The organism is Massilia phyllosphaerae (genome assembly GCF_034659755.1).
In the GTDB taxonomy this organism is placed as follows: domain Bacteria; phylum Pseudomonadota; class Gammaproteobacteria; order Burkholderiales; family Burkholderiaceae_D; genus Telluria; species Telluria phyllosphaerae.
In genome coordinates, this window is record NZ_JAXSQX010000001.1 from 799,541 (window position 1) to 913,068 (window position 113,528).

The 113,528-nt window shown below is 63.3% G+C and carries 101 protein-coding genes and 4 tRNA genes (2 of these 105 running past the window's edge); 56 read left to right on the plus strand and 49 right to left on the minus strand.

Features of this window, described 5'->3' with window-relative positions; translation table 11 throughout:
• Positions 1-260, minus strand: the 5' end (the start) of a protein-coding gene (locus tag U1H99_RS03465) for a TetR/AcrR family transcriptional regulator (RefSeq protein WP_323140369.1). It extends 394 nt beyond the left edge of the window; only the first 260 of its 654 coding nucleotides appear in the window; its start codon is at positions 258-260; its stop codon lies beyond the left edge, outside the window.
• 117 nt (positions 261-377) lie between these two features.
• On the opposite strand from U1H99_RS03465, the gene U1H99_RS03470 reads away from it, so the two are divergent.
• From U1H99_RS03470 to U1H99_RS03515, 10 genes are all read left to right on the plus strand, one after another.
• Positions 378-1,529 carry an HlyD family secretion protein gene (locus tag U1H99_RS03470; protein ID WP_323140370.1) on the plus strand — a complete coding sequence of 384 codons (1,152 nt, stop codon included), beginning with the start codon at positions 378-380 and terminating at the stop codon, positions 1,527-1,529.
• A gap of 11 nt (positions 1,530-1,540) precedes the next feature.
• The gene (locus U1H99_RS03475; RefSeq protein ID WP_375341579.1) at positions 1,541-3,157 is read left to right on the plus strand and encodes a DHA2 family efflux MFS transporter permease subunit; all 1,617 of its coding nucleotides are present in this window, start codon (positions 1,541-1,543) and stop codon (positions 3,155-3,157) included.
• Between the two features lie 141 nt (positions 3,158-3,298).
• Positions 3,299-4,819 (plus strand): efflux transporter outer membrane subunit, encoded by a 1,521-nt coding sequence (locus U1H99_RS03480; protein ID WP_323140371.1) that lies wholly within the window; start codon positions 3,299-3,301, stop codon positions 4,817-4,819.
• Between the two features lie 179 nt (positions 4,820-4,998).
• Positions 4,999-6,048, plus strand: coding sequence for a WD40/YVTN/BNR-like repeat-containing protein (locus U1H99_RS03485; protein WP_323140372.1), 1,050 nt, complete (start codon positions 4,999-5,001; stop codon positions 6,046-6,048).
• A 73-nt stretch (positions 6,049-6,121) separates the two neighbouring features.
• Positions 6,122-7,864, plus strand: coding sequence for a DUF8614 domain-containing protein (locus U1H99_RS03490; protein ID WP_323140373.1), 1,743 nt, complete (start codon positions 6,122-6,124; stop codon positions 7,862-7,864).
• Between the two features lie 152 nt (positions 7,865-8,016).
• Positions 8,017-9,684 carry a methyl-accepting chemotaxis protein gene (locus U1H99_RS03495; RefSeq protein WP_323140374.1) on the plus strand — a complete coding sequence of 556 codons (1,668 nt, stop codon included), beginning with the start codon at positions 8,017-8,019 and terminating at the stop codon, positions 9,682-9,684.
• A gap of 117 nt (positions 9,685-9,801) precedes the next feature.
• Positions 9,802-10,494, plus strand: a complete 693-nt coding sequence (locus U1H99_RS03500; protein WP_323140375.1) for an NUDIX hydrolase — start codon at positions 9,802-9,804, stop codon at positions 10,492-10,494.
• Between the two features lie 111 nt (positions 10,495-10,605).
• Entirely contained in the window at positions 10,606-11,598 is a 993-nt protein-coding gene (locus tag U1H99_RS03505) for a BON domain-containing protein (protein ID WP_323140376.1), read from the plus strand.
• Between the two features lie 127 nt (positions 11,599-11,725).
• Positions 11,726-12,562 (plus strand): HDOD domain-containing protein, encoded by an 837-nt coding sequence (locus U1H99_RS03510; RefSeq protein WP_323140377.1) that lies wholly within the window; start codon positions 11,726-11,728, stop codon positions 12,560-12,562.
• A 115-nt stretch (positions 12,563-12,677) separates the two neighbouring features.
• Entirely contained in the window at positions 12,678-13,724 is a 1,047-nt protein-coding gene (locus tag U1H99_RS03515; RefSeq protein WP_323140378.1) for an SDR family oxidoreductase, read from the plus strand.
• A 3-nt stretch (positions 13,725-13,727) separates the two neighbouring features.
• Here the strand turns inward: U1H99_RS03515 and U1H99_RS03520 are convergent, their stop codons facing one another.
• The 3 genes from U1H99_RS03520 to U1H99_RS03530 all read right to left on the minus strand — a co-directional run bounded on the left by U1H99_RS03520 (position 13,728) and on the right by U1H99_RS03530 (position 15,851).
• The gene (locus U1H99_RS03520; RefSeq protein ID WP_323140379.1) at positions 13,728-14,909 is read right to left on the minus strand and encodes an MFS transporter; all 1,182 of its coding nucleotides are present in this window, start codon (positions 14,907-14,909) and stop codon (positions 13,728-13,730) included.
• 168 nt (positions 14,910-15,077) lie between these two features.
• Positions 15,078-15,686, minus strand: a complete 609-nt coding sequence (locus U1H99_RS03525; RefSeq protein ID WP_323140380.1) for an IMPACT family protein — start codon at positions 15,684-15,686, stop codon at positions 15,078-15,080.
• An 89-nt stretch (positions 15,687-15,775) separates the two neighbouring features.
• Positions 15,776-15,851 (minus strand) — tRNA-Lys (locus U1H99_RS03530).
• 148 nt (positions 15,852-15,999) lie between these two features.
• Here U1H99_RS03530 and U1H99_RS03535 point away from each other — a divergent pair.
• The 5 genes from U1H99_RS03535 to U1H99_RS03555 all read left to right on the plus strand — a co-directional run bounded on the left by U1H99_RS03535 (position 16,000) and on the right by U1H99_RS03555 (position 20,448).
• Positions 16,000-16,962 carry a sensor domain-containing diguanylate cyclase gene (locus U1H99_RS03535; protein WP_323140381.1) on the plus strand — a complete coding sequence of 321 codons (963 nt, stop codon included), beginning with the start codon at positions 16,000-16,002 and terminating at the stop codon, positions 16,960-16,962.
• A 139-nt stretch (positions 16,963-17,101) separates the two neighbouring features.
• Positions 17,102-17,560, plus strand: coding sequence for a hypothetical protein (locus U1H99_RS03540; protein WP_141832330.1), 459 nt, complete (start codon positions 17,102-17,104; stop codon positions 17,558-17,560).
• Positions 17,560-18,459, plus strand: a complete 900-nt coding sequence (locus U1H99_RS03545) for a DUF2145 domain-containing protein (RefSeq protein WP_323140382.1) — start codon at positions 17,560-17,562, stop codon at positions 18,457-18,459. Before U1H99_RS03540 ends, U1H99_RS03545 begins: the two co-directional genes overlap by 1 nt.
• A gap of 255 nt (positions 18,460-18,714) precedes the next feature.
• Positions 18,715-19,143 (plus strand): hypothetical protein, encoded by a 429-nt coding sequence (locus U1H99_RS03550; RefSeq protein ID WP_323140383.1) that lies wholly within the window; start codon positions 18,715-18,717, stop codon positions 19,141-19,143.
• A 207-nt stretch (positions 19,144-19,350) separates the two neighbouring features.
• Positions 19,351-20,448, plus strand: coding sequence for an ABC transporter substrate-binding protein (locus U1H99_RS03555; RefSeq protein ID WP_323140384.1), 1,098 nt, complete (start codon positions 19,351-19,353; stop codon positions 20,446-20,448).
• A gap of 304 nt (positions 20,449-20,752) precedes the next feature.
• On the opposite strand, the gene U1H99_RS03560 is transcribed toward U1H99_RS03555, so the two are convergent.
• The 11 genes from U1H99_RS03560 to U1H99_RS03610 all read right to left on the minus strand — a co-directional run bounded on the left by U1H99_RS03560 (position 20,753) and on the right by U1H99_RS03610 (position 30,684).
• Positions 20,753-21,064 carry a hypothetical protein gene (locus tag U1H99_RS03560; protein ID WP_323140385.1) on the minus strand — a complete coding sequence of 104 codons (312 nt, stop codon included), beginning with the start codon at positions 21,062-21,064 and terminating at the stop codon, positions 20,753-20,755.
• A gap of 451 nt (positions 21,065-21,515) precedes the next feature.
• On the minus strand, positions 21,516-21,770 hold the full coding sequence (locus U1H99_RS03565) for a PAAR domain-containing protein (RefSeq protein WP_323140386.1): 255 nt from the start codon (positions 21,768-21,770) through the stop codon (positions 21,516-21,518).
• A gap of 176 nt (positions 21,771-21,946) precedes the next feature.
• Positions 21,947-22,429, minus strand: coding sequence for a hypothetical protein (locus U1H99_RS03570; protein ID WP_323140387.1), 483 nt, complete (start codon positions 22,427-22,429; stop codon positions 21,947-21,949).
• A complete protein-coding gene (locus tag U1H99_RS03575; RefSeq protein ID WP_323140388.1) occupies positions 22,426-23,349 on the minus strand; it encodes a 3D domain-containing protein in 924 nt (307 codons plus the stop codon). Before U1H99_RS03575 ends, U1H99_RS03570 begins: the two co-directional genes overlap by 4 nt.
• A gap of 20 nt (positions 23,350-23,369) precedes the next feature.
• Positions 23,370-25,985, minus strand: coding sequence for a type VI secretion system Vgr family protein (locus tag U1H99_RS03580; RefSeq protein ID WP_323140389.1), 2,616 nt, complete (start codon positions 25,983-25,985; stop codon positions 23,370-23,372).
• Between the two features lie 302 nt (positions 25,986-26,287).
• Positions 26,288-26,363: transfer RNA gene (locus U1H99_RS03585), tRNA-Lys, on the minus strand.
• 44 nt (positions 26,364-26,407) lie between these two features.
• Positions 26,408-27,049 (minus strand): PEP-CTERM sorting domain-containing protein, encoded by a 642-nt coding sequence (locus U1H99_RS03590; RefSeq protein WP_323140390.1) that lies wholly within the window; start codon positions 27,047-27,049, stop codon positions 26,408-26,410.
• 281 nt (positions 27,050-27,330) lie between these two features.
• Positions 27,331-27,406, minus strand: a tRNA-Lys gene (locus U1H99_RS03595).
• 54 nt (positions 27,407-27,460) lie between these two features.
• Positions 27,461-29,260: a type IV pilus assembly ATPase TfpB gene (gene tfpB, locus U1H99_RS03600; protein ID WP_323140391.1), complete on the minus strand. Its 1,800-nt coding sequence runs from the start codon at positions 29,258-29,260 to the stop codon at positions 27,461-27,463.
• Between the two features lie 23 nt (positions 29,261-29,283).
• On the minus strand, positions 29,284-30,063 hold the full coding sequence (locus U1H99_RS03605) for a fused MFS/spermidine synthase (RefSeq protein ID WP_323140392.1): 780 nt from the start codon (positions 30,061-30,063) through the stop codon (positions 29,284-29,286).
• Positions 30,064-30,159: 96 nt separating this feature from the next.
• Positions 30,160-30,684, minus strand: a complete 525-nt coding sequence (locus U1H99_RS03610) for a glycine zipper 2TM domain-containing protein (protein ID WP_323140393.1) — start codon at positions 30,682-30,684, stop codon at positions 30,160-30,162.
• Between the two features lie 402 nt (positions 30,685-31,086).
• On the opposite strand from U1H99_RS03610, the gene U1H99_RS03615 reads away from it, so the two are divergent.
• The 5 genes from U1H99_RS03615 (at position 31,087) to U1H99_RS03635 (ending at position 36,326) form a co-directional block, all read left to right on the plus strand.
• The gene (locus tag U1H99_RS03615; protein ID WP_323140394.1) at positions 31,087-31,536 is read left to right on the plus strand and encodes a barstar family protein; all 450 of its coding nucleotides are present in this window, start codon (positions 31,087-31,089) and stop codon (positions 31,534-31,536) included.
• Positions 31,537-31,667: 131 nt separating this feature from the next.
• On the plus strand, positions 31,668-32,282 hold the full coding sequence (gene purN / locus U1H99_RS03620) for a phosphoribosylglycinamide formyltransferase (protein WP_323140395.1): 615 nt from the start codon (positions 31,668-31,670) through the stop codon (positions 32,280-32,282).
• A 24-nt stretch (positions 32,283-32,306) separates the two neighbouring features.
• Positions 32,307-33,614: an RsmB/NOP family class I SAM-dependent RNA methyltransferase gene (locus tag U1H99_RS03625; protein ID WP_323140396.1), complete on the plus strand. Its 1,308-nt coding sequence runs from the start codon at positions 32,307-32,309 to the stop codon at positions 33,612-33,614.
• Between the two features lie 12 nt (positions 33,615-33,626).
• Positions 33,627-34,976: a mechanosensitive ion channel family protein gene (locus U1H99_RS03630; protein ID WP_323141205.1), complete on the plus strand. Its 1,350-nt coding sequence runs from the start codon at positions 33,627-33,629 to the stop codon at positions 34,974-34,976.
• 138 nt (positions 34,977-35,114) lie between these two features.
• The gene (locus U1H99_RS03635; protein ID WP_323140397.1) at positions 35,115-36,326 is read left to right on the plus strand and encodes a DesA family fatty acid desaturase; all 1,212 of its coding nucleotides are present in this window, start codon (positions 35,115-35,117) and stop codon (positions 36,324-36,326) included.
• A 152-nt stretch (positions 36,327-36,478) separates the two neighbouring features.
• Here the strand turns inward: U1H99_RS03635 and U1H99_RS03640 are convergent, their stop codons facing one another.
• The 3 genes from U1H99_RS03640 to rpmB form a co-directional block, all read right to left on the minus strand.
• Positions 36,479-37,573, minus strand: a complete 1,095-nt coding sequence (locus U1H99_RS03640) for a hypothetical protein (protein WP_323140398.1) — start codon at positions 37,571-37,573, stop codon at positions 36,479-36,481.
• A 175-nt stretch (positions 37,574-37,748) separates the two neighbouring features.
• On the minus strand, positions 37,749-37,916 hold the full coding sequence (rpmG, locus tag U1H99_RS03645; protein WP_005665735.1) for a 50S ribosomal protein L33: 168 nt from the start codon (positions 37,914-37,916) through the stop codon (positions 37,749-37,751).
• 13 nt (positions 37,917-37,929) lie between these two features.
• A complete protein-coding gene (rpmB, locus tag U1H99_RS03650) occupies positions 37,930-38,166 on the minus strand; it encodes a 50S ribosomal protein L28 (RefSeq protein ID WP_141832358.1) in 237 nt (78 codons plus the stop codon).
• Between the two features lie 259 nt (positions 38,167-38,425).
• Between rpmB and U1H99_RS03655 the strand changes: the two genes are divergently transcribed.
• Positions 38,426-39,940: an ATPase domain-containing protein gene (locus tag U1H99_RS03655; RefSeq protein WP_323140399.1), complete on the plus strand. Its 1,515-nt coding sequence runs from the start codon at positions 38,426-38,428 to the stop codon at positions 39,938-39,940.
• A complete protein-coding gene (locus tag U1H99_RS03660; protein ID WP_323140400.1) occupies positions 39,927-41,639 on the plus strand; it encodes a response regulator in 1,713 nt (570 codons plus the stop codon). Before U1H99_RS03655 ends, U1H99_RS03660 begins: the two co-directional genes overlap by 14 nt.
• Positions 41,640-41,658: 19 nt before the next feature.
• On the opposite strand, the gene radC is transcribed toward U1H99_RS03660, so the two are convergent.
• The gene (gene radC, locus U1H99_RS03665; RefSeq protein ID WP_323140401.1) at positions 41,659-42,333 is read right to left on the minus strand and encodes a RadC family protein; all 675 of its coding nucleotides are present in this window, start codon (positions 42,331-42,333) and stop codon (positions 41,659-41,661) included.
• Between the two features lie 114 nt (positions 42,334-42,447).
• On the opposite strand from radC, the gene U1H99_RS03670 reads away from it, so the two are divergent.
• The 7 genes from U1H99_RS03670 (at position 42,448) to U1H99_RS03700 (ending at position 48,384) form a co-directional block, all read left to right on the plus strand.
• A complete protein-coding gene (locus U1H99_RS03670; RefSeq protein ID WP_141832366.1) occupies positions 42,448-42,903 on the plus strand; it encodes an FKBP-type peptidyl-prolyl cis-trans isomerase in 456 nt (151 codons plus the stop codon).
• A 10-nt stretch (positions 42,904-42,913) separates the two neighbouring features.
• A complete protein-coding gene (gene ispH / locus U1H99_RS03675; protein ID WP_323140402.1) occupies positions 42,914-43,858 on the plus strand; it encodes a 4-hydroxy-3-methylbut-2-enyl diphosphate reductase in 945 nt (314 codons plus the stop codon).
• 58 nt (positions 43,859-43,916) lie between these two features.
• A complete protein-coding gene (locus U1H99_RS03680; RefSeq protein WP_323140403.1) occupies positions 43,917-44,456 on the plus strand; it encodes an adenine phosphoribosyltransferase in 540 nt (179 codons plus the stop codon).
• A 272-nt stretch (positions 44,457-44,728) separates the two neighbouring features.
• A complete protein-coding gene (locus U1H99_RS03685; RefSeq protein ID WP_323140404.1) occupies positions 44,729-45,658 on the plus strand; it encodes a branched-chain amino acid ABC transporter permease in 930 nt (309 codons plus the stop codon).
• 18 nt (positions 45,659-45,676) lie between these two features.
• Positions 45,677-46,891, plus strand: coding sequence for an ABC transporter permease subunit (locus U1H99_RS03690; protein ID WP_323140405.1), 1,215 nt, complete (start codon positions 45,677-45,679; stop codon positions 46,889-46,891).
• Positions 46,891-47,658, plus strand: coding sequence for an ABC transporter ATP-binding protein (locus U1H99_RS03695; protein WP_375341580.1), 768 nt, complete (start codon positions 46,891-46,893; stop codon positions 47,656-47,658). The genes U1H99_RS03690 and U1H99_RS03695 overlap by 1 nt, the downstream gene beginning before the upstream one ends.
• Positions 47,659-47,661: 3 nt before the next feature.
• Positions 47,662-48,384 carry an ABC transporter ATP-binding protein gene (locus tag U1H99_RS03700; protein WP_323140407.1) on the plus strand — a complete coding sequence of 241 codons (723 nt, stop codon included), beginning with the start codon at positions 47,662-47,664 and terminating at the stop codon, positions 48,382-48,384.
• A 96-nt stretch (positions 48,385-48,480) separates the two neighbouring features.
• Here U1H99_RS03700 and phaP read toward each other — a convergent pair whose 3' ends face one another.
• A complete protein-coding gene (gene phaP, locus U1H99_RS03705; RefSeq protein ID WP_323140408.1) occupies positions 48,481-49,035 on the minus strand; it encodes a TIGR01841 family phasin in 555 nt (184 codons plus the stop codon).
• A gap of 315 nt (positions 49,036-49,350) precedes the next feature.
• Between phaP and U1H99_RS03710 the strand changes: the two genes are divergently transcribed.
• From U1H99_RS03710 to pbpG, 3 genes are all read left to right on the plus strand, one after another.
• Positions 49,351-50,265 (plus strand): DMT family transporter, encoded by a 915-nt coding sequence (locus U1H99_RS03710; RefSeq protein WP_375341581.1) that lies wholly within the window; start codon positions 49,351-49,353, stop codon positions 50,263-50,265.
• A 12-nt stretch (positions 50,266-50,277) separates the two neighbouring features.
• A complete protein-coding gene (locus tag U1H99_RS03715) occupies positions 50,278-50,973 on the plus strand; it encodes a nitroreductase (protein WP_323140409.1) in 696 nt (231 codons plus the stop codon).
• 176 nt (positions 50,974-51,149) lie between these two features.
• Positions 51,150-52,253 (plus strand): D-alanyl-D-alanine endopeptidase, encoded by a 1,104-nt coding sequence (gene pbpG, locus U1H99_RS03720; protein WP_323140410.1) that lies wholly within the window; start codon positions 51,150-51,152, stop codon positions 52,251-52,253.
• A gap of 117 nt (positions 52,254-52,370) precedes the next feature.
• On the opposite strand, the gene U1H99_RS03725 is transcribed toward pbpG, so the two are convergent.
• Positions 52,371-53,156 carry an IclR family transcriptional regulator gene (locus U1H99_RS03725; protein ID WP_323140411.1) on the minus strand — a complete coding sequence of 262 codons (786 nt, stop codon included), beginning with the start codon at positions 53,154-53,156 and terminating at the stop codon, positions 52,371-52,373.
• Between the two features lie 139 nt (positions 53,157-53,295).
• On the opposite strand from U1H99_RS03725, the gene U1H99_RS03730 reads away from it, so the two are divergent.
• The 7 genes from U1H99_RS03730 (at position 53,296) to U1H99_RS03760 (ending at position 59,264) form a co-directional block, all read left to right on the plus strand.
• Positions 53,296-53,682, plus strand: a complete 387-nt coding sequence (locus U1H99_RS03730) for a diacylglycerol kinase (RefSeq protein ID WP_323140412.1) — start codon at positions 53,296-53,298, stop codon at positions 53,680-53,682.
• A gap of 24 nt (positions 53,683-53,706) precedes the next feature.
• Positions 53,707-54,345 (plus strand): peroxiredoxin, encoded by a 639-nt coding sequence (locus tag U1H99_RS03735; protein WP_323140413.1) that lies wholly within the window; start codon positions 53,707-53,709, stop codon positions 54,343-54,345.
• 250 nt (positions 54,346-54,595) lie between these two features.
• Entirely contained in the window at positions 54,596-55,369 is a 774-nt protein-coding gene (locus tag U1H99_RS03740) for a sulfite exporter TauE/SafE family protein (protein WP_323140414.1), read from the plus strand.
• A 129-nt stretch (positions 55,370-55,498) separates the two neighbouring features.
• Positions 55,499-56,341, plus strand: coding sequence for a sulfate ABC transporter permease subunit CysT (cysT, locus tag U1H99_RS03745; RefSeq protein ID WP_323140415.1), 843 nt, complete (start codon positions 55,499-55,501; stop codon positions 56,339-56,341).
• Between the two features lies 1 nt (position 56,342).
• Positions 56,343-57,251 carry a sulfate ABC transporter permease subunit CysW gene (cysW, locus tag U1H99_RS03750; protein WP_323140416.1) on the plus strand — a complete coding sequence of 303 codons (909 nt, stop codon included), beginning with the start codon at positions 56,343-56,345 and terminating at the stop codon, positions 57,249-57,251.
• A 1-nt stretch (position 57,252) separates the two neighbouring features.
• Positions 57,253-58,335 carry a sulfate/molybdate ABC transporter ATP-binding protein gene (locus U1H99_RS03755; RefSeq protein ID WP_323140417.1) on the plus strand — a complete coding sequence of 361 codons (1,083 nt, stop codon included), beginning with the start codon at positions 57,253-57,255 and terminating at the stop codon, positions 58,333-58,335.
• Complete coding sequence (locus tag U1H99_RS03760) at positions 58,332-59,264, plus strand: CysB family HTH-type transcriptional regulator (RefSeq protein WP_323140418.1); 933 nt, start codon at positions 58,332-58,334, stop codon at positions 59,262-59,264. Before U1H99_RS03755 ends, U1H99_RS03760 begins: the two co-directional genes overlap by 4 nt.
• A gap of 173 nt (positions 59,265-59,437) precedes the next feature.
• Here the strand turns inward: U1H99_RS03760 and U1H99_RS03765 are convergent, their stop codons facing one another.
• From U1H99_RS03765 to U1H99_RS03785, 5 genes are all read right to left on the minus strand, one after another.
• Positions 59,438-60,484: an aldo/keto reductase gene (locus U1H99_RS03765; protein WP_323140419.1), complete on the minus strand. Its 1,047-nt coding sequence runs from the start codon at positions 60,482-60,484 to the stop codon at positions 59,438-59,440.
• A 166-nt stretch (positions 60,485-60,650) separates the two neighbouring features.
• On the minus strand, positions 60,651-61,691 hold the full coding sequence (locus tag U1H99_RS03770; RefSeq protein WP_323140420.1) for a quinone-dependent dihydroorotate dehydrogenase: 1,041 nt from the start codon (positions 61,689-61,691) through the stop codon (positions 60,651-60,653).
• 120 nt (positions 61,692-61,811) lie between these two features.
• On the minus strand, positions 61,812-62,540 hold the full coding sequence (locus U1H99_RS03775; protein ID WP_141832407.1) for an arginyltransferase: 729 nt from the start codon (positions 62,538-62,540) through the stop codon (positions 61,812-61,814).
• Positions 62,541-62,597: 57 nt separating this feature from the next.
• Positions 62,598-63,344, minus strand: a complete 747-nt coding sequence (aat, locus tag U1H99_RS03780) for a leucyl/phenylalanyl-tRNA--protein transferase (protein ID WP_323140421.1) — start codon at positions 63,342-63,344, stop codon at positions 62,598-62,600.
• Positions 63,345-63,365: 21 nt separating this feature from the next.
• A complete protein-coding gene (locus tag U1H99_RS03785) occupies positions 63,366-63,965 on the minus strand; it encodes an NUDIX hydrolase (protein WP_323140422.1) in 600 nt (199 codons plus the stop codon).
• Between the two features lie 128 nt (positions 63,966-64,093).
• On the opposite strand from U1H99_RS03785, the gene U1H99_RS03790 reads away from it, so the two are divergent.
• The 3 genes from U1H99_RS03790 to U1H99_RS03800 all read left to right on the plus strand — a co-directional run bounded on the left by U1H99_RS03790 (position 64,094) and on the right by U1H99_RS03800 (position 65,968).
• Positions 64,094-64,170, plus strand: a tRNA-Met gene (locus tag U1H99_RS03790).
• Positions 64,171-64,372: 202 nt separating this feature from the next.
• Entirely contained in the window at positions 64,373-65,446 is a 1,074-nt protein-coding gene (locus U1H99_RS03795) for a glycosyltransferase family 2 protein (RefSeq protein ID WP_323140423.1), read from the plus strand.
• Between the two features lie 108 nt (positions 65,447-65,554).
• Positions 65,555-65,968, plus strand: a complete 414-nt coding sequence (locus U1H99_RS03800; RefSeq protein ID WP_323140424.1) for a T6SS immunity protein Tdi1 domain-containing protein — start codon at positions 65,555-65,557, stop codon at positions 65,966-65,968.
• Positions 65,969-65,977: 9 nt separating this feature from the next.
• On the opposite strand, the gene U1H99_RS03805 is transcribed toward U1H99_RS03800, so the two are convergent.
• From U1H99_RS03805 to U1H99_RS03885, 17 genes are all read right to left on the minus strand, one after another.
• A complete protein-coding gene (locus tag U1H99_RS03805) occupies positions 65,978-67,024 on the minus strand; it encodes a hypothetical protein (RefSeq protein ID WP_323140425.1) in 1,047 nt (348 codons plus the stop codon).
• Positions 67,025-67,143: 119 nt separating this feature from the next.
• Complete coding sequence (locus U1H99_RS03810) at positions 67,144-68,028, minus strand: DNA-3-methyladenine glycosylase family protein (protein ID WP_323140426.1); 885 nt, start codon at positions 68,026-68,028, stop codon at positions 67,144-67,146.
• Positions 68,028-68,924, minus strand: coding sequence for a DMT family transporter (locus U1H99_RS03815; protein ID WP_323140427.1), 897 nt, complete (start codon positions 68,922-68,924; stop codon positions 68,028-68,030). Before U1H99_RS03815 ends, U1H99_RS03810 begins: the two co-directional genes overlap by 1 nt.
• Positions 68,925-69,121: 197 nt before the next feature.
• Complete coding sequence (locus U1H99_RS03820; protein WP_323140428.1) at positions 69,122-70,198, minus strand: M48 family metalloprotease; 1,077 nt, start codon at positions 70,196-70,198, stop codon at positions 69,122-69,124.
• Positions 70,199-70,223: 25 nt separating this feature from the next.
• Positions 70,224-70,673 carry a dUTP diphosphatase gene (gene dut, locus U1H99_RS03825; RefSeq protein WP_141832423.1) on the minus strand — a complete coding sequence of 150 codons (450 nt, stop codon included), beginning with the start codon at positions 70,671-70,673 and terminating at the stop codon, positions 70,224-70,226.
• A gap of 45 nt (positions 70,674-70,718) precedes the next feature.
• A complete protein-coding gene (gene coaBC, locus U1H99_RS03830) occupies positions 70,719-71,936 on the minus strand; it encodes a bifunctional phosphopantothenoylcysteine decarboxylase/phosphopantothenate--cysteine ligase CoaBC (RefSeq protein ID WP_323141207.1) in 1,218 nt (405 codons plus the stop codon).
• 23 nt (positions 71,937-71,959) lie between these two features.
• Positions 71,960-72,475 carry a signal peptidase II gene (gene lspA, locus U1H99_RS03835; RefSeq protein WP_323140429.1) on the minus strand — a complete coding sequence of 172 codons (516 nt, stop codon included), beginning with the start codon at positions 72,473-72,475 and terminating at the stop codon, positions 71,960-71,962.
• Between the two features lie 72 nt (positions 72,476-72,547).
• Positions 72,548-75,427, minus strand: a complete 2,880-nt coding sequence (gene ileS, locus U1H99_RS03840) for an isoleucine--tRNA ligase (RefSeq protein ID WP_323140430.1) — start codon at positions 75,425-75,427, stop codon at positions 72,548-72,550.
• Between the two features lie 89 nt (positions 75,428-75,516).
• Positions 75,517-76,488, minus strand: a complete 972-nt coding sequence (locus U1H99_RS03845) for a bifunctional riboflavin kinase/FAD synthetase (RefSeq protein ID WP_141832429.1) — start codon at positions 76,486-76,488, stop codon at positions 75,517-75,519.
• Positions 76,489-76,700: 212 nt separating this feature from the next.
• Positions 76,701-77,930, minus strand: coding sequence for a tetratricopeptide repeat protein (locus U1H99_RS03850; protein ID WP_323140431.1), 1,230 nt, complete (start codon positions 77,928-77,930; stop codon positions 76,701-76,703).
• A 70-nt stretch (positions 77,931-78,000) separates the two neighbouring features.
• Positions 78,001-78,432 (minus strand): ExbD/TolR family protein, encoded by a 432-nt coding sequence (locus tag U1H99_RS03855; protein WP_323140432.1) that lies wholly within the window; start codon positions 78,430-78,432, stop codon positions 78,001-78,003.
• A 116-nt stretch (positions 78,433-78,548) separates the two neighbouring features.
• On the minus strand, positions 78,549-78,974 hold the full coding sequence (locus U1H99_RS03860; RefSeq protein WP_323140433.1) for an ExbD/TolR family protein: 426 nt from the start codon (positions 78,972-78,974) through the stop codon (positions 78,549-78,551).
• 2 nt (positions 78,975-78,976) lie between these two features.
• A complete protein-coding gene (locus U1H99_RS03865) occupies positions 78,977-79,906 on the minus strand; it encodes a MotA/TolQ/ExbB proton channel family protein (protein ID WP_323140434.1) in 930 nt (309 codons plus the stop codon).
• 83 nt (positions 79,907-79,989) lie between these two features.
• A complete protein-coding gene (locus U1H99_RS03870) occupies positions 79,990-80,655 on the minus strand; it encodes an energy transducer TonB (RefSeq protein WP_141832435.1) in 666 nt (221 codons plus the stop codon).
• A 711-nt stretch (positions 80,656-81,366) separates the two neighbouring features.
• Positions 81,367-82,896: a SpoVR family protein gene (locus tag U1H99_RS03875; RefSeq protein WP_323140435.1), complete on the minus strand. Its 1,530-nt coding sequence runs from the start codon at positions 82,894-82,896 to the stop codon at positions 81,367-81,369.
• Positions 82,897-82,932: 36 nt separating this feature from the next.
• Positions 82,933-84,201, minus strand: coding sequence for a YeaH/YhbH family protein (locus U1H99_RS03880; protein ID WP_323140436.1), 1,269 nt, complete (start codon positions 84,199-84,201; stop codon positions 82,933-82,935).
• Positions 84,202-84,417: 216 nt separating this feature from the next.
• The gene (locus U1H99_RS03885) at positions 84,418-86,340 is read right to left on the minus strand and encodes a PrkA family serine protein kinase (protein WP_323140437.1); all 1,923 of its coding nucleotides are present in this window, start codon (positions 86,338-86,340) and stop codon (positions 84,418-84,420) included.
• Positions 86,341-86,969: 629 nt separating this feature from the next.
• On the opposite strand from U1H99_RS03885, the gene U1H99_RS03890 reads away from it, so the two are divergent.
• From U1H99_RS03890 to bla, 5 genes are all read left to right on the plus strand, one after another.
• A complete protein-coding gene (locus U1H99_RS03890; RefSeq protein WP_323140438.1) occupies positions 86,970-87,980 on the plus strand; it encodes an adenosine deaminase in 1,011 nt (336 codons plus the stop codon).
• A 32-nt stretch (positions 87,981-88,012) separates the two neighbouring features.
• Positions 88,013-90,556: an ABC transporter permease gene (locus tag U1H99_RS03895; RefSeq protein ID WP_323140439.1), complete on the plus strand. Its 2,544-nt coding sequence runs from the start codon at positions 88,013-88,015 to the stop codon at positions 90,554-90,556.
• Positions 90,557-90,708: 152 nt separating this feature from the next.
• Positions 90,709-91,113 (plus strand): group II truncated hemoglobin, encoded by a 405-nt coding sequence (locus tag U1H99_RS03900; protein ID WP_323140440.1) that lies wholly within the window; start codon positions 90,709-90,711, stop codon positions 91,111-91,113.
• A 33-nt stretch (positions 91,114-91,146) separates the two neighbouring features.
• Entirely contained in the window at positions 91,147-92,493 is a 1,347-nt protein-coding gene (locus U1H99_RS03905; protein ID WP_323140441.1) for a DNA recombination protein RmuC, read from the plus strand.
• 85 nt (positions 92,494-92,578) lie between these two features.
• Positions 92,579-93,457: a subclass B3 metallo-beta-lactamase gene (gene bla / locus U1H99_RS03910; RefSeq protein WP_323140442.1), complete on the plus strand. Its 879-nt coding sequence runs from the start codon at positions 92,579-92,581 to the stop codon at positions 93,455-93,457.
• A gap of 79 nt (positions 93,458-93,536) precedes the next feature.
• Here the strand turns inward: bla and U1H99_RS03915 are convergent, their stop codons facing one another.
• The 4 genes from U1H99_RS03915 to U1H99_RS03930 all read right to left on the minus strand — a co-directional run bounded on the left by U1H99_RS03915 (position 93,537) and on the right by U1H99_RS03930 (position 100,574).
• Positions 93,537-94,070, minus strand: a complete 534-nt coding sequence (locus U1H99_RS03915; protein WP_323140443.1) for an REP-associated tyrosine transposase — start codon at positions 94,068-94,070, stop codon at positions 93,537-93,539.
• A gap of 89 nt (positions 94,071-94,159) precedes the next feature.
• A complete protein-coding gene (moeA, locus tag U1H99_RS03920) occupies positions 94,160-96,040 on the minus strand; it encodes a molybdopterin molybdotransferase MoeA (protein WP_323140444.1) in 1,881 nt (626 codons plus the stop codon).
• Positions 96,041-96,063: 23 nt separating this feature from the next.
• Complete coding sequence (gene moaA, locus U1H99_RS03925; RefSeq protein WP_323140445.1) at positions 96,064-97,185, minus strand: GTP 3',8-cyclase MoaA; 1,122 nt, start codon at positions 97,183-97,185, stop codon at positions 96,064-96,066.
• 155 nt (positions 97,186-97,340) lie between these two features.
• On the minus strand, positions 97,341-100,574 hold the full coding sequence (locus tag U1H99_RS03930; protein WP_323140446.1) for an Rne/Rng family ribonuclease: 3,234 nt from the start codon (positions 100,572-100,574) through the stop codon (positions 97,341-97,343).
• Positions 100,575-101,181: 607 nt separating this feature from the next.
• Between U1H99_RS03930 and U1H99_RS03935 the strand changes: the two genes are divergently transcribed.
• Genes U1H99_RS03935 through U1H99_RS03950 form a run of 4 tightly spaced genes read left to right on the plus strand, consistent with a single transcriptional unit; the run spans position 101,182 to position 104,343 of the window.
• A complete protein-coding gene (locus U1H99_RS03935) occupies positions 101,182-102,234 on the plus strand; it encodes an RluA family pseudouridine synthase (RefSeq protein WP_323140447.1) in 1,053 nt (350 codons plus the stop codon).
• A 43-nt stretch (positions 102,235-102,277) separates the two neighbouring features.
• Complete coding sequence (locus U1H99_RS03940) at positions 102,278-102,937, plus strand: HAD-IA family hydrolase (RefSeq protein WP_323140448.1); 660 nt, start codon at positions 102,278-102,280, stop codon at positions 102,935-102,937.
• Positions 102,934-103,311 carry a Rieske (2Fe-2S) protein gene (locus U1H99_RS03945; RefSeq protein WP_323140449.1) on the plus strand — a complete coding sequence of 126 codons (378 nt, stop codon included), beginning with the start codon at positions 102,934-102,936 and terminating at the stop codon, positions 103,309-103,311. The genes U1H99_RS03940 and U1H99_RS03945 overlap by 4 nt, the downstream gene beginning before the upstream one ends.
• A 30-nt stretch (positions 103,312-103,341) precedes the next feature.
• On the plus strand, positions 103,342-104,343 hold the full coding sequence (locus tag U1H99_RS03950) for a S49 family peptidase (RefSeq protein WP_323140450.1): 1,002 nt from the start codon (positions 103,342-103,344) through the stop codon (positions 104,341-104,343).
• 241 nt (positions 104,344-104,584) lie between these two features.
• Here the strand turns inward: U1H99_RS03950 and U1H99_RS03955 are convergent, their stop codons facing one another.
• On the minus strand, positions 104,585-104,845 hold the full coding sequence (locus U1H99_RS03955; RefSeq protein ID WP_323140451.1) for a hypothetical protein: 261 nt from the start codon (positions 104,843-104,845) through the stop codon (positions 104,585-104,587).
• A 376-nt stretch (positions 104,846-105,221) separates the two neighbouring features.
• On the opposite strand from U1H99_RS03955, the gene U1H99_RS03960 reads away from it, so the two are divergent.
• From U1H99_RS03960 to U1H99_RS03970, 3 genes are all read left to right on the plus strand, one after another.
• Positions 105,222-105,938: a pseudouridine synthase gene (locus U1H99_RS03960; protein ID WP_323140452.1), complete on the plus strand. Its 717-nt coding sequence runs from the start codon at positions 105,222-105,224 to the stop codon at positions 105,936-105,938.
• A 170-nt stretch (positions 105,939-106,108) separates the two neighbouring features.
• Positions 106,109-107,248 (plus strand): phospholipase A, encoded by a 1,140-nt coding sequence (locus tag U1H99_RS03965; protein ID WP_323140453.1) that lies wholly within the window; start codon positions 106,109-106,111, stop codon positions 107,246-107,248.
• Positions 107,249-107,280: 32 nt separating this feature from the next.
• Positions 107,281-108,261, plus strand: coding sequence for a fumarylacetoacetate hydrolase family protein (locus U1H99_RS03970; RefSeq protein ID WP_323140454.1), 981 nt, complete (start codon positions 107,281-107,283; stop codon positions 108,259-108,261).
• A gap of 76 nt (positions 108,262-108,337) precedes the next feature.
• Here U1H99_RS03970 and U1H99_RS03975 read toward each other — a convergent pair whose 3' ends face one another.
• Positions 108,338-109,462: a hypothetical protein gene (locus tag U1H99_RS03975; RefSeq protein WP_323140455.1), complete on the minus strand. Its 1,125-nt coding sequence runs from the start codon at positions 109,460-109,462 to the stop codon at positions 108,338-108,340.
• A gap of 370 nt (positions 109,463-109,832) precedes the next feature.
• Between U1H99_RS03975 and U1H99_RS03980 the strand changes: the two genes are divergently transcribed.
• Entirely contained in the window at positions 109,833-112,409 is a 2,577-nt protein-coding gene (locus U1H99_RS03980) for a polysaccharide biosynthesis/export family protein (protein WP_323140456.1), read from the plus strand.
• Positions 112,410-112,443: 34 nt separating this feature from the next.
• Positions 112,444-113,528, plus strand: partial view of a GumC family protein gene (locus U1H99_RS03985; RefSeq protein ID WP_323140457.1) — the 5' portion only. 124 nt of this gene lie beyond the right edge of the window; 1,085 of the gene's 1,209 nt are visible here — the first part of the coding sequence; the start codon lies at positions 112,444-112,446; its stop codon lies off the right edge, out of view.

Here is a 113,528-nt window from a genome sequence, read left to right on the forward strand (position 1 = left end):
TGGAAGAAACGGTCGCGCTTGGCGGCCAGTACGGCGCGCAGCAAGCCTTCCTTGCCGCCGAATTTGACGTAGATGGTGCGCACCGCAACGTGGGCGGCGCGCGCGATCGATTCCAGGCTGGTCTTGGTATAGCCGTTCTTCAGGAACAGGCTGCCGGCGATCTGCAGCAGCTCCTGCATGCGCGCCTCGACGTCGGCCGCCTTGGGCCGGCCGGCGGCCTTTCCCGGGCAACCGTCGGTGTCTTGCTTGAGTTTGTCCATGGTTCACACTGTAGGTCAAGATCAAATGAAATGCAACCGTTTCATTTCTTGACTTCGCCGGAGCTTTGTCGAATAATGCGATCAACCCATTTCATTTTTTCCTTCGGAGTCACATCCATGTCAGAGCAGGACACCACGGTTCAGCAGAAACCGACAGCCGCCCCCGGCGCAGCACCCGCAGGCGCCCCCGCCAATGCGGGCAAGGGCCCGCCGAAGCGCGTGCTGCTCGTGGTCGGCGTGATCGCCATCGCCGCCCTGGGCGTGGGCGGCCGCATGTGGTACCGCAGCGCCAATTTCGTCGACACCGAAAATGCCTACGTCACCGGTCACGTGCACCCGATGTCCTCGCGCATCCCGGGCGTCGTCACCAAGGTCATGTTCGACGATAACCAGGTGGTCAAGGCCGGCGACGTGCTGGCCGAGCTCGACCCGGCCGACCAGGGCGTGAAGGTCGACCAGATCCAGGCCCAGATCGCCAGCGTGAAGCAGCAGATCATCCAGGCCGACGCCTCGGTCGAGCAGGCCAGGGCCCAGGCTTCGGCCGCCGGCGCCCAGGTGGCGCAGGCCCAGGCCAACCTGGTGCGCGCCAACCAGGATGCGACCCGTTTCCGCCAGCTCTACAACACCCAGATGAAAGCCGTGTCGAAGGCCGAGCTGGACGCCGCCACCGCCGCCCGCGCCGGCGCCAACGCCGACGTCACCGCGCGCCGCGACAACGCCAGCGCCGCCAAGGCCCAGATCGCCGCCGCGGCTTCCGCGCGCGACGTGCTCAAGGCCCAGGTGAAAGTGCTGCAGGCGCAGCTGAAGGACGCCCAGCAGCAGCTCGGCTACAACCAGATCCTGGCCCCGGTCAGCGGCCGCATCGGCAAGAAGAACGTCGAAGTTGGCGCCCGCATCCAGCCGGGCCAGCAGCTGGCCGCCATCGTGCAGGACGACGTCTGGGTCACTGCCAACTTCAAGGAAACCCAGCTGCCGGGCCTGCAGGTCGGCCAGGCCGTCAAGGTCGAAGTCGACGCGCTGCCGGACCACGAGCTGATCGGCCGCGTGGACAGCTTCTCGCCGGCCTCGGGCAACCAGTTCGCGCTGCTGCCGGCCGATAACGCGACCGGCAACTTCACCAAGATCGTCCAGCGCGTGCCGGTGAAAATCACCTTCAAGCCGGAAGACCTCAAGAAGTACGCGGGCCGCTTGGCGCCGGGCATGTCGACGGTGGTCGAGATCGACCTGCGCCAGAAGCCGGCGCAAACGCAAACCGCTACCGCTCAATAACAGGGTAAGCCATGACGAGTTCCACCAAGCCGATGTCGGGGCCGCCGGCAGGCATGCCGGCAATGCCCGCGCCCAACGCGCACGTCGACGCGCGCACCTGGATCGCGGTGGCCGCCGGCCTGCTCGGCGCCTTCATGGCGGTGCTCGACATCCAGATCACCAACTCCTCGCTGCGCGACATTCTCGGTACGCTGTCGGCGACGCAGGAAGAGGGCTCATGGATCTCGACCGCCTACCTGTGCGCCGAGATCGTGGTGATCCCGATGACCGCGCTGTTTACGCGCGCCCTCGGCCAGCGGCGCTACCTGATGGGCACGACGGCCCTGTTCCTGCTGTTCTCGACCCTGTGCGGTTCGGCCTGGAGCCTGCAGAGCATGATCGTGTTCCGCATGCTGCAGGGCTTCAGCGGCGGCGCCCTGATCCCGATGGCGATGACCCTGGTCATGACGCGCCTGCCCGCCTCCAAGCGCGCGGTCGGCATGGCGATGTTCGGCCTGACCGCGACGCTGGCGCCGGCCATGGGCCCGACCCTGGGCGGCTACCTCACCGAGCTGTATGGCTGGCCCTGGATCTTCTACATCAACTGGGTGCCGGGCGTGCTCCTCATCGCCGGCATGTACTGGGGCATCGACCGCGAGCCGCAGAACCTGCAGGTGCTGCTGAAAGCCGACTGGCTGGGCATCGCCTTCATGGCCACCGGCCTGGCGAGCCTGACGATCTTCCTGGAAGAGGGCAACACCAAGGACTGGTTCGATTCCGCTTTCATCATCACCTTCGCCGCGCTGGCGCTGTTCGGCATCCTGGGCTGGGTCGTGATCGGCTTTACGCGGCCGGACCCGTTCGTGAACCTGCGCCTGTACGGCACCCGCAACTTCATGGTCGCGACCATCCTGTCGGCCGTGATCGGTATGGGCCTGTACGGTTCCTCGTACCTGCTGCCACTGTTCCTGGGCCAGATCGCGGGCTATTCGCCGATGCAGATCGGCGAAGTCATCGCCTGGATGGGTTTGCCGCAACTGTTCGTGATGCCCTTCGTGGCGCGCCTGTCGCAGAAGATCGACAACCGCCTTCTGTGCATGTTCGGCCTGGCGATGTTCGGCATCTCCTGCCTGATGAACGCCTACATGGACGCCTCGACCGGCTACGACCAGCTGATGCTGTCGCAGATCATCCGCGCCATCGGCCAGCCTTTCGTGATGCTGACGCTGTCGAACTTCGCGATGAACGGCGTGTCGCCGAAGGACATGCCGTCGGCCTCGAGCCTGTTCAACATGACGCGCAACCTGGGCGGCTCGATCGGCATCGCGATGCTGGCGACCTCGCTGACCATCCGCGAGCATTTCCACTCGGCGCGCCTGGGCGAAGCGGTGTCGCTGGCCTCGAGCGCGACCCAGGCCAGGCTGGATGCGCTGACCCAGGGCTTTATCGCCAATGGCATCGACCCGGCCACCGCGGCCAACCAGGCCCTCGCCGCGATCGACCGCATCGTGCGGCGCGAATCCTACGTGATGGCCTACAACGACGGCTTCTGGATCGTCGGCGTGATCCTGCTGGCGGCCTGCATTCCGCTGTGGTTCGCGGACAAGGTCAAGTCGCCGGGCGGGCCGAGCGCCGGTGGCGGCCACTAAAGAACGGATACGACGCAATACCGACTAATTAAACGTATTGTTTGCCCGTCGTCCCTGCGAAGGCAGGGATCCAAGTTGCTGAATCAGTTGCGAACTTGGGCCCCTGCCTTCGCAGGGGCGACGGCTAAAAGAGATCTTCGAATGAAAAATACTATGTTCAAGCCTGTCATCCACACCGCGCTGGCCGCCGCCATCGCCACGCTGCTGAGCGCCTGCGGTACCGTCGGCCCCAACTTCGTCGCGCCCAAGAGCGTCGACACCACGGCCTACCGCCACGCGGCGGAAGCGGGCGCCGCTGCGTCGAGTGCTGCCCAGACGGGTGCGCAGGCGGCCGCCCAGCCGAACGATACTGCGCGCCTGCCGGCCGAGTGGTGGACCGTCTTCAACGACGCCACCCTCAGCCAGCTGGAGACGCGCGCCCTGCACGACAACCCGAACGTGCGCGCCGCCGCGCAGCGCCTGCTGCAGGCGCAGGCCCAGCTGGGCGTGACGCGTGCCGGCCAGCTGCCGCGCGTGAACGTGTCGGCCGGTATCGCCAACCAGCGTACCTCGGCCGAGACCGCACAGGGCCTGGCGCTCGGCCACCGTTCGATCGAAGGCAACAACTATGCGGTCGGCGCCGACTTCTCGTACGAGCTGGACCTGTGGGGTCGCGTGCGCCGCGTGGTCGAGGCCTCCGATGCCCAGGCGCTGGCGGCCCAGGACGACCGCGACGGCGTGCTGCTGATGCTCTCTAGCCAGGTCGCCACGACCTACTGGCAGCTGCGCGGCCTGGACACCGAGATGGCGATCCTGCGCACCGCGCTGGCCACCCGGCGCGAATCGCAGGAACTGATCGAGGCGCGCTTCAACGCCGGCCTGTCGAATGAACTGGACGTCTCGCGCGCCCGCATCGAGCGCGCCAACGCCGAAGCCGACCTGCACGAAGTCCAGCGCCAGCGCAACACGCTGGAACACGCCCTCGCCGTGCTGGTGGGCGTGTCGCCGAGCCAGCCGATCCTGGCGACGGTCCAGGACAGCGCCTTGCCGCTGCCGCCGAGCATCCCGGTCGGCCTGCCGGCCAGCCTGCTGGGGCAACGCCCCGACCTGGCCTCGAGCGTCGAGACCCTGCGTTCGTTCAATGCCCAGATCGGCGTGGCCCAGGGAGCGTTCTACCCGGCGGTGAGCCTGACCGGCAACTTCGGCTACGCCTCGAAAAGCCTGAGCGACCTGGCCCAGGGCAGCGCGCGCCAGTTCTCGTTCGGTCCGCTGGCACTGTCGCTGCCGGTGTTCGACGCCGGCCGCAACCGCGCCAACCTGAACCTGGCCAAGGCTCGCTACGACGAAGCGGTGGCCAACCACGAAGCGCGCCTGCTGACCGCCCTGCGCGAAGTGGAAGATGCGTTGTCCGACGTGGCCCAGCGCCAGCAGCAGGGCGACGTCCAGCTGCAGGCCCAGGAAGCCGCCGCGCGTGGGCTGCTGGTGGCCCAGGCCAGGTACGACCGCGGCGTCTCGACCTACCTCGACGTCACCGACGCCCAGCGCAGCGCGCTGGCGGCCGACCGCGCCGCGGCGCAGATCCGTACCCAGCGCCTGGTGGCCGCAGTGTCGGTGGCGCGTGCGCTGGGCGGCGGCTGGACGCAGGGGGCGCCGGAGGCGACCATTGCCAAGGCCGGCAATTAAATAGACAAACTTGGCTCCCCGCCTGCGCGGGGATGACGTCCCGCCTGCGCGGGGACGACGTTGTTCAAGCCGCTGCACTTGAAACCGTCGTTCCCGCGAAGGCGGGAACCCAAGTTTTTCGAGTAGTGTTAACAACGGTGTAATATCGGCAACCACCACAACTCCCGCCGATACCGTCCATGTCCCTGCGCCCCCACGCCCTGTTCATCGCAGCACTCCTCGCCGCCAACCCTGCCTCTGCCCAGTCCTGGCAGCCGCAAGCCAGCAACACCAGCGCCGAACTGCGCGGCCTCTCGGTCGTGAGCGGCACGGTCGCCTGGGCCAGCGGCACCAAGGGCACCGTCCTGCGCACGGTCGACGGCAGCCACTGGCAAGCCATGCAGGTGCCGGACGCCGACAAGATCGATTTCCGCGACATCCAGGCCTTCGACGCCGACATCGCCATCGCCATGGGCGCCGGGCCGGGTGCGGCGTCGCGCCTGTTCCGCACCGTCGACGGCGGCGCCCACTGGACGCCGATCGCCACCAACGGCTACGCTGACGGCTTCTGGGACGGCATGGCCTTCTGGGACAAGGACAACGGCATCCTGTTCGGCGACCCGGTCAAGGGGCGCTTCCAGGTCTACGCCACGGGCGATGGCGGCGCAAGCTGGCGCGAAGTGCAAGCCACGGGACTGGATGCGCTGCCCTCGGAAGGCGCATTCGCCGCCAGCGGCACCAGCATCGCCGTGGCCGGCACGGGCGATGCCTGGATCGGCACCGGCGGCGCAAGCAGCGCGCGCGTCTTCCACTCGAACGACCGCGGACGCACCTGGCGCGCGGTGGCGACCCCGATCCCGGCCGGCGCGGCGGCCAAGGGCGTGTTCTCGGTCGGCTTCCCGAATCCGAAGGAAGGCATCGCGGTCGGCGGCGACTACAAGGAAAAACTGCTGGAAGGCGTCAACGGCGCCGTCACCCAGGATGGCGGCGCGACCTGGACGGCGGCGCCGGTGCAGCCGGCCGGCTACATGTCGGTGGTGGTGCCGGTGCCGGGCGCGGCGCGCACCTATGTCGCCGCGGGCCTGGCCGGTTCCGGCATCACGCGCGACGGCGGCAAGAGCTGGACCGTGCTCGACCGCACGCCGGTCAACACGGTCGGCTTTGCCGCCGGCGGCAGCGGCTGGGCCGTCGGGCCAAAGGGATTATTGATGAAATATACCGATACGGCCCCGGACGCCCGTCCGCGTTGACGCCATCGTTGGCGGTCCATGCCTCCCGGAACAGGATTACAATCGCGCGACTGCAACCTGTTCAAGGAAACCTATGAAGAACCTTCTCGCTCCGCTGGCCCTGGTGGCCGCTGCCGGCCTGGCCCACGCCGCCGAACCTGTGGCGCCGGCGTCGGTCGCCGACCTGAACGCGATGGCCAAGCGCTTCGCCCCGGTCGACCTTACTGCCGACACGGGCAAGCTCTCGGCCGGCGACCGCGTCGCCATCGGCAAGCTGATCGACGCCGCCAAGATCGTCGACACCCTGCAGCTGCGCCAGCGCTGGTCCGGCAACGAGACGCTGTGGGCCGCCCTGCAGAAGGACACCACGCCGCTGGGCAAGGCGCGCCGCGATTACTTCTGGCTGAACAAGGGACCATGGTCGATCATCGACGGCAACCGCTCCTTCATGCCGGCCGAGTACGCCGGCATCAAAATCCCGCTGGAAAAGCCGGCGGCCGCCAACTTCTATCCCGAAGGCGCCGGCAAGGCCGCGGTGGAAAGCTGGATGAACGGCCTGCCTGCCGCCGACAAGGAACAGGCGCAGTGGTTCTTCACCACGATCCGCAGTGGCAAGGATGGCAAATTCAAGATCGTGAAATATTCGGACGAATACCGTCCCGAACTCGAAAGATTGTCAAAGCTGCTGAAGGAAGCGGCCAAGGCCACCGACAACGCCTCGCTCAAGAAATTCCTGAACCTGCGCGCGGACGCCTTCCTGTCCAACGATTACCTGGCCTCCGACTTCGCCTGGATGGATCTGGATTCGCCGGTCGACGTCACCATCGGGCCGTACGAAACCTATAACGACGAACTGTTCGGCTACAAGGCCGCCTTCGAAGCCTACGTCAACGTGCGCGATGCGAAGGAAACCGCCAAGCTGAACTTCTTCGGCCAGCACATGCAGGAACTGGAGAACAACCTGCCGCTCGACGCCAGGTACCGCAATCCGAAGGTCGGGGCGATCGCGCCGATGGTGGTGGTGAACCAGGTCTACGGCGCCGGCGACGGCAACATGGGCGTGCAGACGGCCGCCTACAACCTGCCCAACGACGAACGCATCATCCGCCAGCGCGGTTCCAAGCGCGTGATGCTCAAGAACGTGCAGGAGGCCAAGTTCGACGCCACGCTGCTGCCGATCTCGAAGCTGGTGCTGCGCCCGGCCGACCAGAAGGACCTCGATTTCGATTCCTTCTTCACCCACATCCTGGCGCACGAGATCATGCACGGCCTCGGCCCGCATGCCACCACCACGAAGGACGGCAAGCCGTCGACGCCGCGCCAGGACCTGAAGGACGCCTATTCGACCATCGAGGAAGCCAAGGCCGACGTCACCGGCCTGTGGGCACTTGCGTATATGATGGAGAAGGGGCAGCTGAAGAATTCGCTGGGGCAGGGCGCGGCCGCCGAGCGCAAGCTATACAACACCTTCCTGGCCTCGGCCTTCCGCACCCTGCACTTCGGGCTGACCGATTCGCACGCGCGCGGCATGGCGATCCAGGTCAACTACCTGCTCGACAAAGGCGGCTTCGTCTCCCATGGCGACGGCACCTTCTCGGTCGACCTGGCCAAGATCAAGGGCGCCGTGGCCGATCTCGACCGCGAATTCCTGACCATCGAAGCCACCGGCGATTATCCGCGCGCGCAGGCGCTGATGCAGCGCTACGTCGTGATCCGTCCGGACGTGCAGAAGGCGCTGGACAAGATGAAGGCGGTGCCGAACGACATCCGTCCCGCCTTCGTCACCGCCGCCAAGCTGGCGCCCGCCAAGCCGCCGCTGAAGTGGATCGTGCGCTGACGTTGTAAATAGCAGACAGGAAATTATCCATGTAGAAATGTTGCTTACTCTAAGTTAATTTCCGCACGGAACTTTTTCATTGATGTGTGCTACAGTTTTTAAAATTCCAATTGGAAATTTCTAAACTCTTGCGGCCTTTTGGTCAACACATCATGACATCCACCGGCTTTACCATCGGCAAGCGCCTAGCGTTCGGTTTTGGCGGCATCCTGGCCTTGATGGCCCTGCTCGCCGGTCTGGCCATCCATCGGGTTGGCCAGATCGACGCGATCCTTACCCATATCAATGACGTCAACGGCGTCAAGCAGCGGCATGCAATCAATTTCCGCGGCAGCGTGCATGACCGCTCGATCGCGGTACGCGACCTCGTGCTGGCGCCCACGCCGGCCGCGGCCGACGCCGTCATTGCCTCCATCAAGCAACTCGATGCCAACTACCAGAAATCGGCGGGTCCGCTGGATGCCTTGCTCGGTGCCGGCCAGGGCGTCCTGGCGGAAGAAAAGGACGACCTGGTCCGGATCAAGAGTGTCGAGCAGCGCGCCCAGCCGCTGATCGCGCAACTGATCGCGCTGCGCCAGGCCGGGCAGGTTGCCGAGGCCACCATACTGCTGGAAAAGCAGGCCGCACCCGTGTTCGTCGAATGGCTGGCCAGCGTGAACGCGCTGATCGACCTCGAGGAAAAACTGAACAACGGAGCCGCCACCGATGCGCGTCAATTGTCCGGTACTTTCTTTGCGTGGATGCTGGCCCTGCTGGCAGTGGCCGCCGCCGCCGGCGCCGGCGCCGCCTGGATGATCAGCCGCAAGCTGCTTGGTCAGCTCGGCGGCCAGCCCGACGATGCGGTGCGGATCGCCGGCGCCATTGCCGCCGGCGACCTGTCGGTCGCGATCGACACCCGCCCCGGCGACCGTAGCAGCCTGCTGTTCGCGATGGCCAACATGCGCGATAGCCTGGTGGGCATCGTCAGCCAGGTACGCGCCGGCACCCTGACCATCGCCAACGCCTCGGCCGAGATCACGGCCGGCAACCAGGACCTGGCCGAGCGCAGCGAGCGCCAGGCCGGCACGCTGGAAGAAACCACTTCCTCGATGGAAGAGCTGACCGGCACCGTGCGCCAGAACGCCGAGAACGCGCGCCAGGCCAACGAGCTGGCCGAATCGGCTTCCAGCGTGGCCCAGCGCGGCGGCGCGGTGGTGGCGCAGGTGGTGCAGACGATGTCGTCGATCAATACCTCGTCGCGCCAGATCGCCGAGATCATCGGCGTTATCGACGGCATCGCGTTCCAGACCAATATCCTGGCGCTGAATGCCTCGGTCGAGGCGGCACGAGCCGGCGAGCAGGGCAGGGGGTTCGCGGTGGTGGCGGGCGAGGTCAGGAACCTGGCCCAGCGCTCGGCCGCGGCTGCCCGCGAGATCAAGCAATTGATCGGCGATTCGGTGACCAAGGTCGACGCCGGCACCAAGCTGGTCGACCAGGCCGGCGACACCATGCAGGAGATCCTGTCCAGCGTGCAGCAGGTGACCGACATCATGGCCGACATCAGCCGCGCCAGCCGCGAGCAGAGCGCGGGCATCGAGCAGGTCCATGTCGCTATCGCGCAGATGGACGATGCCACCCAGCAGAACGCATCGCTGGTCGAGGAGGCCGGCGCGGCTGCGGTGAGCCTGCACGAGCAAGCCGCGCACCTGGCCGACCTGGTCAGTGTGTTCAAGCTGGAAAACGCCGCACGGCCGGCTGCGGCGGCAGCTGGCACGCAGGCGCGGCGCCTGGCCATCGGTGCACCGTCGTCGTACGGCAACACCGCGTTTGACGCCGCTTAAATGGCGCTATTGTTATCTTTGCTGTTTTAGACAGGCAGCAAATTATTCCTGCACAGGGGGCTTTTCCTGGAGATAGAATTGCCGATAGGCATTTCATCTATCCCCGGATAAGCCTCCATGTTCAAAGCCTTGTTTGCCGCCACGGCCCTGTGGGCGCTATCCAAGGCGGCCACCGCCGCCGACCTGACTGCGCTGGAAACGCGCTGGCTGGGTGCTGCCTTTCCCGTCCTTCAATATGCCCGCAGCCTGGCGCTGCCGATCGACATCATCGTCCAGCCGCAGGCGCGGCCGAATGACGTGCCGATGGCGATGGGCTTCGCGGGCGGCCGCTGCAAGCTGGTGCTGTCGCTGCGCGGGAATGCCGGCGCCGAAGCCCAGCTGGCCGGCGTGCCGCAGGCGGCCCAGGGCGAACTGATCGAGGCGATGGCCGCGCACGAGCTCGGCCATTGCTGGCGCTACGCGCAGGGCGCCTGGCATGCGCTGCCGGCCGGCTTCGTCGAAGTCGGCGAAGAAAGGGCGCTCGACCCGGCCATGCTGGCGGCCTCGAAAGCAATGCGCGAGACCCGCCGCGAAGAAGCCTATGCCGACCTGGTGGCGCTGGCCTGGACCCGCCACAGCCACCCGCACGATTATGCGCGCGTGCATGCCTGGCTGGCGCGCCTGCGCCACGACCAGCCGGTGGCGCGCAACGGGCACGATACCCGTACCTGGGTGGCGCTGGCGCAGGACGGCAGCCGCTTCGGCGAGGCCGCCCGGCCCTTCGACGATGCCCTGCCGCTCTGGCGCGAAGGCTTGGTCAAGGAAGAATGATGACTAGAAGAAAAGTGGTTTTTTAGACAACCGTACGGTGCCGCACAGAAGCCGGGGCTGGTTGGGCGTCTAATCCCTGTATCACAATAACCGATCCAAGGGATATCGACCATGAAACTCCTGATTGCGACCCTTCTTGCGACGGCCGCGGGCGCCAGCTTCGCCGCGCCGACTTTCGCTTTGAACCACGACCCGGCCACCTACCGCAACGCCACCCAGAAGGCTGCTGCCGACTACCGGGACGCAATCGCCAAATGCGACACCATGAGCGGCAACGGCAAGGACGTCTGCGTCGCCGAAGCCAAGCTGGCGCGTACCCAGACCGAAGCCAAGGCCCTGGCCAAATACAGCAACTCCCCGGCCAGCCGCGAAAAGGCGCGCACCAACCTGGCGGAGGCCGAGTTCACGCTGGCCAAGGCACGCTGCGACGGCAAGAGCGGCGCCGAAAAAGACGATTGCATGAATAACGCCAAGTCGGTGCACACCGCTGCCCTGGCCGACGCCAAGGCCGGCCGCAGCAGCCCGGCCGCCACCGGCGCCCCTATCGCCACTGCCGCCGCCATCGACAAGTGCGCGCAAGCCGCCGGCGACAACAAAACCGCCTGCGTGATCGAGACCAAGCCGTCGGCCGTGCGCGAAGAGGCTGCCGCCGCCGCCAATCGCACCGCGAATGCCGCCGACAACGCCGGCGACAAGGCGCGCGATGCCACCGCGGACGCCGCTGCAAAGACGCGCGAGGCTGCCGCCACCGCGACTGAGAAAACGAAGGCCGTGGCCGCGACAGCTGCTGACAAGACCAAGGAAGTGGCCCAGGCCGCCGCCGACAAGACCAAGGACGCCACCGCCGAGGCGGCCGACAAGACCAAGGATGCGACCGCGAAGACCCGCGTCGCGCTGGCCGACACCGCCATCACCACCAAGGTCAAGGCCGGCCTGGTCAAGGAGCCGGACCTGGAATCGCTGGGCATCCACGTCGAGACCGAGAAGGGCGTGGTCATGCTGAGCGGCTTCGTCAATTCGAAGTCCGAGGCCGACAAGGCGGTCAAGGTAGCCAAGGGTATCGATGGCGTCAGCAACGTGAAGAGCGCGATCCAGGTGAAATAAACGGCAGGCCGGATCGGGTTCGATTGCCCATTGCGGCCGGTTGTCACCGGCCGCTTTTTTTTGCTCCAGGAATTGGCTTGAAGATAGATTAGGCGGGCCTACGCCCTTCTACTTTATAATCGCCGCCGTGAACAAGATCGAAACCTTTGGGATCATCGCCGCCCAGGCTGCGCGCGGCGAGCTGTCCTTTCCCACCAGCGTGAATGCCGTGCTGCGCCTGCAGCAGGCCCTGAACGACCCGGATTGCCACCTCGAGGAGGCGATCCGCCTGGTGCTGGCCGAACCGCAGCTGGCCGCGCGCACCGTGGCGCTGGCCAATACCTCCGCCTTCAATGCCGGCGGCGCCCCCATCACCAACGTCCGCGCGGCCCTCACGCGCGTCGGCTACCGCAACCTGCAGATGCTGGTGGCCAGCCTGGTGGTGCGCCAGTTCGGCAGCCGCATCAAGGATCCCGGCCTGCGCGCCAAATGCACGCAGCTGTGGGAGCATACGGCGCAGGTGGCGGCGCTGGCGCAGGTGTTCGCGCGCCGCGTCACCTTCGTCAACCCGGACACCGCCATGTTCGCCGGCATCGTGCACGAAGTCGGCGGCTTCTACCTGCTGTCGCGCGCCGACGAGTTTCCCGGCCTGCTCGAGCAGGACCCGGAACGCTGGGCCGAGCTGTGCGAAGACGTGCTGACGCGCGAAGTGGCGCGCCGCCTGGCCCTGCCGGAACCCGTAGCCGAGGTCATGTTCCAGCTGCGCGACGCCTGGCTGCACATGCCGCCCGCCTCGCTGCTCGACACCCTGCTGCTGGCCAACCTGTACGCCACGGTCCCATCGCCGCTCGGCCGCCCGCCGGCGCCGCTGCCCGAGCACGGCGACAGCGCGCTCGACTACCTGGTGGACGAGGCCACGCTGCACGCCATCATCGAGGAAGCGGCCGAGATCAGCCGGGCGATGGGGCAGGCGCTGCTGGCGTGAGTTAGCGTAAAACGTCGTCCCTGCCTGCGCGGGGACGACGCTATGCGGGCAGAGACGACGTAGTTTGCGAGCAGGCGGTATCCTTGCGGCTTTCCATCCTTCGCAAGGCATCGAAATGACAACGAAGTACAGTGCCCTGGTCGTGGGCGCCAGCGGCATCATCGGCAACGCCGTAGTCCGCGAACTCAAGGACAATCCCGACTGGCAGGTGCGCGCCCTCCCGCGCACGTTCATCGACGGCGTCGAGACCATCCAGGCCGACCTCACCGATGCTGTCGCCACCGCCAAGGCCCTCGAAGCCGCGCGCGACACCACCCACGTTTTCTACGCGGCCCTGAAGGGCGGCAAGGACCTGGCCGACGAGGAAGCGATCAACGGCGGCATGCTGCGCAACCTGCTGGACGGCCTGAAGGCGGTCGGCGCGCCGCTGCAGCGCGTGGTGCACTACCAGGGCGCCAAGGTGTACGGCGTGCACCTGGGTCCGTCGCTGGCGCCGTTCTACGAGGACGACCCGCGCCACCTGGGTCCGAATTTCTACTATGCCCAGGAAGACCTGCTGCGCGAACGCGCCGCCGCCGGCGAATTCGACTGGAGCATCCTGCGTCCGGACGTGGTGGTCGGCGACATCGTCGGCAACCCGATGAACATCGTGATGGTGATGGGTGTGTTTGCGGCGCTGAGCCGCGAAGCCGGCGTGCCGCTGCGCTTCCCGGGCTCGCACAAGACCTATAACGGGGTACTGGCGCAGATCACCGACGCCGGCTGGATGGCGCGCGCCAGCGTCTGGGCCGCGCTCGATCCGAAGGCGAAGAACGAAGCCTTCAACCTGGTCGGGGAACCATTCCGCTGGGAGCGCATCTGGAAAGCGGTGGCGCAGGACTTCGGCATCGACGTCGCCGCGCCGCAGCCGTTCTCGCTGGCGCGCCAGATGCCGTCCCAGGCCGCCGCCTGGCAACGCCTGGCCGACAAGCGCGGCCTGAAGACGGTGCCCTATGAGAAGCTGGTCGCCTGGCCCTTCGGCGACTTCATTTTCAATACCGAGTTCGACATGATCTCGGACATGGGCAAGATCCGCCGCGCCGGCTTTACGGAAGCGGTGGAGAACGAGGCCGTCATCCTGGCCGCGCTGGACAGCCTGCGCGGCCAGGGTTACCTGCCGTAAGCGTCAGCGGTTCTGGGCCGAGGGCACCAGCGTGGTGCCCTGGCGGCCATGCATCAGCATCCAGGCCGCCAGCGCCACGCCGCACAGCGCCAGGCTGGCCGCCACCCACTGCGGCGACACGAACGAGTAGCCCAGCGTCAGCGGGATACCGCCCAGGAAGGCGCCGGTCGCGTTGCCGATATTGAAGCCCGACTGCCCGAGCGAGGAGCCGAGCATCTCGGCTTCGCGCGAATGCTCGATCAAGAGCATCTGGATCGGCGGCCCCATTGCCAGCGCGTTGGCGCCGACCAAAAAGGCCAGCACCACCATCGCCGGCTGCGACCAGGCCAGCACCGCGTTCAGGCCCAGCAGCGCGGCCATCGAGATCAGCAGGAGCAGGATCGCGCGCAGCGGCGCCACGCGGTCGGCCAGCCGGCCGCCGATATTCACGCCGACCGTCATGCCGACGCCGACCACGGTCATGACCAGCGGGATCGCGTCGGGGTGGAAGTGGGTGACCTCGGTCAGCAGCGGCGCGATGTAGCTGAGCCAGGCGAACAGGCCGCCGGTACCGATCGAGGTGATGCCCAGGGCCAGCCACAGCTTGGGATTGCGGAAGATCTTGAGGTCCTGCACCAGGCCGGCCCCTTTCTTGCCTTCGAAATAGGGCACCAGCTTGTGCAGCATGATCATGGTCGCCAGGCCGATCGCAGCCACGACCAGGAACACGATGCGCCAGCTCATGTTATGGCCGAGCCAGGTGCCGACCGGCACGCCGAACACGTTGGCCAGCGTCAGCCCGGAAAACATGCTGGCCAGCGCCGCCGCTTCCTTGCCCTTGTCCGCCAGGCGCGTCGCCACGACGGCACCGACGCCGAAGAAGGCGCCGTGCGGCAGGCCGGCCAGGAAGCGGAACAGCAGCATGGTATGGAAGTTCGGGGCGCACGCGGACAGGGCGTTGAACACCATGAACATCAGCATGAACCAGATCAGCACGCTGCGCGGTGGACGGTGGCCCAGCATCGTCACCAGCGTCGGCGCACCGACCACGACGCCGACCGCATAGGCCGAAATCAGGTAACCCGCTTGCGGGATCGAAATCTGGAGGCCGGTGGCGATATCGGGCAGGATGCCCATCATGACGAATTCCGTCAGGCCAATGCCGAAACCGCCGAGGGCCAGGGGGGCCAGGCTCTTCTTGATCATGTATTGTTCTTTGAGATAGTTTTGGGCTCGCGTACTGATGAGCGACGCGTGCGCGAGCATGAGACCGGTCACTATAGCGGCTCGTGCGCGGTCAGTCCGCTTTTGAGTCGTGATGTCCGGTATGTGCGTGAATGATAGCGATAACAGGCTGAGTCTGCTGGCGGCGGCTCAATGCTGCGCAGGAAGGTCGGGTTCGCCAAGCCAGACGACGCGGCCGTTGCCGGCTTCGTTCAGGCGCGCAACCAGCGCATCGGCCTTGTCCTGCGGCAGCGAGAAGGTAAAGCCGACCGCATCGAGGTGGCTGACGGCGTCGAGCGTGGCGCCGGCCAGGTCCAGTTCGCGCCTGAGCAGACCCTCGAGCGGGTAGGGCACCTGGCAGCTCAGCTGGCGCAGGCGCACGATGGCAACCTTATGCGCACCCAGCAGCGCCTGGGCGACGCTGTCGGTATATGCCCGCACCAGTCCGCCCGCACCGAGCTTGACGCCGCCGAAGTAGCGCACCACCGTCGCCAGCACGCCTTCCAGGTCCTGGTGGCGCAGCACGTCCAGCATCGGCCGGCCCGCGGTGCCGCTTGGTTCGCCATCGTCGACCGCCGCCGACTGCCCGCCGGCCAGCAACGCCCAGCACACGTGGGCGGCGCCCGGATGCGCGGCACGCAGGCTGGCCACGATCTTTTGCGCGCCGGCCCGGTCCGGCATCGGCTGCACGCAGGCGAGGAAGCGGCTTTTCTTGATGACCAGTTCGTGGTCGACGGGGGCGAGGATGGTTTGCGGCATGGCGCTGCGATCAGGATTTTGGAAAGCAGAAACGAGAACGCCAACCCGAAGGTTGGCGTTCTCGTTCGATACTTTTTACTGCTTGTTCGTGGTAGGCCGTGCGGGATTCGAACCTGCGACCAACGGATTAAAAGTCCGCTGCTCTACCAGCTGAGCTAACGACCCGACAGGCGGCATTATAGCGGGTGCCTCCTGTCCGGCCAAGTACTTTCGTGTAGGCAATCAACAAGTGTTTGCGGTAGTAGGCAAATGTTTGTCGTAGTGAGCCGTTGAGTTCCGGTATGATCGATCGATTGCCAGACAAGAAAGCGCCGTGATCCGTACCACTCCCGACTTCGCCGGCGACCTCGCCGCCCGTACCCTCAATCTCGTCGACAGCGGCTTGATTGTGCTGGATGCCGACCAGCGCATCGCCTTGTGGAACGGCTGGATGACGCCGCGTTGCGGACGTGCGGCGGCGCGGGTGCAGGCGCAGCCGCTGTTCGCGGTATTCCCGGAACTGCGCGGCTCGCGCGTGGAAGCCGCGGTGCTGGCCGCGCTCACCCAGGGCCAGGGCGGCGCCGTTCCCATGGCCGACAACCGCACCCCGTTTCCGCTGCGCGAAGCCGGCAGCTTCGACGGTCCGCGCATCGAGCAGGCGGTGACGGTCACGCCGTTCAGCGAAGACGGCGCGCGCTTCTGCCTGATCGAGATCCGCGACGTCAGCAATACGATGGAGCGCGAAAAACGCCTGCTCGACCATGCCGAATCGCTGCGCGCCCGTTCCTATGTCGACGGCCTGACCGGCATCGCCAACCGCCGCTACTTCGACGTCGCCCTCGAGCGCGAACTGCGGCGTGCCCAGCGCCTCGACGGGCAACTGTCGCTGCTGCTCATCGACATCGATTCCTTCAAGGCCTACAACGACCACTTCGGCCACCAGCAGGGCGACACCTGCCTGGCCACCGTGGCGCAGGCACTCGCCGCCAGGCTCAAGCGCCCGGCCGACGTCGCCGCCCGCTACGGCGGGGAAGAGTTCGCCGCGATCCTGCCCGACACCGGACTCGACCAGGCCGAGTACCACGCGAATGCCATCCGCGACCACGTGATGGCGCTGGCCCTGGCGCATGCCCCGGCGGCACACTGGCCGATGGTCACGCTGAGCATCGGCGTCGCCGCCTGTGACCGCGACAAGTTGAACACGCCGGCGGCCTTGATCGCGGCGGCCGACAAGGCCTTGTACGTGGCCAAGCGGGAAGGGCGCAACCGGGTAGTGGTTCACACCCCGGCTTATTGAACATGACGCATAAACAACACTTGAGCTGAATCCAGAGCGCATATGGGCCGATATAAGCTTGGCTTAAGACGGTCGCCTTTTCAGTCGCCGCCGTCGCTTGTACTATAAGAGTCATTCTGCACGACAACGAAAGACCAGCATGACCATCTCGCTCATCTCACGCACGATGTGCGCCGCCACCCTCGTCGCCGCCTGCGCCGTGCCTGCCCGCGCCGACAGCGTCGCCTCGTCGGCCTCCAGCGCCGGCTCGGCATCGTCGGGCAGCGTGTCCGATTCGATCGGCGGCTCGAGCAACAGCTCGAACAACGACAAGCGTGTGGCTGCCGGCCAGTACCGGGTCATCGACGTCGCCCAGACGCCGGGCAAGGACGGCAGCACCCGCATGACCCTGCAGGCGCTGACCGGCGCCCAGGCGTTCCAGCTGGACGTGCCGGACCGCGCCCTGGCCGAACGCCGCGTCGTCAACGGCGAACTGGTGCAGGTCAACGTGCGCACCTACGGCTACGAATTCGCCCACGCCGACACCCAGCGCCCGTTCTTCCTGGCCCTGCAGGACGACTGGTACCAGGAACTCGGTTCGCGCCAGGTCACGATCTGATGTTCGCGCGGCTGCTACTGGCCGCGCTGGCTCTGTGTGCGAGCGCCGGTGCCTGGGCCGGCATCCCGACATTCTGTGATCGCTCGAACAACATCAACGCCGAGGACCAGGACCGCGTCCTGCAGTTCGCGGCGGTGGCCAAGCAGGCGCTGGAACACTCCGGCGCCCGCGTCGCCCTAATCTCGCGCGCCGGCCTCGACCTCAGCCGCTTCAGCCTGCTGTATTCGCACGCCGGCATCGCCCTCAAGGAAAATGCCAACGGCCCGTGGGCGGTGCGCCAGCTCTACTACGCCTGCGACGAGTCGCGCCCGCGCCTGTTCGACCAGGGCATGGCCGGCTTCGCGCTCGGCGCCGATGCCCCTCAGGGTGGTCATATTTCGCTGTTGTTCCTGCCCGACGAAGACAGCGCGCTGCTGGAACAGGCGGCGCGCGACAAGCGGCTCGCATTGACCCTGCTGGCCGGCCAGTACAGCGCCAACGCCTATGCCTTCAGTACCCGCTACCAGAACTGCAACCAGTGGGTGGCGGAACTGCTCGCCAGCGCCTGGGGCGGCTTCGACACCCATGACAGCACCCGCGAGCATGCCCAGGCCTGGCTACGCGAGCAGGGCTATCGCGCCGGTCCGATCAAGGTGCCGTCGCACTGGATGATGTTTGCCGGCCAGTTCGTGCCGCTGGTGCACGTGGGCGACCATCCGCTCGACGACATCCATGCGCTGTCGCTGCAAGTAAGCGTGCCGGCCTCGATCGAGGATTTCGTGCACAGTCGCGCACCGGGCACGCAGCGGGTAGAACTGTGCCACGACCGGTCGCGCATCGTCGTGCACCGCGGCTGGGAACAGCTGGGTGCAGATTGCACGCCGATGGCGGGCGACGAGGTGATTGCGCTGGCGCCCTGAGGCGGCCACCATCGCGATACGCAAATCCGCATATGTATCGCCCGTTGAGTAACATTTCGCATCGATCTGGATTCCCGCGCACTCAGACCGTTTCGTGATACCCGGATCGAATGCCTTGCGACGCGGGCAGGCCGCCCTAGAATGGGTTCACCGCTCCTGGCATCGGCCAGGATTGCGGCATCCGGAGGGCCGGCAGTGCACAGGCTGCAGCGCATCGCCGGCCGATCGCCCATCTTGTTTCGCGAAGGAGTGATCATGCGTTCAATGTTCCTGATGCTTCCCGCCTCGCTGTTGCTGCTGGCATCGCATGCCGGCGCCCAGACCCAGGCGTACCCAATGACCGACCCCGAGCAGACGTCCCGGGTGCAGGTGACGGCGCCGCCCCAGCCCTTCCAGTTCTGGGACTATGAAGCCGAGTTCATCAGCGGTGCCTATGCGATGTCGAACGGCTGGCACATGAAAGTCGACCCGGCCAGGGACGGCATCGTCGCCCAGATCGACAAGCAGCATCCGATGCGTCTGGTTGCCGTGTCGCAGAACCGGTATGCCACGCGTGACGGCAATGTGTGGATGGAATTCAATCGTGGCCCAGGTGGCGAAGACATGCTGATGAGTTATGTGCCGGATATGCGGAGCGCACAAACCGTCGTGGTGACGGCGACGGCAAGGCTGGCGCAGCGCTGAGCGGCAGGGAGAAGTCGCCAACCAAAACGCCGGGCCATGCCTGGCGTTTGCTTTTTTTATGATTGTGGTGAAAACGCACAAATCCGCCCTGTGATACAAAATATTGCTTTTGGTAAATAGGACTTGGGTAATATAGAAAGCCTTACCCAAGAGGTTTCGACAGTGCTTTCAAAACATTTTACAAAGATGTGTGCTGGTCTCGCTCTTTTGCTCGGGGCTGGCAGCGTCCTCGCCGATAACGGCGTCACCGAGAACCGCATCCTGCTGGGCCAGTCCGCCGCCTTGTCCGGCCCGGCGTCGGCACTCGGCACCGCCATGCGCGACGGTGCGCTCGCGTATTTCGATGCAATCAATGCGGCCGGTGGCGTGGGCGGCCGGCAGATCGTCCTGACGACGCTGGACGACGGCTACGACCCGGCACGCGCCGGCCCGAATACGGCAAGCCTGGTGGACAAGGAACGCGTGTTCGCCCTGTTCGGCTACGTCGGTACGCCGACCTCGAACGCCGCCCAGGCCTGGGTGGAGAAGAGCGGTGTGCCGTTCTTTGCACCGATGACCGGCGCCGAGTCCTTTCGCACGCCATCCAACAAAAACGTCTTCAATATCCGCAACGGCTACATGGAAGAGACGGAAAAGATCGTCGAGCACCTCGAAGCCATGGGCGTCAAGAAAGTCGCCGTGCTGTACCAGAACGATGCCTACGGCAAGTCCGGGCTGGACGGCGTGACGCAGGCACTGAAGAAGCGCAATCTCGAGGTGCTGGCCACCGCCGCCGTTGAGCGCAACAGCGTCGATGTTGCCGCAGCCGTGGCCAAGCTGAAGGCCGCGCAGCCGCGCGCCGTCGTTATGATCTCGGCCTACAAATCGAGCGCCGCCTTCATCCGCGCGATGCGGAAGAATAACGATCATGTGCCGTTTTTCTGGAACGTGTCCTTCGTCGGCAGCCGCGCGCTGGCCGATGAGCTGGGACCGGAAGCGAGCGGCGTCATGATCTCGCAGGTGATGCCCTCGCCCCTGGACGAGACGCTGAGCATCGTGAAGGAATACCGCAAGCTGTACCTGAACAAGCCAGGCCGCGAAGCCGACTATGCCAGCCTGGAAGGCTTCATTGCGGCCAAGGTCTTCGTCGAGGGGTTGCGCCACGTGAAGGGCGAGCCGACGCGCAAGAATTTTATCCATGCGCTGGAGACGATGGGGACGTATAACCTGGGCGGTTATACGGTGAAGTTCGCACCTGGGAATCACAATGGGTCGAATTATGTCGATCTCAGCATCATTACGCGGAGTGGGCGGATCCAATATTAATAGGAAGGTGCAAGTTAAAACAAAAACGCCAACCCGGAGGTTGGCGTTTTTGTTTGTGCACTTACTGTACTGCCGAATTCTTTGGTAGGCCGTGCGGGATTCGAACCTGCAACCAACGGATTAAAAGTCCGCTGGGTCAGGGTAGAAAATCTTTGTTAATCAATGACTTGCAGAGCTTGCCAAGCTCATCGGTCAATCTCACCCAAGGGGAACGGTCGGTAGTTGATGCGTTTCACGTCACAAATACGTCACACTGACTGTGCTCGACTATGTCCTGCTCACCTATCGTGATAACGGCGATCAATTATTTGAAGTAATATTCGCCATGCGGCCGGCATGAAGTTCCGAAGTCGATATGATAATGCTCATCATGCCGGATCCAGGGGACCTTTCTCATGAAGGGCATAGTATGGCGCAACTCTTCGCCGTGCCGACTGTTGCTGAACAACCTGTCCATCAGGCCTCGATCGAAAATGACGCGTTCAATGGTAAGGCCATGCTGATGAGCCGCTATTGAAATTTTGTACAGATGTTCGGCCATCGCATCAAAGTCTATGCGAAAGCCAGGGATGCGGCCCTGCTCGTCAAACTCGAGGCTGTAACCAAACTTGTTCATGGGCGTCGACGGCAACGGTACTGAGCGATTCGCGTCATTCAAGACTGGCACCATAAAGTCGACGGAGAGGCCCGCCTGATGCGTACAGTGGGGCCGTATTGTGCCTCCGCGTGCGAATCCGGTTTCACCGTAAACATATGTCTTATCAGGCATAGTTTTTTTGTAACGTTCGCGTACACGCCCAACACAGCTGCGCGCACGAGGTTGTGCACGTAAGTTCTGCCCAACTCAACGCCTGCCGGGCTGTATGCAACGAAATTGTCGCCTTGCGGCGGCAACTGGACACCGTCGGAAAGCCGTCCGTTGCCGACAGTGCCGAAACATGTACTCGCATTTACCAGACATGGCATGCCTAAGGCGAGAAGGGAAGCCACCAGAGGCGCTCGTTTCCAGATTCGCGTGATGGGGGCGTTTTGCCAAGGATTGCCACTACAGGGTTTGCTTGCAACAGTCAAATTGAAGAGATCAGTTTTGCGCCACAAGCAGTCAGATCACTGTCGTATGCGTAGGGGCGTCCCATATGCTTGGCCCCAGCGCCGTCTGGCTTGATGGGAAAGTTCCCTTTGCACTTTGGACAAAACGTCATATCGTCCTCAAAGGCGGCCTCCATGCCTAGGACAATAGTTCCCGATGAAACAGAAATAACCTGCCCGCCGTGATCGGTCTTATCATTTAATCGAACAACGCCTCGTCCTTCATGCACCATTTTGGTTTCTCTATGCGCAAGTTAGGGTTCTACTCAAAAACCAATAATGGTTGTGAGTGCAGGAAATATTGACTGGAAAAACCCAGTTCATTTTCATATGATTCATAAAAAATATATTTTTTTGAGAATCGGGGGTGCTTGGTCATTTGTTACGAGAAATTCTTTGGGAAAGTGTTTTATTCGTCTCCGCGCGACCACTCAGGGCGGTTCTCCAGTGGTACCTGATCTTGGTCGAAGCTCGTGATTTTCTTTAGTGATTTTGCATCATAAAGAATTTCCCAGCCTGCAAAATGTCTTCCACCACAGTCGATGGCAATTTGGCCTCCATTAAGCCAAAACCAGAAGTCTCGAATGAATAGTGAACACTTTATGGATCTCGTTTGCTTATTTTGATAAATTTTTAATTCTTCTGACTGTGGCTGGTTATCGCCTTCGGCAATCCATTTATTCATCACGAGCCAGGCCACTGTTTCGTTGTTGGGGGCGAGCTTTAAAGATGTTGCATCTTCTGTTTTTGTGATTTGAAGATCGTGCCCCGATGCGTTTACTACATGTACGTTATTTTTTTTGTCGAGGTAAACCCGTCTTAAAATTTCGGCTTCTACGTTAGTAGATGCTATTAATAGAACCAGCGGGAAAATATAGCGAAATATTTTCATTCGTCCACCCCAAGATATTTTATGCGGCGATTTGTTCCATTTACTCCGCCCTTCAGCCAAGCTTTTACTACTGCCTTTCCCGACCCAAGAAAATTGTCTATGTGATAGAGTTTTATTCCTCCGCCAGTGTCGTCCGCTATTCTCAGGCCTACCCCATCTATCTCCACTTTGGCCTTTTTTGGAATTATTCGGACATCTACTGCAATAGAATGATTTTCCGTAATATCCGCAAACTTTCCGTGAAATCCGGTGGCATATGCAAAGATGGCACTCTCCGGCATTTCCAATCGTTCAGGATTCCCCTTGCTGTTCTTTTTCCAGCCTGGCTTATTGACTATTCGAATATATTTGCTGTCCGTGGCTATGCCGGTTCCTTGCATAGCTACCCCAGTTGCGCTATAAAGAAAATCGTCCTTATGTTTTTCGTTAAGGCCATTTCCATCCACTAAGTCGCCAGAGAAGTCATCCTCCTTGCAGATGTTGTAACCTGTAATAAGGAATGGTGATTCATACCATGCTTCACGTAATTTCACAGGGAAACTTGCGATTGTAATTCCTGCTGAATTTGCAATTAATTCAAGCTCGCCGGCTTCACGCGTACTGAGGGTGAATGTGGCTTCTCCATCTTTGTTTGTATTGCCGTTGACTTCTATTTGATCACTAGTCCTACTGGACTGAATTTTCAGCTTATAGTCGGCTACGGGTTTTCCGTCGGTGTGGCGCGTCAGTTTCGCTCTGAGCTTTAGTTGGTAAAGGACTTTATTGCGCTCGGTGCGTGCAGCTGTAGGGATTATTGGCAAGAAATCTCCGAAGCTGTTTTGTTCTATCTTTAGAACGCAAATATATTCATCTATTTTTACGGTAGTGATAGAGTTGGGAACTGGGTTTGTAAGCGCCTGGCCGACAAGTACTTCAGACATGTGTTTCTCCCTTGATAAAATTAGTCTGGAAGAAGCAGAAGTGACAGCTTTACGCTGGATCGTGTAACTACACGTTGCGTCAGGCCGTGGTCGTCGCTTCGTCCTTCCCAAGTCTGTCCATCATCGGCAACAATGCGATATCGGCAATTAATGAGTGGTGTTTTTCCATCAGATCCTGTAATTTGAAATTGTTCGTCAAACACCTGTTCATGTACTAGTAAAGATGAATTTAGTGAGGAAAGCTGGTTCGATGAAAAAGGTTTGGGCGCAGGGGCAAGGGTTTCAGGGTTTCCATGAAACAACGTTGGGGATGCAGTAAAAAACTGAACTTTGTCGCTAATCTCCAGCATAGACCCTGCACCATGTAAGCGGATACCCTTTTTTCCTTTCAGCTCAATCCAGTTGGTTTCACTTAAAAGTGTGAGAACCTTCGCTGCGATAATTTCTATCTCATCTTGTTTGGCCACAATTGAGACCTTACCGGCTGCTGCGAGCAGTTTCATCCCAGCATTTTTGGCGAATAGTCGCAAGGTTTGAGCTACGCTTGCGAAGAGACTTTCTCCAGAGGCAATTGATACGTCCTGTTTGGCTGTTAGAGCTATATGTTCATCACTTGATAAGTGAGTGGACTGATTTGTTGAAGTCGATAGTCCTGCAGCACTCGCAAGAACTAAATGGGGAGCGGACAACTCAGGGAATTTTCCTGACGTACCTGCTACACTCTGATTGAGTCGATGCAGCGTATCGGCCACATAGTCTTGGTGTCCCCATTCTTGGGCTTGTTGATCGATGGCTTCTTTTGCCTGTTTTTGATGTAATTGATGAGCGTCGTCGAATCGCTGAAGCGTTTCCTTCATGTCGGTAATGTGCGACTCGCCGCGATCGCGCCGCTCTGTTGTGACGAGCATACCTTTGGCCGAGCGCAGTACCCCATGCCCGTCGGTTCGCAGTTCCCAGCCTTCTCCTCGCGCATCTGTTCGCCCACGGTTATCTTCGATTCGCGTGATATACCCGAGCGAGAGCTGGCTATGCAGATGATCACTCTTGAGCTGCGCTTGAATCTGTCCGCTCGTGTCGTCGAGGATCACGTGATTGCTCCGCCCAGCGGGGGCATTGCCGCCATTAGGCGTTAATTCCCGGCTTCGAAATCCAGTCAACGCATGTTGTGTTGGCACAGACCATGGCGGCATATTGCGCTCATTGAATACCGCTCCCGTGATAATCGGACGGTCAGGGCATCCACCCAGCCATTGAACAATGACTTCAGTTCCCACTCTTGGAATCGCTGCGGCGCCAAGTTCCGCCCCGGCCCAAGCACTCGATACCCGTATCCAGGTCGAGCTGCGTTCATCGTTGTCGCCTTCCCGGTCCCAATGAAACTGCACCCGCACCCGGCCGTATTCATCGGTATGGATGCTGTCCGGACCAGAAGGGCCGACGACGATGGCAGTTTGAGGCGCAAGGATTTTGGTATCCGTGCTATTGAAGTTGCGACCTGGTCTCCAGGGAACATTCTTGCGGGTGCAGGTCAACCAGTTGCGATAGAGGATTTTCTCATCCTCTTCCTGCAGATAATTGTTGGTGGCAATGTGGCGGACCGACAGGATTACGAAGTGGTCCTTACCAGCATCGCTGCTTCGGCCATAAACACCATGATTGAAGTGGTCGACCAGCTGGAACCAGCGGCCCGGCATCAGGAAACGGTTATTACCTTCCGCCTCGATGTGCTTGGCGATGGCTTCGATTTCTTCCATCCTGATTCGAGACTGAGCATCGCCATCCTGGAAACTTTTGAAACCATAAGCTCCGGTGTATTCGTAGCACTCAGTCTCCGGCACGGTGCCCTGCTGGTTCAAGGTAGGAAGGGTAACACTCGACGGTCTGGGATCCTTGAAGTTGAAACCGTTCAAAGCAACGCTGGCAGGCATGGTCTGTCGTACAGGTGACCAGCGATCAATAGCGTCTTCTTCCAGGGCACCGCCTTCTCCATGAAAACGCACTTCCGCGCCACCGTCCAGCGCCGGAGCTTGTGTGGAATCGCTGCTTACGATGAGTTTGTGTCCAGCAGCATCGTGTTCGTACCAGTAATACCAACCTGCAGACTCCCAACGACGACTCAGGTAGTTAAAGTCTGTTTCGTCAAACTGGCAGGCATCGGTCATGACAGGATCGTTACCCGTCACGTACCAATCCCACTGAGGGTAAATCCCATAGTCCCGGAAAATGATTTCAGTCTGTTCGCGCAGAGTCCTGTTATGGAATAAGTAGTTATCCTTGCGTAGACTGAGAAATTTCAGCCAAGGGCCGAGTTTGGCTTCGTAGAAAGTGATGCCACCATCTGAATGACGGCGGCGGAAGCTGAACACATACCCAGAAAAATAGCGAAGGCTGCCATCCTTGCGCACCAAACCGATATTGAGCAGCTTGCCTTGCATTTCCTTGAGCGCGACGCTGGCTGTGTCGGACAGCAATTCGACGGTGAACTCAAAGTCCTTGGATAAGCTTTCGGTTGCATCGATTTTGTTAACGACGAATTGGGCAGTCGGCGCATCATTGTCAGGGAAAGACAGGCGTAGGATACGGTTGAACTGCCTGCCGTAAACGAAATCGTGAATGGAGCGGCGAGAATCGGTCATGCGCCTTCCTGAATTTGAATACGCTCTGCGTGAAAGATCGATGCGTTTGGCTACGCGCTCGGCTGCCTGCTGAGGTCAGACCTTGTAATTATTCAAGAGCAGATCAGGAAAGCACTTGATTGAACGCAACTTGCCAATGGGAATGCAACGCGCAGAGTCTGAGCAGACGGCAATACAACACAAGCAGACGGCATGCTGCACGCATTAGCCAAGGTAAATAGGGTAAGGGGGAGATGTACTGCAGAAACAAAAAAAGGCGTCACGATCACTCGTAACGCCTTTATTTGATGCTGCAAATTCTTTGGTAGGCCGTGCGGGATTCGAACCTGCGACCAACGGATTAAAAGTCCGCTGCTCTACCAGCTGAGCTAACGACCCGAAGAGGCCGGCATTATAGCTGGCAGCCCCGGGCGGCGCAAGGATTAAGACTGACGACGGCGCAGGAGGCTCATGGCGCCCAGCGCCAGGCCGAAGAGGGCGATCGAGGCCGGTTCCGGCACGGCTGCCGGCGGCGGCACGACCGCGGCGGTCTGGCCGGCGGTGATCGACAGGCCGGTGTTTTCATAGCCGTAGCCAAGCACGGAGGCCGGGAAGCCGTTGCCGGCGGTCGTGCTCATCAGTGCCCAGCCGTAGTTCAGGATGCCGGTCGATTCGTTCAGGAAGCGCAGGCCGACGTATTCCTGGCCGGTGACGTCGAAGTTGTCACCCCGGGTCTGGAACTGGTTGTACTGGCCGGCGGCGGAGATCAGGTCGCCGAACTGTAGCACGCGGGCTTGCGCCGTGGTGCCGGGCGTGCCGGTGGCGAGGATGCCCGAAGGCGAGGCAGCGCCATAGAAGGTGAGGCCGCTATTGTTGTTGTAAGGATTGAAGTCGTAGCCGGCAAATTCCGTGGTGCTGCGTTGGCCGGTGACGAAATTAAAATAGACGCCGTCAATGTTGTTCGGAACTACGACCGGCGAATTGGCAAAGCTGACGGAAACCACCGCAGCCTGGGCTGCGGGGGCAAGAAACAGCAGGGCAGTGGCACCTGCAAGGAAGCTGCGCGCAATCTTGGAGAATTTCATGGTTTTCCCTAGTTTTGGATTATGGTGACTCGCGCAGCCCTGCGGCCAGCGCTTGCTTGATATTTAGCAAGAAACGGACCAGTTTGTAATTCTTAGTTAAATCAAGGCCTTGTATTTACGGAGACGAACTTTGTTTCCTAAATGTAAAAGAATCCGACAGAAAAGTTAGTTCCTGGCAGAAAAAAGCCCACGCACCGGAATGCGTGGGCTTTAATGATCGCCAAACAAAAACGCCAGGCAGATGCCTGGCGTTTTTGTTTCTAACAACTACTAGAATTCTTTGGTAGGCCGTGCGGGATTCGAACCTGCGACCAACGGATTAAAAGTCCGCTGCTCTACCAGCTGAGCTAACGACCCGAAGAAGGCACGCATTATAGCGGCTCGTTTTGATTTACGCTAGAGGTGCGTAAGTTAGTGCGCTACCGTAGCCTTCAACACTTCCTCCGCCGTCGTCACACCCTCGGCCACCTTGAACGCCCCGGCAATGCGCAGCGGCTTCATGCCGTCCTCCACGCTCTGCTGGCGCAGCGCAGCCAGGTCGGTTTCTTCCTGGATACGCCGCGCAAACGCTTCGCTCACGCTCAGCAGTTCGTACAGGCCGGTACGGCCGCGGTAGCCGGTCTGGCGGCATTCCGGACAGCCGATCGGACGGTACACCGTCGCTGGCTTCGGGATGTTCCAGGCGCCGCCGATGCTGTGCCAGACGTCGTCATTGAGCTCGCCGTCCGGCGACTTGCAGTGCGCGCATAGGGTGCGCACCAGGCGCTGCGCCATGATGCCGATCAGGGTCGCTTCGAGCAGGTAATAGGGCACGCCCAGTTCCAGCAGGCGCATCACGGCCGACGGCGCGTCGTTGGTGTGCAGGGTCGACAGCACCAGGTGGCCGGTCAGCGCGGCCTGGATCGCCATCTCGGCCGTTTCCAGGTCGCGGATCTCGCCGACCATGATGATGTCCGGGTCCTGGCGCATCAGCGCGCGCACGCCATCCGCAAACGACAAATCGATGCCCGGCTGCACCTGCATCTGGTTGAACGCCGCTTCGACCATCTCGATCGGATCTTCCACAGTGCAGACGTTGACTTCGCTGGTGGCGAGTGCCTTCAGGGTGGTGTAGAGGGTCGTGGTCTTGCCCGAGCCGGTCGGTCCCGTCACCAGGATGATGCCGTGCGGACGTTTCGTAAGCGCATCCCAGCGCGCGGCGTCGTCGGGCGGGAAGCCGAGTTCCGGCAAGGTTTTCACGACCACTTCCGGGTCGAAGATACGCATCACCAGCTTTTCGCCGAACGCGGTCGGCAGCGTCGACAGGCGCAGTTCGACTTCCTGGCCGGTATGGGTGCGGGTCTTGATGCGGCCATCCTGCGGCCGGCGCTTTTCGATCACGTCCATGCGCCCGAGCAGCTTGATGCGCGCCGTCATCGCGATCATCACCACGGCCGGCACCTGGTAGACCTGGTGCAGCACGCCGTCGATGCGAAAGCGGATGACGCCGAATTCACGCTTCGGTTCTAGGTGGATGTCCGAGGCGCGCTGCTCGAAGGCGTAGCCCCACAGCCAGTCGACGATGTTGACGATGTGCTGGTCGTTGGCGTCGACTTGCTTGTTCAGCTTGCCCAGCTCGACCAGTTGCTCGAAGTTGTTGCGCAGGGCCAGGTCCTGGCCGCTCGATTTGTTGGCGTCGCGGATCGACTTCGCCAGGCTGAAGAATTGCGAAATGTATTGCGCGATGTCGAGCGGATTCGCGATCACCAGCTCGATGCGGCGCCGCGAAATCCGCGCGATCTCGTCCTGCCACTCGGTATGGAAGGGATCGGCGGTGGCCACGACCAGCGTGTCGCCCTTGAGTTCCACCGGCAGGATGTTGAAGCGCGCCGCATAGCTGGCCGACATCACGTCGGCCACCTTGGTGAAATCGATTTTCAGGGGATCGATGCGCAGGAAGGGCAGGCCGACCTTGCCGGCGCACCATTCACTGAGCAGGTCCAGGGTCAGCAGTTTATGCGGCGCCTTTGCCGAGACGATCTTGCATTGCGCGATGGCGGTAAGCGGGTGCATCGAGTCCGCCGCACTCTTCAGGATGCCTTGCGCCTGCGCGTAATGCGGCTTGACCGTCGATTTCTCGACGATACCGTCGGCCAGCAGCCACGAAAACAGGGTTTGCAGGTCGAGTGCCTTCGGCATCGGTTTGGTTCGGGCTGGGGCGGCAGTGCTCATGGACGCTCGCGGTGGGATGAAGGTCAGGCGTTCAGGATGCCCTTGACCCAGGATTTGGCCGGCAACTTGGTGGCGGCCACGATCTGCGCCGCGCGCGCCGCCAGGCGGGCCGGATCGAGGTCCGGCTTGGTACGGAAGCACAGCGCGACAACGTTGCCTTCGTGGACTTCCGGCAGGCAAATCACGTGGTCGAAGGCGAAGCGCATGGCCTTGATGTTCTTGTTGAAGCTCGGATGGTCGCCGAACAGGTTGACGGTCATGACGCCGTGCTCGCTCAGGCAGGCGTTGCATGCTTGATAAAACTCAGGGGTGTCGAGCACCGGGCCGCGTGCGGTGGCGTCATAGAGGTCGCATTGCAGCACGTCAAAGGCGCCGTGATTGGCTTCATCGAGCACGAAATCCATGGCGTCCATTTCCAGCACCTGCAGGCGCTCGTCTTCGGGCGGCAGCTTGAACATCGTGTTGCAGATGGCGACCACGGCCGGATTCAGTTCGACTGCGGTTACGGTTGCTTCGGGAAACTGGCGGTAGCAGGCCTTGGTGAGGGTGGCGGCGCCGAGGCCGAGCTGGGCAATCGCCTGCGGCTGCTCGATGAACAGCATCCAGGCCATCATCTGCTGCGCATACTCGAGTTCCGGCCAGTCGGGTTTGCGGATGCGCATAGCGCCTTGCACCCATTCGGTACCGAAATGGAGATAGCGCACACCGTCCTGTTCGGACAGGGTGACGGGAGCGAACTTGGGCTTGCGCGAAGGACGGCGCGAGGATTCGGCCTGTTCGATGGATTTGCGTTTGATGAGCATAGGATGACCTAAAAGGAACATCCTATTATCAAGTCACGGCCTTCCCGATTGCAAGGGCAGGCGGAAAGGCCATGCTTTCCGTGATCCGACGGAAGTTTAGTTCTGATAACGGTCCGGCTCGACCGAGACGCGCAGACGGATGCGGTTGCCCGGATCGCGCGGCATCACGGTGGTGTAACTGTGGCCGCGGTAGTCGTAGGTCACTTCGTAGCCGTTGGTGCGCTGCTCGATGGCGTCGACGGTACGGCACTGGCGCACGGCCTGTTCCTGGGTTTGCGGCGCGTAGTTACGGCCGTCGTTGTCGACGCGGTCGCCGACCATGGCGCCGGCGATCGCACCGGCGGCTGCCGCGGCGACTTTACCGTTGCCGCTGCCGACCTGGCTGCCCAGCAGGGCGCCGGCGATACCGCCCACCACCGAGCCGCCCTGGCTGCGCTGCGGCTGCACCTGGCTCTGCACGTAGTCGGTGCGGCATTCCTGGCGCGGGGTACGGACTTGCTCGACACGCGGCTGGACGCGCGTGACGCGGCCGAAATCTTCGAAATCGCCGGACTGGGCCTGGGCCAGCGGCAGGGCGCACACGCCCAGGGCAGAGAGAATCAGTTTGGCTTTGAAGTTCATTATTTACCTCGTCTAATGACGCTTGGGTACTGCGCTTGGATTTCGGTTATCTGTAAAAGGAGACTGCCCACAACTGAATGGTAGCGCCACGGCGGCCCTGTAGTTGATCCGCGTGGCAACAAAATGTAACAGCAGGTATGCACTTGCGGATAAGAGCTACATGCTAGGAATGTGTGTAAATGCACCATCAATCAGTGTAAAAACCGGCCTTTTTTCACAAATCCGGGCATGCTCGGCCATATTCGGGTTGATTCAGTTAATACAAAACGTTACCCTTACGTGACTTAGGGTTTTATTGGCGCGTGGAAACGAGACCAGGAGAAAGCGAACAAGCCCGACGCTTCCACAGGAAACCACGCGCGCTTGCAGCAGCAAGGCCGGACTGGGTGACTTGAGGAAAAAATGAGTTTGTTGATGAGAGTACCGCCGAATCTTGTGCAGTCCATCCGTGCTTTCCGCATTCCGGAGCTGCAAAAGGAGGCGCTACGCCTGGGCCATCACTTCCTCTACGCCTTGTGTTCGAATGCCTTGACCAAGCAGCAAGTTTGCTCCCGCATCGGTGAGCAATTCTACCTGTCCAAACCGTGCAGCAAGAATTTCGATGCGCTGCGCAACTGCATGACCGAAATTATCTCGGATGCCGGACCGCAGCCGGGTTTTATTGCCGTGCTCGATCAGCTGCCGAATTCGCAAAAGTTCGACAAGGAAGCGCGTGAGTCGCTACTCGACGTGTTCCGTGACGCCGCCGAATTCTGGGCCGAAAAGAAAGTGCCGTTCCGGGTGTTTTACTCATTTGAAGAGCCGCAATCGCTGCAGTCTGTAGGTTGGGTAGGCGCAAGACCGTTTGAGTAAGAGCGCCTGATAAAAACCCCCACGGCAGCGTTGCATCGTCTCGCCGTACTATCGTACTGTCTTCGACGATGCGCCTTACCCTGAGGGTTTTCTCAGGCGCTCTAGAGGGCCGCAGGTTACAATGCCCGCTTATGAAAAATATCGTGATCCTTATTTCTGGTCGTGGCAGCAACATGGAAGCCATCGTGCGGGCTCTCGAAGCCGAACGCTGGCCGGCGCGTATCGCTGCCGTCATCAGCAATAAGCCTGACGCCAAGGGGCTTGCGTTTGCGCAGGCGCACGGTATTCCGACGGCAGTCGTGCCCAGCAAGGAATTCGCGTCGCGCGAGGCCTTTGATGCGGTCCTGCAACGAACCATCGACGGCTACGGGGCCGACCTGGTGGTGCTCGCCGGCTTCATGCGCATCCTGACTGCGCCCTTCGTCGAGCATTACGCCGGACGCATGCTGAACATCCACCCGTCGCTGCTGCCGCTGTTCCCGGGCTTGCATACGCACCGCCAGGCACTGGAGGCGGGTGTGCTCGAGCATGGCGCCACCGTGCACTTCGTTACCGCCGAACTGGATCACGGTCCGGCTGTGTTGCAGGCGCGCATCAATGTGCTGCCGGGCGATACGGAAACCAGCCTGGCCGAGCGCCTGCTGGAAAAGGAACACCTCATCTATCCACAAGCGGTGCGCCTGTTTGTCGAAGACAGGCTCAACATCGTAGACGGCGAAGTACGCATCGCCGAGACCATCAGTTAATTCAAGAATCATTCAAGGAACACCATGAGATTGCCCCCCGCGATACTCGGCAATGCGGAAGAGGTATTGCGCGAGATCCTGCGCTTTACCGCGCCGGCCGACGTCACCCTGTCGCGCTACTTCAAAGACCATTCCCGCCTGGGCGGCCGCGAGCGCGGCGCCATCGCCGAGTGCGTGTACGCCGTGCTGCGCAACAAGACCTTCTATACCGACTTCACCGGCGGCGGCCGCGGCGCGACCATGCGTCGCCTGGTCCTGCTCGGCATGGCGGAAACCGTCGGCATCGATGCCCTGGGCGGCCTGTCGGACGACGAGACCGCGCTGCTGGAACGCATCAAGGAAATCGACCGTTCGCTGTTGCCGGCGCGCCAGCGCGCCAACCTGCCTGATTGGCTGTACGACAAGTTCGTGGCCCAGTACGGCGAGGAAGAAACCCTGGCACTGGCGAATGTGCTGAACACCCCGGCCCCGCTCGACCTGCGCGTGAACACCCTCAAGGCTGACCGCGAGAAAGTGATCGCCGAACTGGCGACGGCGCCGATCGCCGCCGAACCGACCCCGTACTCGCCGACCGGCCTGCGCATTTTCAAGAAACCGGCACTGCAGAACCTGCCGCTGTTCAAGGAAGGCGCGATCGAAGTCCAGGACGAGGGCAGCCAGGTGCTGGCCCAGCTGCTGGGCGCGCGCCGCGGCGAGATGGTGGTCGACTTCTGCGCCGGCGCCGGCGGCAAGACCCTGGCCATCGGCGCCATCATGCGCAACACCGGCCGCCTGTATGCCTTCGACGTCTCGGAAAAACGCCTGGCCAAGCTGAAACCGCGCGTGGCGCGCAGCGGCCTGTCGAACGTGCACCCGGTGGTGATCGCGCATGAGCGTGATGCAAAAGTAAAACGTCTGGCCGGCAAGATCGACCGCGTACTGGTCGACGCGCCGTGCTCGGGCATGGGCACGCTGCGCCGCAATCCTGACGTCAAGTGGCGCCAGCAGGCGGACGGCGTCGGCGAGATGACTGAGAAGCAGACCGCGATCCTGGACAGTGCGGCGCGCCTGGTGAAATTCGGCGGCCGCCTGGTGTATGCCACCTGCAGCTTGCTGAACGAGGAAAACGACGCCATCGTCGAAGCCTTCCTGGCCGCGCATCCGGAGTTCGAGCTGGTGCCGATGCACAAGGTGTTGGCGGAACAGCGCATTGCCCTGGAGATGGGCGACTATTTGAAAATGCTGCCGCACAAGCACGGCACCGACGGCTTCTTCGCCGCCGTGCTGGAGCGCAAGGCCGGGGACAAGCCGGCCAAGCCTGCCGACGTGGCCGAGGACGAGGCAGCGGAGTAATCCTTGCAACCGATGCCTCTGTCCAGCCTGATCGACGACCTCTTCGATGACCTGAGCCGCCCCGGCATGCCGTGGCAGATCGGGGCTATCGTGGCGTGCATGCTGGTCGGCTGGCTGGTGGCGCGCCTGGTACGGGTGTTATGGAGCCGGCGGCCCGGCCATGAAGACAGCCTGCATACCGGCGTGGCCAGTTTTACCCACGTGATGGGACCGCTGCTGGTGGTTGCGCTGCTGAGCCTGGCGCAATTCCTGCTGGCGAAGTACCGCTTCCACACCAATATCGTCAAGGTGGCGATCCCGATCTTCTGGTCGCTCGGGGTGATCCGCCTGGTGTTCTACCTGCTGCGGCGCGTGTTCGCGCGCCGCAGGCCGCTGGACGACTCCTTTGTCACGCTGGAAAAGATCGTCGCCCTGGTGGTGTGGGTGGCGGTGGTGCTGTACATCACCGGCATGTGGCCGGACATCTTCGATTTCCTCGACAGCTATACGCTGAAATACGGGCCCAAGAAGTCGAGCCAGGTATCGCTGGCCGACTTGTTGCAGGGCATCGTGACGGTGGCGGTCCTGCTGATGCTGGCGCTGTGGGCCGGAACGGCGCTGGAAGAACGGCTGATGGGCATGACGGCACTGCACAGCTCGCTGCGGGCGGCGCTGGCGCGGGTCAGCCGCGCGGTGCTGATCGTCGGCGCCGTGCTGCTGAGCCTGAACCTGGTCGGCATCGACCTGACTGTGCTGTCCGTATTCGGCGGCGCGCTCGGTGTCGGTCTCGGCCTGGGCATGCAGCGCATTGCCAGTAATTATGTGTCTGGCTTCATCATCCTGCTCGAGCGCAGCCTGTCGATCGGCGACATGATCTCTGTAACCAATTTCACAGGTAAAGTTACTCAGATCAATACCCGCTACACCGTGCTGCAGGGCCTGGACGGTGTCGAAACCGTGGTGCCGAACGAGATGCTGATTTCCGGCACGGTGCAGAACCAGTCGCTCAGCAACCGCCGGGTGCGCGCCTCGACCAAGATCACGGTGGCCTACGGTTCCGATCTCGACCTCGTCATGCCGCTGCTGATCGCGCAGGCGGTGGGCACGCCGCGCGTGCTGGAGGAGCCGGCGCCCGGCTGTTCGCTGTCGCGCTTCGGCCCGGAGGGCTACGAACTCGACCTCGGTTTCTGGATCGCCGATCCGGAAAACGGGCAGGGCGGCGTGGTGTCCGAAATTAACAAGAAAATCTATGCGCTGGTGCAGAGCGGTGACATCAAACTTGGGTATCCATCGGTTGATACTCGCCTGCTCGACTCCCATATAGCGTCGATTGTGGCGCGGATCACGCAACCGGCCCCGGATTCCGGCGCTACATCGAATTGATTGTCCTCTGACGTTCCGTGCGTCATTGGATACGCGTAAAATGCGGGTGCGTCATCCAGCTGTAAGGACGACGTCTCGTCCTAGCGATCGTTCGGCAGAAAGAACGGCATCGCCAAGCCATCCATTTCTGGAGCATTAATGAATTTTCTGAGTAACATCTTCCACGCTGTCCTGTCCTTCCTGGACGGCGGTCTGGTTGACCTGTCGGCGTGGCAGATGGTTGGATACACCCTGGTCGTGACCCATATCACGATCGCCGGCGTCACCATTTACCTGCACCGCCACCAGGCGCACCGCGCGCTCGAATTGCATCCGATCATCAGCCATTTCTTCCGCTTCTGGCTGTGGCTGACCACGGGCCAGGTCACCAAGGAATGGGCTGCGGTACACCGCAAGCACCATGCCAAGTGCGAAACCGTCGACGATCCGCACAGCCCGGTAACGCGCGGCATCAAGAAGGTGCTGCTGGAAGGTGCTGAACTCTACCGCGCCGAAACCAAAAACCAGGAAACCCTGGACAAGTACGGCCACGGCTGCCCGAACGACTGGATCGAGAACAACCTGTACACCAAGTACAGCTGGCTGGGTGTGTCCGCGCTGCTGCCGATCAACGTCATGCTGTTCGGCGTGGCCGGCATCTCGATCTGGGCCGTCCAGATGCTGTGGATCCCGATCACGGCCGCCGGCATCATCAACGGCCTGGGCCACTATACCGGCTACCGCAACTACGATTGCAACGACGCCGCCTGCAACCTGATGCCGTGGGGCATCCTCATCGGTGGCGAAGAACTGCACAATAACCACCACACCTTTGCGACGTCGGCCAAGCTGTCGAGCAAGTGGTACGAATTCGACATCGGCTGGATGTACATCCGCACCATGGAAATCATGGGCCTGGCCAAGGTCAAGAAGACCATCCCGAAGCCGCGCATGGCCAAGGACAAGACCGTTGCCGACTTCGACACCCTGCAAGCCGTGATCGCCAACCGCTACGACGTGATGGCCAAGTATGCCAAGTCGGTCAAGGCCGCGTTCAGCGAAGAAGTCGAGCACCTGAAGCACAAGGCCGAGCTGGAAGCGCGCTTTCTGAAGAGCAGCCGCAAGCTGCTGCAGCGCGAGCCGACCAAGCTCGATTCGCCGCAGCAGGCGCAGCTGGTCGAGCTGTTCCAGCACAGCAAGGCGCTGGAAACCATGCACCAGATGCGCGTGGAACTGGGCGCGATCTGGGAGCGTTCGCATTCGACCCGCGACCAGCTGCTGCATCAGCTGCAAGACTGGTGCACGCGCGCCGAAGCGTCCGGCATCAAGGCGCTGCAGGAGTTTTCGATGCGCCTGCGTAGCTATGCTTGAGATTGTGTGTTGAATGAAAAACGGCTCCTGCGGGAGCCGTTTTTGTTTGCTGACTGATAAAGTACGTCCATCGACAATGCGTCGTCCCCGCCTTCGCGGGGAGTCGTTTCCGGCAATGCCGGGAACGACGGTGTGGCTGGGGGACCGGTTTGTTACTTGCACCCCACCGCCTGCAGGAACCCGCAGGCAATCAATTTCCCCACATCCGGATTGGCCAGGTAATTCATGTGCGCCGCCACCGGATTTTCGATCAAGCCCAGCCAGGTGCGTGCATTCGACACCAGTACGTCGGCCACCGCCACGTCCGGCGCCGCATAGCGCGCCGGCAGCAGGCGGTAGGACAGCAGGTCGTTCGGATCGGTAAAGGCCACCACGGCCAGGCGCTGCAGGCGGCCGGCGCGCTGGGTCGGCTGGCGGCGGCGCAGTTCCAGGAAACGCTGCAGCGCATCCTGGGCCGGCATGGCGTTCGCCACCAGGGCCTGTTCGGCCAGGCCGAGGATGGGCAGCTGGTTGCCCGCCATATAGATCAGGCCAAGGCGGCGCGCGGCCAGCTGGCCCAGCGCCTGGGTGCGCGGCTGGTTCGATTCGAGCATGCTGGACAGGGCGTCGAACAGCATCTTGCTGCCCAGGCTTTCCGCCACCACGACCAGGGTGCCGTCCGGGTCCGGATTGGCGGCGACGATGCGCGAGACGGTCTCGACCATCGCATTGCGGATCGCCGCATGGCTGGCGCCTTCGTAGATCACGGCGTCGGCCAGGCAATCGTCGAGCAGCCTGTCCTTCACCATGCCGTTGAGCACGGCGCGCACCGGCTTGCACACCTGGCCGGTAGCACAGTCGGTTGGCGTGGCCGTGTGGTCGTAGTCGAGCTGGCGCTTCAGCGGCACCGTTAGCGGCGACCACAGCAACGCATGGAACCGCACCGTGCCGCCGGCGATCTGTTGCGTGCGCTCGACGAGCTGGATGCCGCCGCTGTCCGCGCCCGGCGAGCGTATGGCTGCCGGCGCATGTTCGCTGACCGCGCCGGCGATGCGGTCGATGCTGCGCTCGGCCCAGTCGGCATCCTGGGTGCACATCCCATGCACCAGGATCAGGTCGACCGGGCGGGTGCCATTGGCGGCGACGATGCCGGCGACGCCGGGGAAGGGCGTGCTGTCGCGCACGACGACGGGCGGGCGGTAGGGGGTGGAACAGCCGGTCAGGAGTGAAAGTATTGCCAGCAGTCGAAGCAGGTACGGGATCGTCATCGCTCATCTCCAGGTCGGCGGATTGTCGACTATAGGCGCGCGGCCGGGCGGCAAAGCGCGGGATGTGGAGGCAGGCTGATCCGTGTCAACGCATCGGATGGAACTTGGAAACAAGTTTTAGAAATAAAAAAAGCCGCCCAGACGGACGGCTTTCTCTCACTACGAAAGAACCAGATTACTTGATCTTGGTTTCTTTGTAGATCACGTGCTTGCGAGCCTTCGGGTCGAATTTGGTGATTTCCATCTTCGCCGGCATGGTGCGCTTGTTCTTGGTCGTGGTGTAGAAGTGACCGGTACCTGCGGTCGATTCCAGTTTGATCTTGTCGCGGCCAGTTTTTGCCATGATAGCTCCCTAATTAGATTTTTTCGCCGCGGGCGCGCATGTCGGTCAGGACTGCGTCGATGCCGAGCTTGTCGATGACGCGCAGGCCAGCGTTCGAAATACGCAGGGAGACCCAGCGGTTTTCGGATTCTACGAAGATGCGGCGGTTCTGCAGGTTCGGCAGAAAACGACGCTTGGTTTTGTTGTTGGCGTGGGAGACGTTGTTGCCAACCATCGGGCCCTTGCCAGTAACTTGGCAAACACGTGCCATAGCGCACTCCTTGAGTAAACTTCCACAATCGGAAAAACGAGAGTATAGCGTGAAAACCGTCGCGTAATCAACAACTTGCAGAAAAAAATTGTGTCTCAGTAAATCGCATAAATTTAACAATCGTAAAATTTAGCAATTCTTGTTCGTAAACGCCTGTTTTCGCAGCATAAACTTCGATCTCGCCGACCCGATTTTCGTGCAGCGCTGCGCATATAATGTCTGTTGACTAACAGGCGACAACCGACGATTACGCGACGACATGAACGACACCAGCACGACCCAGCGCCCGCCGCAGATTCCGACATTCCGCATTTCCACCGGCATCGACGGGCTCGACGATATCCTCCGCGGTGGCCTGACGGCGCAGCGTGTGTACCTGGTCGAGGGTTCGCCCGGCACCGGCAAGACCACGCTCGGCCTGCAGTTCCTGCGCGACGGTGCAGCCCGCGGCGAGCGCGGCCTGTATATCACCCTGTCGGAGACCGCGGACGAGTTGATTGCGGTGGCTGCAAGCCATGGCTGGGACATGGACGGTATCGCGATCCACGAACTGGCCAGCGACAACGAGCTGGACCCGGACGCCCAGCAATCGGTTTTCCACCCGGCCGAAGTCGAACTCGGCGAGACCACGCAAAACGTGATGGAACAGGTCGACCGCATCCGGCCATCGCGCGTGGTGTTTGATAGCCTGTCGGAAATGCGCCTGCTGGCCCAGAATCCCCTGCGCTACCGGCGCCAGATCCTGGCGCTCAAGCAATTCTTCACCTCACGCGCCTGCACTGTACTGATGCTGGACGATAAGACCAGCCAGGTCGACCAGCACCTGCACAGCATCGCGCACGGCGTCATCAGCCTGGAACAGATCGCCCAGGAATTCGGCAAGGAACGGCGCCGCGTCAACATCATCAAGATGCGCGGCATCCAGTTCCGCGGCGGCTATCACGACTATGCGCTGCAAACCGGCGGCCTGCGCATTTTTCCGCGACTGGTCGCAGCCGAGCACGTACGCGAGTTCTCGCCGCAGGTGCATTCGAGCGGCTCGGACGGCTTCGACGCGCTGCTGGGCGGCGGCCTGGTGGCCGGCACCAATACCCTGATCGTCGGCCCGTCCGGCATCGGCAAGACGACGCTGTCGGTACGCTGCATGCTGACCGCCCTGCAGCGCGGCAGCAAGGCTGCCTTTTACCTGTTCGACGAAGGCATGGGCACCTTTTTCGCGCGCAACGCGACGCTGGGCATGAACCTGATGCCGTATGTCGAGAATGGCCAGCTGACGATCCAGCACATTGACCCGGCCGAGCTGTCGCCCGGAGAGTTCGCCCAGATGCTGCGGGATGCCGTCGAGAGTCAGGGCGTCAAGTTCATCACGATCGACAGCCTCAATGCTTATTTGCAGGCCATGCCGGGCGAGCAATTCCTGACCCTGCAGATGCATGAGCTGCTGAGCTACCTGAACCTGCAGGGCGTTACCACGGTGCTGGTGCTGGGCCAGCACGGTCTGATGGGGGAGTTGCGCACCGACGTCGACCTGAGCTACCTGAGCGACACCACGGTCCTGTTGCGCTTCTTCGAATCGCGTGCGCGGCTGCGGCGCGCGATCACGGTCATCAAGAGCCGGACCACGACCCACGCGCTGTCCATCCACGAGCTCTTGCTGAACAGTACGGGGGTGCAGATCGGCACGGCATTGCAAGGATTCGAAGGCGTGCTGACCGGCCTGCCAACCTACCGCGGGGACACGCCGATGATGCTCAACAGCGATGACGCTGAGTAAGCTGTACGAGCAGCGCATCCTGATCCTGGCTCCGCGCGGACGCGATGCCGAGGTGATCGGGGAAGTGCTGGCCCAGGATGGCCTTGCCTGCAGCGCGCAGCCCGGCATCGATGCCTTGCTGGGCGCCATGGACGAAGGGGCGGCGTCCGCCATCATCGCCGAGGAAGCGCTCGACGCGCAGGGCATCGACCGGCTGGCTGCGGCCCTGCAGCGGCAGGCGCCCTGGTCCGACTTTCCGCTGGTCTTGCTGGTGTCGCGACCGGTCGGCATGGCGGCCACCAGCGTGCGCAGCCGCCTGGCCGAGCTGGGCAGTGTCATCCTGCTGGAGCGTCCTCTGAACGTGCAGACCGTGCGCAGCGCGGCCTCGGCTGCCCTGCGTGGAAGGCGCCGCCAGTATGCGGCGCGCGACATGCTGGTCGAGCGCGAGCAGGCGGCCCGGGTCTTGCGCGCCAGCCAGGATCAACTGGTGCAGCTCAACGAAACCCTGGAGGCGCGCATCGACGAGCGCACGCGTGCGCTGGCCCAGGCCAACGACCGCCTGACCAATGAAATCATCGAGCGCGAGCGCGCCCTGCAGACGGTCAATCAATTGCAGAAGATGGAAGCGATCGGCCAGCTCACCGGCGGCATCGCCCACGACTTCAACAATCTGCTGAATGTCGTGCAGGGCAACATGGACTTGATCGTGTTGATGTCCGCCGACGAGGTGGCGCGCAAGCGGGCCACCGTCGCGCGCAACGCCTGCCAGCGCGGCGCCAAGCTCACCGGGCAGTTGCTGGCGTTTTCGCGCAACCAGAGCCTGGACCTGCGGCCGGTGGCAGTCGGTGCCCTGTTCGGCGGCATCCGCGACCTGGTGGCGACCTCGGTCGGTTCCGGGATCGCCCTGCGCTTCGATGTCGACGAGGCGTCCGAAGGCATGACGGCGGTGCTGGCTGACACCAATCAGATGGAAATGGCGCTGCTGAACTTGGCGATCAATGCGCGCGATGCGATGCCCGGTGGCGGCAGCCTGCGTTTTCATGCGCGCCGCGCCGATCCGCCGCCGGCCTTGCTGCCGGTCGGCGACTACGTGTGCATCGCGGTGAGCGACAGCGGGGAAGGCATGAGTCCCGACGTCGCCGCCCGCGTGTTCGAGCCCTTCTTTACTACCAAGGGCGTCGGCAAGGGTACCGGCCTGGGGCTGAGCCAAGTATACGGGGTGGCGCAGCAGTCCGGCGGCGGCGCCCGCATCCTCAGTACGCCCGGCGCCGGCACCACCGTCGAGATCTGGCTGCGTCACGCCACTTCCGGCATGGAACCCGCCGCCCCGGACGGCGCCCACCAGCGCACCCGCCGGCCCGGGGCCCGCATCCTGGTGGTCGAGGATGACGACGTGGTGCGCACCTCGATCGCCGAGCTGCTGCGGGCGCTGGGGCATTACGTGACCCAGGCCGCGGGCGGTGCGGAGGCGCTCGCGAGGCTGGAAAACGAGCGCCCCGACCTGATGATCACTGATTACCTGATGCCGGGCATGACCGGTGCCGAGCTGATGCGCAAGGCGCGCGAGATCCATCCGGACCTGCCGATGATCATTGCTACCGGTTACGCCGACATGCGCGCGGTCGAGGCCAGCATCGGCGGCGGCATCCTGCTGCGCAAACCCTTCCAGCTGGTGGACTTGGAAGCCAGTATCGAACAGGCGTTGGAGCGGCCGGCCTGAGGCATGCCGGCGGCACCGGCTAGAGCTGTCCGTTTTCCGCAAACGAATGCACCAGCGGCCCGGCCACCACGAAATGATCGAGCACGCGGATCTCGACCAGGGCCAGCGCCTGGGTCAGCAGGCGCGTCAGGTGCAGGTCGGCGTGGCTGGGCTCGGCCACGCCGGACGGGTGGTTGTGGGCGAGGATCACGCTGGCCGCGTTGCAGGCCAGTGCCGCCTTCACCACTTCGCGCGGGTAGACGCTGGCCTGAGTGAGCGTGCCGCGAAACAATTCCTTGTCGGCGATCAGGCGCGCCCTGACGTCCAGGAACAACACCACGAAGGATTCATGGTGCTGGCCGCCGAGCCGGATGCGCAGGTAGCGCTTGACCAGTTCGGGCGACTCCATGGTGGCGCCGGTTTGTAATTGCTCACCGATGGCGCGCCGCGCCAGTTCCATTACCGCCTGCAGCTGCGCATACTTGGCCATGCCGAGGCCGTGCACCTCGGAAAAATCGTTCAGCGTGGCGCCGAACAGGCCGTGCAGCGAGCCGAAGTGCTGCAAAATGTCGCGTCCGAGCTCGACCGCGCTCTTCCCGCGCACGCCGACCCGCAGCAGCAGGGCCAGCAGTTCGGGGTTGGACAGCGCCGCCGCGCCGTCGCGCACCAGCCGCTCGCGCGGCCGTTCCTGCTCGCTCCAGTCATTGATGCCCATGGTTCTCCTTGCCTAAAATATAAGCAAAAAATGGTGGAGCAAAGTGGGAGAAGGCGGGCGGAAAGGACGGCTCTGGCTTACAATAGCGGTTTGCACGCAACCTCGACACACCCAATGTCTTCTTCCACCGCTCCCGTTGTCACCGAATCGTCGTACCTGACGCTGCACTATCGCCTCGCCACCGCCGACGGTACCGATATCGTCACGACCTTCGGCGCCACCCCGGCCACGCTGCTGCTGGGTCAGGGCCAGCTCGCACCCTTCCTCGAACAGCGCCTGCTGGGCCTGGCGGAAGGCACGCACCAGACCTTTGAGTTGAGTCCGGCTGAAGGGTTCGGCGAACGTAACCCGGAACTGATCCAGGCCGTGTCGAAGAAGACCCTGGAAGAGAATTCGGTGCCGGACGCCGACTACCAGGTCGGCGACCTGGTCGATTTCGCGGCGCCGAGCGGCGGCCGCTTTGCCGGCGTGCTGCGCGAAGTGCGCGAAAACGACGCCGTGTTCGATTTCAACCACCCGCTCGCAGGCCAGCCGCTGACCTTCGAGGTGCAGCTTATTTCCGTACTCTAATTACCTACACATGGATAACGAGATTCTGTTGGCCCAGCCGCGCGGCTTCTGCGCCGGCGTCGACCGCGCGATCGAGATCGTCGAGCGTGCCCTGCAGCAGTTCGGCGCGCCGATCTACGTGCGTCACGAGATCGTCCACAACGCCTACGTCGTCAGCGATTTGCGCGACAAGGGCGCGATCTTCATCGAAGACCTGGATGACGTCCCGGCCGGCAATACGCTGGTGTTCTCGGCCCACGGTGTGTCGAAGGCAGTGCGCGACGAAGCCGAATCGCGCGGCCTGAAGGTGTTCGATGCCACCTGCCCGCTGGTGACCAAGGTCCACGTCGAAGTCGCCAAAATGCGCAAGCAGGGCGCCGAGATCATCATGATCGGCCACGCCGGCCACCCGGAAGTCGAAGGCACGATGGGGCAGGCGGAAGAGGGCATGCACCTGGTCGAGACCGTCGACGACGTGCAAACGCTGCAAGTCGCGAATCCGGACCTGCTGGCCTACGTGTCGCAGACCACGCTGTCGGTCGACGACACCGCCGAGATCATCGAGGCGCTCAAGGCGCGTTTCCCGAACATCATCGAGCCGAAGAAGGGTGACATCTGCTACGCCACCACCAACCGCCAGGAAGCCGTCAAGTTCCTGGCGCCGCAGGTGGAAGTCGTGATCGTGGTCGGCAGCCCCAACAGCTCGAACTCGAACCGCCTGCGCGAAGTGGCCGACAAGATGGGTACGCCGGCCTACATGGTCGACAATGCCGCCGCCATCGATCCGGCCTGGATCGAAGGCAAGAAGCGCATCGGCGTGACTGCCGGCGCCTCGGCCCCGGAAGTGCTGGTGCAGGCCGTGATCGACCGCCTCAAGCAACTGGGCGCCGCCAGCGTGCGTGCGCTCGAAGGCGTCGAAGAGAACGTCACTTTCCCGCTGCCCAAGGGCCTGGACGGCAACAAGGCCGCTGCCTGATCTGACCTGACCGGCCGGCCGTTCGGCCGGCCGTCTTTTATTCCTGAGTACTCTCCCCATGCGCGACGTCAATGTAAGCGAAGCCGAGCTCGGCTTCGACTCGATCCCCCTCGAATTCTTCCAGGACTATCCCGAACCCGGTGTCAATTTCATCGATGTCGGCTGCGTCTTCGACAACCCCGTCCACTGGCGCATTGCCGTCGATACCCTGGCCGCGCGCACCGCGCAGCTCGACTTCGACTTCATCGTCGCCATGGATGCGCGCGGCTTCATGCTGGCCGGCGCGCTGGCGTATGGGCGCGGCATCGGTTTCGCGATGGCGCGCAAGGCCGGCAAGCTGCCGGGCGAGGCGATCCGCATCGACTACCAGCGCGAGTACGGCAGGGCCACCATCGAGATCCAGCCGGAGCGCATCAAGGGCCGGCGCGTGCTGATCGTCGACGACGTGCTGGCCACCGGCGGCACGATCGAGGCGGCGGCGAGCTTGCTGCGCCGGATCGGCAAGGACGTGGTCGGCGCGGCGGCGCTGTTCGATATCGCCTTTTTCAAGGACAAGCGGGCCTTGACCATGCCGGTCGTGACCCTGCGCGACGTGTGAGTTTCGTGTTATTCCAGTGCGGGCCGGCACGCTTTTCAGGCACGCCGGCCTGCGTTGCATGATGCGGGTGCGTTCCGGTTCCTGGCGGTTTCTTCAATAAAGCGATAGTTGGTTATGCGTAGAATTTCCGATATTAGTTTTTGTAAAACATCGCTATGATGATGGCGCTCGGAATTCCTGCGCAGTCAGCACTGCAGTAAAGTACCTGCACCAGAGCGGCACTTCGGAGAACCCGGGTGCCGTTTTTGTTTTGCCTAGATAGAGACAACAGAATGGAAACTTTCATCCAACAGGTCCTGAATGGACTGGTGATGGGCAGCATGTATGCGCTGATCGCACTCGGCTATACGATGGTGTACGGGGTCCTGAACCTGATCAACTTCGCCCACGGCGACGTGCTGATGATCGGCGCCATGGTCGGCCTGTCGATCCTGCACATGCTGGAAAGCGCTTTTCCCGGCCTGCCGGGCGGCGTGCAACTGGCGGTCGCCATCGTCGGCGCGATTCCCGTCACCATGCTGGTCAATATCCTGATCGAGCGCGTCGCCTACCGCCGCCTGCGCAATGCGCCGCGCCTGGCGCCGCTGATCACCGCGATCGGCGTGTCGATCCTGCTCAAGACCTTTGCCATGATGATCTGGGGCCGCAGCCCGCTGCCATTCCCGCAATTGCTGTCGTCCGATCCGATCATGATCGGCGGCGCCGTCATTTCCCAGACCCAAGTGCTGCTGATCGTGCTGGCGGTGGTGTGCATGTTCGCGCTGGCGATGCTGGTCGAAAAAACCCGCATCGGCCGTGCCATGCGCGCGGTGGCGGAAAACCCGCGCGTGGCCGGCCTGATGGGCGTCGATTCGAACCGCGTGATCGTGACCACCTTCGCCCTGGGTGCCGCGCTGGCGGCCGTGGCCGGCGTGATGTGGGGCGCGAATTACGCCTCGATCCAGTTCGAGACCGGCACCCTGCCGGGCATGAAAGCCTTCTGCGCCGCGGTGCTGGGCGGTATCGGCAATATTTATGGCGCCATGATCGGCGGTATCGTGCTCGGCATCATCGAAAGCCTGGGTGCCGGCTATATCGGCGAACTCACCGGCGGCTTCCTCGGCAGCCAGTACCAGGACATCTTCGCCTTCGTGGTGCTGATCCTGGTGCTGACCGTGCGCCCGTCCGGCATCATGGGCGAACGCGTGGCCGACCGCGCCTGAGTTTGGGAGATTAACAACATGGCTCTCCTCACTTTCGACACCGCCCACAAACCACGCCAGTCGTACGCCAGCATGGCGCTGCTGCTGGCGGTAATGCTGGTCTTCCCCTTCGTCGCCTCGCAGTTCGGCAACTCGTGGGTGCGCATCATCGACATGGCCCTGCTGTACATCATGCTGGCGCTCGGCCTGAACATCGTGGTCGGCTTTGCCGGCCTGCTGGATCTCGGCTACATCGCCTTCTTCGCGGTCGGGGCGTATCTCACCGGCCTGCTGGCCTCGCCGCAATTCGCGGCGCTGCTGGAATCGGTCGTGAATTATTCGCCGGCCATGGGCGACGCCCTGGTGGCCCTGTTCGGGGAATCGATCCGCACCGAGGGCATCCACCTGTCGGTATGGGCGATCGTGCCGCTGGCGGCGCTGGTGGCGGCCCTGTTCGGCGCGCTGCTGGGGGCGCCGACGCTGAAGCTGCGCGGCGACTACCTGGCCATTGTGACGCTCGGCTTCGGCGAGATCATCCGCATCTTCATGAACAACCTGAACGATCCGATCAATTTCACCAACGGCCCCCAGGGCATCAACCTGATCGACCCGATCCGCATCTTCGGCGTATCGCTGGCCGGCGAGGCGGGTTCGAAAGCCACGGTCTTCATCGGCGGCATCGGGATCCCGTCGGTGAACGCCTATTATTTCCTGCTCCTGCTGCTGTGCATCGTGACCATCTTCATGACCAGCCGCCTGCAGCATTCGCGCCTGGGCCGGGCCTGGGTAGCGATCCGCGAAGACGAGATCGCGGCCAAGGCGATGGGCATCAACACCCGTAACGTCAAACTGCTGGCGTTTTCGATGGGCGCGTCCTTTGGCGGCGTGGCCGGCGCGATGTTCGCCGCCTTCCAGGGCTTCGTTTCGCCGGAATCGTTCTCGCTGACCGAGTCGATCGCGGTGCTGGCGATGGTGGTGCTGGGCGGCATCGGCCACATCCCGGGCGTGGTGATGGGCGGCGTCTTGCTGGCCGCGCTGCCGGAAGTGCTGCGCCACGTGGTTGAGCCAGCCCAGCAGGCGCTGTTCGGCAAGGTCCTCATCGAAGCGGAAGTGCTGCGCCAGCTGCTGTATGGCCTGGCCATGGTCCTGATCATGCTGAACCGCCCGGCCGGCCTGTGGCCGTCGCCGATCAAGGAAGACCGCCCGGTCGCCGCGACTGACAAGGATGAAAAGGAAGAAGAGGCGGTGGCTTGATGAATGAACTGATCCTGAATATTGCCGGCGTGAATAAACGCTTCGGCGGCCTGCAGGCGCTGACCGATGTGCGCATCCAGATTGCCAAGGGCCAGATTGTTGGCTTGATCGGCCCGAATGGCGCGGGTAAGACGACCTTCTTCAACGTGATCACCGGCCTGTACCAGCCGGACACCGGCACCTTCGAGCTGGACGGCAAGCCGTATTCGCCGTCGGCGCCGCACAAGGTGGCGCAAGCCGGCATCGCCCGCACCTTCCAGAACATCCGCCTGTTCGGCGAGATGACGGCGCTGGAAAACGTGATGGTCGGGCGCCACGTGCGCACCCGCCAGGGCGTGTTCGGCGCCATCTTCCGCCATGGGGCGGCGCGCCGCGAAGAAGCGGCGATCCGCGCCCGCGCCCAGGAATTGCTGGACTTCGTCGGTATCGGGCAGTTCGGCAACCGCACCGCGCGCTACCTGTCCTACGGCGACCAGCGCCGCCTGGAAATCGCGCGCGCGCTGGCGACCGAACCGCGCCTGCTGGCGCTGGACGAGCCGGCGGCGGGCATGAACGCCACCGAAAAGCTGGCGCTGCGCGAACTGCTGGTCAAGATCAAGGACGCCGGCATCACGATCCTGCTGATCGAGCACGACGTGAAACTCATGATGGGCCTGTGCGACCGCATTTCGGTGCTCGAGTACGGTAAATTGATCGCGGAAGGCTTGCCGGCCGAGATCCAGAAGAACCAGGCGGTGATCGAGGCCTACCTGGGTGGAGCACATTGAACGATGCATGAAAATATCCTGAACATCGCCGGCCTGAAGGTCGCCTACGGCGGCATCAAGGCGGTCAAGGGCATCGACCTGCGGGTCGACCGCGGCGAACTGGTGACCCTGATCGGCGCCAACGGCGCCGGCAAGACCACGACCCTGAAGGCGATCACCGGTACCCTGCCGCAGTGCAAGGTGGAAGGCACGATCAGCTACCTGGGCCAGCCGCTGGCGAGCGCGAAATCCTTCAAGCTGGTGCAGCAAAAACTGGCGATGGTGCCGGAAGGGCGGGGCGTGTTCACCCGCATGAGCATCCACGAAAACCTGTTGATGGGCGCTTATACGCGCAGCGACAAGGCCGGGATCGAAGCCGACATCGAGAAGTGGTACGCCGTCTTCCCGCGCCTGAAGGAGCGCTCGGCCCAGCTGGCCGGCACCTTGTCCGGCGGCGAGCAGCAGATGCTGGCGATGGCGCGCGCGCTGATGTGCCACCCGACCCTGCTGCTGCTGGACGAGCCGTCGATGGGCCTGGCGCCGATCATGGTGGAAAAGATCTTCGAGGTGATCCGCGACGTATCGAAGCAGGGCATCACCATCCTGCTGGTGGAGCAGAATGCGAAACTGGCGCTGCAGGCGGCCGACCGCGCCTATGTGATGGAATCCGGCGCGCTGACGATGAGCGGGAATGCGGCGGACTTGCTGCACGATCCGCGGGTGCAGGCGGCGTATTTGGGTGAATGAGCTGGGTAAATAAGCCGGGGAACTAAAACAAACGGCCCGGACCGCTTGCGCGATCCGGGCCGTTTGCTGTTTTACCGTCGATGCCTAGCGTTACGCTCAGGCAGCGGCAACCTTGTTGGCAGCCTGGGTGAACTGCGACACGGCTGCGGTCACGTTGGTTTCCATGGCTTCGCGTGCCTGCTTGGTGGTCTTGCTGAACTGCTCGTAGCCGGCGTTGGCGTTGCTGATGGCGGTCTTCAGGGCCGACACATAGGCTTCCGAACCGGCCGGGGCGTTCTTGGTCACTTCGTCGACCAGCGAGATCACCTTGCGGTTGACTTCAGCAAACTGGCCTTCGGCAACTTTCGAGAACTCGGCGCCGGTGTCGGCGGCGATCGACGCGACCTGGCGGCCATACGTCAGGGCTTTTTCTGCGTTCGGCTGGGCTTGCGAAGCCGACACCGAGAAGAATTCCTGGGCATCCTTGGCCGCCAGCAGCTGGCGTGCGGTTGCCGACGAGTTTTCGAGGGCGGCCTTGGCGGTGTTGATGTTCAGCTCGACCAGCTTTTCCACGCCTTCGAAGGTCTTCGAGGTCAGGGCGGAAATCAGGGCAAACTGGGATTCGAGGTTGGCTTTGGTCGCGTTCGAAAACTGCTCAGGGAATGCAAACATGTAGTTCTCCAGTGTGGAACGTTTATTGGACGTGTTGCGTCGGACGTGTTGCTTTGGACCAGTGATGCGGGGGTATTCTTGAAAACGAGGCGGCTTGTGCGCCGCAACATGAGCAAGTTTTACTCGTTTCCGATTATGCGTCAAGCACTTTTGATGCGGCGCACAATAAGAAAATGATACTTTGATTTATATCAATATATACAATCGTTTGCGTGCATTTTTTGTGTGCCGCCACAACAACAGTTCGAGGCTATGGTGCTTGTCCACAGGCCATGCAAGCCCATGCTAGACTTGCCGTGTTGATCTTCTGGCCAGATGATGCCCGACAGTCCCGCTACCCCGCCTGCCCCATCCACCGCCCACCAGGCCAGCTGGCTTTCCCCGGTCCCGCTGTTCTTCGTGCTGCTGTGGAGTACCGGCTTCATCGCGGCCCGCTATGGGCTGCCGTATGCGCCGCCCTTGTCCTTCCTGATCCTGCGTTGCCTCGGCGCGGTGCTGATCCTGCTGCCCGTGGTGGTCTTCACGCGCGCGCCATGGCCGCGCGGCCGCATCCTGCACGTGGCACTGGCCGGCCTGCTGCTGCAGGCGGGTTACCTGGGCGGCGTCTGGAGCGCCATCAAGATCGGAATGCCGGCCGGGCTGTCGGCGCTGATCGTCGGCATGCAGCCGATCCTGACCGCCTTTGCCGCGCCCCTGGTCGGCGAGCGGGTGACGCCGCGCCAGTGGCTGGGCCTGCTGTTGGGGCTGTCCGGCGTGGGGCTGGTCGTCTACAGCAAGCTCAACCTGGATGGGCTGGCGCCGGCCGCGGTCGGCCTGTGCGTGCTGGCGCTGCTGTCGATCACGGCCGGCACGCTGTATCAAAAGCGCTACTGCTCCCAATTCGACCTGCGCACCGGCACCGTGATCCAGTTCAGCGCGAGCGCGCTGTTGCTGCTGCCCCTTGCGATCGTCTTTGAAGATTTCACGCCGGCCCTGGCCAATATCCACTGGAACATCCACTTCGCCGGTGCGCTGCTGTGGTCGATCCTGGCGCTGTCGATCGGCGCCATCTTCCTGCTGTTCCGCCTGATCAGCCGCAACGACGCGACCCGGGTCACGAGCCTGCTGTACCTGACACCGCCGACCACGGCCGTCATGGCCTGGCTGATGTTCGGCGAAACCCTGGGCAGCGCCGGGCTGGCCGGCATGGCGGTGGCCGTGGCCGGCGTCGCATTCGTCGTCAAGAAATAACCAGGAGACACCATGATCGATACACCCCAGCAACAAGCCGTCGACGCGGCCATCACCTCGCGCCGCTCGATCCGCGCCTTCTTGCCGACGCCGGTGGCGCGCGAGGACATCGAAGCGATCCTCGACGTGGCGGCGCGGGCGCCGTCCGGCACCAATACCCAGCCCTGGCGCGTGTATGTGCTCACCGGCGAGCGCAAGACGCAGCTGAGCGACGCGGTCCTGGCTGCCTACATGGATCCGCAGGAAGCCGCCCGCCACACCGAGGAATACCATTACTATCCGCGTGAATGGAAGTCCCCCTTCCTCGACCGCCGGCGCAAGGTTGGCTGGGATCTGTATGCGCTGCTGGGCCTGACGCGCGACAACAAGGCCGGCATGGCCGCCCAGCACGGCCGCAACTACGCCTTCTTCGATGCGCCGGTCGGGCTGGTGTTCACCATCGACCGGGTGATGGAGCAGGGCTCCTGGCTCGACTATGGCATGTTCCTGCAGAACATCATGGTGGCGGCGCGCGGACGCGGTCTCGACACCTGTCCGCAGGCAGCCTTTACCCAGTTCCACCGGATCATCGCGGAACAGTTGCAGTTGCCGCCGAACGAGATGGTCGTGTGCGGCATGGCGCTCGGATTTGCCGATCCGGAAAAGATCGAAAATACCTTGATCACGGCGCGGGAACCGGTGTCGGCGTTCGCCTGTTTTCTCGGCTAGCGCGCTATACTCGGCGGCAGAGGTGTCGCAATAAGCTGTTGAAAAATCAAGAGATTTCTGCAACGCAGGTGGTCTTGCGCTGTAGTAAAAATTTGGCGCGGGTGATAAAGTCTGTTGCACCGCACCCGTCTTTCGTACGACGTTTCCGACTCATCCCTTCGCGCCCGAGGAATCCGATGTTCAAGTTCGCGCTGGCTGCCGCCATTTCCATGATGCTGATGTTCGAACCGGCCGTGGCCGAGGCGAAATCGAAATCGAAGAGCCGCGCGACCGCGGTCAAGCGCGTCAAGGCCAAGCGTGCCGAACCCGCCAGGCTGATCGCGAACCGCGGTCACATGGTGCGCCGGGTCGCCATGGTGCATGGCAAGCGCAAGGTCGTGTACCAGAACGTGCGCCGCGCCGCGCCGGCCCTGGCCATCCTCAGCGCCGGCGACATCGCCGGCCTGAACCGGACTGCGGATCCGCTCGAGCTGCGTTCCAGCGTCGCCTATGTGCTCGACCAGACCAGTTCGGAAGTCCTGTTCGAAAAGAATTCCACTGTGGCGCTGCCGATCGCCTCGATCACCAAGCTGATGACCGGCCTGCTGGTGGTGCAGGCGCGCCAGGACCTCGACGAAGTACTGACCGTCACCGACGCCGACGTCGACCGTCACAAGTACACCAGTTCGCGCCTCGCCGTCGGCACCCGCATGACGCGCGGCAACCTGCTGCATATTGCCCTGATGAGTTCGGAAAACCGCGCGGCTGCGGCACTGGGCCGCAATTACCCGGGCGGTATCGAGGCCTTTGTCGCGGCGATGAACGCCAAGGCGCGCGAACTCGGCATGAACGATACGCATTATGTGGATTCGAGCGGCCTGTCGAGCCAGAACGTGTCGAGCGCGCGCGACCTGGCGCGGCTGGTCGTGACCGCCCACCAGGAACCGCTGCTGCGCCAGTACACGACCGATCCCAACTACGTGGTGCAGGCCGGCAACCGCTCGCTGCAATATTCGAATACCAATTACCTGGTGGCGCTGCCGGACTGGAACATCGGCTTGCAGAAGACCGGCTTCATCAACGAAGCAGGGCGCTGCCTGGTGATGCAGGCCATGATCCAGGGCCGCAACGTGGTGATGGTGTTCCTGGATTCGAAGGGCAAGCAGTCGCGCACGGCCGATGCCGGGCGCATGCGGCGCTGGCTGGAGGCCTTGAAGCCGACCACGATGCCGGCGGCGGCGGCCGGCGTGCCGGCGGGGGGCGTGACGGTGTCGGCGGCCGCGGCGCCGGTGGTGCAGTGAGTCTCCGGTAGTAGCGTTCAGCCTGCTTTATTGCGTCGTTATCTTTAAAACGTCATTCCCGCCTTCGCGGGAATGACGGTCTCGGGTTGCGGGTACTTTTTCAGGCCACGTGTTCTTTCACACCGCCGGCACCACCCGATGCCCCAGCGTCGTCGAAATCTGCGACGCCGTATTCACCAGGTCTTCCAGCCACTCTTCCTGCAGCCGGTCCGCCGGCGCCGAGATCGACAATCCCGCCACCAGCTTGCCGCTGTCATCATGGATGCCGGCCGCCATGCAGCGCACGCCCACTTCCAGTTCCTCGTTGTCGCGCGCATAGCCGCGGGCGCGCACCAGCGACAGTTCGCGCTCCAGGCGCGCCAAATCGGTAATCGAGTTCTTGGTGTGGCCGGCCAGGCCGGTGCGGGTGGCATAGGCGCGCGTGGCTTTCGGTTCGTCCACCGACAGGAACAGCTTGCCGGTCGAGGTGAGATGGAGCGGACCGCGGCCGCCGATGGCGCGCACCACCTGCATGCCCGAGCGTTCGGAGAAAGCACGGTCGATGTAGACGATCTCGTCGCCCTGGCGCACCGACAGGTTGACGGTCTGGCGCGTCTTGTTGTGCAGTGCACGCATGAGCTCGACAGCGGCTTCGCGCACCGACAGGCGGCTCTTGACCACGTTGCCCAGTTCCAGCAGGCGCATGCCGAGGCGGTAGGTGCCGGGTTCGACCCGGTCCACGAAGCGCGTCACGACCATGTCGTTAAGGATACGGTGTGCCGTCGATGGGTGCAGACCCGAAACCCGCGACAATTCCTTGAGGCTGACAGGGTCGGGATAACTTGCCAGCGCATCGAGCAGGGCGACCATGCGCTCGATCACTTGGATGGAAGTCTTCGCCGGTTCAGGGGTTTCCATTTTCATGATGTGGTTGGTGCAGTGCGGTATATTGCTCTAGTTTATACCATAATGTGAAAAAAATTGGTAAAGCCTTTAGATTGGTGTTGCGTGATCGGCAAGCTGTGTGGGCATAATGCAGATCTCACACAGCACAACGATATCGATGGATCAATCCAGCAGCGAGTTCAAGAGTAAAGGCGGCCTGAAGCGGATCGTGTCCGCGTTCCGGTATTCGATCGACGGTTTCGGGCATGCGTGGCGGCATGAACATGCGTTTCGCCAGGAACTGATGGTGGCGGTCCCGGCCACCATGATTGCCCTGGTGCTGCCGATCTCGGCCTTCCAGAAACTGGCCCTGATCGCCGTGCTGGGTCTGGTGTTACTGGTGGAATTGATCAACGCGTCGATCGAGGCCGTGGTCGACCGCGTGTCGCTCGAGCGCCATCCGCTGTCCAAGGCCGCCAAGGACCTCGGCAGCGCAGCGGTGGCGCTGGCGATCACGATGGCCGGCGCGACCTGGGCCGTGGTGCTGTACAACCGGTTCTTTTGAAGAACCACATCTAAGGAGAAGATTATGACCTTGCGTCTGGGCGACATCGCCCCCGATTTCGAGCAGGATTCCACCATCGGCCGTATCCGTTTCCACGATTGGGCAGGCGATTCCTGGGTGGTGCTGTTCTCGCACCCGGCCGACTTCACGCCGGTGTGCACGACCGAACTGGGCCTGACCGCCAAGCTGAAGCCGGAGTTCGACAAGCGCAACGTCAAGGCGATCGCGCTGTCGGTCGACCCGGCCGAGCAGCACGCTGCCTGGATCAAGGACATCGAGGAAACCCAGCAGACCGTGGTCGGCTTCCCGATCATCGCCGACGCCGACAAGTCCGTCTCGGCCCTGTACGACATGATCCACCCGAACCAGTCGGCCACCGCCACCGTGCGCTCGCTGTTCGTGATCGATCCGGCCAAGAAAGTGCGCCTGATCATTACCTACCCGATGAGCACCGGCCGCAACTTCGACGAAGTGCTGCGCGTGATCGATGCGCTGCAATTGACCGACGGCTACACCGTGGCCACGCCGGGTAACTGGAAGGATGGCGACGACGTCATCATCCCGCTGACCGTGCAGGATCCTGAGCAGTTGCAGCAGAAATATCCTAAGGGTTTCAAGGCGCCTAAGCCGTATCTGCGCCTGACGCCGCAGCCTAATAAGTGATACGTAGGGTGGACGGCTGTGCCGTCCACGCGGCGATTGTTAACGGTGCCGATGCCGAATACGATCTGGCTGCCGCTACCTATCGCCGCGTGGACGGCGCCTCCTCCGCGGCGAATCGGTATGCAACGATCGAGCCGTCCACCTTACCCGTAACGCATCCAAAAACGCTTCCTGCATAAGCAAATAAGGAAGCTGTTGTTTGGTTTACGGTTGAGGCACCTTACCCTTGGCACTAGTCTGAGGGTAATGAATGTCCATCACTTATATTGTTTCGGGTTTTGCAGTAGGCTTGTTGGTTGGCATGACCGGTGTCGGTGGCGGCTCGCTGATGACCCCGCTGCTGACCTTGCTGTTCGGCGTTAACCCGTCGGTTGCCGTCGGCACCGACCTCGCATTCGCGTCCATCACCAAGAGCGCAGGCACCGTCACCCACCGTTCGCGCGGCACCGTGCAATGGGATATCGTGCGCCGCCTGTGCATCGGCGCGCTGCCGGCTGCGCTGCTGGCGACGCTGGCGCTCCAGTACTTCGGTCCGCTCGGTGCCGAAATCGGCCAGCTGATCCGTTATTCGATTGCCGTCTCGGTCCTGCTGACCGTGGTCGCCATCCTGTTCCGTGGCCAGATGATGGCCTGGGTGAACGCCAAGCCGGGCCGCCAGCTGCACGGCCGCAGCCTGGCCGCGGCCACCATCGCGTCGGGCGCCGTGCTCGGTACTCTGGTCACGATTTCCTCGATCGGCGCCGGCGCCATCGGCGCGACGCTGCTGGTGATGCTGTATCCGAAGCTGACCCCGGCCGAAGTGGCCGGCACCGACATCGCCTACGCGGTGCCGCTGACGGCCATCGCCGCGGTCGGCCACTGGTGGCTGGGCTCGATCAACTGGATGCTGCTGCTGACCCTGCTCATCGGTTCGGTGCCCGGCATCACCCTGGGCGCGTGGGCGGCGCGCATTGTGCCCGAACGCCTGCTGCGTGGCCTGCTGGCGCTGACCCTGGCCACGGTCGCGATCAAGCTCTTGGCTTAGTTCGTAACTTAGTTAGTAAATATCTTATTAGCCGAATCATCTATGCAAATAACGAATGCTTCGTTTGCAATATGAGTGATGAGTGCGATTATCTGACCTTATTAGAAGATTTAGTAATAAGGCGATTGCATGAATCCATTGGCTTCCCGCAGCAGCGCGAACCGGGTGATCCCCGGTTTCAGGCTTTCGCTCGGGTTCACGATTTTTTACCTGGGACTGATCGTCCTGGTGCCGCTGTCGGCGCTGTTCCTGAAGACGTTCACCATGACTTGGGACGCGTTCTGGACCGCCGTTACCTCGCCGCGCGTGATGGCGTCCTACCGGCTGAGCTTCGGCGCCTCCCTGGTCGGCGCCTTCATCAACGTCATCTTCGGCGGCATCGTCGCCTGGGTGCTGGTCCGCTATAAATTCCCGGGCAAGCGCTTCATCGATGCGCTGGTCGACCTGCCGTTCGCGCTGCCGACCGCGGTGGCCGGCATCACGCTGACCTCGCTGTATTCGGCCAACGGCTGGATCGGCCAATACCTGGAAAAGTTCGGCATCAAGGTCGCCTTCACGCCGCTCGGCGTGATGCTGGCACTCACTTTTATCGGTTTGCCCTTCGTGGTCCGCACGGTGCAACCGGTGCTGGAAGACGCCGAGCGCGAACTGGAAGAAGCCGCGGCCAGCCTCGGCGCGAGCCCGTGGCAAACCTTCATTCGCGTGATCCTGCCCGGTATCGTGCCGGCACTCCTGACCGGCTTCGCGCTGGCTTTTGCGCGCGCCACCGGCGAATACGGCTCGGTGGTCTTTATCGCCGGCAACATGCCGATGGTGTCCGAGATCACGCCGCTGTTCATCATCACCAAGCTGGAACAGTATGACTACACCGGCGCCACCGCGATTGCCGTGGTAATGCTGATCGTCTCCTTCATCCTGCTGCTGGCCATCAACCTGCTGCAGGCGTGGACCCGCAAGCGGGCAGGGAAATAATATGAGCGCAGTCCTCGATAGCGCCGTCAAAGACACGGCCACTCCCGCGCCGCGCAAGGCCACCAACACGCTGGAACCGAACTGGGTCCGCTACGCGCTGATCACGGTCGCGCTGCTGTTCCTGACCCTGTTCCTGTTCGTGCCGCTGGTCGCCGTCTTCTACGAAGCGCTCAAGCGCGGCTGGGCCACCTACCAGGAAGCCGTCGTCGATGCCGATGCGCTGGCGGCGATCAAGCTGACCTTCATCGCGGCCGGCATCTCGGTGCCGCTGAACCTGGTGTTCGGCGTGGCGGCCAGCTGGGCCATCGCCAAATTCGATTTCCGCGGCAAAAGCGTGCTGCTGACCCTGATCGACCTGCCGTTTTCGGTGTCCCCGGTCATCGCCGGCCTGATCTACGTGCTGCTGTTCGGCGCCCAGGGCTGGTTCGGCCCGTGGCTGATGGACCACGACATCAAGATCCTGTTCGCGGTGCCGGGCATCGTGCTGGCCACCATCTTCATCACCTTCCCCTTCGTGGCGCGCGAACTGATTCCGCTGATGCAGGCGCAGGGCAGCGAGGAAGAGGAGGCGGCGCTGGTGCTGGGCGCGTCCGGCTGGGCCACCTTCTTCCGCGTGACCCTCCCCAACATCAAGTGGGGCCTGCTGTACGGCGTGATCCTGTGCAATGCCCGCGCGATGGGCGAGTTCGGCGCCGTCTCGGTGGTGTCCGGCCACATCCGCGGCGAGACCAACACCATGCCGCTGCAGGTCGAGATCCTCTACAACGAATACAACTTCACCGCCGCGTTCGCGATCGCGTCGCTGCTGGCCCTGCTGGCGCTGGTCACGCTGGCGGTGAAATCCCTCATCGAATGGCGCCTGCACGCCGCCCGCAAGGTAAATTTGCAGATGCAAACCACGGAGCACTGACATGACGATCGAAGTCCAACACATCCGCAAGCAGTTCGGCCAGTTCACGGCCCTGGACGACGTGTCGCTGCAGTTCGACGACGGCGAGCTGACCGCGCTGCTGGGCCCATCCGGCTGCGGCAAGACCACGCTGCTGCGCATCATCGCCGGCCTGGAATTCCCGGATTCGGGCCGCGTGCTGCTCGACAGCGACGACGCCTCGGCGCGCCATGTGCGCGAGCGCCAGGTCGGCTTCGTGTTCCAGCATTACGCGCTGTTCAAGCACATGACCGTGTTCGAGAACGTGGCGTTCGGCCTGCGTGTGAAACCGCGCAAGGAGCGCCCGTCCGAGCAGCAGATCCGCGAGAAAGTCAAAAAGCTGCTCGAGCTGGTGCAGCTGGACTGGATCGCCGACCGCTATCCGCCGCAGCTGTCGGGTGGCCAGCGCCAGCGCATCGCCCTGGCGCGCGCGCTGGCGGTGGAGCCGCGCGTGCTGCTGCTGGACGAACCTTTCGGCGCGCTCGACGCCAAGGTGCGCAAGGAACTCCGGCGCTGGCTGCGCCAGCTGCACGACGAGCTGCACGTGACCTCGATCTTCGTGACCCACGACCAGGAAGAGGCGCTCGAAGTGGCCGACCGCGTGGTCCTGATGAACAAGGGCCGCGTCGAGCAGACCGGTACCCCGGCCCAGGTGTACAACCAGCCGGCTTCGCCCTTCGTCTACGGCTTCCTCGGCAACGTCAACCTGTTCCACGGCCGCGTCGACGAAGGCGTGCTGGCCAGCGGCGATGCGCGCCTGGCGACCCCGCAGCACACCGGCGTGCGCAACGGCGAAGCGATCGGCTACGTACGGCCGCACGACCTCGACGTCGAGCGCTACGTGGCGGGCAGTCCGCACAATGAGGGCGTGGCCGTGAAACTGCGCCGCGCCCACGCGATCGGCCCGCTGGCCCAGCTCGACCTGGAGCGCGCCGACAATGCGCAACTGATCGAAGCGGTGATCCCGAATGAGCGCTTCCGCGAGCTCGGACTAAAGGATGGCGAGACCCTGCTGGTCAAGCCGAAGCGGATGCACGTATTCGTCGATCAAGGAGAAGGCATATGAATTTCCAGCAGCTGCGTTCGGTGCGCGAAGCCGCGCGCCGCAACTTCAACCTCACCGACGTGGCGAATGCGCTGTTCACGTCGCAGCCGGGCGTGTCGCGCCAGATCCGCGAGCTCGAGGACGAGCTGGGCGTGGTCATCTTCGAGCGCAACGGCAAGCGCCTGACCGGCCTGACCGATCCCGGCAAGGGCATCCTGAAGATCGTCGAACGCCTGCTGGTCGAGGCCGAGAACCTGCAGCAGGCCAGCAGCGAATACGCGGCCCAGGACAGCGGCACGCTCACGGTCGCCGTCACCCACACCCAGGCGCGTTATGCGCTGCCACAGGTGGTGCAGGCCTTCCGCAACTCGTTCCCGGGCGTGCGCATCTCGCTGCAGCAGAGCGCCCCGGAGCACATCGCCGAATGGGTACTGTCCGGCCGCGCCGACATCGGCATCGCGACCGAGGGCTTGAGCGCCTTCCCCGACCTGGTGTCCTTCCCGTGCTACCGCTGGAGCCACCTGGTGGTGGTGCCGGACGGGCACCCGCTGCTGGGCCAGAGCCCGATCAAGCTGGCCGACCTGGCCGAGTATCCCTTGATTACCTACGACGTCGGCTTTACCGGCCGCAGCCACATCGACGCCGCCTTTGCCAGCGCCGGCGTCAGCCCGGACATCGTGCTGACGGCGATGGATTCGGACGTGATCAAGCAGTACGTATCGCTCGGCATGGGCGTCGGCATCGTCGCCTCGATGGCCTTCGACCACGGGCGCGACCGCGGCCTGCGCGCGATCGAATCGTCGCACCTGTTCGCGCCCAACGTGACGCGCCTGGCGGTGCGCCGCGGGGCTTACCTGCGGGCGTACGCGTACGACTTCATCGAACGCTTTGCGCAGGGGTTTACCCGGGCGGACATCGAGAAGGCCTTGCATCCGGTGGTGGTGGAATAGGACTGGCGGACGTGCGCTAAAGCGCATCTGGCGGAAAGCCGCGCCATAAAACACCGTCGTCCCCGCGGAGGCGGGGACCCAAGTTCTGTAAGCGCTGACGAAATGCACGCAACTTGGATCCCCGCCTGCGCGGGGACGACGGTTTCAAGGATAACGCTCGGACTGAATTTGTCTTACTGCCCCGGGTTGGTGTACCGCGCATGGATCGCATCGATCGCGGCCACCGCCTCATCCGGCAGCGTGATCTGCTCCGCATCGATATTCTCCTTCAGCTGCGCCAGCGTGGTCGCCCCGATGATGGTCGACCCCGTGAACCAGCGCGAATAGCACCAGGCCAGCGCCATCTGTGCGGGCGACATGCCGTTCTCGCGCGCCAGCGCCGCATATTCCTTGACCGCCGCGAACACCGCCGGGCGCAGGTAGCGCGGACTCCAGGTCGGTGGGTAGATCGTCAGGCGGCCGCGCGCCTGCGGGTTGTCGACGTACTTGGCGCTGAGCTGGCCGAAGGCGAGCGGGCTGTAGGCCAGCAGGCTGACCTCTTCGCGGTAGCAGACTTCGTCCAGCAGCGTGGTTTCAAAAGCGCGCGCGGTCAGGTTGTACAGGTTCTGGATGGTGGCGATGCGCGGCAGGCCCTTCATCTCGGCCTGCTTGATGTATTCGCTCACGCCCCACGGGCTCTCGTTGGAGACGCCGATGTGGCGGATCTTGCCTTCCTTGACCAGCTCGCCCAGCACGGCCAGCGTCTCCTCGACCGGCACGCTGGCGCGTTCCTTCCGCGGGTCGAACTGGTTGGCGCCGAAGATCGGCACGTTGCGGCTCGGCCAGTGCAGCTGGTAGAGGTCGACGTAATCGGTCTGCAGGCGCTGCAGACTGGCATCGAGGGCAGCGCGGATGTTCGCAGCATCGAGGTTGTGGCGGCCGCCGCGGATCCAGGTCTGGCTGGCGTTCGGGCCGGCGGCCTTGGTGGCCAGCACGACGTCGGCGCGCTTGCCGCTCTTTTTCAGCCAGCTGCCGATGAAGCGCTCGGTGGATCCCTGGGTGGCGGCGCTGGGCGGCACCGGGTACATTTCCGCGGTATCGATGAAGTTGATGCCGCGCTCCATCGCGTAATCGAGCTGGCTGTGGGCGTCGGCTTCGGTGTTCTGTTCGCCGAAGGTCATGGTGCCGAGGCAGACGCGGGAGACGGTGAGGTCGGTGCGGCCGAGTTTTTGCAGCTTCATGAAAAATCTTTCTAGTCAGTCGGGGTCGGAGCCCACCCGGATGAACCGGGCTCTGACTCTCTAGTCAGTCGGGGTCGGAGCCCACCCGGATGAACCGGGCTCTGACTCTCTAGTCAGTCGGGGTCAGAGCCCACCCGGATGAACCGGGCTCTGACCCCGAAGGATATTATTTGCCGCGCAGCGCATCCGCACACTCGCGCACCAGCGCCGGCCCGCGATAGATCAGGCCACTGTACAGCTGCACCAGCTGCGCCCCGGCCGCGATCTTGGCCTTGGCATCCTGGCCGCGCAGGATGCCGCCGACGCCGATGATCGGGATGGTATCGCCGACTTCCTTCTTCAGCGCGCGGATCACGATGTTCGACAGGTCGAATACCGGCGCCCCGGAGAGGCCGCCCTGCTGGCCGGCGTGCTTCATGCCTTCGACGTCGCGCCGGTTGAGGGTGGTGTTGGTGGCGATCACGCCGTCGATGCCGTGACGGAGCAGGGCGGCGCCGATGTTGCGGATCTGGTCGGCATCGACGTCGGGCGCGATCTTCAGCGCCAGCGGCACGTAGTGGCCGTGCTTGTCGGCCAGGCGCGACTGCTCGCCCTTGAGTTCGGCCAGCAGGGCATCCAGTTCGGACGCGCCCTGCAGCTGTCGCAGGTTCTTGGTGTTGGGCGAGGAAATGTTGACCGTGACGTAGCTGGCATATGGATACACCTTGCGCAGGCATTCCAGGTAGTCGTCGGCGGCGCGTTCGATCGGGGTGTCGGCGTTCTTGCCGATGTTCAGGCCGAGTACGCCTTTCTGTTCCTGATAGAAGCGCGAAGCGCGCACGTTGGCGACAAAGGCGTCGACGCCGCCGTTATTGAAGCCCATGCGGTTGATGATGCCTTGTGCGGCCGGCAGGCGGAACATGCGCGGACGCGGATTGCCGGGCTGGGCGCGCGGCGTGACGGTGCCGATTTCGATCGAGCCGAAGCCGAGCGCGGCCAAGCCGTCGATGTAGGCGCCGTCCTTGTCGAGGCCGGCCGCCAGGCCGACCGGATTGGGGAAGGTAATGCCCATCACCGTGCGCGGGTCCGGCGCGGGTTTGCGCACGACGCCGGTCAGGCCCAGCGCGGCCGCGCGGCGCAGGGCCGGCAGGGTCAGGTTGTGGGCCGTTTCGGCATCGAGCGAAAACAGCAGGGGACGGGCAAGCGCGTACAGGAATTTGTCGGACATGTGTCGGTCGATCGTGAATTCACGACATTTTAACCTGTACGCCGGAGGGTAGGCGGCTCTTACGTGCTGATAAGACAAGACCCGGCAGAAATGCCTCGCACCCCGCATCTCATGCCGGCTTCAACGCTCCAGCACGCCCCACGCGCCGTCGATGCGTGCTTCCAACGGCCGGAAATTGATCTTGTAGGCCATCTTGGGGCTCTGTTCGATCCAGTAGCCGAGATAGACGTAGGGCAGGCCCAGTTCGCGCGCCTGCTCGATCTGCCACAGCACGTTGTAGGTGCCGAAGGAGGCCCCCACCACGTCCGGATCGAAGAAGGTGTAGACAGAAGACAGGCCGTCCGACAGCACGTCGATGATCGAGACCATGCGCAAGGTGCCGTCCGGCTCGCGGAATTCGACCAGCCGCGTATTCACCCGGCTTTGCAGCAGGAACTGGGCGTACTGGTCGCGGCTGTCCTGGTCCATGCCGCCGCCGACGTGGCGCGTGGTCTGGTAGCGTAGGTAGAGTGCGTAATGCTCGTCGGAGAACGACAGGTTGGCGACCATCGCCGTCAGGTCGCCGTGGTGCTTCCAGGCGCGCCGCTGGCTGCGGTTGGGCACGAAATCGTTCACTGCCACGCGCACCGGGATGCAGGCGCGGCAGCCGTCGCAATATGGGCGATAGGTAAAGATGCCGCTGCGCCGGAAACCGTTGCGCACCAGTTCGGAGTAGACGTCCGCGTTGATCAGGTGCGACGGCGTGGCCACCTGCGAGCGCGCCTGGCGCGCATCGAGATAGCTGCACGGGTAGGGCGCCGTGGTGTAGAACTGCAGCGTGGAAAAGGGCAGATCGTTTAGGTGCGTCATGAATGCTCTCGGGACGACATGTAGGCCCATTGTAGCCAAAGACAGCGCACCGCAACGTTAAGTCGTCAACGGTGGCGCGACTTCCCAGTGTTCGATTGGCGCTTCGGTGATCGCGTGGCGCAAATGCTCAAGGAATTGACTGCGCGGGATCGGCTTCGCACCCAGCGAGGCCAGGTGCCCGGTTTCCTGCTGACAATCGAGCATGCGCACGCCGTGGCTGCGCAGGAAGGCGACCAGGTAGGCCAGCGCCACCTTGGACGCGTCCGACACGCGCGCGAACATCGATTCGCCATAGAACATGCGGCCGATGCAGACGCCGTAGGCGCCGCCGACCAGTTCGCCGTCCAGCCATACTTCGGACGAATGCGCATAGCCCATCCGGTGCAGGCCGCCGTAGCCGGCGATGATGTCTTCCGATATCCAGGTGCCGGGGCCATCCTTGCGCGGGGCGGCACAGGCGCGCATCACCTGCTCGAAGGCGCTGTCGAAGCGCACGTCCCAGCCGCTGTCGGCAGGCTCGGCACCCGTCGTTTTTGCCGTGCGCGCGCGTTCGACCTTGCGCAGGGTTTTCTTCAGGCTGTCGCTGATCTTGAAGGCGTCCGTATGCAGCACCATGCGCGGGTCGGTGCTCCACCACAGGATCGGCTGGCCTTCCGAGAACCACGGGAAGATGCCGTTGCGGTACGCCTGCAGCAGGCGCCGCGGCGACAGGTCGGCGCCGGCCGCGAGCAGCCCGGGCGCATCGGTCGTCAGCGCTTCGGAAACGTCGGGGAAGGGCGTGTTCGCCTCGAGCCAGGGAATCATGACGGTGCTCGCTCGGGCCGCTCAGTCGGGTTGTTCCGGAGCCGGCCCGTCGGCGCTGCGCATGGGGCGCGTGACGTCGCCGCCGTGGAAACCGTAGTCGCCGCCCCCTTCGCGGATGCGGGCGCGGTCGGCGAAGAACAGCTCCAGCGTGGTGCGGATGGTTGGGAAGGCCAGGTCGTCCCACGGGATCTCGTCTTCGGCGAACAGGCGCACGTCCAGGCTTTCGATGCCGGCCGCGAAATCGAGGTCGAGCAGCTCGGCCAGGTAGAACAGGTGGACCTGGTGCACGTGGGCCACGTTCAGCAGCGTGAACAGCTTGCCGAGCCTGACGTTGGCGCCGGCTTCTTCCTCGGTCTCGCGCACCGCGGCCTGCTCGGTGGTTTCTTCGTTTTCCATGAAGCCGGCCGGCAGGGTCCAGTAGCCGTAGCGCGGCTCGATCGCGCGCTTGCACAGCAGGATCTTGAATTCGCCTTCGCGCTGCCACACTGGAATCGAGCCGATCACCAGCTTCGGGTTCTGGTAATGAATGGTGCCGCAATGGGTGCACACGTAGCGTGGACGGTTGTCGCCTTCGGGGATGGCCACCGTCAGCGGATGGGCGCACTCGGAGCAGAATTTCATAGAAAACAAAGGTTATGGGCTTGCCCTTACTTTACACCGTAATGCGGCGGCTGTGCCGCCCCCGGGCAGGCGCGATGGGATCGCCATTGCCTAAATCCGCCAGGCCCCGTATAATACGAACCATCAGACGCGGGGTGGAGCAGTCTGGCAGCTCGTCGGGCTCATAACCCGAAGGTCACAGGTTCAAATCCTGTCCCCGCAACCAAATTCAGGCCGATGTCGAGTGTGACATTGCCTACTGAAGCTCGATCGACGCAGCGTCGATCGGGCTTTTTTCGTTTCTTGCGTCGTTCCCAGGCAGTTTTAAGTGCACGATTGCCTTTGCTCTAATAAAATCTGCTATATTAAATGTCGATTAGGAAAGATTTTTTGCCTGCCGATTGAAGTTCAGCGATTTTCATCCCACTATGAGCGACGCGACATTGAACGTTATGCAACCCGCCCGTCTGCCGAGGGTGCTGGTCAGTATTCTCAACTGGAACGGGACCGCCAAAACCCTGGCTTGCCTGGATTCGGTGAAAAACGAAGTGGCGGTTGCCCCTGCCGACGTGACGACGCTGGTCATCGACAACGGGTCGCGTGATGAGGAGGCGGCGGCGCTGTCCGCGGCCTTGGTGGCGCGCGACGTGGTGCTCAAATGCCTGCCGCAGAACCTGGGCTTTACTGGCGGCCATAATGTCGCCATCGAACTGGCGATCCGCGAAGGCTACGATTACATCTGGCTGCTGAACAACGATTCCACGGTCGAGCTTGGCACCCTGCGTGAGCTGGTTGCGGAACTACAGGCCCATGCCCGTTGCGGGGCGGTGTCGCCGGTTCTGCGCGACATCCATGACGGCCACATCGCACGCTGCGTCAACTACCATGACTGGGATAAGCGCAAGACCCGGCTCATCCTCGACATCGAGGAGGCGCGCCGTTTCCAGGACGCACATCCTGAAGAAGTCTGGGTCGACGGCACCGCGGTGCTGTACCGGGTGCAGGCGCTGAAGGATACCGGGCCGCTGGACGACCGCCTGTTTGCCTACTACGACGACGACGATATCAGCATGCGCCTGGTCAAACACGGCTGGATGGTCCGCTGTGCCCTGAATGCGACGGTGTTCCACGAAAACCGCAAGGAACTCGAAGAGTTCCCGCTGTACCTGGTCTATCTGCTGCAGCGTAACGAGATGCTGTTCCTGGATACGCATACGCCGCCGGCCTACCGTCGCCTGTTGCGCCTGAAGCTGGTGGACAAGGCCATGTACGACGCCGTCCGCTATCGCGAATATGGTCGCTACACCTACAGCGACGCGGCCCTGCTCGGCATGTGGGACTACCTGCGCGGCCGCTTTGGTCCGCCCGCGCATCAGCGCAAGGTGCCCCTGTTCCTGCGCACGGCCTGCATGCTCGCGCAGCGCGTGTACGCGATCAAGAACGCGAATGCGCGCAAGGTGTCCAGACGAGGGCTTGCGCCCGAACAGCACCAGTCGACCTGAGCCGAGGCGGCTCGACACAGCGCAAATCCCGTTCAAGCTGACGCAACAGTGTCGGCGTGCGCCGGTCAAATCAGCGTTGCCTGACATTGACCAATGGAGCATGCGTTCATGATTACCGTTGACGAGATAAACGAAGCCTGGGGCTGGGTCGGCCTGGATGCGGCCGAGGTGCTTGGTGAAAACGCCTTCGGCAACCTCATCATCCGCGATGCGGACGGCATGTACTGGCGCCTGTCGCCCCAGGACCTGCGCTGCGAACCGGTGGCCGAAGACCGCGCCGCCCTCGATGCGCTCTCCTATAACCAGGATTTCCTGCGCGACTGGTACATGCCCGAGGCCGTGCAACTGGCCGAATCCACGCTCGGACCGCTGGCGGCCGGGCGCAAGTATTGCCTCAAGATCCCGAGCGCGCTCGGCGGCCATTACGGCAGCGACAACCTGGCCACCGTGCCGCTGTCCGAACTGATCCGGTTTGCCGGCGAGGGCGCGCAGCAGTTCGAAGGCTTGCCGCGCCTGAACTGAGGGCCGCGCTTACCGGAAACGCCTTAGGATGCCTATCTGCAGCAGATCGCGGTCATTGGTCCGGCGGAAGGTCTTGACGCGGTTGAAATTGACGAAGGCGCGGGTTTCGCTCGACAGCGCGCGCTCGGCCTGGAAACTGATCAACAGGTTGGCGCGCGTCTTGTCGTCTTCGTCGCGGTCGTTGCGGGCGACGTAGGGGCCGACGCCCGCACTCATCGCAAAGCGCGGCGTCACCTGCTGCACGTAGGAGAGCTGGGCGGCGACGCCGTCGCGGTCGACCCGCCGGCCATCATCGCCTTCCCAGATCAGCTTGCCAGACAAGGCCCAGTGCGCGAAGCGCTCATCGAGGTATTTGCGGGCTTCCAGCACGCCGGCATTCGCGCCATCGGTATCCGACATATTGGTGATCGACCTGCCGATCGAGCCGCCGAACCACCATGGGCCGGTCTTCGGTTCGGTATCGGGTTCGGGCTGCGCCGGTCCGAACTGGCGCCCGAGGCCGAGCAGCACGGCGGCCGAACGGTGCGCGCCGGGCATCCATGCGTAATTCACACCCAGGCGCAGGTGGGTGCCGGGCGGCAGCGAGCGCAGCGGCAGACGCAAGGCGCCCCCCAGCAGCAGGCCCCAGTGCGAATCGTCGACCTCGCGGCCGTCGATGGTGGTCGTGTTCATGCTGAGGTAGGGGCCGATGCCCAGTTCGCCGGTGAGGGTGCTGCCGAGCGGACGCACGCCCACCCATTGCAAGGCGAAGCCGTCGCGGTGGTTGTTGTCGGGATGGCCCTCGTTGTAGTGGACGAAGTCGATGCGTCCCGGGCCCAGCGGGGAGGGCTCTTCACGTCCGGCGCGCGCCTCGAAGGCGCGGCGGCCCATCGAGCGCGAGCCACCGGGAGCGTCGTCGGGGTTGCTGCCGTAGATGCGGCCGTTGCCGAACTCCAGGGACAGGTAGGCGCCGGGTTCGCCGCTGTCGGTGGCGGGCACGGTCCCTGTTTGCGCCCGGGCGTGGTGACAAGCGGCGCTGCCCAGCAGCAGTGCCAGGATGACTGTTTTCTGAATCACGGGATCCTCGCGGAGTCGGCCTATGCCGTTGGGATGTAAGGCCAGTCTAGCGGCTTGACCGCAGAAAGGGTGCAGTCTAGCGCAAGCTGTCGGTTGCGCACCACTGTCATCCGATACATTCAGCCACTGAGCTGGTTCAGGCTGGCCCACAGGTAGGCCGCCGCCATCGTGCGCTGCGGACGGTAGGCTTGCAGGAAGGCTTCGGCTTCGGCGATGTTCGGCCGGGTGTCCGTACCCAGCAGGCGCCCGATCGCGCTGCGCACGGCGATGTCGCCGTGCAGGGAACAGTCGGGATCGCCATAGCCGCGCAGCATCGCGTAGTTCACGGTCCAGGGGCCGATGCCCTTGATCGCCAGCAGGCGCGCGGCGGTCGCGGCCAGGCCGCCGTCCGGCGCCGGATCGAGCGACAATTCGCCATCCGCCACCAGCTCTGCCAGGCGCAGCAGGGTGTCCGCCTTGGCACGCGAGAACTTGCGGCTGGTCAGTTGTTCAACGTCGAGGCGAGCCACGTCCGGCGCTTCCGGATAGCACCACAAGCCGTCCGCATGCGGGCGGCCGGCCTGCTCGATGAAAGTGCGGCGCAGCGCGATCGCGAACGGCAGGTTGATCTGCTGGCCGATGATGGCCCAGGTCAGCGCCTCGAACACGGTGGCGGCCTGGATCACGCGCAGGCCCGGCGTGCGCCGCACCACCGGGCCGAACAGCGGATCGTCGCGCACCGCTGCTTCGAACGATGCCGGGTCGATGCGCAGGCCGAGCATGTTCACCAGCGCGGCCTCGGCCAGCGGCGGGATGCTGTCCGCGGCGGCATCGACCGTGCAGCGGGCCAGGTCGCCGTCGAGCACGATCTGGAGCTGTACCGGCACGCCGTCCAGCAGCACGCCCTTGCGGATCGTGCCGCCCTCGATCCGTTCGGCCAGGCCTTCGGCATCGCGCCCGTGGAAGGCGAGTGCATCTTCGCGGCGGTAGCCGGCGGGCAGGGCGATGTCGAGCCGGCGGCGCATCACTTGGCGGGTGCGGACAGCGACGCGGCGCGCCCGAAGCGGGGCACGAAGCCGGTCACCAGCGCGGTACCGACCAGCACGATGGCCGACCCCACGATGGTGTACCAGCCGATGGTCTCGTGCAGGAACAGCGCGCCCCACAGGATGCCGAACACCGGGTTCAGGAAGGTCACCGTGAGGGCCGAGGTGGTGCCGACTTCCTCGATCAGCTTGAAGTACAGGATGTAGGCGATGCCGCTGCACAGCACGCCCAGCGCCAGCACCGCCGCGGCGATGCCGGGCGTGAAGCTGCCCGTGGCCGGGAACAGCGGCAGCACCGGCAGCACCATCAGGGCCGAGGTCCACATGGTGCCGTGGGCGTTGGCGAATGGTTCCACGCTCTTGGCCGAGCGCGCGTACAGGCTGGCCACGCTGTAGCTGAAGGCCGCCAGCAAGGCCGCCGCCACCGCGATGCCGGCGCCGGGCCGGGCCGCCACGTGGTCGAAGCCGACCAGCAGCGCGACGCCCACCGTCCCCAGCACCAGGCCGATGCCGCTCTTCAGTCCTACCTTTTGCCTCGACCACACGGCGCCGAGCAGTGCGCCCCACATCGGCGCGGTCGCATTCAGCACCGACAGCACCGAGGCCGACAGCGTGCGCGCGGCAAAGGCGAACAGCAGGAACGGCAGCGCCGAATTGAAGAAGCCGAGGATGAAGTAATGCTTCCAGTGCGCGCGCAGGTGCAGGCGCTTCTTCAGCACCAGGCCGACGGCGGCCAGGAACAGGGCGGCGAACAGCACCCGCAATCCGATCAGGACGGCGGGCCCGAGCACTGGCGCGCTGATGCGCATGAACAGGAAGGAACCGCCCCAGATGGCGGCGAGCAGGATGAGGCGCAGCAGGTTTGCGGTGTTCATGGTTGTGCTATCCCTGGGGAAGGGAGAGGATTATCGACGGCGGCGCACGCCCGGGCTTCCCGGTTCTTGCTTTTGAATTCGGGGAAGGGCGCGGATTGGCAATGGTACAAGAAACGGAGGAGGGGTGCTGCAAGGAGGGTAAGAGCAGGGCCACCACGTCGTTCCTGGCAATGCCAAGAACGACAAGCTGGAAGGTATTACGGCATCAAGGCCTTCTTGCCGGAGCGCTTGCTCTTGACTTCGTTCAGCGCCCGCTCCACCGCCGCCATGCGCGCCGGCAGCGCCGGGTGGTTCGCCGTATAGCCGTTCAGCACCGATGCCGGATAGGCCTCGGCCAAACGCCGCCAGAAGGCCGGGGCGTCGGCCACGTCGTAGCCGGCGCGGGCCGCCAGGTAGATGCCGAGGCGGTCGGCCGCGGCGTCGGCGTCGGCCGGCATGGCCTTGATCCCGCCGCTGCCGATCAGCATCGAGGTGTCCGGATTGATGCTGCGCAGGTTGTCGATGATGCTGCCGATGGTCGCCTGGTTGCGCTGGGTCGCCGGGTGGCCGAGCATGTTGTGCGCCATGGTCTTGGCGACCACGAAGGCCAGTTCGTCGTCGTCGCGCGTGAAGCGGATCATGCCGCGCGTGACCAGCACGCGCGAGCCGTCGCCGTAGGCATTCACGTTGTCGGCGTTGCCGACGTCGATCGCGAAGGCGCAGGCGCGCGTGACCGGGATCGCCATCTGGCGTTCGCTGCCGCGGCGCTCGATCGTCAGCGGCATGCTGGCCTGGGAAGCGATGATGCGGTTGAAGATGGTGCCGGCCTGCGACAGCGCATGCTGGCCGGTCGGCAGCGGCTTGCCGCCGGCGGCGAGCAGCACGTCGCCGCCCTGCAGGCCGGCGCGCGCGGCGCCGCTACCGGCCAGGACGCCCGTCACCTGCAGGCGTTCGTCCATGCCGAAGGCGACGTGGGCAGCTTCGTTGTAGTCGCCCGGGTAGGACCAGCGGTTCTTGGCGGTGAAGCCGAGCAGCGGTCGGGCCTGGCCCTTGCACAGTTCCGCGTTCTGGATGAGGAGCGGCGCCGCGACCTTGTACAGGCGGTCCTGCAGGTCGGCCATTTTGGTCAGCGTGTCGGCGGCGGCGCTGATCTCCGGCGACAAGGCCGGTGCTTCCGGCTGGCGCTGCACCGTGCCCGGCGTGGTCGGGAGCGGACGGATGTCCTGCGTGGCGCAGGCCGACAGCAGCAAGGCAAGGGACATGCCCAGCGCGGGCAGGCGCAAATGGCGAATCATAGGCTCCTCATATTGTTTATATCGTTTATTCTTTTCCGGTGCTGCCGAAGCCGCCGGCACCGCGCTCGCTCGACGTAAAGTCGTCGACGACGTTGAAGCCCACCTGCAGCACCGGCACCACGACCAGCTGGGCCAGGCGGTCCATCGGCTGCAGGGTGAAGGCGGACTGGCTGCGGTTCCAGGTGGACACCATCAGTTGCCCCTGGTAATCCGAGTCGATCAAGCCTACCAGATTACCGAGCACGATGCCGTTCTTGTGGCCGAGTCCACTGCGCGGCAGGATCATGGCGGCGTAGCCCGGATCGCCGAGGTGGATGGCGAGGCCGGTCGGCACCAGCACGGTCTGGCCGGGCTCGATCGTGAGCGGCGCGTCGACGCAGGCGCGCAGGTCCAGGCCGGCGCTGCCGGTCGTTGCATAGGCCGGCAGGAAGTCCTGCATGCGCGGGTCGAGGATTTTGAGGTCGATCTGTTTCATTGATGCTTGATACGTGAGGCTTGCTTAGTAAAGCGTGTTGAATGGTCAGTCCAGCAGCGAACGCTGTTCCAGGCGCTTGGCGATTTCGGACACCAGCTGACGCGCCAGCGCCAGCTTGCCTGCGCGCGGCAGGACCGTGTGGCCGCTGTCGTCGAACAGCACGATAGCGTTCTCATCCTGCCCGAAGGTCTGCGGGCCGATATTGCCAACGAGCAAGGGTATGCCCTTCTTTTCGCGTTTGACGGCGCCGAATTCGATCAGGTTCTGCGATTCGGCGGCAAAGCCGACGCAGTAGGGCCAGCCGCTCAGCGAGGTGGTGGCGGCCACGCTGGCGAGGATGTCGGGATTCGGCGCAAACTGCAATTGGGGCGCGGCGCTGCCGTCCTTCTTGATCTTGTGCTCGCTCGCGTTCTCGACGCGCCAGTCGGCCACCGCCGCCACGCCGATGAACACGTGCTGGCCGGCGACGCCCGCCATCACCGCGTCCAGCATCTCCTGCGCGCTGCGCACGTCGATGCGGCGCACGCCGTGCGGCGCATCGAGGGCGGTCGGACCGGATACCAGGGTCACCTCGGCGCCGGCTTCGCGCGCCGCGCGTGCGATCGCATAGCCCATCTTGCCCGAGGACAGATTGGTGATGCCGCGCACCGGGTCGATCGCTTCGTAGGTCGGTCCGGCCGTGATCAGGACGCGCTTGCCGGCCAGGACCTTCGGCTGGAACGAGGCAATCAATTCTTCCAGCAGTTCGTGGGGTTCCAGCATGCGGCCCATGCCGGTCTCGCCGCAGGCCTGGGAGCCGGCAGCGGGGCCGAAGATGCCGATGCCGTCGTCGCGCAACTGGGCCACGTTGCGCTGGGTCGCCGGCTTTTCCCACATCTCGACGTTCATGGCCGGCGCCACCAGCAGCGGCACCGTGTGCGGACGCGCCAGGCACAGCGTCGACAGCAGGTCGTCCGTGGCCCCGTGCGCCAGCTTGAAAATGAAATCGGCCGAGCAGGGCGCGATCAGGATCGCGTCGGCGCCGCGCGTCAGGTCGATGTGGGCCATGTTGTTGGGGATGCGGCCATCCCACTGGTCGGTATACACCGGATGCCCGGACAGCGCCTGCATCGTCACCGCGCCGATGAAGTGGGTGGCGGCGTCGGTCATCACGACCTGCACGCTGGCCCCTTCCTTGGTCAGGGCGCGGCACAGTTCCGCGGCCTTGTAGCAGGCCACGCCGCCGGACAGGCCGAGGACGATCTTCTTGCCCTTCAGGTCCATGCTCATGGAATTTCCTTCCGTATTTACTTCTTGTTCACCCGACGCAGCTCGTCGACGATGAACAGGAAAGCGCCGAGACAGATCGCGCTGTCGGCAATATTAAAGGCCGGGAAGTGGCCGATGCCGCGCCAGTAGAAATCGAGGAAGTCGATCACGTGGCCGTAGGCGACGCGGTCGATCAGGTTGCCGAGGGCGCCGCCCATGATCAGCGCCAGCGCCCAGCAGAACATGCGCTGGCCGGCGTGCTTGCGCAGCAGGTGCAGGATGAAGCCGACCGCCACCAGCGCGATGGCGCCGAAGAACCAGCGCTGCCAGCCGCCCTGGGCCGCCAGGAAGCTGAAGGCCGCGCCCGGGTTATATGCCAGCACCAGGTTGAAGAAGCTGGTGATCGGCTTTTCTTCGCCGTGCATGAAGGTGCGCGTGATGGTGATCTTGGTGATCTGGTCGACCAGGATCACGATGAAGGCGACGCCCAGCCAGGGCAGGAGGCTGGAACCGGCGGCGGCGCCGGACGATGTTGATTTTTTTTTGGTGGCCATGTCGATGGAGAGGATGGGAACTCGCGGAGCGCCTGCACCCGGACGTGCCGGATGCAGGACACTTTTTTTTATTTACGCGAAGCGGCGCTTCTCACCGCTGCCGAACAGGTTGCTCGTGCAGCGGGCGCACAAACCCGGGTGGGCCGGGTCGTGGCCGACGTCGCGGCGGTAGTGCCAGCAGCGCTCGCACTTCTCGGCGTCCGACGGGGTCACGGCCACGGCTTCCTGGGCCGCGTCCTCGACCTGCTCGACGCTTGCCTGCGAGGTGATGAACACGAACTTCAGGTCGTCCTCCAGGCTGGCCAGCGCGCGGTACTTGTCGCCCGCCGCCTTCAGCGCCAGTTCGGCCTGCAGCGAGGAACCGATCGCACCCGAACCGCGTACTTCTTCCAGCTGCTTGGTGACGTCGTTGCGTACGCTCCTGATCAGCGCGTACTTCTCCAGCAGGGCGGCGCTGTCCGCGATTTCCGGGAAGGCCCACAGGGTCTGGGTGAAGATGGTGTCGTCGGCCTCGGCAAAGGCCTTGTCGCCGGCGAACACGGCCCAGGCTTCCTCGGCGGTGAAGGACAGGATCGGTGCCATCAGGCGCAGCAGGCTGTGCGCGATGTGCCACAGCGCGGTCTGGGCCGAGCGGCGCGCCAGCGAATCCACGCCGGTGGTGTACAGGCGGTCCTTCAGCAGGTCGAGGTAGAAGCCGCCCAGGTCTTCCGAGCAGAAGATCTGCAGGCGCGAGACCACCGGGTGGAATTCGTAGCGCTCGAAGTGGGCGGCAACGTCCGCCTGCAGGCGCGCGGTTTCGGCGATCGCATAGCGGTCGATCTCGAACATCTCGGCCACCGGCACGGCGTTGACGGCCGGGTCGAAGTCCGAGGTGTTCGCCAACAGGAAGCGCAGCGTGTTGCGGATGCGGCGGTAGGATTCCGTCACGCGCTTCAGGATCTCTTCGCCGATCGACAGCTCGCCGGTGTAGTCGGTCGACGCGACCCACAGGCGCAGGATGTCGGCACCGAGGGTATCCGAGATCTTTTGCGGCGCCATCGTGTTGCCGAGCGACTTCGACATCTTCTTGCCGTTCTCGTCGACCGTGAAGCCGTGGGTCAGCAGCGCCTTGTACGGCGGACGGCCGTTCAGCATCGACGAGGTCAGCAGCGACGAGTGGAACCAGCCGCGGTGCTGGTCCGAACCTTCCAGGTAGAGGTCGGCCGGGAACGCGGATTGTTCCTTGTGCGAGCCGCGCAGCACGGTCTGGTGGGTCGAGCCGGAGTCGAACCAGACGTCCAGGGTGTCGCGGTTCTTTTCGTAGGTGTCGGCCTCAATGCCGAGCAGTTCGCGCGCGTCCAGCTGGTGCCATGCGTCGATGCCGTTCGCTTCGATCAGCTTGGCCACCTGTTCCAGCAGTTCCGGGGTGCGCGGGTGCAGCGCGCCGGTTTCCTTGTGGATGAAGAAGGCCATCGGCACGCCCCACTGGCGCTGGCGCGACAGGGTCCAGTCCGGACGGTTGGCGATCATGCCGTGCAGGCGCGCCTGCCCCCAGTCCGGGAAGAATTGCGTTTCCGCGATGCCGGCCAGCGCGGTCTCGCGCAGGGTCGGGCCGCCGTCCTTCGGCGTGATGTCCATGCCGGCGAACCACTGGTTGGTGGCGCGGTAGACGATCGGGGTCTTATGGCGCCAGCAGTGCATGTAGCTGTGCTCGAACATCTTGAATTCGAACAGGGCGCCGGCTTCGGTCAGCGCCGCGACGATCGGCTTGCTCGCTTCCCAGATCGTCATGCCGCCGAACAGCGGCAGGGTGGCGGCGAAGCGGCCGTCGCCCAGCACCGGCTTCAGGATGTCCTCGTCCTTCATGCCGTGCGCCTTGCACGACTGGAAGTCTTCGATACCGTAGGCCGGCGCCGAGTGGACCACGCCGGTGCCGCTGTCGGTGGTGACGTAGTCGGCCAGGTAGACCGGCGAAGTGCGGTCATAGAACGGATCGGCGGCGTGCAGCGGGTGCTTGAAGCGGATGCCGTCCAGCTGGGCGCCCGTGGTCTCGGCGACGATCTCGCCTTCCACCTTGTAGCGCTGCAGGACGGATTCGACCAGGTCCTTGGCCAGGATCAGCAGCACCGGTTTGTCGTTACGGACGGTCTTCACCAGCGCGTAAGTGACTTCCGGGTGCGCGTTCAGCGCCTGGTTCGACGGGATGGTCCACGGGGTCGTGGTCCAGATCACGATGAAGCCGTCACCGGCCGGCAGTGCGTCCAGGCCGAAGGCGGCGGCGAGCTTGTCCGGTTCCGCGAACGGGAAGCCGACGTCGATCGCCGGGTCGCGCTTGTCCTGGTATTCGACTTCCGCCTCGGCCAGCGCCGAACCGCAATCGAAGCACCAGTTGACCGGCTTCAAGCCGCGGTAGACATAACCCTTGTCCAGCAGCGTGCCGAGGGCGCGCAGCTCGTCGGCTTCGTTACCGTAGGCCATGGTCATGTAAGGGTTGTCCCATTCGCCGAGCACGCCCAGGCGGATGAAGCCGGCGCGCTGGCGGTCGATCTGCTCGAGCGCGTAGGCGCGCGCCTTTTGCAGGACCTCGGCGGTCGGCAGGTTCTTGCCGTACAGTTTTTCGATCTGGATCTCGATCGGCATGCCATGGCAATCCCAGCCCGGCACGTAGGGCGCATCGAAGCCGGCCATGGTGCGCGATTTGACGACCATGTCCTTCAGGATCTTGTTGACTGCGTGGCCGAGGTGGATGTCGCCGTTGGCGTAGGGGGGACCGTCGTGCAGGATGAATTTCGGACGGCCGGCGGCGGCCTTGCGCACGCGCTCGTAGATTTTCTTGTCTTGCCATTGCTTGACCCAGCCCGGTTCGCGTTTGGCGAGGTCGCCGCGCATCGGGAAGGGGGTATCGGTCATGTTGACCGGGTATTTGTTTTCGGGCTTCTTGGCGCCTTTTTGGCCTGGTTTGGTATCGGACATAGGACTTTTCTAAGGTGGACTGCTGTTGGGTGCGAACATGGACAAGCAGGGCGCGGCGGCCGAAGCCGCGGCGCCGCGGATGACGGTGTTCAAATTCGATCGGTGGCGGTGAGGGCGCCGGCGCGCTGGGCGAACCAGGCACGCGCCTGTTGGGCGTCGCGCTCGATGGCGGCCGTCAGCGTGGGCAGGTCGACGTATTTTTCCTCGTCGCGCAGCTTGGCGAGGAATTCCACTTGCACCAGCTTGCCGTAGCAGGGCTGGTTATAGTCGAACACGTGTACTTCGAGCAGCATGCGGCCCGCGTCCTCGACGGTCGGACGCACGCCCAGGCTGGCGACGGCCGGCAGCGGCTGCGGTCCCAGGCCGTGCACCTGCACCACGAAGATGCCGGCCAGGGCCGGGCGGTGCACCACGCGCAGGTTCAGCGTCGGGAAACCCAGCGTGCGGCCCAGCTTGGCGCCGTGGATCACGTGGCCGGACATCGAATACGGGTGGCCGAGCAGGGCGCGCGTGGCGTCGAAATCGGCGGCCGCCAGCGCGCTGCGCACGGCCGAGGACGAGATGCGGGTGGCGTCGTGCAGCACGGCGGGCAGGCTGTGCACTTCGAAGCCGTACTCCTTGCCGGCTTCGGCCAGCAGGGCAACATTGCCGGCGCGCCGGGCGCCGTAGCAGAAATCGTCGCCCACCATCAGCCATTTGACGTGCAGGCCTTCGACCAGCACGCGCTCGGTGAATTCCCGCGGCGACATGGCGGCGAAATGCTCGTTGAAATGCTCGACGATGACGCGGTCGATGCCGGCATTCGACAGCGATTCCAGCTTGTCGCGCAGGTTGGCAATGCGGGCCGGGGCCTTGGACAGGTCCCCGCTGCGCTGCGCAAAATATTCGCGCGGATGCGGCTCGAACGTCATCACGGCGGATTCCAGCCCGAGGCGCCGCGCACTGGCGGTCACGTGGGCCAACAGCGCCTGGTGTCCGCGGTGGACACCGTCGAAGTTGCCGATCGTGAGTGCGCACGGGGCACGCGCCCTGTCGTTGGGAAGTCCGCGAAATACCTTCATTGGATGATTCGTGCTCCGAGGCGAAATACCAGATTATACGGCAACTGCGATGTTGCAAAGCGCAATGGCCGAAAGCACGGGGCAGGGGAAAGGCATGCGCAGTGGGCCGCGTCGGGTCGCGTAAACGTAAAAAGCGCCGCCTGCGGGAACGCGGGCAGCGCTTTGGAGGCACTGCCGCATGGGCGGCAGTGCGTGCCGGATGGCGCGTTGACTTACGCCAGCGGCTTGTTGATGGCCATGATGAAGTAGCGGGCCAGTTCGGCGGTGCCGTCCTTGCCGCCCACGCCTTTCAGCGTGTTGATGGCCTGCTGCTTCTTGCCGGCGACGGCGTAGGCTTCGCCCAGGTGCAGCTTGGCATCTTCCGGGTACTTCAGGTTGCCGGCCTTGATGGCGGCTTCCATCATCTTGAGGCCCTTGTCGGCCTGGCCCGACTGCACCAGGCTGTAGCCCAGGGCGACCAGGCCGTCGTTGTCGTTGGCCTTGGTCAGCGCGGCTTCGTCGGCGGCGGCGGTCTTGTTCTGCTCGGCCAGGGTCTTCTCGGCCAGGTCCTTCAGGCGCTGGTGACGCGCGGCGTCGGCACCGGTACCCAGTGCGCCGGCCTTGTAGCCCTTGTCGATGATCTTGATCGCTTCGGCCGGGGCCTTGGCCTGCAGGACCAGCTGGGCCATTTCCATGTACTCGCTCGGCTTCTTCAACAGGCCGTTGGCCAGCTTCAGGCGGTAGATGTCGACGGCCAGGCGGCCGGAGAAGCCAGGCTTGCCTTGCACGCGGTTCAGCAGGTCGGTCCAGTACTGGGCCTTCGGATAATTCGCGGCCAGTTTCTCGATGGTGTTGACGTAGCCGACCTTGTCGCCCTTCTTGAGCTGGATGTTGGCGAGCATGCCGAGCTGGTCTTCGCTCATGCGGCCGTTCTTCTCGGCATTGCGCAGTTCGGTTTCCAGGGCGGCGGTGTTGCCCTGCTTGTAGTAGTTCTGCAGCAGGTAGGCGCGCAGTTCGGGATCGTCGCGTTCTTTGAGCTGGGCCTGGATGGCAGCGTTTGCCTTGCCCAGGTCGCCACCACGCATGTAGATGCCGATGAGGCCTTTCGACATCTGGGCTTTTTCGGAGGCCGACAGCTTGCCGGAGCCGATCAGGTATTCGAAGGACTTGGCGGCGGCGGCATAGTCACCTGCGCTCGAGGCGGCACCGGCACGGGTGCGTTCGATCAGGTAAGTTTCGTTTGCCGACTTGTTGCCGACCTTGTCGAGGTCATGCAGACGGTTCAGGGCTTCCTTGTTCTTGCCCTGCTTCATCAGTTGCTGCGCTTCTTGCAGCGGCTTGCCGACTTCGGGACGGAGGGTCTCGGCGGCGTAGGCCGGGGCCAGGCCAACCACCGGGACGGCGGCGGTGAATCCGAGTGCGGCCAGTGCGAGGCCGAGGTGTGCGAGGCGGAACTTGGACATTATCGACATTCTTTCATTCAAAATAGACACGGCAGGGAAACCCTGCCGTGTTCATTATAGCCAAAGCGATTTACTGGAACTGTTCGTTGCCGACCATACCGATCTTGGTGACACCAAGACGTTGAGCCGACGCCATCACCCCAGCGACAACCTTGTACTCGACCAGCTTGTTCGGACGCAGATGCACTTCCGGCTGATCGGCCATCGCCGCCACGTTGGACAGCTTGGCTTCGAGAGTGGCGCGATCCGGGATCGGGGTGTTGTCCCAGAGGACAGTACCATCGAAGTCCACGTCGATCGTGACCACTTGCGGCTCGTTGGTCGACGGTGGCGGAGTGCCGACCGGCATGTTCAAGTTGACCGAATGGTTTTGCTTTGGAATGGTGATGATCATCATAATGATCAGCACCAGCATGACGTCGATCAGCGGCGTCATGTTCATTTCCATCATCGGTTCCGGATCGGCGCTTGCGCCTCCGGGTGAACCAACGTTCATAGACATGAGTGCTTCCTTTCAAATCTTGGGAACCAGCCCGATACGGGTTTCCCGCGAGGGATCTTCCTATACCGGGCTGCGGGGTCATCATCGGAAGAGGGGCGGGCCCCTCTTCACTTCGATCAGCCCTTATCAGGAATTTCGGTGATGAAGCCGACTTTCTGAATCGCCGCACGCTGGGCCGTGTAGAGCACCCTGCCGATTGCTTCGTAGCGGGTTTCCTGGTCGCCACGAATCTTCACTTCCGGCTGGGGCACTTTCACCGCTTCTTTCTTCAGGAATTCGAAGAGTTCGTCGGTATTGGCCAGCTTGTGCTGGTTCCAGTACATATCGCCATCCTTGTTGACGACAATGTTCACGTCTTCCGGCGTGGTTTTAGCAGTCTGGTTGGTCTCGACGGGCAGTTTGATCTTCTGCAGTTTAAGAACAACCGGGCTGGTGATCAGAAAGATGATCAGCAGAACCAACATCACGTCCACGAGGGGCGTGGTGTTGATCTCTGACATGACGGTATCTTCTCCGCTATCGGAGCCAACACTCATCGACATGATTAGCCAACCTTTTTAGTGCCAGCGACAGCGCGGGCAGCTTCCGAGGTGTGCATTGCGCCCGAGATCAGGACGGAGTGCACGTCGGCGCTGAACGAACGGACGTCTTCCATTGCGGTCTTGTTACGACGGACCAGCCAGTTGTAGCCCAGAACGGCCGGAACTGCAACGAACAGACCGAATGCGGTCATGATCAGTGCTTCACCCACCGGACCTGCAACCTTGTCGATCGACGCGTTACCGGTCATACCGATGTTGGTCAGTGCGTTGTAAATACCCCAGACGGTACCGAACAGACCGATGAACGGTGCGGTCGAGCCGACGGTTGCCAGGAACGACAGGCCATCCTGCAGACGCGACTGGACTTTGTCCACAGCGCGCTGGATCTGCATGGTGGTCCAGGTCGACAGGTCGATCTGCTCGAGCAGGGCGCCGTCGTGGTGCTGGGTTGCCTTGGTGCCGGTTTCAGCGATGAAGCGGAACGGCGAGCCTTCGGTCAGTTGTGCCGAACCGGCAGCGATCGACGGTGCTTTCCAGAACTTCTGGTTGGTTTCCTTCGACTGACGGAAGATCTTCGACTGGTCGATCAGCTTGGTGATCAGGATGTACCACGAACCCATCGACATCAGGGCCAGGATGATCAGGGTGCCGCGCGACACGACGCCGCCTTCCCACACGGCCTGGATGCCGAACGGGTTCTCGACTTCTTCTTTCTTGCCTTCAGCTGCGGCCGGGGCGCCTGCAGCCGGAGCTGCTGCTGCGTCGGTAGCCGGTGCTGCTGCAGGTGCTGCTGCGTCAGCCGCAGGAGCTGCCGGGGCGGATGCTGCAGCCTGGTCTTGGGCCACGGCCGGTGCGGACACCAGCGCCGAAGCTGCCGTAACCGAGAACAGGACAGCCGCCAGCAGAGCGGACAAACGGGTATTCTTAAACATGCTTCCTCCAAAAATTAAAATGAACAGTTCGCTGAACAGATGACAACGAAAATCACAGTTTGAGACGTTGCTGCCGTCCCGGTTTATTCCAAAGTCCAGACGTACTGCACTGCTACCCATGCTTGTTGGGGCGCCCCATCAACCATTGCTGGCTTGAATCGGCATTTACCAAGAGCTGACTGCGCAGCTTTATCCAGATCGCGGAAGCCACTCGACTTCGCCATCTTGGAATCCATCACATGACCATCCACGCCAATCAGGAACGAAATGGTCGACACACCCGTTTCTTCATTACGCAGCGACGATTTCGGGTATTCCGGTTTCGCGCAGGTGTTGAAGTCTGCCACTGCCTCGGTACGCGAAGGACCCTTGGCCGGTGCTGCCGGTGCCGGAGGGGCCGGCTGTGCCGGTGGCGTGCGGTTGATCTCCGTCGTTGCCGGTTTCGCAGTGGTCGTGTTAGCGATCACATTCTGCGGCGGCGGCGGGGTCTGCACCTGCACTTCAACCGGCGGGATGAATGGAGGCGGTGGAGCCTTCATTTCCGGCGGTGGCGGCGGGGGCGGAACATCCGGTGGTGGCGGCGGTTTCACTTCCTCGATAATCTTGGTCTCCACTGGTTCCATCATCTTGGCGACCATGCGCTTTCCGAGACCGGTAACCAGCCCGTAAGCGACAATCAGGTGCAAGACGATAACAATGGCGATACCAGTGAAATTCTTCCCGGCGTTCTTCTCTTGCGAAAAATTCATCCTGCTTTCTCCAATACCAACCTTTTTTGTTGCTACCAAACCCACTAAACACGACAAAATGCTAAGAGCCGCATCCGGGACATCGGCGAATTATACCTACGAATTCTTTTTTGCACATACATTTTTATGCCCTCAAAGAGAGGCTATTTGCCTGTAAAAACAAGCAAACAAGCACATCAGTATGAAGAATCCGCAGGCCCATCGACGACGCAAAAACTTAGCCGTTTAACAATGTCAAGTGGTGCCCTTTTTTGATGCGTGGAAGATCAGGCAATAGAGACCTTCTGCCAAATTTTCCATGCTGAATTTGCTACTTAGCAAATATATGGTGAAACCGTCGTGGTGTTTCTGCTAACTATAACCAATTTACATGCCAGTGGGTGTCCTGTTGAACAAAAAACCCTTTAAAAACAAGGCGAAAGCCATAAGAGGACCTTATATGGATATCGGCTCTTGATATGGCTCAGTGTGCATGTAAGATGGTTTTTGAACAATATCAGATAAGTAACGTAATGACGAGAAGCGCTCTCTCAATCGGGCGACCCTGTTCGACCACGAATGTTTGCGCTCGCACCAAGCAGGTGCCGGGGCACGCGGGCGCGGCACGCTGGCGGTGCACTCTATATATAGAGGGAGATGGCGCGGTCGCTGCAGCAGCCGAAAAAAAGCCCGCACGGAAGGGTACGGGCGGAGGGAAAGAAAGCCTGGACCTCAGTAACGCGCGCGCTTTTCGCGCCGGCACTCGAGGCTGCTTACCACGCGGCCGGATGGGTCGACGGTTTCGAGGCGCACGTCGAAGCCCCATAGGCGGGCCACGTGCTTCAGTACTTCATGCGCCTGCTGGTTGAGCGGACGGCGCTGGAATTGCGTATGGCGCAGGGTGAGGGCGCGGTCGTCGCGCGTATTCACTTGCCACACCTGGATATTGGGTTCGCGGTTGCCCAGGTTGTACTGCTCGGCCAACTGCTGGCGCACGTAACGGTAGCCGGCTTCGTCGTGGATCGCCGAAATCGTCAATTTGTCGCTGCGGTCGTCGTCCAGCACGGCGAAGAAGTGGAATTCGCGGATCAGCTTGGGCGACAGGTACTGGGCAATGAAACTTTCATCCTTGAAGTTGCGCATGGCGAAGTCCAGCGTCTTGATCCAGTCGCTGCCGGCAATGTCCGGGAACCAGGTGCGATCTTCCTCGGTCGGATTCTCGCAGATGCGCTTGATGTCCATCATCATCGCGAATCCCAGCGCGTAGGGATTGATGCCACTGTAATAAGGGCTGGTGGCGGCCGGCTGGAACACGACGTTGGTATGGCTCTGCAGGAACTCCATCATGAAGCCGTCGCCGACGATGCCTTCCTTGTGCAGCTCTTGCAGGATGGTGTAGTGCCAGAAGGTGGCCCAGCCCTCGTTCATCACCTGGGTCTGGCGTTGCGGATAGAAGTATTGCGAGATCTTGCGCGAGATACGCACCAGCTCGCGCTGCCAGGGTTCCAGCAACGGCGCGTACTTCTCGATGAAGTACAGCAGGTTTTCCTCGGGCTCGACCGGGAAGCGCGGCGGTGCGGCGGCATCCTTCTGGGTTTCCTCGCGGCGCGGCAGCGTGCGCCACAGCTCGTTCACCTGGGACTGGATGTATTCCTCGCGCTCCTTCTGGCGGTTCTGTTCCTGCGCAACCGACAGCTTGGCCGGCCGCTTGTAGCGGTCGACGCCGTAGTTCTGCAGCGCATGGCAGGAGTCGAGCACGTCTTCGACGGCGTCGATGCCGTGCCGCTGCTCGCATTCGGCGATGTAGTTCTTGGCAAAGACCATGTAGTCGACGATGGCGTCGGCATCGGTCCAGGTGCGGAACAGGTAATTCCCCTTGAAGAAGGAGTTGTGGCCATAAGCGGCGTGGGCAATCACCAGCGCCTGCATGGTCAGGCTGTTTTCCTCCATCAGGTAGGCGATGCACGGATTCGAGTTGATCACGATCTCGTACGCCAGGCCCATCTGGCCGCGCTTGTAGCTTTTTTCCGTGCTGAGGAAGTGCTTGCCGAAGGACCAGTGGTTGTATGACACCGGCATGCCCACCGAGGTGTAGGCATCCATCATTTGTTCGGCAGTGATGATTTCGAGCTGGTTGGGGTAGGTGTCCAGGCCGAACTTTCTGGCCACCCGGCGGATTTCCTCGTGCGCCTGTTCGATCAGGTCGAAGGTCCACTCCGACTGTTCGGGCAGGGCGCGCGGGTTGTTGGGATCTCTTGGCATGAGCGGGCCTCGCTTTGCATTGCTGCTGTCTACCGTTTATTTGGGCTGCTTCTTGAACAGTTCACGGAACACGGGATAAATATCGGCCGGCGTCACGATCTTCTGCATGGCGAAGTTCGGATGCGTGGTCGCCACTTCGGCATACTGCTCCCACAGGTTCTGGGGCGGACCGTCGGTGATCTCGACATAGGTGTAGTACTGCACCCGGGGCATGATCTGGCTGTTGAGGATCTGCTTGCACAGCACCGAGTCGTTGTCCCAGTTGTCGCCGTCGGACGCCTGCGCCACGTAGCTGTTCCAGTCGCCGTTGCTGTAGCGCTCGGTAACGATCTTGTTCAGCATGTGCAGCGCCGAGGACACGACCGTGCCGCCGGATTCGCGCGAATGGAAGAACTCGTTCTCGTCGACCTCGGCCGCGGCCGTGTGGTGGCGGATGAAGACCACTTCGATCTTTTCGTACACGCGCTTCAGGAACAGGTACAGCAGGATGAAGAAGCGCTTGGCGGTGTCCTTGCGGCTCTCGTCCATCGAGCCCGATACGTCCATGATGCAGAACATCACCGCCGCGGTCGACGGCTTCGGGATCTTGATCCGGTTGCTGTAGCGCAGGTCGATCGGGTCGATGAAGGGGATCGCCAGCAGCCGCGTGTGCAGGTGGTGGATCTTGTGCTTGAGTTCGAGGACTTGCGGGTCGTCGTCCTCGGCACCGTTCTCGCGCAGTTCGCGCAGTTCGTGCTCGAGCGCGGTGAGTTGCTTGCGCGACGGTCCGCCGACGGCGATGCGGCGTCCCAGCGCCCCGCGCAGCGAGCGCAGCACGTGGATGTTCGAGGGCGTGCCGGAGATATTGTAGCCGGCGCGCTGGTTCTTGAATTCGACGACCTGGGTCAGCTGCGTCTTGATCATGTTCGGCAGCTCGAGATCCTCGAAGAAGTAATTCATGAATTCTTCGCGGCTCAGTTCGAAGATGAAATCGTCTTCGGTGGTCTGCTCGCTGTTGCCCGCCTTGCCGCGGCCGGCGCCGCCGCCGCCGCGCGGACGGTTGAACTGGTCGCCTTTCTGGTATTCGGTATTGCCGGGGTTGACGGTCTCCCAGACACCGCCATGCGCGTGTCCGAAGCGGGGTTCGTTCACGTCCTTGACGGGAATCGAGACCTTTTCGCCATTTTCGATGTCTGTGATCGAGCGACCCTTGATCGCCCGGCCCACCGCATCCTTGATTTGCGCCTTGTAGCGGCGCAAGAAGCGTTCGCGGTTGACCGCAGACTTGTTCTTGCCCTGCAAGCGTCGGTCGATGAGGTAAGTCAAAACAGGCCTCCTGCTCAAATTCGCGGCGGGCCGGAATACCACCCGGTCCCACTATAGTAACGCGCCACGGCGTTACGTGGTTGGCATACCGGACTTTGGTGGGACAGGGACTACACTTCAAGCGCGCCCATCCACGGTTCCGCCAACCATCCTCTTGTCGAGGTAGCTTGGGAGCATCCCCCCCACGCGTTACGCGTGGACGGGGACTCCTTCCACCTACGAGGATTTACGTACCCGCAGATACCACTCGCACAACAGTCGCACCTGTTTCGGCGTGTAGCCTTTCTCGACCATGCGCGCCACGAAGTCGGCATGCTTGGTCGCGTCCTCGGCGCTCGCTTTGGCATTGAACGAAATCACCGGCAGCAATTCCTCGGTATTCGAGAACATTTTCTTCTCGATCACGGTGCGGAATTTTTCGTAGCTGGTCCAGGCCGGATTCTTGCCACCGTTGGTCGCACGCGCCCGCAAGCCGAAGTTGACGATCTCGTTGCGGAAATCCTTCGGGTTCGAAATGCCGGCAGGCTTTTCGATCTTTTCCAGTTCGGCATTCAGCGATTCACGGTCGAAGCTTTCGCCGGTATCCGGATCGCGGAATTCCTGGTCCTGGATCCAGAAGTCGGCAAAGGTCACATAGCGGTCGAAAATGTTCTGGCCGTATTCCGAATAGCTTTCCAGGTAGGCGGTCTGGATTTCCTTGCCGATGAAATCGACGTAGCGCTGGGCCAGGTGCTCCTTGATATACGACATGTAGCGCTGTTCGGTCTCCGGCGGGAACTGCTCGCGCTCGATCTGCTGTTCGAGCACGTACAGCAGGTGCACCGGATTGGCGGCCACTTCGGTGTTGTCGAAGTTGAAGACCTTGGACAGGATCTTGAAGGCAAAGCGGGTCGACAGGCCGTTCATGCCTTCGTCGACGCCGGCATAATCGACGTACTCGTGCATCGACTTCGCTTTCGGATCGGTGTCCTTCAGGTTTTCGCCGTCGTACACCAGCATCTTCGAATAGATGCTCGAGTTTTCCGGATCCTTCAGGCGCGACAGGATCGCGAATTGCGACATCATGCGCAGGGTGCCCGGCGCGCACGGCGCTTTATCGAGCGAGGAATTGCGCAGCAGCTTGTCGTAGATCTTGATTTCGTCCGACACGCGCAGGCAATACGGCACCTTGACGATATAGATCCGGTCGAGGAAAGCCTCGTTGTTGCGGTTGTTGCGGAAGGTCTTCCATTCCGATTCGTTGGAGTGGGCCAGCACGATGCCATCGAAGGGAATCGCGCCGAAGCCTTCGGTGCCCTTGTAATTGCCTTCCTGGGTCGCGGTGAGCAGCGGGTGCAGCACCTTGATCGGGGCCTTGAACATTTCGACGAATTCCATCAGGCCCTGGTTCGCCAGGCACAGGCCGCCTGAATAGCTGTAGGCGTCCGGATCGTCCTGGGAATAATCCTCGAGCTTGCGGATATCGACCTTGCCGACCAGCGAAGAAATATCCTGGTTGTTTTCGTCGCCCGGTTCGGTCTTGGCGATCGCGATCTGTTTCAGGATCGACGGATAGCGCTTTACGACGCGGAACTTGTTGATGTCGCCGCCGAATTCATGCAGGCGCTTGACCGCCCACGGGCTCGGCACATTGCGCAGGTAGCGGCGCGGAATGCCGTAATCTTCTTCGAGAATGGCGCCGTCTTCGGTTTCGCTGAATAGCCCGAGCGGCGATTCATTGACCGGCGAACCCTTGATCGCGTAAAACGGCACCTGCTCCATCAGCGATTTGAGCTTTTCGGCGATTGATGATTTGCCGCCGCCCACCGGGCCCAGCAAATACAGGATCTGCTTGCGTTCTTCCAGGCCCTGGGCCGCATGGCGGAAATAGGAAACGACCTGCTCGATCACTTCCTCCATGCCGTAGAACTCGCGGAATGCGGGATAAATCTTGATGACCTTGTTGGCGAAGATGCGCGACAGGCGCGGGTCGAGGCGGGTATCGACCAGGGTAGGTTCGCCGATGGCGGCCAGCATGCGCTCGGGAGCGCTGGCGTAAGTCAGGGGATCCTTCTTGCAAAGCTGAAGATACTCGGACAGCGAGTATTCCTCTTCGCGGGTACGCTCATAGCGGGCTGCGTAGTTATCAAAAATGGTCATGTGAATGTCCTCTAATGTGCTAACACTGATCACTGTCCGGCAGCCGATGAAAGACGGTTGCCCAAGCCCGGCCGGATGAGACTTCCGCAGCATGGTGGAATGCTGCCCGCCGGGGTCGCCATCGAAGTTTGGCAGCCAGGAAACCTGACACGAAACGGAAGGCGATGTTCTTGTCGTCCGGTTTTTTGAGGGCCGCGGAAAAAGCTGCATGCAACAATTTCCATGACGTGCACCGGTTGGTTAGCGCCCGCTGAGAGCGTCTTATTACGCTTATGAAATTTATTATGTGCCTATTAGTTCCCGAAGTCAAAACCGTGTCACATTCTTGTGTGATCTGATTCCAAGTCCTTGAAACGAATAAGGAAATAAGGTTTTTGAAGAGTCCGGTGCGATGGGGTTGCAGGCCTCTGTACATTGTTCGGATGGGGCTGGCAGGTGGGACTTTTGGCGCCACGAGAACCCATCAGATTTATCAAATGGTAAATGGATAGTGCACCATCTTGCTAAGCAGTGGCGCACGCATATCGCGTCGCGATTTACAAAAATTCCAGAGTGAAATGAGCCTTGTCCGCGCATGCGCTACACTCTCTTCCAATGCCCGAAACGGCCCGATCCACCGCGGAGATCCCATGCTGAACGAACCCTTGCGCCGCATGTTGCAGGCGATGCCTAAAGCAGAATTGCACATCCATATTGAGGGCTCGCTCGAGCCCGAACTGATATTTGAGTTCGCGCAAAGGAACGGTGTTTCGCTCCCCTATGCCTCGGTCGAAGCGTTGCGTCAGGCGTACGCTTTCACTGATCTGCAATCGTTCCTCGATATTTATTATGCGGGTGCAAGCGTTTTGCTGACCGAGCAGGACTTTTACGACATGACCGCGGCCTACCTGGCGCGTGCCGGCGCCGACAACGTGCGCCATACCGAGATCTTCTTCGATCCGCAGACCCACACCGCGCGCGGCGTGCCGTTCGAGACCGTCGTCAACGGCATCTGGCGCGCCTGCCAGGACAGTCCGGTAAGCGCCAGCCTGATCATGTGCTTCCTGCGCCACCTGTCCGAGGACGACGCCCTGGCCACGCTGGAACAGGCGCTGCCGTACCGGGAGAAGATCATCGGCGTCGGCCTCGATTCGTCCGAACTCGGCCACCCGCCCGAGAAATTCGCGCGCGCGTTCGAGCGCGCACGGGCGCTTGGCCTGCACCTGGTCGCGCACGCGGGCGAGGAGGGGCCGCCGAGCTACATCGAAAGCGCGCTCGACGTGCTGCACGTGGAGCGTATCGACCACGGCGTGCGCTGCCTCGACGACCCGGCCCTGGTCCAGCGCCTGGCGCGCGAACGCATGGCGCTGACCGTGTGCCCGCTGTCGAACATCAAGCTGCGCGTGTTCGACGTGATGGGCAGCCACAGCCTGCGCACGCTGCTCGACGCCGGCCTGGCGGCCACCGTCAACTCCGACGATCCGGCCTACTTCGGCGGCTACGTCAACGACAACTACCTGGCCGCGTTCGAGGCGCTGCCGCTGGACGCCTCGCACGCGCGCCAGCTGGCCGTCAACAGCTTCGAGGCCGCCTTCCTGGCGCCGGCGCAGAAGCGCGCCTTCCTCGACGAAGTCGAGCGCTTCTTCGCGGCCGCCGCATAACGCAAGGTACACAGGTACAAAGGGATATCGCCATGCGGCTGCCGTTACTGACCCAAACCCTGCGCATGACCGCGCGCGACTGGCGCGCCGGCGAGCTGCGCTTCCTGCTGGTGGCGCTGGTCGTCGCCGTGTCGGCGCTCACCGCGGTCGGCTTTTTCGTGGACCGCATGCGCAGCGGCCTGAATCGCGACGCCCACCAGCTGCTCGGCGCCGACCTGCTGGTGAATGCCGACCAGCCGCTGCCGCCGGCGTGGCGCGCGGAGGCACAGCGGCGCGGGCTGGTGCTGGCCGATACCGTCACCTTCCCCAGCATGGCCCAGGCCGGGGAGGGCCAGGACTCGCAGGCGGTGCTGGCCTCGGTCAAGGCGGTGTCCGCAGGCTACCCGCTGCGCGGCCAGCTGCGTACCACCACCAGTCCGGACGATGCCAGCGAAGCGCTGGGCGACGCCGCCGAGGGCATCCCGGCAGCCGGCACGGTGTGGGTCGACGTCAACCTGCTGCCGCCGCTTCGCATCAAGGTGGGCAGCACCATCCAGCTGGGCGACAGGAATTTCAAGGTGGCGCGCCTGATCGCGACCGAACCGGACCGCGGCGCCTCGTTCTCGAACTTCGCCCCGCGCGTGATGCTGCCGCTGGAAGATTTGAAGAGTACCGGCCTGGTCGACAATTACGCGCGCGTGACCTACCGCATGCAGGTGGCATCGGCCTCGCCCAACGACATGGCGCCGATCGCCGGCTACGAGCGCTGGCTGCGCGCGCGCATCGAGGCCGACAACGTGAAAGGTGTGCGCATCGAGACCCTGGAAAACGGCCGCCCCGAGATGCGCAGCACGCTCGACCGCGCCGAGCGCTTCCTGGCGCTGGTCAGCCTGCTGTCGGCGATGCTGGCGGCGGTGGCCGTGGCGATGGCGGCGCGCCGCTTCATGCAGCGCCACCTCGACGCCTGCGCCATGCTGCGCTGCCTCGGCATGACCCAGAACCAGGTCGGGCTGATGTTCCTGCTCGAATTCGCGCTGGTCGGCCTGGCCGGCAGCGTGCTCGGCGTGCTGGCCGGCTTCGGCGCCCACTTCGTGCTGCTCGAGATGATCGGCAACCTGATCCCGGCCGAGCTGCCGCCGGTCTCGATCCTGCCGGCGCTGCAGGGCATTGCCACCGGCATGCTGCTGCTGGTCGGCTTCGCGCTGCCACCGGTGCTCCAGCTGCGCAACGTGCCGCACAACCGCGTGATCCGGCGCGAACAGGCGGCGCCGCAGCCGATGGCGCTGGTCACCTATGGGCTGGGCATCGCCGTGTTCTTCGGGCTGCTGCTGTGGCAGGCCGGCGACGTGCGCCTGGCGATGCTGACCGCCGGCGGCTTCCTCGGCGGCCTGGCCGTGTTCGCGCTGGTCGGCTGGCTGTGCCTGCAGGCGCTGCGGCGGCTGCGCGGCGCCGCCCGTCACCAGGGCTGGCGCTTCGCCATCACCTCGCTGCAGCGGCGTCCCGGCGCCACCATCGTGCAGATCGTGTCCCTCTCGCTGGGCCTGATGGCGCTGCTGGTGCTGACCGTGGTGCGCGGCGACCTGATGCAGGCCTGGCGCCTGTCGACGCCGCCCGATGCGCCGAACCGCTTCATCATCAACATCCAGCCCGACCAGAAGGATGCGGTCGCGCGCCAGATCCGCGGCGCCGGCGTCGCGGAGCTGCCGCTGTACCCGATGATCCGCGGCCGCCTGACGGCGGTGAACGGCAAGGAGGTGACCGCCACCACGTACACCGATCCACGCGCGAAAAGCCTGTCGGACCGCGAATTCAACCTGTCCAGCGTGCCGGACCTGCCGGCCGGGAACGAGGTGGTGGCGGGGCGCTGGTACGACGACAAGCCGGGCATGGCCGAAGCCTCGGTCGAGCAGGGCATCGCCAACACGCTGCGCCTGAAGCTGGGCGACACGCTGCGCTTCGACATGGGCGGCCTCGCGGTCGATGCCAGGGTGACCAGCCTGCGCAAGCTGGAGTGGGGCTCGATGCGCGCCAACTTCTTCGTGATCATCAACCCGGCCGCGATGCGCGACGCGCCGACCACCTACATGACCGCGTTCCGCCTGCCGGCCAAGGGCATCGGCCTGGCCAACACGCTGACGCGCCAGTTTCCCAACCTGACCGTGGTCGACGTCAGCGGCATCATCCGCCAGCTGCAGGAAGTGCTCGACCAGGTCGTCACCGCGGTCGAGTTCCTGTTCCTGTTTACGTTGGCCTCGGGCGTGCTGGTGCTGTACGCGGCGCTGATGGGCTCCCAGGCCGAGCGTACGCGCGAAGCCGGCCTGCTGCGCGCGCTGGGAGCCACCCGCGGCCAGCTGGCGCAGGCCCAGCGCATCGAGTTCGCGCTGGTCGGCGGCTTGTCCGGGCTCCTGGCGGCGTCGGGCGCCGCCGCGCTGGGATGGGCGCTGGCCGAGTACCAGTTCAAGTTTCCCTGGCATTTCGATCCGACCGTGTGGGTGGCCGGGCTGGTGGTGGGCGCGGCGTGCGCGCTGATCGGCGGCTGGCTGGGCCTGCGCAATGTGTTGCGCCAGCCGCCATTGCAGACCTTGAGAGAAGCGTAGGGTGGACGGCTCTGCCGTCCACGCGGAGATACGCGACGGATGCGATATGGTGCACGCCATCGGAGGGACGATTGATCACGTGGCGCTTGAACGCGTGGACGGGAAACCCGTCCACCCTACCCGCAACGTCGCCGCCGCGTTATGATTGACGGATGCCTGATACCGATAACACCCAAGAACGTACGCTGTACGAGATCATCGGCGGCGAAAGCCGCCTGCGCGAACTGGTCGACCGCTTTTATGACATCATGCAGCTGGAGGCCGATTTCGCCGGCATCCACGCGATGCACCCGGTCCCCAACGACAGCTCGCGCGAGAAGCTGTTCATGTTCCTGTCCGGCTGGATGGGCGGCCCCAATCTCTTCATCGAAAAATACGGCCACCCGATGCTGCGCGCGCGCCACCTGCCGTTCGCGATCGGCACCAGCGAGCGTGACCAGTGGCTGCGCGCGATGGCGATGGCGCTGGAAGACCTCGGCTACGACTACGACCTGCGCCTGCGTTTGATGACCGCCTTCTTCCAGACCGCGGACTGGATGCGTAATCGGCCGCACTAAGAAGCCGCACTAAGAAGCCGCACCGAGAACACCATGTCCACCATCGAATTCATCGTCCTCGCGATCGGCCTGGCGGCCGTGATCGCGCTGCAGTTTGTCCTGCTGGCGCGCAGCCGCGCCGGCACCAGGAACGACGGCTCGGCCCAGGCCTTCGAGCGCCTCGAGCGCGAACTGCGCCACGAACTGCAGGCCAGTGCCCAGGCCACGCGCCAGGAACTCGTCGCCCACCTGGCGCAGAACCAGGGCGCCACCGCCCAGCAGCTGGAAGCCATGCGCCAGCAGATCCAGATGCACGCGGCCGGCGGCCGCGAAGAGCAGGCGCGTACCCTGAAGCGCTTCGCCGACACCCTGAACGGTGCGCTCGCCAACCTGACCGAATCGAATGCCCAGCGCATGCTCGAAGTGCGCGCCACGCTGGAATCGAAGATCCGCGACCTGCAGAACGACAACGGCAAGCGCCTGGAAGAGATGCGCCAGACCGTCGACGAAAAGCTGCACGCGACGCTCGAGACCCGCCTCACCGAATCGTTCCGCCAGGTGTCGGACCGCCTGGAGCGCGTGCACCAGGGCCTGGGCGAGATGCAGCAGCTGGCGGTCGGCGTCGGCGACCTGAAACGCGTGCTCACCAACGTCAAGACGCGCGGCACCTGGGGCGAAGTGCAACTCGAGATGCTGCTCGAGCAGGTGCTGACGGTCGACCAGTACGCCAAGAACGTCGAGACGGTGCGCGGCACCAATGCGCGCGTCGAATTCGCGATCAAGCTGCCGGGCACCGTCGACGGCGGCCCGCCATTGTGGCTGCCGATCGACGCCAAGTTCCCGAAAGAGCAGTACGAGCGCCTGGTGGACGCGGCCGACAGCGCCGATGCCGATGGCGTCGCGCGCTTCGGCGCCGAGCTGGAACGCGCGGTGCGTAACGAAGCGAAAACCATCTGCGACAAATACGTGTCGCCGCCGCAGACTACCGACTTCGCGATCCTGTTCCTGCCGACCGAAGGCCTGTATGCGGAGGTGATGCGCCGGCCCGGCCTTGCGGACGATTTGCAGCGCACGCTGCGCGTAACCATCGCCGGCCCGTCCACCCTGACCGCGCTGCTCAACAGCCTGCAGATGGGCTTCCGCACGCTGGCGCTGGAAAAGCGCTCGTCCGAGGTGTGGCAGGTGCTGGGCGCGGTGAAGACGGAATTCGGCAAGTTCGGTGACGTGCTGGCCGCCACCAAGCTGACGCTGGAGCGCGCCGCCAAGAACATCGAAAGCGCCGAAGTCAGGAGCCGCCAGATGGCGCGCAAGCTGAAATCGGTGGAAGCGTTGCCGAACGAGGCGGCGCAGCTGATGCTGGGCACGGCCGAATCGTCCGCAGCCGCCGAGCGCGACGACTGAACGGGGCGCTGGACGTCACGCCGGGCCGGCGTTTCGTCACACCGCAGGCGGGCGGGCAGGGAGGCTGCCCTACAATAGGATCACCATGAAAACCACTCTCCGCCATCTCCTTGCCGCCGCCCTGTGCGCCTCCGCGTTGACCGCGCCCGTGCTGGCCGCCGACTGGAACGGACCGCAGGAACCGTTCGCCCTGTTCGGCAACACCTATTATGTCGGCACCGCCGGCCTGAGTTCGGTGCTGATCACCTCGAAGGCCGGTCACATCCTGATCGACGGCGCCACGCCGCAAGCCGCGGCGCAGATCGCGCAGCACATCCGCCAGCTCGGCTTCCGGGTCGAGGACATCCGCTACATCCTGACCTCGCACGAACACTTCGACCATGCCGGCGGCATCGCCGAACTGCAGAAGCTGAGCGGCGCGACCGTGCTGACCAGCCCGGAAGCGCTCAAGGTGCTGCGCACCGGCCAGGCCGACAAGGGCGATCCGCAATACACGGGTCCGGACGGGGACCTGCCGCCGATGACGCCCGTCGCCAAACTGCGCGCGGTGCGCGACGGCGAAGTGGTCACGCTCGGCCCGCTGGCCGTGACCGCCCGCTTCACGCCCGGCCACACCCGCGGCGGCACCAGCTGGACCTGGCGCGCATCGGAAGCCGGCAAGACCGTCGACCTCGTCTACGCCGACAGCCTGAACGCGGTCGCCGCCGACGGCAAGCGCTTCGACGGCAACCCGGGCTACCCGACGGCCCGCGCCGACATCGAACGCTCGATGGCCACGGTGGAAGGGCTGAAATGCGACGTGCTGGTGTCGGCGCATCCCGAATTCAGCGGACTGTGGGAGCGCAAGGCGAAGCAGCCACAGATGGGCAACACGGCGTTCATCGATGGGAATGCGTGCCGGGCGTACGTCGCTACAGCCCGTGTTCGCTTGCAAAAAAGACTCGAACTGGACGCGAAAATGTAGGGTGGACGGCTCAGCCGTCCACGCGTGCGACCACCGCCAGCAATCTCGAATATCCGCCGGATCCCACCGGTATGGCGGATCATTCGAAATCCAAACCGTCCAATTCCGGACCCCCGCCCCAATCCGCAGCATATAACCCGGCCTTCACCCATCGTCCAAACGTCGAATACGGCCATGCCACGACACGCTCGACATGCCCATGTTTGACCGGATTGAAATGCACGTAATCCATATGCCGTTGCATATCGAGGTCATCGCGAATTTGATGCTCCCAGAAACGCCGTTGCCAGACGGTTGCCTCACCCCGTTTCAGGCCCGATATGCTCGGGCACATGCGATATGCATCACCACAGGCGTAAGACACACGATGTTTGATTTGTGACCAGCGTTGCGAAAAATCCGTATCGTCCGCCGGCAATGTCCAAATGCAATGCAGATGATCGGGTAATAGTACCCAGGCATCGATTGTGAAAGGACGAAGGGTGCGTACGGCATGGAGCGCATCACGTAGCGCCGTACGGATCATCGGGTCGCACAAAATCGGGCGTCGATGATAGGCAACGACCGTAAAGAAGAAGGTGGTACCAGTGTTAGCGCGGCGGTATCGGGACATCGGCGCAGTATGGCCGGGTGATGCCGGAAGCGCATGCGGCGGATCAACGGTGAGTTGGACGCGTGGACGGCGGAGCCGTCCACCCTACGTCAAATTAAACCTTCGAACAGTAATACGTCTACCATGTCGCCTGCTGCGATATTGCCCTGCTCGTCATGCAGCACCACCATGCAATTCGCCTCGGACATCGAGCGCAGGATGCCCGAGCCCTGCGATCCGGTGATGCGCACTTCCGGCTGCCCGTCGGCGCCGCGCGCCAGGATGCCGCGCTGGTATTCGGTGCGGCCCGGTTTCTTGCGGATGGTGGCGCTGGAACGCGCGCGCATCAGTTCCAATGGCGCCTCGGCGCCCATCATGCGCAGCAGCGCTTCGCGCGCGAAGAAGTAGAACGAGACCATCACCGCCACCGGATTGCCCGGTAGCCCGAACAGGAAAGCGCTGCGCCCGTTCGAGCCGATGCGGCCGAAGGCCAGCGGGCGGCCCGGGCGCATGCCGATCTTCCAGAAGGTGACGTCGCCCAGGCGCGCCATGATGTCGCGCGTGTAGTCGGCGGCGCCGACCGAGACCCCGCCCGAAGTAATGATGGCGTCGGCGCTTTCGCAGGCATCAACCAGGGCCTGCTCGAGCGCCTGCGGGTCGTCGCGCACCACGCCCATGTCGATGATGTCGCAGCCGAGGCGCTGCAGCATGCCGTAGATGGTGTAGCGGTTGCTGTCGTAGACGCAGCCTTCGCCGAGCGGCTGGCCGATCGAGCGCAGTTCGTCGCCGGTCGAGAAGAAGGCGACGCGCAGGCGGCGCCGCACCGGTACCTCGGCCACGCCGAGCGAGGCCAGCAGCCCGAGGTCGGCCGGGCGCACGACCTTGCCGGCGGCCAGCGCGGCACTGCCCAGCTTCAGGTCTTCGCCGGCGAAGCGGCGGTTGTCGCCGGGACGGATCACGCCCGGCGCCAGGACGACCGCGTCGCCATCCACCTGCACGAATTCCTGCGGCACCACGCTGTCGCAGCCGGCCGGCATCACGCCGCCGGTCATGATGCGGATGCATTCGCCGGCCTGCGGTGTACCGTCGAAGGCGCGGCCGGCATAGGTGGTGCCGATCACGCGCAGGCGGGTGGGGGCGTCGGGCAGCAGGTCGGATCCGCGCAGCGCGTAGCCGTCCATGGCCGAATTGTCGTGCGAAGGCACGTTGATCGGCGAAACGACGTCAAGCGCCAGCACGCGTCCGAGCGCAGCGCGCAGCGCGACCTGTTCGGTGGCGCGCACCGGCGTCACGAAGTCGCGGATGATGCGCTGGGCATCGCGTACCGGCAGGGCGTCCGGGTCGTAGCTGGACAGGCAGCTGACGACGTCGGCCAGCCGCGGCGAGGGTTTGGCTTGAGGGGCCGGATCGAGCTGCTGCAGCTCTTCCCGGGTATTGATGTTGCGGAAGGCGTCGGCATCCTCGAACAGCACCTCGGCCACCTTGATCTGCGGGTACCAGCCGTCCATGCGCCGGCCGCCGGCCGCCAGGTAGGCGGACAGCACCGGCGCCAGGCTCGCCTTGAGCAGGCAGAACACCGGATGCGGCTGGCGCAGGCCGTTTTCTTCGGTGACGGCGACGGCCAGGTCGGCGTCGCTGCGCTGCAGGCCCTCGAACAGGCGCGCGGCCAGGTCGGCCGGCAGGAAGGGCGAGTCGCAGGGCGCCGTCAGCAGGTAGGGCGTGGTGCAGCGGCGCAGGCCCGCCTCCAGCCCGGCCAGCGGACCGGCGAAGCCGGGCGTATCGTCCGGCCATACCGGCACGCCGAAGGCGGCATAGGTGTCGAGGTTCTGGTTGGCGTTGATGGCCAGCGTGGCGACTTGCGGTGCCAGGCGCGCCAGCACGTGCGCGGCCATGGTGGTGCCGCCGAACGCTTGCAGGCCCTTGTCGACGTGGCCCATGCGCGTGCCGCGTCCGCCGGCCAGGAGCAGGCCGCTGATCGATTCCTTGTTCATCCCGTTATTTTATCCGACCCCGGTTAGCCGCCAATATAGGACATTTCGATACGCTTCTGGCCGGTTGCGCCGCTGCGCTCCAGCCCGGCCGTCTTGATGGTGCGGGTCTCGGAATAGCGGTCGGCGCGCTTGCGCCACAGCTGGGCGATTGCGGACGACAGCTCGGCATCGCTGCGGCCCTCGCGCATCAGCGCGCGCAGGTCGTGGCCGCGGGTCGCGAACAGGCAGGTGTACAGCTTGCCCTCGGTCGACAGGCGGATGCGCGAACAGTCCTGGCAGAACGCCTGGGTGACGCTGGAGATCAGGCCGATCTCGCCCTGGCCATCCTGGTAGCGCCAGCGCGCGGCGGTCTCGCCGGCGTAGTTGGCGCTCACCGGCACCAGCGGCATCTCGGCCGAGATGCGGCGCACCACTTCGCCCGAGGGCACGACTTCATCCATGTTCCAGCCGTTGGAGGCGCCCACGTCCATGTATTCGATGAAGCGCAGGATATAGGGCGTGTCTTTGAAATGGCGCGCCATCGGCAGGATCTGGTCGTCGTTCATGCCGCCCTTGACCACCATGTTGACCTTGATCGGGCCGAGGCCCACGGCGTGCGCCGCCGCCATCCCGTCTAGCACGTCCGATACGGCGAAGTCGACGTCGTTCATGCGCCGGAACACCGCATCGTCGAGCGCATCGAGCGAGACCGTGACCCGATCCAGACCCGCATCCTTCAGCGCCTGCGCCTTGCGCGCCAGCAGCGAGCCGTTGGTGGTCAGGGTCAGGTCGAGCGGCCTGCCGGACGGCGTGCGCAGGGCGCGCAGCTGGGCGATCAGACCCTCGATGTTCTTGCGCAATAGCGGTTCGCCGCCGGTCAGGCGCAGCTTTTCGACCCCATGGGCGACGAACAGCGCGGCCACGCGCGTGATTTCCTCGAAGCTCAGCAGCGAGGCGTGGGGCAGGTAGGCGTAATCCTTGTCGAACACTTCCTTCGGCATGCAATACACGCAGCGGAAGTTGCAACGGTCGGTGACGGAGATGCGCAGGTCGTGCAGCGGTCGCGCGAGCGCGTCGGACAGCAGCCCGGTCGGAGCTTCGAGCGCGTCCGGGACGGGCAGGGACGGCGCCCTGGCATCTGCCAGCATAATGATTTTTTCAGACATTTCGTTACGATAGCACGGGGGACGAAAGCGCACAGGACACGGCCATATTTACAGGCCTGAATTGGGAAGGGAGGGAGTAATAAAAAAGGGAAGCCGGAGCTTCCCTTTTTTATTTCAACAAGCCTTGTTCAACAAGTCTTGCTTACTGGCGCATATTACTGGCGCGTATCGACCTGGATCAGCGGCTCGTCGACCGGCGGCGGTGCGACCTTGCGGGCACGGCCGACGCGGACCGGGGCCGCTGCCTGGGCGGCGGCTTCCTGGGCGGCGCGCAGCTTTGCCGGGTCGGTCGCGGCCAGGGTCAGGCCGGCCTGGGCCAGGGCTGTATCGATGTCGGCCGGCGCGGCGGCCGGGGCGCTTGCCGGGATCGGTGCCGGTGCCGGCGCCGGCGCCGCCGTGACAGCCTGGACTGCCGGGGCGGTGTCCACCGGGGTGGCTACCGCGGCCGGTGCTGCTACCGGTGCTTCCACTGGCGCAACTGCTGGGGCTGCAGCGGGCGCAGGCTCGGCAGCAACCGGTGCCGCGACAACCGGTGCCGCAGCAACTGGAGCAGCCTCGGCCGGCGCAGCAGGCGCAGCGTCAACCGGTGCCTCGGCAGCGGCAGTGCGTGCCACGGCGTCCGCCACCGACTTCGAGGTCGGGAACGGCCACGGTGCCTGGGCCGAAGCGGCTTGCGGCTGTGCCACCGGCGCGGCCTTGGCGGCCTTGGCCGCAACGGCAGCCGCAGCAGCTTCGGCCTCGGCCGCCTGCTCGGCGGCAGCCTTGACCGCGGCGGCTTTTACCGATGCGGCGGTCGGGAAGGGCCACGGACCCGTGTCGGCGACCTTGGCCGCTTTCGGCTCGGCCTTCTTGCGTGCGGCCCGGGCTTCGGCCTGGACCTTGGCGGCTTCCTCGTCGGCCACCGGCGTGAAGGCCGGGGTGGCGTCGCCGTCGATGCCGTCCTGCTCCATGCCCTCGACCTGGTCGCGGTCGCGGCGGTTGCGGTTGCGTCCGCCACGGCGGCGGCGGCGGCGCGGTTCGTCGCCGTTGGCGTCGAGTTCGTCGGCATCGCCGTTCGGGCCGATTGCCGTGACCGATTTCACGACTTGTTGCTGGACGATTTCCTGCTCGCCATCCGGACCGGTGGTGGCCACGGTGACGGTCGTCGCCGACGTTGCCTGGACGATACTTACCTCGTCCAGCTTGGCTTCGATCGCCTGCTGGGTGCGCTCGGTACGCTCGGTACGTTCACGCGGCTGGCGCGGTGCGCGTTCCTGGCGCTCGCCACGCTCGGCGCGTTCGCCACGCTCCGGACGCTCGGTGCGCTCGGCACGTACTGGCGCCGCCGCGGTCTGGCCCTGGGCGTCGACGGTCTCGCGCGGTTCGCGCGGTTCACGGCCTTCGCGTGGCGGACGCGGCGGGCGCGGCGGACGCGCCGGCTTGCCTTCGAGGTCAACCGGCTTGACGCTGTCCTCGCCCGGCGCGGCTTTCGCGACCTGCTCGCGCTCGTCGCGCTCGCGGCCCTTGCCGTTGCCGTTGCCGTTGCGGCCGCCGCGCGCGTTGCGCTGGCCGCGGCCATTGCGGTCGCCGCGTTCGCCTGCAGCGGCCGGGGCCGGTTCAGCGGGCTTGGCCGGGGCCACCGGGGCCGGCGGCGGCGTCACCGGTGCCGGCTCGCCGAAGAAGAAACTGCGCAGCTTGGCAAAGAAACCTTGCGGCGGCGGCGGCGGGGTGAATACCGGTTCGGCAGGGGCCGCAGGTGCAGGTGCAGGCTCGGGCTTGGCCGGACGCTCAACCACCGGTGCCGGCTGGGCCGGGGTGATCGACTTGACCACGGCTTCCTGGCGCGGCTTGGCTTCTTCCTTCTGGCGCTTGGCGTAAGCCATGTCGGTTTCGGTCGACTCGGCCAGGGTATAGCTGGCGGCGGCGTCTTCCAGGCGCGGATCGTCGACCTTGATGCGCTCGAGCTTGTAGTGCGGGGTCTCGAGGTGCTTGTTCGGGATCAGGATGACGGTGATGCGGTGGCGGTTCTCGATCTTGAGGATCTCGCCGCGCTTCTCGTTCAGCAGGAAGGCGGCGACGTCGACCGGCACCTGCACGTGGATGGTCGCCGAGTTTTCCTTCATCGCCTCTTCCTGGATGATGCGCAGGACTTGCAGGGCGGACGATTCGGTATCGCGGATGTGGCCGGTGCCCGAGCAGCGCGGGCAGGTCACGTGCGAGCCTTCAGACAGCGACGGACGCAGGCGCTGGCGCGACAGTTCCATCAGGCCGAAGCGCGAGATCTTGCCCATCTGCACGCGTGCACGGTCGTGGTGCAGGGCGTCCTTCAGGCGCTGTTCGACTTCGCGCTGGTTCTTGGCGACTTCCATGTCGATGAAGTCGATCACGATCAGGCCGCCCAGGTCGCGCAGGCGCAGCTGGCGCGCCACTTCGTCGGCCGCTTCGCAGTTGGTGTTGAAGGCGGTGGTTTCGATGTCGGAGCCGCGGGTGGCGCGCGCCGAGTTGACGTCGATCGAGACCAGGGCTTCGGTGTGGTCGATCACGATGGCGCCGCCGGACGGCAGCGGCACGGTGCGCGCGTAGGCGGTTTCGATCTGGTGTTCGATCTGGAAGCGCGAGAACAGCGGCACGTCGTCGCTGTAACGCTTCACGCGGTGCGCCATGTCGGGCATCACGTGGCTCATGAACTGCTGGGCCTGGTCGTAGATCTCGTCGGTATCGATCAGGACTTCGCCGATGTCAGGCTGGAAATAGTCGCGGATGGCGCGGATGACGAGCGAGGATTCCTGGTAGATCAGGAACGGACCCGGCGCCGACTTGCCGGCGCCTTCGATCGCGCGCCACAGCTGCATCAGGTAGTTCAAGTCCCACTGCAGCTCTTCGACGTTGCGGCCGATGCCGGCGGTGCGGGCAATCACCGACATGCCTTGCGGCAGGTCCAGCTTGTCCATGGTTTCGCGCAGTTCCTGGCGCTCTTCGCCTTCGACACGGCGCGACACGCCGCCGCCGCGCGGGTTGTTCGGCATCAGGACCAGGTAGCGGCCGGCCAGCGAAATGAAGGAGGTGAGGGCGGCGCCTTTGTTGCCGCGCTCCTCTTTCTCCACCTGCACCATGATTTCCTGGCCTTCACGCAGGGCTTCCTTGATGGTGCAATTGCGGACATCGACACCGTCACGGAAATACGAGCGGGCGACTTCTTTGAAGGGGAGGAAACCGTGGCGGTCTTCGCCGTAGCTGACGAAGCAGGCTTCGAGGGAGGGTTCGATGCGGGTGATGACACCCTTATAGATATTGGACTTGCGTTGCTCGCGACCAGCGGTCTCGATATCGATGTCGATCAGTTTTTGGCCGTCGACAATCGCTACGCGCAACTCCTCTTGCTGCGTAGCGTTAAACAACATTCGTTTCATTTTTATAGACTCCGCGACCCGAGGGCCGTTCTCATGTACAGGGATGTACGCGGGGAGCGGAGTGTTGGCGGTGGTATGCCCGGAGCGTGGCACGGCTGGCCGGCCACAGGGCGCAAATGGCATCGAACGTCATTGCCGCGCGCATAGCTGTCCTGCAAGGCCCGGGCGGCCCGATCGGGGCGGCGCAGGGGGTCTTCAGGCAGTGCGGCACGGGCCGGATTTAGCCGGCGAACACTTCATGGATCGCGCCAGGCGATAAACCAGCCTCGGCGTCCAGGATTCCACGAAGGTGACTGCTAACAAATCCGGCGGAAACAGCAAGCGTTATCGACGCCATTACCCGGCGAGCCTACCTGTACGGGACCTGAGGTTCCGGTAGGCTTTCCGGTACTTATCCTTTAATTCCAAACAATCCTATCCTGCAATCCTGTGCGCTGCCCGATTACAACTGCGGTGCAACCCTGGTTCGCACAGGAATGTGCGTACACGTTAGTTTCCATCGAATTTGCATCTTAGCGAGGCCGATGGACACGCCCCTGTGTAAAATATCGTTTTAATTCTTACACCAGCAGAGGTTTGACCGCCGCCTGTCGATTATATATTCAAAATGAAGGACTTAGAGAGAATTTCTGGGAAGACAGAGCGAATGACCTTGCAAAACGATGTTGTTCCCCCTTCATCACAGACAGACAGCCGCCCCGCCGCCACTGCACAGTTCGTCACGATCACCGAGGAAGAAGCCGGCCAACGTATCGATAACTACCTGCTACGTGTTTGCAAGGGTGTGCCAAAAAGCCATATCTACCGCATCCTGCGTTCCGGCGAAGTCCGCGTCAACAAGGGTCGTATCGACCAGTTGTACCGTTTGGCGACAGGTGACCTGGTGCGTATCCCGCCGATCCGCATCGCCGAAAAGGCCGCCGGCAGCGCGCCGGTACCGGGTGCCGAGTTCCACATCGTGCACGAAGACAATCACCTGCTCGTGATCGACAAGCCGGCCGGCGTCGCCGTGCATGGCGGTTCGGGCGTGTCGTATGGCGTCATCGAGCAATTGCGTGCTGCGCGTCCGGAGGCCAAGTTCCTGGAACTGGTGCACCGTCTCGACCGCGAAACCTCGGGCTTGCTGTTGCTGGCCAAGAAACGCTCGGCCCTGACCAATTTGCACGAGCAGATGCGCGACGGCAAAACCGACAAGCGTTATCTGACCCTGGCCGTGGGTGACTGGAAAAACCCGCGCCAGCATGTGAAATTGCCGCTGCATAAGTACACGACACCGGACGGCGAACGCCGGGTGGTGGTCCAGGCCGGCGGCCAGGAATCGCATACCGTGTTCAACCTGCTGCGCAAATGGAAAGAGTTCGCGCTGCTCGAAGCGGAACTGAAGACAGGGCGCACGCACCAGATCCGCGTGCACCTCGCTTCCAGCGGCTTCCCGATCGCGGGCGACGAGAAATACGGCGATTTTGCATTGAACAAGCAGCTTCAGAAGGCAAGCGACACGCGCGGCGCCTTGCGGCGGATGTTCCTGCACGCTTACCAGATCACCTTCCAGCACCCGGAAACGGGCAAGCCGATGACCCTGAAGGCGCCACTGCCGGCGGAATGCGATCGTTTCTTGGTAAGCTTGGGACAACCCATTAATGACAACAACAAACGCTGACACGGCGACATGAGGAGCGGGTGCCTACCAGGCGCCGTATAACATGGCAAGAAAGCAATTCGACCTGATCGTCTTCGACTGGGACGGGACGCTGATGGACAGCACCGCCACCATCGTCAAATGTATACAGTCGGCCGCCAAGGATCTGGGCTTGCCGGTGCCGAGCGACATGGCGGCGGCGCACGTGATCGGCCTAGGGCTGTCGGAAGCGATGCAGGCGGCCATGCCGAATATCGATCCGGCCCTGTACCCGCGCATGGCGGAACGCTATCGCTACCATTTCCTGACAAAAGACCACGAATTGGTACTGTTTAAAGGCGTGCGGCCGATGCTCGAAGAACTTTCGCAGCAGGGCTATTTCCTGGCGGTTGCCACCGGCAAAAGCCGGGTCGGCCTGAACCGTGCCTTGAACGCCACCGGGCTGCTGTCGACCTTCGATGCGACCCGTTGTGCCGACGAGACATTTTCCAAGCCGCATCCGGCCATGTTGCAGGAATTGACACGGGAACTGGGCCAGGACATGCGGCGCACCGTTATGATCGGCGACACGACGCACGACCTGCTTATGGCCAATAGCGCCGGTGCATACGGCATTGCGGTCGAGTATGGCGCGCATCCGGTGCAGCAGTTGCAGGCATGTCACCCCGTATTCACGGCAAAGAGCGTGCCCGAGCTGCACGATTGGCTGGTCGAGAACGCATGAGCACCCCGGAAGGATTGTTCGTCTGCGCATCGGGCGACCTGCTCGATGGCGGGCTGGGGGTGCGTTTTCCAGTCGTCGCCTTCGGCAGCGAGGCGACCGGCTTTGCCGTGCGCTACGGCGGCAAGGTGTATGCCTACCTGAACCGCTGCGCCCACGTCCCGGTCGAACTGGATTGGTTCAAAGGCGAATTTTTCGAATCGGGCAAGCTGCACCTGATGTGCTCGACCCATGGCGCGATCTATGTCCCGGACACCGGCGTCTGTGCCGGCGGCCCCTGCCGCGGCGGCAAGCTGCGGCCGATCGGCGTGCACGAGGTCGAGGGCGACGTCTACTGGCAGCCGGATCAATTTATCCGGCCGCCTGCCGCCCAGTAATAAAGCGAGTGCGATACTGAACAGGCATTTATGAGCGATAACACCCGTAACGACAACCCGAACGAGCCGCGCCCGTCCGCGCCGGCCACGTTCAACAACTGGGAACGCGACACCCTCGAGCGCCTGGTCTTTGCCACCGTCAGGGAACAGCGGGCGGCGCGGCGCTGGGGCATCTTCTTCAAGCTGTCCTTCCTGGTACTGGCATTTTTCTCGATCTGGGCTTATTTCGACTTCAATTTCGGCACATCCGACATCGAATCGCTCGGGCGTCACACGGCCCTGATCGAAATCGAGGGTTCCATCGACGAAGAAGGCAGCGGCGCCGCCGACACCGTGATCCCGTCGCTGAACAAGGCCTTTTCGGATGCGGGCTCGGCCGCGGTCGTGCTGCGCATCAACAGCCCGGGCGGTAGTCCGGTCCAGGCCGGCATCATCGTCGACGAGATCCAGCGCCTGAAACGCGGCTATCCGAACAAGCCGCTGTACGTGGTGGTCGACGAGATCTGCGCCTCGGGCGGCTATTACATTGCCTCCGCCGGCGACAAGATCTTCGTCAACAAGGCCAGCATCGTGGGTTCGGTCGGCGTGCTGATGGATGGCTTCGGCTTTACCGGGCTGATGGACAAGCTGGGCGTGGAGCGGCGCCTGCTGACCGCGGGCGAAAACAAGGGCTTCCTGGATCCGTTCAGCCCGCAGTCGGACAAGCAGAAGCAGCACGCACTGAGCATGCTCAACGAAATTCACGAGCAATTCATTGCCGTGGTGCGCGCTGGCCGTGGCAAGCGCCTGAAGGAAAACCCGGAAATCTTTTCCGGACTGTACTGGACCGGCGCCAAGGCGGTCGAGATGGGCCTGGCCGACGGTTTCGGCACGGTCGATACTGTGGCGCGCGATGTCGTGAAAGCGGAAGACATCATCGACTACACCGCGCATGAAGGTTTGCCGGAGCGCGTGCTGAAGAAATTCGGCGCTTCGGTAGGGGCGGGGGCGGTGAAATCGGTCTATCGCGGCGCGGTTCCGAGCCTGCGTTGATCAATTTTCCTTGAAACTTATGCGAAGTGGGCTATAGTGAAGACGTAGGGCGTTCGCAAGTCGGCAACAGCCAGCCGGTCAACCATCCCATCGGCAAACTGTCCGGCCCCTTCTACGCTGCTGCAACCCGCGACATGCGGTTCAGAGAGATCTTCATTCCTCGAAGCTGGAATCCCTCAGGGGAAAAAACGACGGCGCAAGCCGTCGTTTTTATTTGGTGCAGACGCAGCAATCGGGCATCTTATTTAGCGCAGTCGCTGTCCTGGGACACGCGGCAGCGCGTGATGTCGTACCAGGCAGGGTTGCGTGTGGCCTCGGCAGCGGGAGCGGGCGCGGCGGCAGGACGATGCCCGTGCGATGCGTCCCGGGTAGCGCTATCAGCATGGTCGGGATCGTGCAGGTGGAAACCGCCCGCCTCGATCCAGGCCTGGAAGCGCGCCTGGGCTTCGTCGTACCACGCGGCACGTGCTATATGATGGGCGCACGAGTGAACGTGAGGCACATCCCCGCCATACATCCAGCGCGCCAGCGCGAGCTGGGCAGGAAACAGGGATGAATGGGACTGGGCCGCTGTCGCACCGCAGCTCGTGGCAACGGTTGCAAGCGGATCGATGCATCCTTGGGGTTTTTTGATCTGCACTATTACCTCATCTCTCGGTTAATTTTCTGACGGGTAGCTCTCTCACATTCCTAGGTTTCGTAGTCTTCTACGCGAGGAGTGTAGGGCAATTCCTAACGTAGATTCAGTGTATCGACGAGATTCTGAACGCACTTGATGTTTGTCAAACGAGTTCTTGTTGTCCTTCCATACTGTTGAGTTCCTTGGTTTTTCGGCTTGCGCCTGCCCTGGCCGTCCCGCTTCTGTTACAGTCTCGCCCATGAGTAAATTATCCCTTGACCGCGTGCTGCAATCGCAGGGCTTTGGCACGCGCAAGTACTGCCGTGCACTGATTGAGGATGGCGACGTTGCCGTCAATGGCGACGTCGTCGACAACTACAAGACCCTGGTCGAGACGGATGGCCTGGTGCTGACCGTATTCGATGAAGAATGGGTGTATCGCGAACACGTCTATATTGCGCTGAACAAGCCCGCCAATTTCGAATGCTCGCGCAAGCCGAGCCACCGCCCCGGCGTGCTGACCCTGCTGCCGGAACAATTCACCTGGCGCGACGTGCAACCGGTCGGCAGGCTCGATCACGACACGACCGGACTGTTGCTGATTTCCGACGACGGCCCCTTCAACCACGCCCAGTCCTCGCCCAAGCGCCATATCTCGAAGGTGTACCAGGCCACGACTCAGGAGCCGGTAACGCCGGCGCTGGTCGAGCAGCTGCTGGCCGGCGTCCAGTTGCACGACGAGCCGGCGCCACTGAAAGCCCTGTCCTGCGTACAGCGCGGCGAACACCAGCTGGAAATCGTGCTGGAGCAGGGCAAATACCACCAGGTCAAGCGCATGTTGGCGGCGGCCGGCAACCACTGTGCGGCGCTGCACCGCTCGCAGATCGGTGGCCTGACCCTCGAATCGCTCGGCCTGGCGGAAGGCGAGTGGTGTTTCCTGGAGCAGGCGCAGCTGGATCTCCTCGTGCCCGATTAAGGGCGGCCAATAAGGACGGTCGGGCGCCACGCGCTCGCGCCTGCCCACGCCGCCATCTGTCCTGGATACTGGCGTGCGACGCCCTTGGCGTTTTTCCGCGACACTCGTCATCTATCTCTTGTCAATCTTGCATTCAAGTGGACAAGAGCCTGCTCAAACACGATGACGATATGGCTGCGACACACACACGACTTCTCCCTCTACTGCCGCTGCTGGTGCTGAATTCCGCACTGGCGCAGCAAGCCCAGCAGATCCAAGCGACCCAACAAACCGATGGCGGACTGGCCGGTTGCGCCCGCATCACGGAGGCCGGCCAGCGCCTGGCCTGCTACGACCGTCTCGCCGGTGCCATGCCGCCTGTAGCCGGGCCCAGCACGGCAGCCGGCACGGTCCCCGCTGCGGTACCGGCAATCGGCGCTACGACGCAGCCCGCCATTCCGCCAGCCACCTCGTCGGTCGCGCAAACCGACCCGGCAGTCGAAGCGGCACTCGATCTTTCGCCCGAGAAGACGCGCGGCTTCAGCCTGGCCGATCATTGGGAACTGGACCAGGCGCACAAGCGTGGCGTGTTCAATTTACGGCCGCACCATGCGAATTACCTGATGGCGACACGCACGGCGCACCCCAATAACGAACCCTACCGTCCGTTCCAGGACCTGGGCGCCCTGGCCAACACGAATCTATCGCACTCGGAACTGGTGTTCCAGCTCGGCTTCAAGATGAAGCTGGTCGAGGACGCGTTCAAGAAACCGGTCGACCTCTGGTTCGGCTACACCCAGAACAGCTTCTGGCAGGCGGGCAACCACGAGGCGTCCAGCCCCTTCCGCGAAACCAATTACCAGCCCGAGCTGATGGCGGTGACGCCGCTGAACTTTAATATACTCGGCATGCATGCCAGCTTCTTTAACCTGGGCCTGGTTCACCAGTCGAACGGACAGGCGGGATCGTTGTCGCGCAGCTGGAACCGGACCTATGCCCAGGTCGGCCTGGAGCGCGGCGGCTGGACCGTCGTCGGCCGCGTCTGGAAGCGCGTGAACGAAGCGGCCAACGACGACAACAACCCGGACATCGTCGACTACATGGGCCGCGGCGACGTGGTCGTCACCTACCGCAATAACGGCCACGATTATTCGGCCCTGGTGCGGCGCAATTTCTCGACCGAGAAGGGCGCGGTGCAGCTCAGCTGGGCCTTCCCGCTGGCCGGCCATGTCAAGGGCTATACGCAGTACTTCTCGGGCTATGGTCAGAGCATGATCGACTACAACTACTACCAGAACGTGGTCGGCGTCGGACTGCTGGGCACCTTTTAAACAGGGCAGGGCGCTGCGCTAGAATAGCGCCCATGAAACTTGCCACCCTCAAGGACGGATCGCGCGACGGCCAGCTGGCCGTGGTCGCGCGCGACCTCAAGACCGCCCACATCGCCGACGGCATCGCCCCGACCCTGCAGGCGGCGCTCGACGACTGGCCCTTCATCGCGCCGCAGCTCGACGCCCTGTACGCCGAGCTGAACGCCGGCCGTGCGCGGCGTCCCTTCGAGTTCGATCCGGCGCGCTGCATGGCGCCGCTGCCGCGCGCCTTCCAGTGGGTCGACGCTTCGGCCTACCTCAACCACGTGGAACTGGTGCGCAAGGCGCGCGGCGCCGAGATGCCGCCTTCGTTGCACGACGACCCGCTGATGGTCCAGGGCGGCAGCGACGATTTCCTGGGCCCGCTGGACGACATCGTGCTCGCGCACGAGGAGTGGGGCATCGATTTCGAGGCCGAAGTGGCGGTGATCACCGGCGACGTGCCGATGGGCGCCACGCCGGACCAGGCCCACGGCCAGATCCGGCTCTTGATGCTGGCGAACGACGTTTCGCTGCGCAGCCTGATCCCGCCCGAGCTCGCGAAAGGCTTCGGCTTCCTACAATCGAAGCCGGCGACTGCCTTCTCGCCGGTGGCCGTGACCCCGGACGAGCTGGGCGACGCCTGGCGCGGCGGCAAGGTCCACCTGCCGCTGCGCTCGGCCTGGAACGGGCGCCCCGTCGGCCAGCCCGACGCCGGCGTCGACATGGCCTTCAATTTCCCGCAATTGATCGCCCACCTGTGCAAGACGCGCAAGGCGCGCGCCGGCAGCATCGTCGGCTCGGGCACGGTGTCGAACCGGGATGTATCGAAGGGCTACTCCTGCATCGCCGAGCAGCGCTGCCTGGAGACCATCGAGCACGGCGAGCCGGTGACGACCTTCATGCGTTTCGGCGACACGATCCGGATCGAGATGCTGGACGAGGCCGGGAAATCGGTGTTCGGGGCGATCGAGCAGACTGTCAAACTGCCGTAGGGTGGACGGCTATACTGCACGGTTTGCGTGACGGTGGCGACGACGCCGTCCACGCGTCAGCCTGTGGTTGCATATATTACTTGCGAGCCTGTTCGGTACCGCCCCAAAACGCCCCACCCACGGCGTCGCCCCGCAAATCCACCTCCACCGGCGCCGTCATGCGCCGTACCGTATCCGCCAGCCGCAATGCGCCGTTCGGCTCGTGCAGGCGGTACCACAGGAAAGCCACCCCGGCCAGCCGCAGCCGCTGACCGCTGAACAGGTTGTCCTTCACGATCGTCATGCCCTCGAGCCGCAGGTCGAAATCGAGCACCAGCATGTCGCGCGTGCGCGCCGCATACCCGAGGTAGCGTGCGGCATTGAACAGCGGACTGCGCTCGCCGGTTTCGCCGGCCCGGAGCGAATCGATGAAGGCGTCGGCACTCTTGAGCAGGGTGCCGCCGACCGCCGCCAGCGCCGCCAGTTCCTTTTTCTCGTCGCCCTTGGCCGCGTCGGCCAGCCGCTGCACCAGGGCGGTCCGGTTGGCCAGCTCGCCGCGCTGGGTGGCCAGGCTGCGCACTTTCGCCAGCAGGCTGTCGTAGGGCTTGGCGTCCAGTTCGCCCAGATAGCCGGCGCCGAGTCCGGCGACCTTGTCCGGACACTGGCGCGCCAGCGCCGTGACGAACAGGCTGCGCGCGCCTTCGCCATAGGCCAGGCCCTCGACGCCGACGTCGGTCTTGAACAGCGCCGACAAGTCGGCCGCGGCGCGCAGGGTCGCCGGCACCGCGCTCAAAGCTGGCAGGATCAGGCCAGCCTTGCTGCCCTGGGGCGCATGGGCGTCGATGGCCTGCTGCAGCAGCTTGTTCTGGCGGCCGAGGTCGTCGCCGAAGCGCTCGATGGCATCCTGCACCAGGCGGGCGGCCAGGATGCCCTGGGTGGCGCCCGGTTCGTAGACGCTGGTTTTCCTGTCGGCGGGGAGAGCGCTGCAGACGTCGCCGGCCAGCTGGCGCGCAAGGTCGAAGGCCTTGACCAGGCCGGCGGCGCCGAACTGGCGCAGCTCGACGGCGCCGGACAGGGGTTTCGAGGTGGCTGGCGGCAGGCGAGCGAGAAGTTCGGCGCGTTCGGCTGCGGCGATGGCGGCGCGGGTTTCGGCGTCTTGCCTGGCTTGAAGGGCGTCGTCGTAGGCGTGCGCGGCCGAGGCTGGACAAAGCAAGGAAAGCATAGTCAGCGTGGAGCAAAGCACAGCACGCGTCGAAATCATCGTCGTCAACGTCATTCTCCTACTATTCGTAGAGCCATCATCGCTGGCCATTTGATAGCTAGCGGCAAGTATTTGATGCACAAAATCTATCCAAGAATCACTTGTTTCTATACATCATTTAAACAATATATCGAACAAGAAAGACAATTCTCATTAATGCTTCCCAACATAATCAAAGATCTGTGGTCGGAATGTGGCAGATATGCCGAAGCAGATATGCGGCACAGCTGATCTGTGGTCACACTGTCAACGAACGATTTCCCATATCCCATTTCTGTCGGGTAAAATGCCGCGTTACTCCATAAGCGTCCCGCCTGATCCTTCTTAATACATGTTCAAGTTCACCAAGAATTTCGCGGCCGTAGCGCTGGCTGCCACGTCCGTTGCAGCATTTGCCCAGGATATGAACGCCAACAGATCCGACCTGTTCAATCAGGAGCCGTCTGGCAACACATCGATGTCGATGATGGGCGAGGGAATGGCGTCGCCGGCCCAGCAGCGCAGACTGAGTATCACAAACAGCCAAGTTGGCGAACTTGGCGCGGCTGCCATGCGCAACGGCACCATGTCGGGGACGATGGGTGCCCAAGGCCGTCAGGGTATGTCTCCCGATGGGGAAAATGGCGATATCGACCGCCGCGAGTGGAACAACCGCCCTGTGCGTATCGAGAAGAAGCCGAGCGAATTCCAGAAATTCGTGGCCGATAATACTGGGAAGATGCTGCCGATTTTTGGATCGGAATTCTTCGCCAATACGCCGTCGACCTTTGCGCCGGTGTCGAATACACCGGTGCCGTCCGAATATGCGCTCGGTCCAGGCGATGAATTGATGATCCGCGGCTGGGGGACGATCGATATCGACTTCCGCGCCACCATTGACCGCAACGGCACCATTTCGATCCCGACGATCGGCAGTGTCCCGCTGGCCGGCGTCAAGGCCGGCGACGCGCAGAACGTCATCCGTGCCGCGGTCGGCCGCTTGTACAAGGGCGTCACCGTCACCGTGACCTTCGGTCAGTTGCGCGCGATGACCGTCTACGTGGTCGGCCAGGCCAACCGTCCTGGTACCTACACGGTATCCAGCTTGTCCACCCTGGTCACGGGACTGTTCGCAAGTGGCGGTCCGAACGCCAACGGCAGCATGCGCCATGTGCAGGTAAAGCGCGGCGGCAAGGTCGCTGCTGAACTCGACCTGTACGCGTTCATCGCCAAGGGCGACAAGTCGGGCGACATCAAGCTGCAGGATGGCGACACCATCTTCATTCCGCCGGCCGGCGGCTTCGTTGCCCTGACCGGCAAGGTGAATTCGCCCTCGGTATTCGAACTGAAGACCGGAACCGATACCGTGGAATCCCTGCTCGACGTGGCTGGCGGTCTCCCGGTGGTGGCAGATCCGCGCCGCGCCTTCCTGGAGCGCATCGACCCCGCGACCAATCGTCCGCGCACGGTCGAAGAGTTCGCGCTCGAGGGGAAGGGGCTCAAGCGTACGCTGAAAAATGGTGATGTGCTCAACATCACGTCGATCACACCTGCCTTCTCGAATGCCGTGGTCTTGCGCGGCAATGTCGACCAGCCGGTACGTGCGCCATTCACGAGCGGTATGCGGGTCAGCGACCTGATTCCGAGCCGCGAATACCTGATCAGCCGGAAATCGACCCGGCGTCAGAATAACGTGATTGCCGCCTCGGGAAACAACGAACGCAGCACCACCGAGCGCAACGGCAGCCGCAACGTGAACGGCATGGGCGATGTCCAGTCGGGTATGGGCCCGTACGGTATGGACGGCCTTAAAAATAGCAACAACATCAACAACATCAACAACATCAACGGCTTGGGCGCCACCAATCGCCGCGGTAACGACACGGAAGACCGCCGCTCGAATGTGGAAGCCGAATCGATCGCGGCCAGCATTGGCGGCTTGATCGATCAGATCAATTGGGATTATGCAGTCATCGAGCGCGTCAACCGTAGCGACCTGAGCGTGAAACTGATTCCATTCAACCTGGGCCGGGTGTTCAGCAACCCGAATGGCCCGGACAACGTCCAGTTGCAGCCGGGCGATACAGTCACGATTTTCTCGCAGGACGACGTGGCCGTACCAATGGACAAGCGTCAGGTATTCGTGCGCATCGAGGGTGAAGTGAACGTGCCTGGCGTTTACCAGATGACGGCCGGGGATACCTTGCAGACGTTGATCGCCAAGGCCGGCGGTCCAACCGGCAATGCCTATCTGTTCGGTACCGCCTTCTACCGCGAAGAGGTGCGCAAGGAACAGCAGGCGAACCTGCAGCGCGCTGCCGACCGCCTTGAGACCCAGGTGCGCAGCGAGCAATCAGCGCAGATGGCGAACTTGCGCGCAATGTCACCGACCGAAGCGGCAGCTTCCACGGCCCAGTTCGAAACCGAGCGCCGCATTGCCGAAGAGCGCATCGCGCGCTTCCGTAACCTGCAATCGACCGGTCGTATCGCTTTCGGTCTGGAACCGACCGAGCGTTCGTTCGCGCGCTTGCCGCAGGTGACGCTGCAGAACGGCGATCGCCTGGTCGTCCCGTTCAAGCCTGCTTTCGTGCACGTGTTCGGTTCGGTCAATGTCGAGGCATCGCCGCTGTGGCGTCCGAACAGCCGCGTCAAGGACTATTTGAAGCTCGCCGGCACCACTTCGGATGCGGATGTCGACAATACCTTTGTTCTGCGCGTCGACGGCACCGTGGTGTCGGCGGAGTCGCAAGGCTGGTTCTTCGGCAAGATCGGCGGCTTGGAAATCATGCCTGGCGATACCATCGTCGTACCGGAGAAGATCGACAAGACCACAGCCTGGAGCAGGTTCACACAGGGCGCACGCGAGTGGACGCAGATCCTGGCGAACTTCGGCCTGGGCGCAGCGGCGGTCAAGACGCTGAAAGACTGATCATGACGACGATTTTGAAGCGAAAAGTGAAGGTATGAGTGAATCGCAGATGACTGCACATGAGCTGCCGGGCAAGGCCGATAACGAGGCCGGCCTGTTCGATATGCTGCTTATTTTGGCAGAGTACAAGAAACGGATCGTCCTGGTTCCCCTGGCGGCAGCTGCCATTGCCGCGGGCGTCAGCCTGGTACTCCCTAATGTTTACGAAGCCACCACCAAGCTGTTGCCTCCACAGCAAAACCAGTCCGGCGCAGCTGCATTGCTGTCCCAGCTCGGTGGGGCAGCCGGCTTGGCGGCGGGCATGACCGGCATGAAGAATCCTGGCGATGTGTATATCGGCATGCTCAAGAGCCGGACCATTGCGGACCGCCTGATTGCTAAGTTCGACCTGAAAAAAGTGTATGAGACCGATTCGCTCGAGAAAGCACGTGCCGCGCTCGAGAAGAACACGACCATCACCGCCGGCAAGGACGGTTTGATCAGCATCGAGGTGCAGGGCAAGAACCAGCAACTGGTAGCGCCATTAGCGAACGGGTACGTCAACGAACTCGTCCAGCTGAACAAGGTGCTGGCGGTGACCGAAGCCGGTCAGCGCCGCATGTTCTTCGAGCAGCAGCTCGAGATGGCGAAGGACAACCTGGCCAAGGTCGAAAGCGAACTCAAAGGCTCCTTGGATCGGCGCGGTGTCATCAGCGTCGATGCAGAAAGCCGGGCCATGCTTGAGACCGTCGCGCGTTTGCGTGCTCAGGCATCCGCGAAGGAGATCCAGCTGAATTCCATGGCGGCTTTCGTCACCCAGGACAATCCCCAGTACAAGCAGGCGGCCGAGGAACTTTCCAGCCTGCGCGCCGAACTGGCAAAGCTCGAAAATGGCCGTGGTGCAACGAGCGGCGATAGCCAGGCATCGACAGCCAACGGTCAAAGCGGTTTCCAAAACATCAAACTGCTGCGTGACGTGAAGTACAACCAGATGCTTTACGAATTGCTGGCGAAGCAATATGAAGTCGCGCGGCTGGACGAAGCGAAGGACCCGTCGATCATCCAGGTGCTGGATCCGGCAGTGGCGCCCGAGCGCAAAGCCAAGCCGCAGCGCTTCCTCATCGTCCTGCTGGCCACTGT

Excerpts from the sequence above, each read along its gene's own strand:
- U1H99_RS03470 (WP_323140370.1), top strand. The coding sequence starts at position 378 with ATGTCAGAGCAGGACACCACGGTTCAGCAGAAACCGACAGCCGCCCCC.
- U1H99_RS03475 (WP_375341579.1), top strand. The coding sequence starts at position 1,541 with ATGACGAGTTCCACCAAGCCGATGTCGGGGCCGCCGGCAGGCATGCCG.
- U1H99_RS03480 (WP_323140371.1), top strand. The coding sequence starts at position 3,299 with ATGAAAAATACTATGTTCAAGCCTGTCATCCACACCGCGCTGGCCGCC.
- U1H99_RS03485 (WP_323140372.1), top strand. The coding sequence starts at position 4,999 with ATGTCCCTGCGCCCCCACGCCCTGTTCATCGCAGCACTCCTCGCCGCC.
- U1H99_RS03490 (WP_323140373.1), top strand. The coding sequence starts at position 6,122 with ATGAAGAACCTTCTCGCTCCGCTGGCCCTGGTGGCCGCTGCCGGCCTG.
- U1H99_RS03495 (WP_323140374.1), top strand. The coding sequence starts at position 8,017 with ATGACATCCACCGGCTTTACCATCGGCAAGCGCCTAGCGTTCGGTTTT.
- U1H99_RS03500 (WP_323140375.1), top strand. The coding sequence starts at position 9,802 with ATGTTCAAAGCCTTGTTTGCCGCCACGGCCCTGTGGGCGCTATCCAAG.
- U1H99_RS03505 (WP_323140376.1), top strand. The coding sequence starts at position 10,606 with ATGAAACTCCTGATTGCGACCCTTCTTGCGACGGCCGCGGGCGCCAGC.
- U1H99_RS03515 (WP_323140378.1), top strand. The coding sequence starts at position 12,678 with ATGACAACGAAGTACAGTGCCCTGGTCGTGGGCGCCAGCGGCATCATC.
- U1H99_RS03520 (WP_323140379.1), bottom strand. The coding sequence starts at position 14,909 with ATGATCAAGAAGAGCCTGGCCCCCCTGGCCCTCGGCGGTTTCGGCATT.
- U1H99_RS03525 (WP_323140380.1), bottom strand. The coding sequence starts at position 15,686 with ATGCCGCAAACCATCCTCGCCCCCGTCGACCACGAACTGGTCATCAAG.
- U1H99_RS03540 (WP_141832330.1), top strand. The coding sequence starts at position 17,102 with ATGACCATCTCGCTCATCTCACGCACGATGTGCGCCGCCACCCTCGTC.
- U1H99_RS03545 (WP_323140382.1), top strand. The coding sequence starts at position 17,560 with ATGTTCGCGCGGCTGCTACTGGCCGCGCTGGCTCTGTGTGCGAGCGCC.
- U1H99_RS03550 (WP_323140383.1), top strand. The coding sequence starts at position 18,715 with ATGCGTTCAATGTTCCTGATGCTTCCCGCCTCGCTGTTGCTGCTGGCA.
- U1H99_RS03560 (WP_323140385.1), bottom strand. The coding sequence starts at position 21,064 with ATGAACAAGTTTGGTTACAGCCTCGAGTTTGACGAGCAGGGCCGCATC.
- U1H99_RS03565 (WP_323140386.1), bottom strand. The coding sequence starts at position 21,770 with ATGGTGCATGAAGGACGAGGCGTTGTTCGATTAAATGATAAGACCGAT.
- U1H99_RS03570 (WP_323140387.1), bottom strand. The coding sequence starts at position 22,429 with ATGAAAATATTTCGCTATATTTTCCCGCTGGTTCTATTAATAGCATCT.
- U1H99_RS03575 (WP_323140388.1), bottom strand. The coding sequence starts at position 23,349 with ATGTCTGAAGTACTTGTCGGCCAGGCGCTTACAAACCCAGTTCCCAAC.
- U1H99_RS03580 (WP_323140389.1), bottom strand. The coding sequence starts at position 25,985 with ATGACCGATTCTCGCCGCTCCATTCACGATTTCGTTTACGGCAGGCAG.
- U1H99_RS03590 (WP_323140390.1), bottom strand. The coding sequence starts at position 27,049 with ATGAAATTCTCCAAGATTGCGCGCAGCTTCCTTGCAGGTGCCACTGCC.
- tfpB (WP_323140391.1), bottom strand. The coding sequence starts at position 29,260 with ATGAGCACTGCCGCCCCAGCCCGAACCAAACCGATGCCGAAGGCACTC.
- U1H99_RS03605 (WP_323140392.1), bottom strand. The coding sequence starts at position 30,063 with ATGCTCATCAAACGCAAATCCATCGAACAGGCCGAATCCTCGCGCCGT.
- U1H99_RS03610 (WP_323140393.1), bottom strand. The coding sequence starts at position 30,684 with ATGAACTTCAAAGCCAAACTGATTCTCTCTGCCCTGGGCGTGTGCGCC.
- U1H99_RS03615 (WP_323140394.1), top strand. The coding sequence starts at position 31,087 with ATGAGTTTGTTGATGAGAGTACCGCCGAATCTTGTGCAGTCCATCCGT.
- purN (WP_323140395.1), top strand. The coding sequence starts at position 31,668 with ATGAAAAATATCGTGATCCTTATTTCTGGTCGTGGCAGCAACATGGAA.
- U1H99_RS03625 (WP_323140396.1), top strand. The coding sequence starts at position 32,307 with ATGAGATTGCCCCCCGCGATACTCGGCAATGCGGAAGAGGTATTGCGC.
- U1H99_RS03630 (WP_323141205.1), top strand. The coding sequence starts at position 33,627 with ATGCCTCTGTCCAGCCTGATCGACGACCTCTTCGATGACCTGAGCCGC.
- U1H99_RS03635 (WP_323140397.1), top strand. The coding sequence starts at position 35,115 with ATGAATTTTCTGAGTAACATCTTCCACGCTGTCCTGTCCTTCCTGGAC.
- U1H99_RS03640 (WP_323140398.1), bottom strand. The coding sequence starts at position 37,573 with ATGACGATCCCGTACCTGCTTCGACTGCTGGCAATACTTTCACTCCTG.
- rpmG (WP_005665735.1), bottom strand. The coding sequence starts at position 37,916 with ATGGCAAAAACTGGCCGCGACAAGATCAAACTGGAATCGACCGCAGGT.
- rpmB (WP_141832358.1), bottom strand. The coding sequence starts at position 38,166 with ATGGCACGTGTTTGCCAAGTTACTGGCAAGGGCCCGATGGTTGGCAAC.
- U1H99_RS03655 (WP_323140399.1), top strand. The coding sequence starts at position 38,426 with ATGAACGACACCAGCACGACCCAGCGCCCGCCGCAGATTCCGACATTC.
- U1H99_RS03660 (WP_323140400.1), top strand. The coding sequence starts at position 39,927 with ATGACGCTGAGTAAGCTGTACGAGCAGCGCATCCTGATCCTGGCTCCG.
- radC (WP_323140401.1), bottom strand. The coding sequence starts at position 42,333 with ATGGGCATCAATGACTGGAGCGAGCAGGAACGGCCGCGCGAGCGGCTG.
- U1H99_RS03670 (WP_141832366.1), top strand. The coding sequence starts at position 42,448 with ATGTCTTCTTCCACCGCTCCCGTTGTCACCGAATCGTCGTACCTGACG.
- ispH (WP_323140402.1), top strand. The coding sequence starts at position 42,914 with ATGGATAACGAGATTCTGTTGGCCCAGCCGCGCGGCTTCTGCGCCGGC.
- U1H99_RS03680 (WP_323140403.1), top strand. The coding sequence starts at position 43,917 with ATGCGCGACGTCAATGTAAGCGAAGCCGAGCTCGGCTTCGACTCGATC.
- U1H99_RS03685 (WP_323140404.1), top strand. The coding sequence starts at position 44,729 with ATGGAAACTTTCATCCAACAGGTCCTGAATGGACTGGTGATGGGCAGC.
- U1H99_RS03690 (WP_323140405.1), top strand. The coding sequence starts at position 45,677 with ATGGCTCTCCTCACTTTCGACACCGCCCACAAACCACGCCAGTCGTAC.
- U1H99_RS03695 (WP_375341580.1), top strand. The coding sequence starts at position 46,891 with ATGAATGAACTGATCCTGAATATTGCCGGCGTGAATAAACGCTTCGGC.
- U1H99_RS03700 (WP_323140407.1), top strand. The coding sequence starts at position 47,662 with ATGCATGAAAATATCCTGAACATCGCCGGCCTGAAGGTCGCCTACGGC.
- phaP (WP_323140408.1), bottom strand. The coding sequence starts at position 49,035 with ATGTTTGCATTCCCTGAGCAGTTTTCGAACGCGACCAAAGCCAACCTC.
- U1H99_RS03710 (WP_375341581.1), top strand. The coding sequence starts at position 49,351 with ATGATGCCCGACAGTCCCGCTACCCCGCCTGCCCCATCCACCGCCCAC.
- U1H99_RS03715 (WP_323140409.1), top strand. The coding sequence starts at position 50,278 with ATGATCGATACACCCCAGCAACAAGCCGTCGACGCGGCCATCACCTCG.
- pbpG (WP_323140410.1), top strand. The coding sequence starts at position 51,150 with ATGTTCAAGTTCGCGCTGGCTGCCGCCATTTCCATGATGCTGATGTTC.
- U1H99_RS03725 (WP_323140411.1), bottom strand. The coding sequence starts at position 53,156 with ATGAAAATGGAAACCCCTGAACCGGCGAAGACTTCCATCCAAGTGATC.
- U1H99_RS03730 (WP_323140412.1), top strand. The coding sequence starts at position 53,296 with ATGGATCAATCCAGCAGCGAGTTCAAGAGTAAAGGCGGCCTGAAGCGG.
- U1H99_RS03735 (WP_323140413.1), top strand. The coding sequence starts at position 53,707 with ATGACCTTGCGTCTGGGCGACATCGCCCCCGATTTCGAGCAGGATTCC.
- U1H99_RS03740 (WP_323140414.1), top strand. The coding sequence starts at position 54,596 with ATGTCCATCACTTATATTGTTTCGGGTTTTGCAGTAGGCTTGTTGGTT.
- cysT (WP_323140415.1), top strand. The coding sequence starts at position 55,499 with ATGAATCCATTGGCTTCCCGCAGCAGCGCGAACCGGGTGATCCCCGGT.
- cysW (WP_323140416.1), top strand. The coding sequence starts at position 56,343 with ATGAGCGCAGTCCTCGATAGCGCCGTCAAAGACACGGCCACTCCCGCG.
- U1H99_RS03755 (WP_323140417.1), top strand. The coding sequence starts at position 57,253 with ATGACGATCGAAGTCCAACACATCCGCAAGCAGTTCGGCCAGTTCACG.
- U1H99_RS03760 (WP_323140418.1), top strand. The coding sequence starts at position 58,332 with ATGAATTTCCAGCAGCTGCGTTCGGTGCGCGAAGCCGCGCGCCGCAAC.
- U1H99_RS03765 (WP_323140419.1), bottom strand. The coding sequence starts at position 60,484 with ATGAAGCTGCAAAAACTCGGCCGCACCGACCTCACCGTCTCCCGCGTC.
- U1H99_RS03770 (WP_323140420.1), bottom strand. The coding sequence starts at position 61,691 with ATGTCCGACAAATTCCTGTACGCGCTTGCCCGTCCCCTGCTGTTTTCG.
- U1H99_RS03775 (WP_141832407.1), bottom strand. The coding sequence starts at position 62,540 with ATGACGCACCTAAACGATCTGCCCTTTTCCACGCTGCAGTTCTACACC.
- aat (WP_323140421.1), bottom strand. The coding sequence starts at position 63,344 with ATGATTCCCTGGCTCGAGGCGAACACGCCCTTCCCCGACGTTTCCGAA.
- U1H99_RS03785 (WP_323140422.1), bottom strand. The coding sequence starts at position 63,965 with ATGAAATTCTGCTCCGAGTGCGCCCATCCGCTGACGGTGGCCATCCCC.
- U1H99_RS03795 (WP_323140423.1), top strand. The coding sequence starts at position 64,373 with ATGAGCGACGCGACATTGAACGTTATGCAACCCGCCCGTCTGCCGAGG.
- U1H99_RS03800 (WP_323140424.1), top strand. The coding sequence starts at position 65,555 with ATGATTACCGTTGACGAGATAAACGAAGCCTGGGGCTGGGTCGGCCTG.
- U1H99_RS03810 (WP_323140426.1), bottom strand. The coding sequence starts at position 68,028 with ATGCGCCGCCGGCTCGACATCGCCCTGCCCGCCGGCTACCGCCGCGAA.
- U1H99_RS03815 (WP_323140427.1), bottom strand. The coding sequence starts at position 68,924 with ATGAACACCGCAAACCTGCTGCGCCTCATCCTGCTCGCCGCCATCTGG.
- U1H99_RS03820 (WP_323140428.1), bottom strand. The coding sequence starts at position 70,198 with ATGATTCGCCATTTGCGCCTGCCCGCGCTGGGCATGTCCCTTGCCTTG.
- dut (WP_141832423.1), bottom strand. The coding sequence starts at position 70,673 with ATGAAACAGATCGACCTCAAAATCCTCGACCCGCGCATGCAGGACTTC.
- coaBC (WP_323141207.1), bottom strand. The coding sequence starts at position 71,936 with ATGGACCTGAAGGGCAAGAAGATCGTCCTCGGCCTGTCCGGCGGCGTG.
- lspA (WP_323140429.1), bottom strand. The coding sequence starts at position 72,475 with ATGGCCACCAAAAAAAAATCAACATCGTCCGGCGCCGCCGCCGGTTCC.
- ileS (WP_323140430.1), bottom strand. The coding sequence starts at position 75,427 with ATGTCCGATACCAAACCAGGCCAAAAAGGCGCCAAGAAGCCCGAAAAC.
- U1H99_RS03845 (WP_141832429.1), bottom strand. The coding sequence starts at position 76,488 with ATGAAGGTATTTCGCGGACTTCCCAACGACAGGGCGCGTGCCCCGTGC.
- U1H99_RS03850 (WP_323140431.1), bottom strand. The coding sequence starts at position 77,930 with ATGTCCAAGTTCCGCCTCGCACACCTCGGCCTCGCACTGGCCGCACTC.
- U1H99_RS03855 (WP_323140432.1), bottom strand. The coding sequence starts at position 78,432 with ATGTCTATGAACGTTGGTTCACCCGGAGGCGCAAGCGCCGATCCGGAA.
- U1H99_RS03860 (WP_323140433.1), bottom strand. The coding sequence starts at position 78,974 with ATGTCGATGAGTGTTGGCTCCGATAGCGGAGAAGATACCGTCATGTCA.
- U1H99_RS03865 (WP_323140434.1), bottom strand. The coding sequence starts at position 79,906 with ATGTTTAAGAATACCCGTTTGTCCGCTCTGCTGGCGGCTGTCCTGTTC.
- U1H99_RS03870 (WP_141832435.1), bottom strand. The coding sequence starts at position 80,655 with ATGAATTTTTCGCAAGAGAAGAACGCCGGGAAGAATTTCACTGGTATC.
- U1H99_RS03875 (WP_323140435.1), bottom strand. The coding sequence starts at position 82,896 with ATGCCAAGAGATCCCAACAACCCGCGCGCCCTGCCCGAACAGTCGGAG.
- U1H99_RS03885 (WP_323140437.1), bottom strand. The coding sequence starts at position 86,340 with ATGACCATTTTTGATAACTACGCAGCCCGCTATGAGCGTACCCGCGAA.
- U1H99_RS03890 (WP_323140438.1), top strand. The coding sequence starts at position 86,970 with ATGCTGAACGAACCCTTGCGCCGCATGTTGCAGGCGATGCCTAAAGCA.
- U1H99_RS03895 (WP_323140439.1), top strand. The coding sequence starts at position 88,013 with ATGCGGCTGCCGTTACTGACCCAAACCCTGCGCATGACCGCGCGCGAC.
- U1H99_RS03900 (WP_323140440.1), top strand. The coding sequence starts at position 90,709 with ATGCCTGATACCGATAACACCCAAGAACGTACGCTGTACGAGATCATC.
- U1H99_RS03905 (WP_323140441.1), top strand. The coding sequence starts at position 91,147 with ATGTCCACCATCGAATTCATCGTCCTCGCGATCGGCCTGGCGGCCGTG.
- bla (WP_323140442.1), top strand. The coding sequence starts at position 92,579 with ATGAAAACCACTCTCCGCCATCTCCTTGCCGCCGCCCTGTGCGCCTCC.
- U1H99_RS03915 (WP_323140443.1), bottom strand. The coding sequence starts at position 94,070 with ATGTCCCGATACCGCCGCGCTAACACTGGTACCACCTTCTTCTTTACG.
- moeA (WP_323140444.1), bottom strand. The coding sequence starts at position 96,040 with ATGAACAAGGAATCGATCAGCGGCCTGCTCCTGGCCGGCGGACGCGGC.
- moaA (WP_323140445.1), bottom strand. The coding sequence starts at position 97,185 with ATGTCTGAAAAAATCATTATGCTGGCAGATGCCAGGGCGCCGTCCCTG.
- U1H99_RS03930 (WP_323140446.1), bottom strand. The coding sequence starts at position 100,574 with ATGAAACGAATGTTGTTTAACGCTACGCAGCAAGAGGAGTTGCGCGTA.
- U1H99_RS03935 (WP_323140447.1), top strand. The coding sequence starts at position 101,182 with ATGAAGGACTTAGAGAGAATTTCTGGGAAGACAGAGCGAATGACCTTG.
- U1H99_RS03940 (WP_323140448.1), top strand. The coding sequence starts at position 102,278 with ATGGCAAGAAAGCAATTCGACCTGATCGTCTTCGACTGGGACGGGACG.
- U1H99_RS03945 (WP_323140449.1), top strand. The coding sequence starts at position 102,934 with ATGAGCACCCCGGAAGGATTGTTCGTCTGCGCATCGGGCGACCTGCTC.
- U1H99_RS03950 (WP_323140450.1), top strand. The coding sequence starts at position 103,342 with ATGAGCGATAACACCCGTAACGACAACCCGAACGAGCCGCGCCCGTCC.
- U1H99_RS03960 (WP_323140452.1), top strand. The coding sequence starts at position 105,222 with ATGAGTAAATTATCCCTTGACCGCGTGCTGCAATCGCAGGGCTTTGGC.
- U1H99_RS03965 (WP_323140453.1), top strand. The coding sequence starts at position 106,109 with ATGGCTGCGACACACACACGACTTCTCCCTCTACTGCCGCTGCTGGTG.
- U1H99_RS03970 (WP_323140454.1), top strand. The coding sequence starts at position 107,281 with ATGAAACTTGCCACCCTCAAGGACGGATCGCGCGACGGCCAGCTGGCC.
- U1H99_RS03975 (WP_323140455.1), bottom strand. The coding sequence starts at position 109,462 with ATGCTTTCCTTGCTTTGTCCAGCCTCGGCCGCGCACGCCTACGACGAC.
- U1H99_RS03980 (WP_323140456.1), top strand. The coding sequence starts at position 109,833 with ATGTTCAAGTTCACCAAGAATTTCGCGGCCGTAGCGCTGGCTGCCACG.